Annotated in this window: 100 protein-coding genes and 1 pseudogene (1 of these 101 running past the window's edge); 53 read left to right on the top strand and 48 right to left on the bottom strand. The window is 43.3% G+C overall.

Annotated features, from left to right (window positions below):
* On the top strand, nucleotides 1-1,121 hold the 3' portion of the coding sequence (locus AAC006_RS10130) for a DUF3526 domain-containing protein (protein WP_339891223.1). The gene continues 220 nt to the left of window position 1, outside the view; only the last 1,121 of its 1,341 coding nucleotides appear in the window; its start codon lies off the left edge, out of view; it ends in the stop codon at nucleotides 1,119-1,121.
* Nucleotides 1,111-3,321 (top strand): TonB-dependent siderophore receptor, encoded by a 2,211-nt coding sequence (locus tag AAC006_RS10125; protein ID WP_339891222.1) that lies wholly within the window; start codon nucleotides 1,111-1,113, stop codon nucleotides 3,319-3,321. Before AAC006_RS10130 ends, AAC006_RS10125 begins: the two co-directional genes overlap by 11 nt.
* 225 nt (nucleotides 3,322-3,546) lie before the next feature.
* Here AAC006_RS10125 and AAC006_RS10120 read toward each other — a convergent pair whose 3' ends face one another.
* From AAC006_RS10120 to dapA, 5 genes are all read right to left on the bottom strand, one after another.
* On the bottom strand, nucleotides 3,547-3,861 hold the full coding sequence (locus AAC006_RS10120) for a hypothetical protein (RefSeq protein ID WP_338456698.1): 315 nt from the start codon (nucleotides 3,859-3,861) through the stop codon (nucleotides 3,547-3,549).
* A gap of 264 nt (nucleotides 3,862-4,125) precedes the next feature.
* Nucleotides 4,126-5,067 (bottom strand): DMT family transporter, encoded by a 942-nt coding sequence (locus tag AAC006_RS10115; RefSeq protein WP_339891220.1) that lies wholly within the window; start codon nucleotides 5,065-5,067, stop codon nucleotides 4,126-4,128.
* A 261-nt stretch (nucleotides 5,068-5,328) separates the two neighbouring features.
* Nucleotides 5,329-6,042 (bottom strand): phosphoribosylaminoimidazolesuccinocarboxamide synthase, encoded by a 714-nt coding sequence (gene purC / locus AAC006_RS10110; RefSeq protein ID WP_013784230.1) that lies wholly within the window; start codon nucleotides 6,040-6,042, stop codon nucleotides 5,329-5,331.
* A 12-nt stretch (nucleotides 6,043-6,054) separates the two neighbouring features.
* A complete protein-coding gene (gene bamC, locus AAC006_RS10105) occupies nucleotides 6,055-7,158 on the bottom strand; it encodes an outer membrane protein assembly factor BamC (RefSeq protein WP_126873508.1) in 1,104 nt (367 codons plus the stop codon).
* Between the two features lie 12 nt (nucleotides 7,159-7,170).
* Nucleotides 7,171-8,055: a 4-hydroxy-tetrahydrodipicolinate synthase gene (gene dapA, locus AAC006_RS10100; protein ID WP_013784232.1), complete on the bottom strand. Its 885-nt coding sequence runs from the start codon at nucleotides 8,053-8,055 to the stop codon at nucleotides 7,171-7,173.
* A 180-nt stretch (nucleotides 8,056-8,235) separates the two neighbouring features.
* On the opposite strand from dapA, the gene AAC006_RS10095 reads away from it, so the two are divergent.
* The gene (locus AAC006_RS10095; RefSeq protein ID WP_208805645.1) at nucleotides 8,236-8,799 is read left to right on the top strand and encodes a glycine cleavage system transcriptional repressor; all 564 of its coding nucleotides are present in this window, start codon (nucleotides 8,236-8,238) and stop codon (nucleotides 8,797-8,799) included.
* Nucleotides 8,777-9,247 carry a thioredoxin-dependent thiol peroxidase gene (gene bcp, locus AAC006_RS10090; protein WP_288388360.1) on the top strand — a complete coding sequence of 157 codons (471 nt, stop codon included), beginning with the start codon at nucleotides 8,777-8,779 and terminating at the stop codon, nucleotides 9,245-9,247. The genes AAC006_RS10095 and bcp overlap by 23 nt, the downstream gene beginning before the upstream one ends.
* Before the next feature lie 123 nt (nucleotides 9,248-9,370).
* Here bcp and AAC006_RS10085 read toward each other — a convergent pair whose 3' ends face one another.
* Entirely contained in the window at nucleotides 9,371-10,447 is a 1,077-nt protein-coding gene (locus tag AAC006_RS10085; protein ID WP_057792036.1) for an AI-2E family transporter, read from the bottom strand.
* A gap of 279 nt (nucleotides 10,448-10,726) precedes the next feature.
* Here AAC006_RS10085 and AAC006_RS10080 point away from each other — a divergent pair, with 279 nt between their 5' ends.
* Nucleotides 10,727-12,196, top strand: a complete 1,470-nt coding sequence (locus AAC006_RS10080; protein ID WP_288388361.1) for a M48 family metalloprotease — start codon at nucleotides 10,727-10,729, stop codon at nucleotides 12,194-12,196.
* Here the strand turns inward: AAC006_RS10080 and AAC006_RS10075 are convergent.
* Nucleotides 12,191-12,682 (bottom strand): TlpA disulfide reductase family protein, encoded by a 492-nt coding sequence (locus AAC006_RS10075; RefSeq protein ID WP_338455804.1) that lies wholly within the window; start codon nucleotides 12,680-12,682, stop codon nucleotides 12,191-12,193. The two genes, AAC006_RS10080 and AAC006_RS10075, sit on opposite strands and share 6 nt — an antisense overlap.
* Nucleotides 12,683-13,150: 468 nt before the next feature.
* Here AAC006_RS10075 and arsC point away from each other — a divergent pair, with 468 nt between their 5' ends.
* From arsC to AAC006_RS10055, 4 genes are read left to right on the top strand one after another with little or no spacing between them, the layout of a single operon-like run.
* Nucleotides 13,151-13,504, top strand: coding sequence for an arsenate reductase (glutaredoxin) (gene arsC, locus AAC006_RS10070; protein ID WP_013784239.1), 354 nt, complete (start codon nucleotides 13,151-13,153; stop codon nucleotides 13,502-13,504).
* Nucleotides 13,504-14,202 carry an NAD(P)H:quinone oxidoreductase gene (gene wrbA, locus AAC006_RS10065; protein WP_339891218.1) on the top strand — a complete coding sequence of 233 codons (699 nt, stop codon included), beginning with the start codon at nucleotides 13,504-13,506 and terminating at the stop codon, nucleotides 14,200-14,202. Before arsC ends, wrbA begins: the two co-directional genes overlap by 1 nt.
* Complete coding sequence (locus AAC006_RS10060; protein WP_013784241.1) at nucleotides 14,192-14,611, top strand: DUF2069 domain-containing protein; 420 nt, start codon at nucleotides 14,192-14,194, stop codon at nucleotides 14,609-14,611. The genes wrbA and AAC006_RS10060 overlap by 11 nt, the downstream gene beginning before the upstream one ends.
* A 2-nt stretch (nucleotides 14,612-14,613) precedes the next feature.
* Nucleotides 14,614-16,566 carry a hypothetical protein gene (locus AAC006_RS10055; RefSeq protein WP_339891217.1) on the top strand — a complete coding sequence of 651 codons (1,953 nt, stop codon included), beginning with the start codon at nucleotides 14,614-14,616 and terminating at the stop codon, nucleotides 16,564-16,566.
* A gap of 85 nt (nucleotides 16,567-16,651) precedes the next feature.
* Here AAC006_RS10055 and hda read toward each other — a convergent pair whose 3' ends face one another.
* Together hda and AAC006_RS10045 are read right to left on the bottom strand one after the other, a co-directional pair.
* On the bottom strand, nucleotides 16,652-17,389 hold the full coding sequence (hda, locus tag AAC006_RS10050) for a DnaA regulatory inactivator Hda (RefSeq protein ID WP_339349059.1): 738 nt from the start codon (nucleotides 17,387-17,389) through the stop codon (nucleotides 16,652-16,654).
* Nucleotides 17,390-17,399: 10 nt separating this feature from the next.
* A complete protein-coding gene (locus AAC006_RS10045) occupies nucleotides 17,400-18,773 on the bottom strand; it encodes a DUF2066 domain-containing protein (protein WP_339891215.1) in 1,374 nt (457 codons plus the stop codon).
* 277 nt (nucleotides 18,774-19,050) lie between these two features.
* On the opposite strand from AAC006_RS10045, the gene purM reads away from it, so the two are divergent.
* The 5 genes from purM (at nucleotide 19,051) to AAC006_RS10020 (ending at nucleotide 24,898) form a co-directional block, all read left to right on the top strand.
* A complete protein-coding gene (gene purM, locus AAC006_RS10040) occupies nucleotides 19,051-20,091 on the top strand; it encodes a phosphoribosylformylglycinamidine cyclo-ligase (protein WP_339891213.1) in 1,041 nt (346 codons plus the stop codon).
* Nucleotides 20,088-20,738 carry a phosphoribosylglycinamide formyltransferase gene (purN, locus tag AAC006_RS10035; protein WP_126873520.1) on the top strand — a complete coding sequence of 217 codons (651 nt, stop codon included), beginning with the start codon at nucleotides 20,088-20,090 and terminating at the stop codon, nucleotides 20,736-20,738. The genes purM and purN overlap by 4 nt, the downstream gene beginning before the upstream one ends.
* Nucleotides 20,698-21,441 carry a DUF3108 domain-containing protein gene (locus AAC006_RS10030; protein WP_129738140.1) on the top strand — a complete coding sequence of 248 codons (744 nt, stop codon included), beginning with the start codon at nucleotides 20,698-20,700 and terminating at the stop codon, nucleotides 21,439-21,441. Before purN ends, AAC006_RS10030 begins: the two co-directional genes overlap by 41 nt.
* Nucleotides 21,442-21,762: 321 nt before the next feature.
* A complete protein-coding gene (gene fadE / locus AAC006_RS10025) occupies nucleotides 21,763-24,225 on the top strand; it encodes an acyl-CoA dehydrogenase FadE (protein ID WP_338455792.1) in 2,463 nt (820 codons plus the stop codon).
* A 124-nt stretch (nucleotides 24,226-24,349) separates the two neighbouring features.
* The gene (locus AAC006_RS10020; RefSeq protein WP_013784249.1) at nucleotides 24,350-24,898 is read left to right on the top strand and encodes a CAP domain-containing protein; all 549 of its coding nucleotides are present in this window, start codon (nucleotides 24,350-24,352) and stop codon (nucleotides 24,896-24,898) included.
* 102 nt (nucleotides 24,899-25,000) lie between these two features.
* On the opposite strand, the gene AAC006_RS10015 is transcribed toward AAC006_RS10020, so the two are convergent.
* Entirely contained in the window at nucleotides 25,001-25,636 is a 636-nt protein-coding gene (locus AAC006_RS10015) for a response regulator transcription factor (protein ID WP_126873525.1), read from the bottom strand.
* A 176-nt stretch (nucleotides 25,637-25,812) separates the two neighbouring features.
* Between AAC006_RS10015 and cmoA the strand changes: the two genes are divergently transcribed.
* The 8 genes from cmoA to AAC006_RS09975 all read left to right on the top strand — a co-directional run bounded on the left by cmoA (nucleotide 25,813) and on the right by AAC006_RS09975 (nucleotide 35,247).
* Entirely contained in the window at nucleotides 25,813-26,541 is a 729-nt protein-coding gene (gene cmoA, locus AAC006_RS10010; RefSeq protein WP_013784251.1) for a carboxy-S-adenosyl-L-methionine synthase CmoA, read from the top strand.
* 154 nt (nucleotides 26,542-26,695) lie between these two features.
* Nucleotides 26,696-27,679 carry a tRNA 5-methoxyuridine(34)/uridine 5-oxyacetic acid(34) synthase CmoB gene (cmoB, locus tag AAC006_RS10005; RefSeq protein WP_338455790.1) on the top strand — a complete coding sequence of 328 codons (984 nt, stop codon included), beginning with the start codon at nucleotides 26,696-26,698 and terminating at the stop codon, nucleotides 27,677-27,679.
* A 95-nt stretch (nucleotides 27,680-27,774) separates the two neighbouring features.
* Nucleotides 27,775-28,656 (top strand): kinase, encoded by an 882-nt coding sequence (locus tag AAC006_RS10000; protein ID WP_339891211.1) that lies wholly within the window; start codon nucleotides 27,775-27,777, stop codon nucleotides 28,654-28,656.
* Nucleotides 28,656-29,465, top strand: coding sequence for an HAD-IIB family hydrolase (locus tag AAC006_RS09995; RefSeq protein WP_013784254.1), 810 nt, complete (start codon nucleotides 28,656-28,658; stop codon nucleotides 29,463-29,465). Before AAC006_RS10000 ends, AAC006_RS09995 begins: the two co-directional genes overlap by 1 nt.
* A 12-nt stretch (nucleotides 29,466-29,477) precedes the next feature.
* On the top strand, nucleotides 29,478-30,701 hold the full coding sequence (locus AAC006_RS09990) for a glycosyl transferase (protein WP_013784255.1): 1,224 nt from the start codon (nucleotides 29,478-29,480) through the stop codon (nucleotides 30,699-30,701).
* Nucleotides 30,702-30,707: 6 nt separating this feature from the next.
* Nucleotides 30,708-32,462, top strand: coding sequence for a sugar phosphorylase (locus AAC006_RS09985; protein ID WP_338455787.1), 1,755 nt, complete (start codon nucleotides 30,708-30,710; stop codon nucleotides 32,460-32,462).
* A gap of 182 nt (nucleotides 32,463-32,644) precedes the next feature.
* The gene (gene glp, locus AAC006_RS09980; protein WP_338455786.1) at nucleotides 32,645-33,880 is read left to right on the top strand and encodes a gephyrin-like molybdotransferase Glp; all 1,236 of its coding nucleotides are present in this window, start codon (nucleotides 32,645-32,647) and stop codon (nucleotides 33,878-33,880) included.
* A 2-nt stretch (nucleotides 33,881-33,882) separates the two neighbouring features.
* A complete protein-coding gene (locus tag AAC006_RS09975) occupies nucleotides 33,883-35,247 on the top strand; it encodes an MATE family efflux transporter (protein ID WP_338455785.1) in 1,365 nt (454 codons plus the stop codon).
* A gap of 24 nt (nucleotides 35,248-35,271) precedes the next feature.
* On the opposite strand, the gene AAC006_RS09970 is transcribed toward AAC006_RS09975, so the two are convergent.
* From AAC006_RS09970 to AAC006_RS09960, 3 genes are all read right to left on the bottom strand, one after another.
* The gene (locus tag AAC006_RS09970; protein ID WP_013784259.1) at nucleotides 35,272-35,988 is read right to left on the bottom strand and encodes a nucleotidyltransferase family protein; all 717 of its coding nucleotides are present in this window, start codon (nucleotides 35,986-35,988) and stop codon (nucleotides 35,272-35,274) included.
* An 80-nt stretch (nucleotides 35,989-36,068) separates the two neighbouring features.
* Nucleotides 36,069-37,250 carry a hypothetical protein gene (locus tag AAC006_RS09965; protein ID WP_339891207.1) on the bottom strand — a complete coding sequence of 394 codons (1,182 nt, stop codon included), beginning with the start codon at nucleotides 37,248-37,250 and terminating at the stop codon, nucleotides 36,069-36,071.
* Nucleotides 37,250-38,086 carry a MoxR family ATPase gene (locus tag AAC006_RS09960; protein ID WP_126873534.1) on the bottom strand — a complete coding sequence of 279 codons (837 nt, stop codon included), beginning with the start codon at nucleotides 38,084-38,086 and terminating at the stop codon, nucleotides 37,250-37,252. Before AAC006_RS09960 ends, AAC006_RS09965 begins: the two co-directional genes overlap by 1 nt.
* Nucleotides 38,087-38,287: 201 nt before the next feature.
* Between AAC006_RS09960 and cysK the strand changes: the two genes are divergently transcribed.
* Together cysK and AAC006_RS09950 are read left to right on the top strand one after the other, a co-directional pair.
* Entirely contained in the window at nucleotides 38,288-39,253 is a 966-nt protein-coding gene (cysK, locus tag AAC006_RS09955) for a cysteine synthase A (protein ID WP_126873536.1), read from the top strand.
* A 270-nt stretch (nucleotides 39,254-39,523) separates the two neighbouring features.
* Entirely contained in the window at nucleotides 39,524-39,982 is a 459-nt protein-coding gene (locus AAC006_RS09950; RefSeq protein ID WP_013784263.1) for a hypothetical protein, read from the top strand.
* A 71-nt stretch (nucleotides 39,983-40,053) separates the two neighbouring features.
* Here AAC006_RS09950 and ggt read toward each other — a convergent pair whose 3' ends face one another.
* Nucleotides 40,054-41,811 (bottom strand): gamma-glutamyltransferase, encoded by a 1,758-nt coding sequence (gene ggt / locus AAC006_RS09945; protein WP_126873537.1) that lies wholly within the window; start codon nucleotides 41,809-41,811, stop codon nucleotides 40,054-40,056.
* 15 nt (nucleotides 41,812-41,826) lie between these two features.
* Complete coding sequence (locus AAC006_RS09940; RefSeq protein WP_013784270.1) at nucleotides 41,827-42,591, bottom strand: enoyl-CoA hydratase; 765 nt, start codon at nucleotides 42,589-42,591, stop codon at nucleotides 41,827-41,829.
* Between the two features lie 142 nt (nucleotides 42,592-42,733).
* Here AAC006_RS09940 and rrtA point away from each other — a divergent pair, with 142 nt between their 5' ends.
* The gene (rrtA, locus tag AAC006_RS09935; RefSeq protein ID WP_041452885.1) at nucleotides 42,734-43,318 is read left to right on the top strand and encodes a rhombosortase; all 585 of its coding nucleotides are present in this window, start codon (nucleotides 42,734-42,736) and stop codon (nucleotides 43,316-43,318) included.
* 123 nt (nucleotides 43,319-43,441) lie between these two features.
* Here the strand turns inward: rrtA and AAC006_RS09930 are convergent, their stop codons facing one another.
* The 4 genes from AAC006_RS09930 to AAC006_RS09915 all read right to left on the bottom strand — a co-directional run bounded on the left by AAC006_RS09930 (nucleotide 43,442) and on the right by AAC006_RS09915 (nucleotide 49,126).
* Complete coding sequence (locus tag AAC006_RS09930) at nucleotides 43,442-45,979, bottom strand: prolyl oligopeptidase family serine peptidase (protein ID WP_339891205.1); 2,538 nt, start codon at nucleotides 45,977-45,979, stop codon at nucleotides 43,442-43,444.
* 269 nt (nucleotides 45,980-46,248) lie between these two features.
* Entirely contained in the window at nucleotides 46,249-46,857 is a 609-nt protein-coding gene (locus AAC006_RS09925; RefSeq protein WP_013784273.1) for an NAD(P)H-dependent oxidoreductase, read from the bottom strand.
* Nucleotides 46,858-47,247: 390 nt separating this feature from the next.
* A complete protein-coding gene (locus AAC006_RS09920; RefSeq protein WP_339891203.1) occupies nucleotides 47,248-48,501 on the bottom strand; it encodes a cystathionine gamma-synthase family protein in 1,254 nt (417 codons plus the stop codon).
* A gap of 19 nt (nucleotides 48,502-48,520) precedes the next feature.
* On the bottom strand, nucleotides 48,521-49,126 hold the full coding sequence (locus AAC006_RS09915; RefSeq protein ID WP_013784275.1) for a 1-acyl-sn-glycerol-3-phosphate acyltransferase: 606 nt from the start codon (nucleotides 49,124-49,126) through the stop codon (nucleotides 48,521-48,523).
* A 129-nt stretch (nucleotides 49,127-49,255) separates the two neighbouring features.
* On the opposite strand from AAC006_RS09915, the gene AAC006_RS09910 reads away from it, so the two are divergent.
* Together AAC006_RS09910 and AAC006_RS09905 are read left to right on the top strand one after the other, a co-directional pair.
* Nucleotides 49,256-50,020: an NRDE family protein gene (locus AAC006_RS09910; RefSeq protein WP_041452886.1), complete on the top strand. Its 765-nt coding sequence runs from the start codon at nucleotides 49,256-49,258 to the stop codon at nucleotides 50,018-50,020.
* A 207-nt stretch (nucleotides 50,021-50,227) separates the two neighbouring features.
* Nucleotides 50,228-51,418, top strand: coding sequence for an amino acid aminotransferase (locus AAC006_RS09905; RefSeq protein WP_126873541.1), 1,191 nt, complete (start codon nucleotides 50,228-50,230; stop codon nucleotides 51,416-51,418).
* Between the two features lie 178 nt (nucleotides 51,419-51,596).
* Here AAC006_RS09905 and AAC006_RS09900 read toward each other — a convergent pair whose 3' ends face one another.
* From AAC006_RS09900 to AAC006_RS09885, 4 genes are all read right to left on the bottom strand, one after another.
* Nucleotides 51,597-52,046, bottom strand: a complete 450-nt coding sequence (locus tag AAC006_RS09900; protein ID WP_126873543.1) for a YaiI/YqxD family protein — start codon at nucleotides 52,044-52,046, stop codon at nucleotides 51,597-51,599.
* A gap of 22 nt (nucleotides 52,047-52,068) precedes the next feature.
* Nucleotides 52,069-52,830, bottom strand: coding sequence for an SDR family oxidoreductase (locus tag AAC006_RS09895; RefSeq protein ID WP_013784279.1), 762 nt, complete (start codon nucleotides 52,828-52,830; stop codon nucleotides 52,069-52,071).
* Nucleotides 52,831-52,908: 78 nt separating this feature from the next.
* Nucleotides 52,909-53,673 carry a glucose 1-dehydrogenase gene (locus tag AAC006_RS09890; RefSeq protein ID WP_013784280.1) on the bottom strand — a complete coding sequence of 255 codons (765 nt, stop codon included), beginning with the start codon at nucleotides 53,671-53,673 and terminating at the stop codon, nucleotides 52,909-52,911.
* Nucleotides 53,674-53,747: 74 nt separating this feature from the next.
* Nucleotides 53,748-55,550 carry an acyl-CoA dehydrogenase gene (locus AAC006_RS09885; protein WP_013784281.1) on the bottom strand — a complete coding sequence of 601 codons (1,803 nt, stop codon included), beginning with the start codon at nucleotides 55,548-55,550 and terminating at the stop codon, nucleotides 53,748-53,750.
* Between the two features lie 138 nt (nucleotides 55,551-55,688).
* On the opposite strand from AAC006_RS09885, the gene AAC006_RS09880 reads away from it, so the two are divergent.
* Together AAC006_RS09880 and AAC006_RS09875 are read left to right on the top strand one after the other, a co-directional pair.
* Nucleotides 55,689-56,678, top strand: coding sequence for a helix-turn-helix domain-containing protein (locus AAC006_RS09880; RefSeq protein ID WP_126873544.1), 990 nt, complete (start codon nucleotides 55,689-55,691; stop codon nucleotides 56,676-56,678).
* Between the two features lie 122 nt (nucleotides 56,679-56,800).
* Nucleotides 56,801-59,050, top strand: coding sequence for a TonB-dependent receptor (locus tag AAC006_RS09875; protein ID WP_126873546.1), 2,250 nt, complete (start codon nucleotides 56,801-56,803; stop codon nucleotides 59,048-59,050).
* A gap of 251 nt (nucleotides 59,051-59,301) precedes the next feature.
* Here the strand turns inward: AAC006_RS09875 and AAC006_RS09870 are convergent, their stop codons facing one another.
* From AAC006_RS09870 to AAC006_RS09860, 3 genes are all read right to left on the bottom strand, one after another.
* Entirely contained in the window at nucleotides 59,302-59,742 is a 441-nt protein-coding gene (locus tag AAC006_RS09870) for a hypothetical protein (RefSeq protein WP_126873547.1), read from the bottom strand.
* Between the two features lie 146 nt (nucleotides 59,743-59,888).
* Entirely contained in the window at nucleotides 59,889-63,038 is a 3,150-nt protein-coding gene (locus AAC006_RS09865; RefSeq protein ID WP_129738088.1) for an efflux RND transporter permease subunit, read from the bottom strand.
* Complete coding sequence (locus AAC006_RS09860) at nucleotides 63,038-64,294, bottom strand: efflux RND transporter periplasmic adaptor subunit (protein WP_126873551.1); 1,257 nt, start codon at nucleotides 64,292-64,294, stop codon at nucleotides 63,038-63,040. The genes AAC006_RS09865 and AAC006_RS09860 overlap by 1 nt, the downstream gene beginning before the upstream one ends.
* A gap of 361 nt (nucleotides 64,295-64,655) precedes the next feature.
* Between AAC006_RS09860 and AAC006_RS09855 the strand changes: the two genes are divergently transcribed.
* A complete protein-coding gene (locus AAC006_RS09855) occupies nucleotides 64,656-64,964 on the top strand; it encodes an isoamylase early set domain-containing protein (RefSeq protein WP_126873552.1) in 309 nt (102 codons plus the stop codon).
* A gap of 93 nt (nucleotides 64,965-65,057) precedes the next feature.
* Here the strand turns inward: AAC006_RS09855 and AAC006_RS09850 are convergent, their stop codons facing one another.
* Together AAC006_RS09850 and AAC006_RS09845 are read right to left on the bottom strand one after the other, a co-directional pair.
* Nucleotides 65,058-65,984, bottom strand: a complete 927-nt coding sequence (locus tag AAC006_RS09850; RefSeq protein ID WP_013784288.1) for an FAD-binding protein — start codon at nucleotides 65,982-65,984, stop codon at nucleotides 65,058-65,060.
* Complete coding sequence (locus AAC006_RS09845; protein WP_126873553.1) at nucleotides 65,981-66,733, bottom strand: electron transfer flavoprotein subunit beta/FixA family protein; 753 nt, start codon at nucleotides 66,731-66,733, stop codon at nucleotides 65,981-65,983. The genes AAC006_RS09850 and AAC006_RS09845 overlap by 4 nt, the downstream gene beginning before the upstream one ends.
* A 365-nt stretch (nucleotides 66,734-67,098) precedes the next feature.
* Between AAC006_RS09845 and AAC006_RS09840 the strand changes: the two genes are divergently transcribed.
* The 5 genes from AAC006_RS09840 (at nucleotide 67,099) to fldA (ending at nucleotide 71,053) form a co-directional block, all read left to right on the top strand.
* Nucleotides 67,099-68,748 (top strand): electron transfer flavoprotein-ubiquinone oxidoreductase, encoded by a 1,650-nt coding sequence (locus tag AAC006_RS09840; protein WP_126873555.1) that lies wholly within the window; start codon nucleotides 67,099-67,101, stop codon nucleotides 68,746-68,748.
* 114 nt (nucleotides 68,749-68,862) lie between these two features.
* The gene (locus AAC006_RS09835) at nucleotides 68,863-69,264 is read left to right on the top strand and encodes an H-NS family nucleoid-associated regulatory protein (protein ID WP_126873556.1); all 402 of its coding nucleotides are present in this window, start codon (nucleotides 68,863-68,865) and stop codon (nucleotides 69,262-69,264) included.
* A gap of 123 nt (nucleotides 69,265-69,387) precedes the next feature.
* The gene (locus tag AAC006_RS09830; RefSeq protein ID WP_126873558.1) at nucleotides 69,388-70,170 is read left to right on the top strand and encodes an alpha/beta fold hydrolase; all 783 of its coding nucleotides are present in this window, start codon (nucleotides 69,388-69,390) and stop codon (nucleotides 70,168-70,170) included.
* 110 nt (nucleotides 70,171-70,280) lie between these two features.
* Nucleotides 70,281-70,499, top strand: coding sequence for a DUF2788 domain-containing protein (locus AAC006_RS09825; protein WP_013784293.1), 219 nt, complete (start codon nucleotides 70,281-70,283; stop codon nucleotides 70,497-70,499).
* A 29-nt stretch (nucleotides 70,500-70,528) separates the two neighbouring features.
* Nucleotides 70,529-71,053, top strand: coding sequence for a flavodoxin FldA (fldA, locus tag AAC006_RS09820; protein WP_013784294.1), 525 nt, complete (start codon nucleotides 70,529-70,531; stop codon nucleotides 71,051-71,053).
* A gap of 100 nt (nucleotides 71,054-71,153) precedes the next feature.
* Here fldA and AAC006_RS09815 read toward each other — a convergent pair whose 3' ends face one another.
* Entirely contained in the window at nucleotides 71,154-73,160 is a 2,007-nt protein-coding gene (locus tag AAC006_RS09815; protein WP_126873560.1) for a methyl-accepting chemotaxis protein, read from the bottom strand.
* A gap of 314 nt (nucleotides 73,161-73,474) precedes the next feature.
* On the opposite strand from AAC006_RS09815, the gene fur reads away from it, so the two are divergent.
* Nucleotides 73,475-73,900, top strand: coding sequence for a ferric iron uptake transcriptional regulator (fur, locus tag AAC006_RS09810; RefSeq protein WP_057792126.1), 426 nt, complete (start codon nucleotides 73,475-73,477; stop codon nucleotides 73,898-73,900).
* Nucleotides 73,901-74,272: 372 nt separating this feature from the next.
* Here the strand turns inward: fur and AAC006_RS09805 are convergent, their stop codons facing one another.
* Complete coding sequence (locus tag AAC006_RS09805; RefSeq protein ID WP_126873562.1) at nucleotides 74,273-75,613, bottom strand: gluconate:H+ symporter; 1,341 nt, start codon at nucleotides 75,611-75,613, stop codon at nucleotides 74,273-74,275.
* A 283-nt stretch (nucleotides 75,614-75,896) separates the two neighbouring features.
* Between AAC006_RS09805 and AAC006_RS09800 the strand changes: the two genes are divergently transcribed.
* Together AAC006_RS09800 and AAC006_RS09795 are read left to right on the top strand one after the other, a co-directional pair.
* Complete coding sequence (locus tag AAC006_RS09800) at nucleotides 75,897-76,502, top strand: AAA family ATPase (RefSeq protein WP_126873564.1); 606 nt, start codon at nucleotides 75,897-75,899, stop codon at nucleotides 76,500-76,502.
* Between the two features lie 94 nt (nucleotides 76,503-76,596).
* Complete coding sequence (locus AAC006_RS09795) at nucleotides 76,597-77,604, top strand: LacI family DNA-binding transcriptional regulator (protein ID WP_126873565.1); 1,008 nt, start codon at nucleotides 76,597-76,599, stop codon at nucleotides 77,602-77,604.
* Between the two features lie 83 nt (nucleotides 77,605-77,687).
* Here AAC006_RS09795 and AAC006_RS09790 read toward each other — a convergent pair whose 3' ends face one another.
* From AAC006_RS09790 to AAC006_RS09775, 4 genes are all read right to left on the bottom strand, one after another.
* Nucleotides 77,688-78,554, bottom strand: a complete 867-nt coding sequence (locus AAC006_RS09790) for a D-amino acid aminotransferase (protein WP_126873566.1) — start codon at nucleotides 78,552-78,554, stop codon at nucleotides 77,688-77,690.
* A gap of 2 nt (nucleotides 78,555-78,556) precedes the next feature.
* The gene (locus AAC006_RS09785; protein WP_126873567.1) at nucleotides 78,557-79,489 is read right to left on the bottom strand and encodes a biotin-dependent carboxyltransferase family protein; all 933 of its coding nucleotides are present in this window, start codon (nucleotides 79,487-79,489) and stop codon (nucleotides 78,557-78,559) included.
* A complete protein-coding gene (locus tag AAC006_RS09780) occupies nucleotides 79,479-80,183 on the bottom strand; it encodes a carboxyltransferase domain-containing protein (RefSeq protein ID WP_126873569.1) in 705 nt (234 codons plus the stop codon). The genes AAC006_RS09785 and AAC006_RS09780 overlap by 11 nt, the downstream gene beginning before the upstream one ends.
* Nucleotides 80,184-80,310: 127 nt before the next feature.
* Nucleotides 80,311-81,039: a 5-oxoprolinase subunit PxpA gene (locus AAC006_RS09775; RefSeq protein ID WP_126873570.1), complete on the bottom strand. Its 729-nt coding sequence runs from the start codon at nucleotides 81,037-81,039 to the stop codon at nucleotides 80,311-80,313.
* Nucleotides 81,040-81,104: 65 nt separating this feature from the next.
* On the opposite strand from AAC006_RS09775, the gene AAC006_RS09770 reads away from it, so the two are divergent.
* The 5 genes from AAC006_RS09770 to AAC006_RS09750 all read left to right on the top strand — a co-directional run bounded on the left by AAC006_RS09770 (nucleotide 81,105) and on the right by AAC006_RS09750 (nucleotide 90,180).
* Nucleotides 81,105-81,977 (top strand): S1-like domain-containing RNA-binding protein, encoded by an 873-nt coding sequence (locus AAC006_RS09770; RefSeq protein WP_126873571.1) that lies wholly within the window; start codon nucleotides 81,105-81,107, stop codon nucleotides 81,975-81,977.
* 26 nt (nucleotides 81,978-82,003) lie between these two features.
* Entirely contained in the window at nucleotides 82,004-82,411 is a 408-nt protein-coding gene (locus AAC006_RS09765; RefSeq protein ID WP_126873572.1) for an OsmC family protein, read from the top strand.
* Nucleotides 82,412-82,596: 185 nt separating this feature from the next.
* On the top strand, nucleotides 82,597-83,673 hold the full coding sequence (locus AAC006_RS09760; RefSeq protein ID WP_126873573.1) for an efflux RND transporter periplasmic adaptor subunit: 1,077 nt from the start codon (nucleotides 82,597-82,599) through the stop codon (nucleotides 83,671-83,673).
* Nucleotides 83,674-83,696: 23 nt separating this feature from the next.
* Nucleotides 83,697-87,071 (top strand): efflux RND transporter permease subunit, encoded by a 3,375-nt coding sequence (locus tag AAC006_RS09755; protein ID WP_126873574.1) that lies wholly within the window; start codon nucleotides 83,697-83,699, stop codon nucleotides 87,069-87,071.
* Nucleotides 87,058-90,180 carry an efflux RND transporter permease subunit gene (locus AAC006_RS09750; RefSeq protein ID WP_260563630.1) on the top strand — a complete coding sequence of 1,041 codons (3,123 nt, stop codon included), beginning with the start codon at nucleotides 87,058-87,060 and terminating at the stop codon, nucleotides 90,178-90,180. The genes AAC006_RS09755 and AAC006_RS09750 overlap by 14 nt, the downstream gene beginning before the upstream one ends.
* A gap of 115 nt (nucleotides 90,181-90,295) precedes the next feature.
* Here AAC006_RS09750 and AAC006_RS09745 read toward each other — a convergent pair whose 3' ends face one another.
* Both AAC006_RS09745 and AAC006_RS09740 read right to left on the bottom strand, forming a co-directional pair.
* On the bottom strand, nucleotides 90,296-90,613 hold the full coding sequence (locus AAC006_RS09745) for a DUF3718 domain-containing protein (RefSeq protein ID WP_126873575.1): 318 nt from the start codon (nucleotides 90,611-90,613) through the stop codon (nucleotides 90,296-90,298).
* A gap of 369 nt (nucleotides 90,614-90,982) precedes the next feature.
* A complete protein-coding gene (locus AAC006_RS09740) occupies nucleotides 90,983-91,777 on the bottom strand; it encodes a DUF2189 domain-containing protein (RefSeq protein WP_126873576.1) in 795 nt (264 codons plus the stop codon).
* A 362-nt stretch (nucleotides 91,778-92,139) separates the two neighbouring features.
* Here AAC006_RS09740 and AAC006_RS09735 point away from each other — a divergent pair, with 362 nt between their 5' ends.
* The gene (locus AAC006_RS09735) at nucleotides 92,140-93,360 is read left to right on the top strand and encodes a pyridoxal phosphate-dependent aminotransferase (RefSeq protein WP_126873577.1); all 1,221 of its coding nucleotides are present in this window, start codon (nucleotides 92,140-92,142) and stop codon (nucleotides 93,358-93,360) included.
* A 67-nt stretch (nucleotides 93,361-93,427) separates the two neighbouring features.
* Nucleotides 93,428-94,027 carry a 5'-deoxynucleotidase gene (yfbR, locus tag AAC006_RS09730; RefSeq protein ID WP_126873578.1) on the top strand — a complete coding sequence of 200 codons (600 nt, stop codon included), beginning with the start codon at nucleotides 93,428-93,430 and terminating at the stop codon, nucleotides 94,025-94,027.
* A 75-nt stretch (nucleotides 94,028-94,102) separates the two neighbouring features.
* Here the strand turns inward: yfbR (AAC006_RS09730) and AAC006_RS09725 are convergent, their stop codons facing one another.
* On the bottom strand, nucleotides 94,103-96,616 hold the full coding sequence (locus AAC006_RS09725; RefSeq protein WP_339891195.1) for a vitamin K epoxide reductase family protein: 2,514 nt from the start codon (nucleotides 96,614-96,616) through the stop codon (nucleotides 94,103-94,105).
* 696 nt (nucleotides 96,617-97,312) lie between these two features.
* Here AAC006_RS09725 and coxB point away from each other — a divergent pair.
* The 8 genes and pseudogenes from coxB to AAC006_RS09685 form a co-directional block, all read left to right on the top strand.
* Nucleotides 97,313-98,332, top strand: a complete 1,020-nt coding sequence (coxB, locus tag AAC006_RS09720; protein ID WP_126873580.1) for a cytochrome c oxidase subunit II — start codon at nucleotides 97,313-97,315, stop codon at nucleotides 98,330-98,332.
* Nucleotides 98,333-98,400: 68 nt separating this feature from the next.
* Complete coding sequence (ctaD, locus tag AAC006_RS09715) at nucleotides 98,401-100,344, top strand: cytochrome c oxidase subunit I (RefSeq protein ID WP_013784318.1); 1,944 nt, start codon at nucleotides 98,401-98,403, stop codon at nucleotides 100,342-100,344.
* Nucleotides 100,341-101,012: a cytochrome c oxidase subunit 3 gene (locus AAC006_RS09710; protein ID WP_260563631.1), complete on the top strand. Its 672-nt coding sequence runs from the start codon at nucleotides 100,341-100,343 to the stop codon at nucleotides 101,010-101,012. The genes ctaD and AAC006_RS09710 overlap by 4 nt, the downstream gene beginning before the upstream one ends.
* Nucleotides 101,013-101,015: 3 nt before the next feature.
* Complete coding sequence (locus AAC006_RS09705; protein ID WP_126873581.1) at nucleotides 101,016-101,399, top strand: hypothetical protein; 384 nt, start codon at nucleotides 101,016-101,018, stop codon at nucleotides 101,397-101,399.
* A gap of 6 nt (nucleotides 101,400-101,405) precedes the next feature.
* A complete protein-coding gene (locus AAC006_RS09700; RefSeq protein ID WP_013784321.1) occupies nucleotides 101,406-102,356 on the top strand; it encodes a cytochrome c oxidase assembly protein in 951 nt (316 codons plus the stop codon).
* A 12-nt stretch (nucleotides 102,357-102,368) separates the two neighbouring features.
* Entirely contained in the window at nucleotides 102,369-102,782 is a 414-nt protein-coding gene (locus AAC006_RS09695; RefSeq protein ID WP_126873582.1) for a c-type cytochrome, read from the top strand.
* Nucleotides 102,783-102,791: 9 nt separating this feature from the next.
* Nucleotides 102,792-103,694, top strand: coding sequence for a c-type cytochrome (locus AAC006_RS09690; protein WP_013784323.1), 903 nt, complete (start codon nucleotides 102,792-102,794; stop codon nucleotides 103,692-103,694).
* A gap of 274 nt (nucleotides 103,695-103,968) precedes the next feature.
* Nucleotides 103,969-104,310: pseudogene (locus AAC006_RS09685) on the top strand (HD domain-containing protein); the annotation flags it as partial.
* A gap of 118 nt (nucleotides 104,311-104,428) precedes the next feature.
* On the opposite strand, the gene yfbR (AAC006_RS09680) reads toward AAC006_RS09685, so the two are convergent.
* The 11 genes from yfbR (AAC006_RS09680) to AAC006_RS09630 form a co-directional block, all read right to left on the bottom strand.
* Entirely contained in the window at nucleotides 104,429-105,022 is a 594-nt protein-coding gene (yfbR, locus tag AAC006_RS09680) for a 5'-deoxynucleotidase (RefSeq protein WP_126873583.1), read from the bottom strand.
* A gap of 250 nt (nucleotides 105,023-105,272) precedes the next feature.
* Nucleotides 105,273-105,563: a recombinase family protein gene (locus AAC006_RS09675; RefSeq protein ID WP_126873584.1), complete on the bottom strand. Its 291-nt coding sequence runs from the start codon at nucleotides 105,561-105,563 to the stop codon at nucleotides 105,273-105,275.
* Between the two features lie 131 nt (nucleotides 105,564-105,694).
* Nucleotides 105,695-106,045: a hypothetical protein gene (locus AAC006_RS09670; protein ID WP_126873587.1), complete on the bottom strand. Its 351-nt coding sequence runs from the start codon at nucleotides 106,043-106,045 to the stop codon at nucleotides 105,695-105,697.
* Between the two features lie 368 nt (nucleotides 106,046-106,413).
* Nucleotides 106,414-106,746 carry a DUF6488 family protein gene (locus AAC006_RS09665; protein WP_126873588.1) on the bottom strand — a complete coding sequence of 111 codons (333 nt, stop codon included), beginning with the start codon at nucleotides 106,744-106,746 and terminating at the stop codon, nucleotides 106,414-106,416.
* A 41-nt stretch (nucleotides 106,747-106,787) separates the two neighbouring features.
* Nucleotides 106,788-107,312, bottom strand: coding sequence for a hypothetical protein (locus tag AAC006_RS09660; RefSeq protein WP_126873590.1), 525 nt, complete (start codon nucleotides 107,310-107,312; stop codon nucleotides 106,788-106,790).
* 43 nt (nucleotides 107,313-107,355) lie between these two features.
* A complete protein-coding gene (locus tag AAC006_RS09655; RefSeq protein WP_126873610.1) occupies nucleotides 107,356-108,051 on the bottom strand; it encodes a HupE/UreJ family protein in 696 nt (231 codons plus the stop codon).
* On the bottom strand, nucleotides 108,041-111,184 hold the full coding sequence (locus AAC006_RS09650; RefSeq protein WP_126873592.1) for a CusA/CzcA family heavy metal efflux RND transporter: 3,144 nt from the start codon (nucleotides 111,182-111,184) through the stop codon (nucleotides 108,041-108,043). Before AAC006_RS09650 ends, AAC006_RS09655 begins: the two co-directional genes overlap by 11 nt.
* 10 nt (nucleotides 111,185-111,194) lie before the next feature.
* The gene (locus AAC006_RS09645) at nucleotides 111,195-112,427 is read right to left on the bottom strand and encodes an HlyD family efflux transporter periplasmic adaptor subunit (RefSeq protein ID WP_126873594.1); all 1,233 of its coding nucleotides are present in this window, start codon (nucleotides 112,425-112,427) and stop codon (nucleotides 111,195-111,197) included.
* A 16-nt stretch (nucleotides 112,428-112,443) separates the two neighbouring features.
* On the bottom strand, nucleotides 112,444-113,769 hold the full coding sequence (locus AAC006_RS09640; protein WP_126873595.1) for a TolC family protein: 1,326 nt from the start codon (nucleotides 113,767-113,769) through the stop codon (nucleotides 112,444-112,446).
* A gap of 13 nt (nucleotides 113,770-113,782) precedes the next feature.
* Complete coding sequence (locus tag AAC006_RS09635; protein WP_126873597.1) at nucleotides 113,783-114,772, bottom strand: M56 family metallopeptidase; 990 nt, start codon at nucleotides 114,770-114,772, stop codon at nucleotides 113,783-113,785.
* A 2-nt stretch (nucleotides 114,773-114,774) separates the two neighbouring features.
* Entirely contained in the window at nucleotides 114,775-115,158 is a 384-nt protein-coding gene (locus AAC006_RS09630) for a BlaI/MecI/CopY family transcriptional regulator (RefSeq protein ID WP_028834938.1), read from the bottom strand.
* Nucleotides 115,159-115,343 lie beyond the last annotated feature (185 nt).

The raw sequence follows: 115,343 nt of genomic DNA, 5'->3' as shown, positions 1-115,343 counted from the left end.
CGTATTACGCCTTTCACCTAACCTATGCGCCGCCTTCGCCCCTCGCCTTTGCTGTTGTGGGTGAACGTGATGTGTTTCCGTGGAAACATCGTATACGTATGTTAGCCCTTGAAGGGCAAATATATGAAAGCGACACCGATAACCCAGAACTAGCCTTTTTAGGGCGTTTCGATTTTGCCTTTGTAGTAAGCGTGTTACTACCGCTATTTATTATCTTGCTGCTGTACGACTTAAAAGCAAAAGAGCGTGAAGCCAGACGTTTCGACTTACTTAATGTAACGGCGCGCAATAGCCATGCGGTATGGACCTCTCGTACGCTAGTTACGCTGGTGCCGTTAGCTTTAGTTACACTTATTCCTTTTATTGCCTTTGCCATTGTACATGGCGCATCGCTACGTTCTATCTTGTTAGCGTGCGTTATTGTACTGGGTACTATAAGCGTGTGGTCTGCCATTGTATTGGCCATTGGCGCGGCGCAACGGTTTGCTAAATACAGTGCCACCCACCTTGCCTCGTTAATGTTGGGGGTATGGCTTATTACCACCGTAATAGTGCCGGTTACCGGTCATACCATTATTAATGCGGTTGTTAATACACCAGAAGGTGGCGACATTGTGCTTACACAACGTGAAGCCGTAAACGGCGCCTGGGATAAGCCGATAGGAGCCACGTGGGAAAAGTTTATTGAAACTCATCCACAGTGGGCTAATTACACGGCGTACGATCCTGAACGTGATGGTTCGTTTAACTGGAAATGGTATTACGCTTTTCAGCAAGTTGGCGATGAACGGGCAAGCGAACTTTCTAACGCTTATCAACAAGCCACCCTCAGAAAAAACCAGCTGGCAGGTTATGTGTCTTTGTTATCGCCTTCGTTGCTAACCCAGCGTTTGTTGTCGAACACCGCTAACACCAACGTGCAATCTATGATTGATTATGAAAATAAGGTGCGCGCGTTTCACGCATCGTTGCGCGAGTTTTATTACCAACAACTTTTTGCTGCGCCTGAGTTTACAGAAGCCAGCCTTAAGCAGCTTCCACAATTCACTACAACTTCACAATTTACTACAACATTTACTACAACAAGAACGAACACACAGGAAAACACCAATGAAAAATAACTGGGTGAAATCTACACTCGCCATCAGTATTGCTGCATTTTTCAATGCCCCTGCTTTTGCTCAAACAAATGACCAAAGCTCGTCTCAAAAAGACGAAGAAGCAAAGGTCGAGAAAATTACGGTACACGGCATGCACCGCGCTTATCAAGGTGCGTTTGAATACAAAGAAGTGCCTGCCGCCGCGCAAGATATCGACTTAGGCTTAATTGGTGATGCAGGTGCCATTAACTTAAATGATGCATTAGATCTTTCTGCTTCGGTAGCTAGGCAGAATAACTTTGGTGGATTGTGGAATAGTTTTGCCATTCGTGGTTTTTCTGGTGATGAAAACCTACCAAGTGGTTTCTTGGTAAATGGGTTTAATGCTGGCCGTGGCTTTGGTGGCCCTCGTGATTTGGCGGGTATCGACCACGTGGAAGTATTAAAAGGCCCTAAAGCGGCTTTATTTGGCCGTGGTGAACCTGGCGGTGCAGTTAACTTAGTGACCAAGCGCCCACAATTTGTTTCAGGTGGCGAAGTAAAAGCCACTTATGGCAGTTGGGATCAAATGCGCATTGAAGCCGACGTGCAAACGGTAGCGGGCGCAAAAGAAGATGTTGGCGTTCGCTTAGTGGGCTTTTACGAAGACGCTGAAAGCTTCAGAGATACGGTAGAAACCGAAAAGTTAGGCTTTTACCCTTCTGTTACCTGGGAATTTTCTGAAGATACCCGTATTACCTACGAGCTTGAATACACAAATCAAAAAATCCCCTTCGACCGTGGTGTTATCGCGGTGGATGGTAAGTTAGGAATTCAGCCTATTGAAACCTTCGTGGGCGACCCATCTGGCGATAGAATTACTACCGACGTGGTTGGTCACCAGCTTGAGATTTCTCACGAACTTAACGATGACTGGAACCTACTTATCGGCGCTGGCCTGCGTGACACTACCTTTGAAGGTAATGCACTAGAAACCAACTTTGCAGGGCGTCAAACCTTGTTTATCGACCCAGATCAAACCTTGCTTTCGCGCTTTAAACGCTACCGCGACTTTGAAACCGATTATGTAGTACTGCGCGGCGAAATAGCCGGTGAGTTTGATACGGGTTCAATTAGCCATCGCGTTATTATTGGTGGTGATTACGATAAGTTTGAAAACGATCAGGTTATCTTGCGCTACCGCCCATCTTATTTTTCTGGCGACACAGACATTAACGATTTGGATTTAAGCCAATATCTTGTGGTAGATATTCTTAACCCAGATTACTCGCCTGTGGCTGATGTTGAGTTGTCAGACAACTTAAACCGCCTAGAAACCCAGGAAGCATGGGGAATGTACATTCAAGACCAAGTGAACATTACCGATAAGTTTCAAGTGCGCTTTGGTGGTCGAATTGACAAATTTGAACAAGAAATTCAAAACCGCTTAAGCGATCCGGTAGCCATTACCTCGCAAGATGACACCCAATTTTCACCTCAGTTAGGTGCAGTGTATTTACTTGATGACAGCATTAGTTTTTACGCCACGTACGGTGAAGGCTTCCGTCAACTTACGGGTTCTGATTATGCAGGAAATCCGTTTGAACCAAATCAATCAGAGTCTACCGAAGTGGGTGTTAAAACCGACCTAACGTCGTTCTTTAACAACGTTCGCGGCGACATCACTCTGTCTATCTTCAATATCGATCAAAGCAATATTTTGGTGTTCGATAGCAGCGATGAAGCGTCTGACGGTTTCTTTTTAACCCCTGGCGGTGAAGCGCGCAGTCGTGGTGTTGAACTAGATATTAACGCTGAGTTCAGCAATGGCATTGCGTTGTGGGTGTCTTACGCTTATATCGATGCAGAAAGTACTAACGATGCGGCTGACGCTAACTTTGTGGCGGCTATTGAAGCGGGCGACCCGCTAATTAACGTGCCTGAAAATCAGCTTAGCGTTCAAGTAGGCAAAAGCCTTACGGTTTCAGATATGCCGGTGCGCTTAGGCACTGGTTTGTTGTACGTAGATGAGCGTTTAGGCCAAACAGCAACAGACTTCTATTTACCTAGTTACACTACCGTGCGCGCATTTGCGCAAATTGAACCGGTTGAAAACTTAGTGGTACGTGCAGAAGTAGACAACCTTTTCGATAAAGAGCACTACACCAACTCTTTTGCCGATGTATGGGTTGAGCCAGGTGCACCGCGCCGCTTTAGAGTGTCGGCGTCTTACCGTTTCTAGGCTACTTAGTGAAAAGCTTTGTAGTAAAAGCGAGAAAAGACGGCTGTAATGGAAAATGGTAATAGCGTGTTGTTAATTCAACCGCTATAACGTAACCGCTCTCATTACAGCTCCATCAGTTGATAAATGACGTAGATAAGCTATGTTTCCCTTATGCTTGTTTACGTCATTTTTTTATGTGTTGAAAACCAAAAGCTCAGCTTATCGATTTGTTTTCGACTTAGGTTATCGACTAGGCGTAGATTGCACTTTTAAGTTGTAGTCTTTCGCTATGCCCTCAACAATGCGGGTTAAACCCACTATCTCGCCTTGGTCATTCTTACTCCATGTGCAAGTAAGCGTGCTGGTGCCTTTGCGAAGTTTGCCCTGCCAGCTTTCATGGCTTACATCTAGTTCGCCTCTAGCATCAGTTAATTCCCAGCCTTTATCTTTAAAGTCAAAAACAATAGTGGCAAACCTTTCGCCTGGGATAGCCTCAATAATTTTTAAGTCTTTACGCTGAAATTTAGAAGCAATTAGTGCACGCCGAATGTTAGTCAATAAGCCCACGTTAATCCTTTATAGTAATGGTCGAAGCTGCGGTTTTTAGTCTGAGCTGCCGCTCATATCAGCGCTGCGGCTCACTATAGGCGCTACGGCTAATGGGATAACAACCCAGTTCATCGACATCTACATTTAACTACTTTTTAACATGCTTTGCCAATTACTGCTACTTTGCCTTTTATTAGTAGTGTCCAGCGGGTGTACTTCTCTCCTAAATTAGGCTTCCCTAAACGAAGCTTCGTTTAACACAGCTTAGTTAAACTAAGCTTTGCGCATTTTAATAACCAACCAAATACCGCCTAATGTCATTAAAGAGGCAACCATAATTTGTACGCTAATGGCTTCGGCAAGAAACGCCCAGCCCATGAGCGTAGCAATAACCGGAACACTTAACTGAACGGTGGCAGCTGTTGTCGATTGAATTAAAGGTAATGCCTTGTACCAAATGGCATAGCCACAACCAGATGCCACTATTCCAGATGCCAGCGCAAATAACACCCCATCGTTGCTCCATTGCCAGGTATCGGTCACCCATAACCAAACAATTAAAGGCAGGGAAAGTAGCGTGGCATATAAAAAATTACCCGCCGTTAGCAATAAGGGCGCATTACTCTTTTTACCTAGTAAAGAATAAAAACCCCATGCAATACCGGCGCTTATCATTAATAAAGCTGAAAACAATGGTGGCGCACTAGCCCCTGGAAGCAGCAAGATAACTAAGCCTGCAAAAGCCAGTAAAAACCCTAGCCACTGAAACGAAGCAAAGCGTTCGCCTTTTAATAAGCCCACTGAAATCATAGTGAGCTGCACCGCCCCAAACAATAGCAACGCGCCTGTGCCTGTCGACATCGAGATATACGCATAAGAAAATGCAATAGCATAAACAAATAGGCTTAACGCCCCTGCTATTGATGCTTGTTGTTTAATTGCTGCTATTGGGCTGGTGTTCGTCGCCGCGTTGTTTGTGCCCGCCGCAGCGCTGTCTATTCCCGTAGCGCTTTGGCCAATTTTACTATTTGCTAACAATGAACGGCGGGCAGTAAAGGCCACTAAAAGGGCTAAGCACAATGCGCCACTGGCTAAGCGTATTGTGGTGAAAAGACCCGGGTCGATATCGGTATTAGCCAATGCCATTCGGCATAATAACGAATTGGCCGCAAACGCCAGCATGGCAATACACACTAATCCGTACGGGTTACCCATTCGTTTTCTCCAGCAGCGTATACATAAAAGCCCTTTTTATAATGATGATAATTTTATAGCGTTTAGTTGTGCACTTAGCATTATATAAAATGCACAAAGCTCTTTTTGAACAAGGCTATTTTAAATAAAGCGTTGTTTAATCAAAGCTATGTTAATCAAAGCCCTGTTAATCAAAGCGTTGCTTAATTTACCTTTTTACAGACAAAAGAAAAGGACCGCAATGGGTCCTTTTTTCGTTCAATCTTTACATTAGTATGTAAGTTACAGTGAAACACCTAAGCGTTCTGCAACTTCAATGTAAGTTTCAACTACCGAGCCTAGGCCTTGTCTGAAACGGTCTTTATCCATCTTCTTGCGGGTTTCTTTGTCCCACAAGCGGCAACCGTCAGGGGTAAATTCATCACCTAAAACAATGTTGCCATCAGGATCAACACCGAATTCAAGTTTGTAATCTACTAGCAACATGCCTGCTTCATCAAACAGCGATTTAAGTACGGCATTTACTTTAAACGTTAACGACTTCATTTCAGCAATTTGCGCTTCAGTCGCCCAACCAAATGACACAATATGATAATCGTTAATCATAGGGTCGTGCAGTGCGTCGTTTTTAAGGAAGAATTCAAACACAGGCGGTGCCAACGTTTGCCCTTCTTCTACACCAAGACGACGAACCAAAGAACCAGCCGCTAGGTTACGAACAACACATTCCACTGGGATCATGTCTAGCTTTTTAACTAAAGATTCAGTGTCAGAAAGCAAGGCTTCTACTTGCGTAGCAATACCCGCTTCTTCAAGTTTAGTCATAATAAAATGGTTAAACTTGTTATTCACTTCGCCTTTACGGTCTAGCTGTTCAATTTTTTCACCATCGAAAGCTGATGTGTCGTTTCTGAAATGCAGAATTAACTTATCGCTGTCATCGGTAAAATACACAGTTTTTGCTTTACCGCGGTAAAGCTCGTCACGTTTTTCCATTCTCAGTCTCAATTATATATCAAGGTTATCTTCTGACATGACCTCGGCAAATGCGCCGTAAAGGTCTGAAACCTGATTGGCTTCAAAAGGTTCGCTTTCATTATTCATGAAAGTCACTGAACTGCGTCTCTCACCGGCACGTGAAACTTTTAAACGGTAGTCACCTTTTTCAAGTAACTCGTTGTCGCTAGAGAACAAGCCGCCCCACCAACCCGTGTCACTACCATTATAGGTAACAAACAGTAAGCCGTTTGATTTGTCTAAATCTTTTACGTCGAAACCAAGTTTACGCAATACTAGCAACATACGTGGCCATACCACGTCGTACTGTGCATCAACCATAAATGCTGGGTTGCCGTCATCGTTAAAGCCCATTTCGGTATTTAAGCCTTGGCGAATACGTGCAATACGGCGGGTTTCTTGTAACTGAATTTGGTATTCGTAATGACCAATCACTTGGTTCAGTACGTCTACTTCTTCGCGGCGCTCTTGCATGCTAGAAATTTCTGCAACAACATCGTCACCCGTGGTGGCCATGTAGTCTTTTAAATCAACAGAAAGCGCTGCGGTTCTACCGTGAGGTTTTACGTCTAGAACGAATTCAAAGCGGCGACCCACTTCACTTTCGGTGCTGGTCCAGCTGTACCAAGGGCTATCCACTTCTTTTTTGATGATCATCCAGTCAGTGTTTAACACTTGCTGTTCAGGATCGAAGAAATCTACGCCAATGCCTTGTTCTTCTAGGAAGCTTAACAAAGAATTCCACACGGCTTGGCTTAACGGCTGGCTATCATCAACTTGGTCAAACCAAATTGTTGCTGTGCTTTTGCCTTCTTCAACGTGTGAACCAGTAACAAGCGGCAATACTAATGCAGGAGACTGCACAAGTAATTTCTTTCCAACAAGACTTTCATCTACGCTTTCGTCTAATTCAGGTACTGCAAACTCTCTAGAAAAAGTGGGCGCATCTAAGTCGGCTGGAACACGTACTGGGGTTTGTTCTTTTGTTTCTAAGTATTTGTACGTTCCTGAAGCCGTCTTTCTATCTGTTTGGCTTGAACAACCTGCAAGTGCGATTACAACCATCGAACTCACTATAGCCAGCGTTCTATTCATCTGTGTTCCTTATTAACCCGAAATCAATGCGTATTTTTGTAATAGTTCTTCGATATGTTTTTGGCTTACAAGTTCCGGTAAAACCATAGGTAATCGCATTTGTGCACTTTCCATCATGCCCATTTTGTATAAAGCCCACTTTGGAATAACTGGATTAGGCTCGATAAATAGCGCGCTGTGAAGCAATTCGATGCTTTCATCTATAGTGCGACATTTATCAAAATCTTTTGCTAAAGCGGCTTCGCACATTTGTGCAATTGCTTTAGGTACCACGTTTGCTGTCACAGAAATAACACCATGACCGCCTTCACACATAAACTCACAACTTGTGCCGTCATCGCCACTTAGTAAAACGAAGTCTGAAGGAACAAGTGCTTGCGTTGCTTTAAGGCGAGCAATATCACCGGTTGCGTCTTTTAATCCAACAATGTTTTTGTGAGATGAAAGTTCGGCAACGGTTTCAGGCAGCATGTCAGCAACGGTTCTACCCGGTACATTGTATAACAACACCGGTAAATCGCTGGCATCAGCAATGGCGTTGAAGTGTGCCACCATGCCTGCTTGTTGAGGCTTGTTGTAGTAAGGAACTACACTTAAGAAGCCGTCGATACCGGCCGCACCCAATTGTTGGGTAAGAAAAATCGCTTCGGCAGTTGAGTTTGCGCCACTACCTGCAATAACAGGAATAGCGCCAGACACCATAGCAACGGTCTCTTTAACTACGTTTACGTGTTCATCAAACGGCAAGGTGGCCGACTCGCCAGTGGTGCCAACAGACACAATACCATGTGTGCCTTGTTCAACATGAAAGCGCACTAGCTTCTCAAGTGACTTGTAATCGATGTCGCCGTTTTCAAACATCGGCGTGACGAGTGCTACGTAACTACCAGTAAACATAATCTCTCCGCAAAATATGAGCGCACATGGTAAATATGTCAGTAGCTAAACACAAGCTATCTCACGCCTAAATGCCAAGAATTTGACAATAATCTGTATCAATACTACAAAAAGCCGCTGGTACTAAAAAAAAACTCTATGCTACCATCACGCAATACGTTTCTTGTGATGTAGGTTTTAATGTCTCAGCAGCAACTGATTGTGACCATTTTAGGTTCAGATAAAACGGGTATATTAAGTGAAATTGCATCCACGGTATCGGAAGCCCAGTGCAACATTTTAGATAGTCGGCAAGCTATTTATGGCCAAGAATTTTCACTCACTATGATTTTAGAAGGTTCGCAGTCAGCCATTACTCGCGCTGAGTGTGCTGTGCCTCCCCTTTGTCAGCGTCTCGATCTGCTTTCCATGATGAAACGTACTAGTCACCACGAAAAGCAAAATCTCGATCACTTATTTCACGTTGAATTCAGCGGCGAAGATACCGCTGGCCTTATTGAAGCAGTGACGGGCTTTTTCGCAAAACGTAACGCATCAATCAGTGCATTTAGACAAGCCACATACAAAGCGGCCGAGTGTAAAAACGAATGTATGCGATGCAAGTTTGTTGTGAACATGCCCGCCTCGGAAGATTTTGCTGCTCTAGAATCAGAACTAACCGCGTTGTTTGAAGAACTCAATGTAACCGGTAAAGTTGTAGACAAACATATTAAGGAATCTAATGAACACGCTTCAAGTTGGTGATAAAGCACCACAGTTTTCACTTCAAAACCAAAATGATGAAACCATTACGTTATCAGATTACCTAGGTAAAAAAGTACTGGTTTACTTTTACCCTAAGGCGATGACGCCAGGTTGCACCGTGCAAGCACAAGGCTTACGCGACAGTAAAGAGGCATTAGACGGCTTGAATGTGGAAGTAATGGGTATCAGCCCTGATGCGGTTAAACGCTTGCCAAAATTTGCTGAAAAGGAAAGCCTAAACTTTACCTTGTTGTCAGATGAAGACCACGCGGTAGCAGATGCTTTTGGCGTATGGGGCTTGAAAAAGTTCATGGGTAAAGAGTATGACGGTATTCATCGTTTGAGCTTTTTAGTAGACGAAAACGGCGTTATTGAACACGTTTTCAATAAGTTCAAAACCAAAGAGCATCACACAGTAGTGTTAGATTACTTGGCAGATAACAAGTAACTCTTTATAAACGTATTTCGTTAGCGGTTTTATATCGATTTAACATTGACAAAAAGCTAATAAAAAAAGCGGTAGTTCACACTACCGCTTTTTTTATTTCACTGGATGTTAAATATTTACAGCTTATTCGCTTTCAGCCACCGGTAAACCGGCAGGGTTACTCGACCACGCTGTTATTACTGCTTTTACCAATGTTGCCAACGGTATGGCAAAGAAAACGCCCCAGAAGCCCCAAAGGCCGCCAAATACCAGCACAGCAATAATGATATACAGTGGGTGCAGGCTTACTGCTTCAGAGAAAAGCAAAGGCACCAATAAGTTTCCATCCAATGCCTGAATAATCGAATAGGCAATAAACAAATACCAGAAATCAGGCGTTAAGCCCCATTGAAACAATGCAACTATAGCAACAGGAATGGTGACTACCGCTGCGCCTATGTAAGGAATTAGCACAGAAATACCTACCAATACGCCAAGCAAAATAGCATAGCGTAAATCCATGAAGGCAAAGGTCACGCACGACACTAAGCTAACAATCACAATTTCAATTACTTTGCCGCGAATATAATTGGCAATTTGTGAATTCATTTCATGGCCAACTTGCGTAATTAATCGGCGCTCTTTAGGCAACAAGTTAGAAATGCTTTCTAAGAAATACATTTTGTCTTTCAACATGAAAAACACCATTAAAGGCACAAGCACCGCATAAACTAATAGCGCCGCCACATTGGCAATGTTGCTAAAAGAAGCTGATATTAATGTTTCGCCTACACCAACAAGTTTGTCGTTTAGCCCCTCCATCATTTGATGAATCTGGTAAACCTGCACGTAATCTGGGTATTTTTCCGGCAAAGTTAAGATCCAATCTTGGGCCTTTTGCCATATTAAAGGGGTTTCTTGAATAAGATTAATGCTTTGCCGAGTGACAATGGGCACTAAACCAATCAACATGAAAATGACGAGGGTAATGAACCCCATCAATACGATGCCGCAAGCTATAGCACGGCTTACGCCGAATCTAACAAGGTGGGTAACCGGCCAATCAAGTAAATAAGCCACAATGGCTGCCACTAAAACAGGCATGATAAGCTCGCCCCACAAAAGCAGCGCGGCGGTTGTAATAAGTATGAGTATAAGCAGCATAGCTGCATCAGGATCGGAAAATTTGCGTCGGTACCAGCGACCAAACACACTGATCATAAAAGCTTCCTGAGAAATTTGAAGAATAGGATACGCATCATAGTGTAAAGACTAAGCATCGGGCAATACACTTTCTATTTAAATCAATCTGGTAAGACGATTTAACAAGCAATATTCAGGTCAAATGCCAAATTAATTGATAAGGGTAAATTGCACTAAAACTGGCATAAACCTACTTATCTAGGCAGAATGATAAAATTCATAATAAATAATTGAAACTGAAACGGTACTTTGGTGCTCTAATACGTATTCCAGTATTGTTCAGTAAATCACAGGTACATGAAGAAAAGGTTATCTCAAAAACTCTTGGTGCTGTCTTTCCTTATTACAGCAAGCTTGTCGAGTATTGCGCAAAGCGTGAGTTACACGAATAAAAATGCGCTACCTGAAATTGGTGTAGTGGCGTCTGACGCTATTTCTTTAGACAAAGAAATGATTGTTGGCGATGCCGTTATGCGTCAAATGCGCGGGCAAAGCCCGCTAATCGCCGATCCAGTTTTAGACGAATACCTACAAGATTTAGGTAACCGCTTAGTTATTCATGCCGAAAATGCTAAATTCCCCTTCCGTTTTTTCTGGGTAAATAACGATGCGATTAACGCTTTCGCTTTCTTTGGTGGGCATATAGGTGTTCACACGGGCCTTATGCGACGGGCAAATACTGAAAGTGAATTGGCCTCGGTACTGGCTCACGAAATTTCTCACGTTACACAACGGCATATCGCTCGAAGCATGCAAGCGCAACAACGTTCGTCGCCCTTAGCGATTGCGTCTCTTATTGGTGGCGTATTAATTGCCATGGCAAACCCTCAGGCGGGTATGGCGGCAATGCAAGCAGGCCAAGCGGCTTCTGTGCAAATGCAAATTGACTACACCCGCTCTAATGAACAAGAAGCCGACCGCATCGGTATTGCCATGCTGTCTCGGGCCGGGTTTGATGCCAATGGCGCTGCCGACTTCTTTTCAATTATGGCTGAAGAGTATCGAAACGTTTCTCGCCCGCCGGCGCGTTTGTTAACTCACCCATTAACTGAATCTCGTATTGCCGATGCCCGTTCGCGTGCAGACGACTACCCTTCTCGCTTTGTTCCGGTAAGCAAACAGTTTGAACTTGCTAAAGCAAGAATCATGGCCAGGTACTCATTCGAACCTGATTACGCGGTAGAGTATTTTACCGCACAGGTAGATAAAAAGGTTTATCGAGTAAGAGAAGCTTCGCTTTACGCCTTAGCATTGGCGTATATGCGAACGGAAGAGTACGACAAAGCCCAAGAAATCATTATGGGTGAATTGCTAACCAAAGATAGCGGCAACCTGTTTTACCTAGACGCTGCAACAGATATTTACATTGCTAAAGGTGAGCCTTTGAAGGCAGTGGAAATGTTGTCACCGTTTGTAGAGAACAGCCCACGCAATCAAGTACTGGCGCTTAACCAAGCAAATGCCATGATAAGTGCCAGTCGTTACGATGATGCCATTAGCTTATTGAAAGACTTTTTATTGGTGAACGACGAATACCAAATTGCGCATCAGTTGATGTCAGAAGCGTATCAAAAAGCGAAGCGCTTTTCGCAAATGCATCAAAGTAAGGCAGAAGTGTACGCCCTTTATGGCGCTTATACCCGCGCCGTAGATGAATTACAGTACGCTTATAACTTTGCGAAAGATGACGACCATCTTCAAAAGCAGCGCATTAGGGCAAGAATAAAGCAATTTAGAGATCAAGAAGAGCGGTTACAGCGTTTATAGTGCCCTAGCCTGCAACGCTGCAATTTTGTCTTTTAAGATATCAGCGGTTACCTCACCTAAAATTTCGGCTTGAACCTGCCCTTTCGGGCCCACAATATAAGTCGCCGGTAAATACGGCGGCTTAGTAATGGGAAGCTGGGTTTCTTCATTAGCCACAATCAAATTTAGCGTAATATCAAACTTGTTTGCCATGGCCTGTAAATCATTTTCCGGTAGCACGTCGTAATTAATGGCGAATAACAAAGTGTTTGGCGGTAGGTTTTCGCTTAAATGATGTAACTCAGGCATTTCTCTTAAACACGGCGCACACCAGGGTGCAAAGTAATTAATGATCACCCAATTACCTTCTAAATCACGCCATTTATATGTGTCGCCCTGAAGGGTTTCAAAGTCGGTTTGATGGTAATGGTAAAACCATACTCCAGCGGTTGCTGAAAGTAACATCACCAATATAATCAACAGCCCTTGCTTCACAGCGTTCGTCATTTTTAGCGCACCTTTTTTGCCATACTTCTTTACCGTAATTCTTTGCCTTACTCTTTACCGTACTTCTTTACCGTACTTCTTTACCGTAATTCTTTGCCGTACTTCTTTACCGTAATTCTTTGCCGTACTTCTTTGCCATACTTCTTTGCCATAAGAACAGCGTTATTATTTATAATATATAAACAACAATATAGATAACAACGGTGTGCAAACATGCCTTGCTGCGTATTTAATAGCAAGTATTTTCATGTGTTTGAGAATGAGATTACCTTGGTATTTACGCCAGATTAAACGCGTAGTTTGCACAAGCAGGGTTAATTGCTTAGCATCACCTTTCATTTATGGGGCCTACACACCAATATTATTGCGCTTTTGTCACTAATAAGGCCTTAGCACCTTGAAAAATACCTTCAAACAAGCAATAGTCAGCGCCAAAATTTGGCAATGATTTAACGATGAGGCGACATTATGTCTTCGGTTACTATTTTACATAACCCGCGCTGCTCTAAAAGCCGCCAAACCCTAGCACTACTTGAAGAAAAAGGTATCTCGCCTACCGTAGTAGAATATTTAAAAACGCCGCTGAGTATCGCTGAACTTAAAACCTTGTTTGGGCAACTTAACATAGAAAATGTGCGAGACATGATGCGTACCAAAGAAGAAGCCTATAAAGCGAATGCATTAGGTGGTGCAGATATTACCGATGAGCAGCTTTTTGCCGCTATGGTAGAACACCCTAAGTTAATTGAGCGCCCTGTGGTGATTAACAACAATGCAGCCCGTATTGGAAGACCGCCAGAGGCCGTACTGGAAATCGTATAATGGGCCCTATTTTAATTCTTTATTACAGCCGCCATGGCAGTACCAAAAAGTTAGCCGATGCTATAGCACAAGGTGCAATGGCTGAACTATCAAGCATGGAAGCAAAAGCCGCTTCTGCATCATTTGTGCGACCTGAAGTAATTGTGCGCAGCGTGGCAAGCCTAAACATTAACTCGAATAGTTCAAGTGATCAGGGCTCAGGCGAAGAAAATGCAGACGCCAGTTTAAAAGAGGCAAACCCTAACGCAGCCCCCACGGTGACCTTACAAGAACTCGAGCAGTGCAGCGCGCTTGCCCTAGGAAGCCCTACGCGATTTGGTAACATGGCTGCACCAGTGAAGCACTTTTTAGACAGCACCAGTAGCCAATGGTTAAAAGGCTCGTTAATTAATAAGCCTGCGTGTGTATTTACATCAAGTTCTTCTATGCATGGCGGCCAAGAATCAACGCTGCTGTCTATGATGCTTCCACTATTTCACCATGGCATGGTGATGTGCGGCCTGCCCTACAGCGAGCCTGCACTGCATCACACGCGAAGTGGTGGCAGCCCTTACGGTGTGAGCCATGTGGCCCTAGATAATGCGGTCACACTTACCGAAGATGAAAAATCTTTATGTATTGCTCAAGGTAAACGTCTGGCAAACTTAGCCAGTGCTTTGTGGCATGCAAATAACCAGGAGACAACACATGGCGCCTAACACGCGTTTTTATCGTTATTTGGCACTGGGTTGTCATACCTTATTAATTGTGTGGATTATTGCGTGGCAGTTTTTTCTTAATAAAACGCTAACGTACTCACCAATATTTATTACGCTAGTTTATTTAGTGCCGTTACTTTTACCTTACAAAGGCGTTATACAAGGTAAACCGTATACTCACGCTTGGGCAAATTTCGTGGTACTGTTTTATTTAATGCACGGCTGTACGGTGGCTTATGCAGTACCTGAAGAGCGCTGGTATGCAGCAATTGAAATTCTACTATGTGTGGGAATGTTCGTTGGTTGCAGTGCGTTTGCGCGCAAACGTGGACGTGAACTTGGCCTTGGATTGAAAAAACTTAAACAAGTTATGCAAGAAGAAAAGGCGCATTTCGAACAAGGGGAATAACGATGAAGAGGCTACTACCGATTTCACTGTTGGCATTATATGGATGCGGCGGTTCAGGAGGAGATAGTAGTGTCACAACCCCCACCCCATCTTCACCACCCAGTTTAACCATACAGGGCGCCAGCGAACTTATTGCTGGCGACTCTGCTGATTTTGCCGTTATTGCCCCATCGGGCACATCAATCACCAGCGTAAATTGGACCGTTAATGCGGTGAGTGGTGCAGGCAGTATCGCCCCTCTTGCCTCTCACACCCAAGCCATAGGCTTCGATGTTACGGCGGCCGGCGAATACCTTGTTTCGGTTACCGCATCGTTTTCAGTCGGCGAAACTTCTCCCAACGAAACCTCTACCCAAGAAACCTCTACCCAAGAAACCTTTACCCACGAAACCTTAACCCAAGAGTTTAGCCTTAACGTTATTGAAGGTCAGCCTCCTGAAGCCATTTTACGCTTAGGTCACGAAGCCAGCGAAGGTGGCCGCGTTTCACTGCACGTAGATAACAACAGTTTAAAAACCGTAACGGACATTACCTGGGAACAGCTATCGGGGGCATCCATACCCGCATTTACCTTTGATGACGACGATTTATCCTACAACCTTTATTTTCAAGCACCACAAGTCAGCGCCGACAGCATTGCAGAAATTCAAGCTACGCTAGCTTTCGATGATGGTTCTGTTGCAACCGATACCGTTCAGGTAGTGATAAAGAATATTGATATAAATTCGGATGCGTATTTCGTTGACGACTCAGGCAGTATTCTAGAAACCGTTACTTCGCACATGCAAGCGTACCGTCCCAATAGCCCCTATGCCGCTGCGTTAGAAGCTTGTGTATACAACAATGAACTAACATCAAGCTGCACCTTTGCCCAACTTCCTCTTATTGGGCAGCAAACAGAATCGCCTACTATTGATGATATTTTAGATAGAACCTATGTGTCACATCCTTGGATGGGAGAAGCATTCGAGCAATTCTTACAAACATCTGACAGCAGCGAAGATTTGCTACAAATGCTAAGAGCAACCAGTGCCGTTGTGATTTCTTACGATATTCGCCCCTCATTTTATTGGGCCGTAACGGGTGCTATTTATCTGGACGCGAATAATTTTTGGCGCAGCCCTGAAGAAAGAGACACCATTAATACTCAGCCCGACTATCGCAGCGGCTTTGGTAGTGATTTAGATTTTTCTATCTTTTGGCGATATGTAAAAGAGGGTGAATACTACTACCCACAAACTGGCTTAGCAGCGTCAACAAGGGCAACCCGCACTCAACAAGGTGTCGATGCCGCACTAACATGGTTGATGTACCACGAACTCGCCCACGCAAATGATTTCTTCGACTATACAAGTTGGTCGACCTTATCTAACAGCAATACCCCTTTAAACTACGTTAACAACAACTCTCCTTTATCTACAGGCCTTGAAAATACCTTGCCACTGACTTCATCGCAACTTCATGCGCTGGCACAGGTACGCTACGGGGGCGATGCGGCTAACAGTACACAGCGCGCTTATTCAGCGGCTCAAGTGGCTAATTGGTTTGCTAACGACGGTGCAGTGACCTTTTATTCCTATTATACCGAAAGAGAAGACTTTGCTAATTTGGTCGAGCGTTTCATGATGCTTTATCGAATGGGCGCCAGTGCCGATGTGGGTATATTTTCGGGTGATGCAGTAGACGATGGTTCTTATAATGTCACGTGGGGGCAACGAGATCGTATTAACGACGACAACCTTCAATTACGGGCAGATTATGCGGTTAGCCGCGTATTACCCTTGCTCGACATTCCGGCTATTCAAGCTGCCATGCCATCACCGACTTTATTTCCTGACGGCAGCACGTGGTTTAATACGGTGAATTTAGACAATGAAGAAAGTGTCGAGCTAACTGGCGATGAAAAGAATGCGATTATAGAAGCACAAAAGAAGCTTGAGGAAAGTCAGTATTAGGGGAGAAACATTAGACGAGAAACGCGGTACTGATATTACGGCAGAGATATTATGGCAGAGCATTAGCGGCAGGAATAAAGCTGTGTTAATTAAGCCCGAGTTCTCGCTTAACCATAGCGACAGAGAGCTTTTTTTGTTCTTGCAATGAGCGGGTATCAAGCCTGGCTAATAAGTTTAATAAGCTTCGCAAATCTCGGTCGCTGTGGTGCAATAAAAACTGCAATGCCTGTTCTGACAACCGCAATCCCCGTTGATTAGCCCGCAATCGAACCACTTCCTTACGCGATTCATCATTAAGCGCCGTTAAATGATAAATTACGCCCCACGCAAGCCTAGAACTTAAATCTGGCAATTGAAACGCGGGGTGTGAAGGCCCATGCTGACTGCTACCCACAATAAGTGCGTGAGGGTTTTCTATCACCCGATTGAAAAGGTCGAATAAGGCTTCTTCCCATCGTGCATGACCCGCAATGGCATGTATATTATCTAAACAGATAACCGAGAGGTTTTCTAACCCATCAAAAATATCGAAAGACCACTGGGCATGATGGTTCAAATTTAAATAAAGGTGGTTTACGTTCTGCTGCGCCAGTTGATGACACAACGCATACAGTAAATGGCTTTTACCCAATCCTTGCCCACCTAGCAATGTCACTAATGGCAAGTGTAATGCAGAAAGCGACGCTAAAGACGGCGCATCCTGCCAGGCAGGCATGGCACTTGGAATACCCTTAAGCAACGCCACCACTTCTTGGTTTCCCTCATCAACAAAACTGTCAAAGGTTTCATCTGTGGGTAGCGTTACAGGGAGAGTTAGCTGCATAGCAAAAGGGTCATTCATTCCAGTAAAAGGTATATCCTTCTACCACTTGACCGAAAGAATCCGTTACAGGCCGAAGTTTAGATTCAAGCCTTACGGTATTGAGTAAATCTTCCGGGGTGCCAAGCAAAGTTAAATTGTAGGTGGCTACTGAACCAGTTTGCCCAGTTAACATCGCTTCTTCTATCACGCTTAAGCTCTTCAAATACGCATTAGCGTTAGCGTATTTTTTTAACGAGTCTATATTGGCAACCGACACAGATATTTGCACTCTTTCTGCATCTACCGCACCTGGGATCACCGCGTATTGTGAAGATAAGTAGTTGGCATAGGCATCAACCAACTGCTGAGTAAGTGAGGTAGGTTCGTCGGCAAAAATAGACCCGTAGCTTACCTTGCCATTACCCACAAACACCCAATCAAGCGCATATTCACCTTCTTGTGCTTTTTGGGCGTGTTGAGTGAATTCATCCATTGTGAAAGGCGGCATTTCTTGCGCTTCATTCACCAAAGCCGCCGTGGCGGTCACTTCATCGCCTGCAAGGCTAGCTTGTTGCTCTTCGTTTACCTGCAGGTTCGTGCCATCAACCATGTTGTCAACCTCACTTAAATCGAGTTGACCACTTAATGGCTGCTCTGTACCTGCAATAGCGTTTTGGCTTTGATTATCAGTGTAGGTATTGTCTGGGGAATTAGTATCTTGAAAAGCGCCGGATGAAGCAGGTAAGCCTTCAGGAATAGACGGCATTTCACCCGCGGTATTTTTATACAAACGAGCGCCAATAATATTATCAACACTATAACGCTGTGATGATGCTGTTAAAGACTGAACAAACCTACCCCACACATCGTAAATGGAAATACTGGCTGAGTCGGTTAAATCCATTAACGGTAAACTTACCGGCACACCACGGGTTTTCGCAGTGTTAACCAACATTTCCCCTACAGGTGTTGGTGTACTTTCATCTAAAATGATGCGTTCGTTGTCGTCAGTTTCTGTGGCTAACCACACAATAGTTTCTGGTCTACGCTCGCCCCATAAAGGCAGGCCTTCACGTTTCATTAAATCGGTCAGTTTCGTTTTATCAAACTCAGCAACATAAAAGGTGTCGTTGCCTGAATAAGAAAAACGGTACGAGCGAAGGTACGCCTCGGGAGTTCTAAGTGCAGCCCTTACACCAGGGTTCTGCAACACCTCGGTATTTCCCGATACCTTCACCATTACCTCAGTTAGGGCTTTTTTTACTGCATTGGCTTGTGTTTTTTGACTCTGATCACTAACAGGTATCTGTGCTTCATTAACCACCACGTGCTGCGTAGCATGGGCACTCATCGTGCACACCGCTATTGCCACCCCTACACCGCGAATTAATTGTTGCTGAAACATACGCCTAATTTTCCTGTTCCGATAAGAAATCAATTTCTTCACTACTCCACTACAACGCCAAAAGATCGTTGCCCGCTATTCTCTGTCATATTTATGTTTATTTCATCTATAAATATAAAAAACGAAGTTTGAAGCCACCAAAAAAGAGAATTCATACTCAAATTACACTTTTTTCACATGATCTGACCCATATCCGCCCTAGTCAATTGGACTTGTGGTGACTTACTGGTAGAATCCGCGTTTTTCTACCTCTTACTCTTAGTTCTAGGGCGCAAACGTGAGCGAAAATAAAACCTCTCTTAGTTATAAAGATGCTGGTGTCGATATTGATGCGGGAAACCAACTTGTCGACCGTATTAAATCCGTTACTAAAAGGACTCACCGTCCGGAAGTAAAAGGAAACCTTGGTGGGTTTGGCGCATTATGTTCGCTTCCAACAAAATATAAGAACCCGTTACTGGTTTCTGGAACCGATGGTGTAGGCACTAAGCTTCGTGTTGCTATGGATGCAAACCGTCACGATGGTGTGGGTATCGACTTAGTTGCCATGTGTGTTAACGACCTTATTGTACAAGGCGCAGAGCCGCTGTTTTTCTTAGATTATTACGCTACTGGAAAACTAGATGTTGATGTTGCTGCATCGGTAGTAACCGGTATTGGTAATGGTTGTGAGCAAGCGGGTTGTGCCCTAATTGGTGGTGAAACCGCAGAAATGCCGGGAATGTACCATGGCGGCGATTACGACATTGCGGGTTTCTGCGTAGGCGTGGTTGAAGCCGAAAAGGTTATTGACGGCACTAAAGTGAAGCCTGGCCAGAAACTTATCGCACTAGGGTCGTCAGGTCCTCACTCTAATGGTTACTCACTGGTTCGTAAGATTTTAGAAGTGAGCAACGCCGACGTAAATCAAAATTTAGACGGCAAGCCGCTTATCGAGCATTTACTTGAACCTACCCGTATTTATGTGAAATCTGTATTGGCATTGCTTGAGAAAGTAGATGTTAGCGCCATTTCACACATTACTGGCGGCGGCTTTTGGGAAAACATCCCGCGCGTTTTACCTGATGATGCAAAAGTGGTGATTGACGAAAAGAGCTGGCAGTGGCCTTCAGTGTTTAGCTGGCTACAAGAGAACGGCAACGTTACTCGTCACGAAATGTACCGTACGTTCAACTGTGGTGTTGGCTTAGTGATTGTTGTTGATGAAGCCGATGTAGATACCACTATTGCAACCTTGAAAGAACACGGTGAAAACGCCTGGTTAATTGGTGACATTCAAGCCAAAGACGGTGAACAGCAAGTTGAGATAAACGCGTGAGCACTCCATCAACCAGACTTTGCGTTTTAATTTCAGGTAACGGCAGTAACTTACAAGCCATTATTGATAACATTAGCGCTGAAAAGCTTGATGCTGAAATATGTGGTGTTATAAGTAACCGCCCTAATGCGTACGGCTTAACCCGTGCGCAAGAAGCCGGTATTACCGCCATTAGCCTAGACCACATGCAGCATGACAGTCGGGAAAGCTACGACAAGGCATTGCAAGCTGAAATTGAATCATTAAACCCAGACTATATTGTGCTTGCAGGCTTCATGCGTATTTTAACGCCTGAGTTTGTAAATACTTTTTCTGGAAAATTAGTGAACATTCATCCATCTTTGTTGCCCAAATACAAAGGGTTGAATACGCATCAGCAAGCTATCGACAACGGCGACGAAGAACACGGCGTAAGCGTGCACTTTGTGACACCTGAGTTAGATGGCGGCCCAGTCATTATTCAAAGTCGCGTGCCGGTTTTCGAAGATGACACTGCGGTAGACTTAGCAGATCGTGTTCAAGAACAGGAGCGTCGCATATACCCATTAGTGCTTTCTTGGTTCAGTGCGGGGCGACTTAAGATGGTAAATAATAAGGCTATCCTAGATGAGCAAGAACTCCCAGAATCGGGTTATGCAAACGAGTAAACGCAGCTTTGTAGCAGCGTTTCTTTTGGCTTTTGTGGGCGCTAACGCCCACGCAGCCGATACAACAGAGAATAAACTTCAACCCTACGAGGCAGTTTATACGGCTTACAAGTGGGGCGATGATGTGGGCGAAGCTCGCATTAAGCTTGAAGCGTTAAGCAACACACAATACTCCCTCACCTACTCTTCTAAAGTCTCGAAGTTCTTTTTATCTGACAAACGCTATGAGCATTCTATTTTTAAAGTAGAAGACAGTACTGTGTTACCCATTGAGTATCATTATACTCGCACGGGCACAGGGCCAGATAAAAAGCTTACCGTTAATTTCAATACCGACAATGGCGGCAAAATTGCGGTTGAAAATGGCGAAGAATTTGTTTGGAACGGTCAGTTCGACAACCAAATATACCGCGTAGACTTGGCAAACCAATTAGCCTCTGGCGAAACTAACCTTTCCTACGACTTTGTTAACTATCGTGGTGAGTTACGTACCTACGGTGTAGAAGTGGTGGCCAAGGAAAGTCTGTCATTACCCTATGGCGAATTCGAGACGGTGAAAGTAAAGCTTATTCGCGACTCTAAAACCCGTGAAACCTTTGCGTGGTTTGCTCCTTCATTAAACTATACCTTGGTGCGTTTGCAGCAATTTAAAGATGGTGAAGAACAAGGCGATATTAAATTGAAGTCTTACGTTACTCAGTAAACCTTGCTTACACTATTTGTAGGTGGGGACATCATCGATGGATGAGCCCCACCTGTTATCTCTTTTCTTTAAATCTTCATCATGCCGCGTGGTTGACAACAAGTTAGCTGGGCAACCCATATATACCGCGTTCTAACTTGCACTATAACCATTACTTTTAATGCAAAATTCATGTAAAAATCTTGATCTTTGGGTCATTAAATAATAGGTTTAACCCATGCTGGTCTGACCTCAATTTGATAGTTGCGCACAATCATGCGTAATGAGCCAAAATGAGTGGAACGATTAGCGTTACATCTAACGCCTTTTCAGGAGCGAAGTATGGCAGATTTTATTTGGTTTTTACTGGTAGTGTTAGCTTTGGCAGTTGCCAGCTATCAACGTACCAGCTTAGTAACAGCAGTGTGTATCGCTGGTGGGGTCATGATTTTAGGGACTCTATTTGGTGATATTGGTTTACTTGGTTGGATTGTATTCCTAGCACTTACGCTGCCGTTTACCCTTTCTAATATTCGTCAGCAACACATCACTAAAAAATTATTATCGTTTTACCGAAAGGTAATGCCAGAAATGTCTAGCACCGAGCAAGAAGCAATCGATGCAGGAACAGTTTGGTGGGACGGTGATATTTTCAGTGGTAAGCCTGATTGGGAAAAACTTCACCGCATTCCTAAAGGTCGTTTAACGGCTGAGGAACAAGCGTTCCTAGACGGACCGGTTGAAGAAGTGTGCTCAATGGTAGATGAATGGCAAATTAACCATAAAGATGCCGATTTATCTCCTGAAATTTGGGCATTCCTTAAAGAACATAAGTTCTTTGCCATGATCATTAAAAAAGAATACGGCGGCCTGGCGTTCTCAGCGTTCGCACAGTCTCGTGTTCTTCAAAAGCTTGCTGGCGTTAGCGCCGTACTTTCAAGTACGGTTGGTGTTCCTAACTCGTTAGGCCCAGGTGAGCTACTTCAGCACTATGGAACAAAAGAACAACAAGATCATTACTTACCTCGCCTAGCGGCAGGTCAAGAAGTGCCTTGTTTTGCATTAACGGGCCCTGAAGCGGGTTCTGATGCCGGCGCTATTCCTGATGTGGGTGTGGTCTGTAAAGGCGAATGGAACGGTGAAGAAGTGCTAGGTATGCGCCTAACCTTCGACAAACGTTATATTACCCTTGCGCCAGTGGCGACAGTTATCGGTCTAGCGTTTAAACTTCAAGATCCAGACGGTTTGTTAAGTGAGAATAAAGAGCCAGGTATCACTTGTGCACTTATTCCTCGCGATACAAAAGGCCTAGAAATTGGTCGTCGTCACTTCCCGCTGAATACCCCGTTCCAAAACGGCCCTATTCGCGGTAACGACATTTTTGTTCCAATCGATTACATCATCGGTGGCCCAGCAATGGCTGGTAGAGGCTGGCGTATGCTGGTTGAATGTTTGTCAGTAGGCCGTTGTATTACCCTACCGTCTTCTGCTGCTGGTGGCGCTAAATCTGTATCATTGGCTACAGGTGCGTATGCACGTATTCGCCGTCAGTTCCGTATGCCTGTTGGCCATATGGAAGGCGTAGAAGAAATGCTAGCCCGTATTGGTGGTAATGCTTACTTGATGGATGGCGTAACACGCTTTTCAACAGTTGGTGTAGATTTGGGTGAGAAGCCGTCTGTTATATCGGCAATCTGTAAATACCACCTTACCGAAAAAATGCGTCAAGTGATTAACGATTCAATGGACGTTCATGGCGGTAAGGGCGTAATGCTTGGGCCAAATAACTATTTGGGCCGTGGTTACCAAGGTGTTCCAGTTTCAATCACGGTTGAAGGCGCGAACATCCTTACTCGTAACATGATGATTTTCGGCCAAGGCGCAATGCGCTGTCACCCTTTCGTATTGAAAGAAATTCAAGCCGCGTCAATTGAAGACAAAAAAGAAAGCATTAGCGCATTTGATAAAGCGGTATTTGGGCATATTGGTTTTGCCATTTCAAATACAGTTCGCAGTGTTTGGTTCTCACTAACCAGTGGCGTATTCAGCAGTGCGCCTTTCACTGACGAAACCGCTCACTACTACAAGCTGTTACAAGGCTACAGTGCAAACCTAGCGTTGCTTACTGATGTTTCTATGGGTGTGTTAGGCGGCGATTTAAAACGTCGTGAGCGCTTATCTGCACGCTTAGGTGACATTTTAAGCGGCTTGTACCTAGGTAGTACTACCTTGAAGCGTTTTGACGAAGATGGTCGCTTAAAAGAAGACTTACCGCTACTTCATTGGGCAATGCAAAACACCTTGCATGACATTGAAACAGCGATTGACGACTTCTTAGCGAACTTCCCTAACAAAGCCATTGGTGTTGTACTTCGTGGTCTTGTTATTCCGTTTGGACGTCGCGTTGGTAAGCCTTCTGACAAAACCGAGCATACTATTGCACAAATGCTACAAACCCCTTGTAGCGCACGTAGCCGTTTAGGTTATGGTCAGTACCTATCTCGTGAAGAAGGTAACTTGTTCGGTGATTTAGAACAAACCCTTGATGACGTGTTAGCAGCCGAGCCAATCTTCGAACGCATTTGCAAACATAAGAAAGCGAAACTGCCTTTCACACGTTTAGCGGCGTTAGCAGATGAAGCGCTTGGTGAAGATATCATTAATGAAGAAGAAGCTGACCTACTTCGTCGTACAGAAGCAGGAAGACTGAGAACCATTAACGTGGACGATTTCGACCACGAAGAATTAGTGGCTAAAGTGAACTCTTCTAGCGAAATAAAGAAACGAGGAGGCAAAGCTGCTTAGCTTAATCCTTCCTAAAAAGGGCCGCTTCGGCGGCCTTTTTTTATGCATCAAATCCACTGCTATTTTATGGTTAGCTTTGTTACTGGCTGCCCCTGCTCATGCTCATGCTGAATCGCAGTACCCAATGGTTACATTACCTTCTGACACCTTTCAATGTGGTAATTCAGAACAAGCCCAAAAACTTGCTCGGCTTATTGTGAATGATAAAAACCAAGCGCGCCCCCAAATGCACTGTAACCCCACCCTGGTTGCCATTGCTGAGCAAAAGGCAAAAGACATGGCAGAAGAAGGCTTAGTGTCGCATTTCTTAGGTGGCAGCCCTAATAGCCGTTTGCGAGACGCAGGGTTAACCCTTCCTTCCTATTACGGCGATGCCATGAGTAATCAGGTTGAGGCGTTGGCTGGCGGCTATCAAACCGCGAAAAAGGTGTGGCACGCACTAAAAAGTTCGTTCTCCCACAAACAGCATTTGCTGGGTGAAATTCCTTTTTATGCTGAACAAAATGAAATTGGGATCGCCTTCATTAAAGATTATAAAACGCCACATGTAGAATACTGGGTAATTTATATCACTAAACTAAGTGGCGATGCACAACAGAAACCATTTAGTGAAGTACCCGATAAGGGGCTAGGCATTGTTACCGAAAATGGTGAAATTACCCCAATGCAATAGCGAACTATTACCCTTAAAAATTGCGGTAATGACTGCAGAAACAAAAAAGCCGGTGTTAATAACAACACCGGCTTTTTTAATGTGTAACGCTTGCTTGTACGACTAGCTTAGTTGAAGCTTGTCCATCAACAATACTGCTTGCGTACGCGTATTGATTTCAAGCTTACGTAGAATTGCGCTGATGTGCGCCTTTATCGTCGCTTCAGTTACATTCATTTCGTGGGCAATTTGCTTGTTCATCAAGCCTGCACGTAGGAATGATAATACTTGAATTTGTTTAGGCGTTAGCTCTCTGAAACGTTGAAGCAACAACTTCAATTCGTCGTCTACTTTCTCAAGTTCGTCTTCCATACCTTCAGGAAGCCATTTTTTACCCGCAATGATGTCCACAATAGCCTGCGCCATTTCACGTGTTGCTGACACCTTAGGAATAAAGCCTTGAGCGCCTAAGCTCATTACCTGTGCTACCACTTCTACCGCATCGCTACCAGACACTACGCCGATAGGAATATTAGGATATTGTTCACGCAAGGTAATAATGCCATTAAAATATTCACCGCCTGGCATGTTTAAGTCGAGTAAGACCAACTCGATGCCGTCGTATTCATTTAAAACGGCCAGCGCAGCATCAAGGCTTCCGGCTTCAAGAATCTGCGCGTTTTCAAAATAAGGTCCTAACGCTCCGCTGAGTGCTTCACGAAACAATGGGTGATCATCTGCTACAAGAATTCTTGTCATTAGCGTTGTTACTTCCTTTAGTTCTTATATCTCTAGGTTAATACTTCCGATTTAATTCTAAAAGCCCTATTCGTTAAAAATCACCGCTTTATTTGATTTTTTTACTGTTTTCCATTGGCATTTAAATTTGTGAGGGTAAAATTGCCGACCAAATTCCCGCTAGCTGAGTACATTTTGTGCAAAAACACGACAGGCTTTATGCCAACCCTCTTAAAAAGGTAGCAGATTTTTCCTTCGATGAGTCAGTGGTTGACGTTTTTCCCGATATGATCCAACGCTCGGTGCCGGGTTATGAAACTATTGTTCATACCATTGGCGAATTAGCGAAAACAAAAGTACAACCCAATACTAGGGTGTATGACCTTGGTTGTTCCTTGGGGGCAGCAAGTTTTTCTGTTGCTCGCGCTACACAAGATGTGCCCTGTGAAATAATTGGTATAGATAGTTCCGATGCCATGGTTGACCGTTGTCGACGCATGGTTCAAGCCTTCAATTTGCCAAACCCAATTTCCATCATTCAGCAAAACGCTCAAGATACCCAAATAGAAAACGCCTCTATGGTAGTCATGAATTTCACATTACAATTCATTCCACCTGCTGATAGAGAAGCGCTATTAAAACAAATTTACGATGGTTTAAATGAAGGTGGTGTTTTAATTCTTTCAGAGAAAATTAAACACCCGACCGTGGCTGGCAACGAACTACTGATAGATTTGCACCACCAATTTAAGCGTGACAATGGCTACAGTGAATTAGAAGTAAGTCAAAAACGCGCCGCCATCGAGAAAGTTATGCTAACCGATACCTTCAGCGAACACGAAACGCGATTAAAGTCCGTTGGTTTTAAAGATGTGGTGATGTGGTTTAAGTGCTTTAACTTTACGTCGCTGGTTGCAATAAAGTAGTTGGCATCGCGGAGCATCACAGTCAAGAATGCAATGCGGTTAAGTGAGCAGCTACGCCCAATGCACTTCTAGCCAGCAACCTGTGATTTAGCATTAAAAATACTGTGAATCATTATGAACACTGAGATTCACAATTAAGAATACCGAGAAGAATATGACGAAACCAGAATCAGCGTGGTTTAACGACTGCTACAAATCTATTTTAGATACGCCTTTAGCGCATTGGCTACAAACCCTACCTGCGCAAATGAATGAATGGCAAAAGAGTCAGAAACACGGTGAATTCGATAAGTGGTGTCGTCTACTTGCAAAAATTCCAACCACGACAACTTCGTCCACTACCCTTGTTGATGAGGTTCGAATTGGTTCAGCGGATGATATAGACCAATATACCCAGAAGAAGATATTAGGGTTGCTGCAACAATTTATGCCGTGGCGCAAAGGGCCTTTCCATATACACGGTATTCACGTTAATACCGAATGGCGTTCAGATTGGAAATGGGACAGGGTTGCCCCGCATATATCGCCACTTAAAGACAGAACCGTGCTAGATGTAGGTTGCGGTAGCGGTTATCACATGTGGCGTATGCTTGGGTGTGATGCATCTCGCGTAGTAGGCATCGACCCCACCCAGCTGTTTCTCATTCAGTTTCAAGCTATCAAACACTTTATTGCTGATAATCGCATTCACTTCTTACCGCTAGGTATTGAAGAAATGCAGCCATTGAACGCGTTTGATACCGTTTTTTCAATGGGCGTACTGTATCACCGAAAAGATCCTATTCAGTTTCTCACCCAACTTAAGCATCAACTGCGAAAAGGTGGAGAGCTGGTATTGGAAACCTTAGTGGTAGATGGCGATGCGCAAACCGTATTAATGGCCGGAGAACGTTATGCTCAAATGCGCAATGTATGGTTTCTACCTAGTACAGACGCCTTAACGGTTTGGCTAGCGCGTCTTGGGTTTGAAAACATCCGCGTGGTTGATAAGAACTTCACAACGCTGGATGAACAACGGGCCACTGAGTGGATTGAAGGCCAGTCATTGAAAGATTTTCTCGACCCTGAAGATATTACTCGCACCATTGAGGGGTATCCTGCACCACAACGAGCCGTGATTGTCGCGAATCGTAAATAAGTTCACCCCTATGTAATGCAATCGTTATGTTGGCATAAATGTTGTAACCTATATTCCCCATGATGTACGTATTCTGCATTTAATAGGGTTGCAACATGGACATACATGGGTTTTTAAAGACACATCAGCTACCAAGTACGTATGCGGACACTGCACAAAAATGGTTCATCCCATTATGCGAACGGTTAGTTAAGCACCAAGACGGTGCGGAAAATTCAATCAAAGCCCCATTGGTGGTCGGAATTAACGGCTGCCAAGGCTCAGGAAAATCTACGCTTACTGATTTTGTTAGCGCGTATTTAACCAGCATTTACGCTAAAAAAGTGGTTTGCCTTTCTATTGATGACTTTTATTTAGATAAATCGCAACGAAATGCGCTATCGATAAAAGTCCATCCGCTGCTTGCAACCAGAGGTGTACCCGGTACACACAATATGCCTCTTGCCCTTGATACGTTTAAGCAGCTTAAAGGCAGCGGCCAAGTGGCCCTTCCCCGTTTCAATAAAGCGATAGACGACCCCTTCCCCGTTAATCAGTGGCCTGTAGTGACGGCGCCACCAGATATCATTATTTTAGAAGGATGGTGTGTTGGGGTAACACCGCAAAACGCTGCCGATATAAAGCAACCCATAAATAGTTTAGAAGAAAACCAAGATCCACTTGGTATTTGGCGTTCGTTTGTTAATACTGAATTATCAAACGACTATCAAAGCTTGTTTGATCAAATCGATTATCGGGTTATGTTAAAAGCCCCCTCGTTTGAATGTGTTTACCGCTGGCGGTTAGAGCAAGAGCATAAACTTGCTGTAGCAACCAAAGGCGCTTCTACAGGGGTAATGTCCGATGAACAAGTTGCACAGTTTATTCAGAATTACCAACGACTAACCGAACATGCACTTAAAACATTGCCTACAAAGTGTGACACTGTGTATTCGCTAGATGAAACAAGAACTATAACCGGCGAGGAAGTAAAGTAATGACAAGAACGCTAGTTTTCACCGATATGGACGGCACGCTGTTAGACCACCATACCTACTCCTTTGAGGCGGCGAAACCTGCTTTAACAGCGTTGGAGTCACGAGATATACCGGTTATTCCAACCACCAGTAAAACCTTTGCTGAGCTACAGCCTTTGCGAGAGCAAATTGGCCTTACTGGGCCATTCATCATTGAAAACGGCGCTGCCATATTCATTCCACATGGTTTTTTCAAAAAGAAGCCTAGCGGAACCGTATGGGTAGATGGTTACTGGTGTAAATCGTTTATATCCAATAAAAATTACTGGATTAAACTTCTCGATAAAATCAAAGCAGATTTTGAAGGTGAGTTTAAACAGTTTTCGCAAATGAGTTTAGAAGAAATTCAAAGCAGCACAGGCTTAGACGAAGCGTCTGCTGCCCTAGCAGCTAAACGTCAATTTGGAGAACCTGTACTTTGGACTGGTTCTGATGAAAACAAACAAAAATTTATTGCGGCAGTTAAAGACCGTGGCGCCTATCCTCTAGAAGGCGGGCGATTTATCCATGTATCTGGCAATTGCGACAAAGGCCAAGCCCTTAAATGGCTAGCGGCTGAATACCAAAGACAACATGAAAGTCATGTTAAAACCGTTGCCCTTGGCGATGGAAAAAACGATATTGCTATGCTTGAAGCAGCACATATCGCTATACGAATTTTATCTCCGGTAAATCCTCCGCCTTCTGTTAAAAAAGACGAGGTTTATACCAGCACGTTACCTGGCCCAGAAGGCTGGAACGAAATGCTAACTCAATTGCTTTCCCTATAATCAGGAGGACACATGGCTGATTTTTATCAAAACGGTGTGGTTACAACTTTACATAATCTTTCTCGTAGACCAACAGAGGAACTAGAAGCCGAGTTACTCCGCTTTTCACAGAAACGCCCCATGGCACTTATCTTGCCATCACTTTTTTCAGAACTAGAAGGTGATGCCTTACCTCATATTGTTGATGAATTAACGGGCGTACCTTACTTATCGGAAATCGTGATAGGGCTAGATCGCGCTGATATGGCGCAATATAAACATGCGCTTAAGTTTTTCGACAAACTGCCTCAGCATCATCGCGTGCTTTGGAACGACGGTCCTCGCTTGAAAGCCCTTGATGAAGAACTACAATCAAAAGGTCTTGCACCGAAAGAGTTGGGTAAAGGCCGTAATGTTTGGTATTGCATGGGTTATGTTTTAGCATCAAACCGTGCTGAGTCTGTTGCTCTGCATGATTGCGATATTGTGACGTACAACAAAGACTTGTTGGCTAAGCTTATTTACCCTGTCGCAAACCCGAATTTTAACTACGAGTTCTGTAAGGGCTACTATGCCCGTGTAGCGAACGGTAAAATTAACGGCCGCGTATCTCGATTATTAGTGACGCCGTTATTACGCGCACTTAAGCGTATTATGGGTGACAACGAATACCTTGAGTTTATGGACAGCTTCCGCTATCCATTAGCCGGAGAATTTTCGTTCCGCCGCGATGTGCTAAACGATATTCGCATTCCAAGTGATTGGGGCTTAGAAATTGGCGTACTATCTGAAATGCATCGCAATTATTCGCACAATCGCCTTTGCCAAGCCGACATTTGCGACATTTACGATCACAAGCACCAAGATTTGTCGCTTAATGATGAACATGGTGGCTTATCTAAAATGTCTATCGACATTACTAAGGCCATCTTTAGAAAGTTGGCTACCCAAGGTTATACCTTTAGTAACGAGATGTTCCGCTCTATCAAGGCTACGTATTTCAGAATTGCGCTAGACTTTATTGAGACCTATCACAACGACGCAGTCATGAACGGTCTTACGCTTGATATTCACAGTGAAGAAAAAGCAGTTGAAATGTTCGCCAGTAACATCATGAAAGCTGGACAGAACTTTTTAGAAAACCCAATGGAAACCCCTTTCATTCCAAGTTGGAACCGAGTAACCAGCGCTGTGCCAGATATTCTCGAGCGCTTGCTGGAGGCCGTTGAAGCTGACACCGCAGAATTTATGGAGTAATAGACAATGACATGGCAAGTACTCCATGACAAAGTGAAGCACCATCTAGAATATATCTATGCTGACGTGCCCCTTGAGCATTCATTAGAAAGCTTAACCATGTCGTTGATGGAGACAATGGGTATTAAGCCTGATGAAGATGTTTCACTTCCTCAATCCCATTCTAATTATTGGGACGAGGAAGATATCATCATGATCACCTATGGCGATAGCGTTATTGATGGCGACGAGCGACCGCTCGTTACCCTCAATCGCTTTTTAAATCGCTATAGTAAGAACACCATCAACAATGTGCACATTCTGCCTTTCTTTCCATACAGTTCAGACGATGGCTTTTCGGTTATCGACTATTCAAGTGTGAATGAAGCCTTGGGCAGCTGGGACGATATTGAAGCCATTGCGAAAGACTACGGGTTAATGACTGATCTGGTGATTAACCACTGTTCTGCGCGCAGTGTATGGTTCGATAACTTCATCAAAGGTGAAGGTCCAGGTTCAGATTTCTTCTTTACTGGGGATCCCGCGGACGATTTGTCTATCGTTACTCGTCCTAGGGTTTCGCCGCTATTGCGTGAAACAGAAACCAAAGATGGCACTAAACATGTTTGGTGTACTTTCAGTCATGACCAAGTCGATTTTGATTTCAAGAACCCTAAGGTACTTCTTACGTTCATTGATATCATTCGTTTGTATATCGACAAGGGCGCAAAAATATTCCGCTTAGACGCTGTAGCGTTTTTGTGGAAAATTGTTGGCACTAACTGCATTAACCTTCCTCAAACTCATGAGGTTATTAGGTTAATTCGCACGCTGATTGAACATGTCGACCCGTCTATTATTATCATTACTGAGACCAATATCCCCAACAGGGAAAATTTGACCTATTTCGGTAATGCCAATGAAGCCCATGCTATTTATAACTTTTCATTGCCACCACTATTGGTCAACACCTTGGTAACGGGTAATTGTAAGTACTTAAAGAGTTGGATGATGAGCATGCCACCTGCGCAAAACGGTACGGCATACTTTAACTTCATTGCATCGCACGATGGTATTGGCCTTCGCCCTGCCGAAGGGTTGCTAGACGATGAAGAAATTTCAGAACTTGTGCATACCATGCAAAACTTTGGTGGCAAAATTTCGTGGCGCGCGTCTGATCATGGGCAGCAAAAGCCTTATGAAATAAACATTACATTATTTGATGCGTTACAGGGAACGACAAAAGGCCCTGATAAATGGCAAATAGACAGATTCATCTGTGCACATGCCATTATGCTGGGAATGGAAGGTATTCCAGGCATTTATATTCATAGTTTATTAGGTACATCTAACGACTATGAAAAAGTGGCTAATACAGGTCAAAATCGTTCGATTAACCGCAGACGTTGGGATTTCAAAGAGCTCGAAGCTTTGCTTGATTCGCCCTACTCTCAGCACCATAAAGTATTGACGCGATTGTCTCAATTAATTCGAATTCGTAAAGCGCAGCCAGCATTCCACCCGAATGCCACACAGTTTACGCTACAGCTTAATGAAAATATTTTCGGTTATTGGCGACAAAGCTTAGACAGAAAGCAAAGTATCTTCTGCATTAGTAATGTGTCGGATGAAGAGCAAACTATTCTACTGTCAGATATCAATTTGATTGGTACTGATAACTGGATAGATCTTGTGACTCGCCAACAAATTGCTTTGTCGGATGCCTTTTTGCAATTGAAACCCTATCAAGTGCTCTGGATTAGCAACCAAGACTTTGAGTAACCAATTCTTTGAGTAACTGAGTCTTTGAGTAACGTTAGTTTCTTGAGCTTTCCACTCACCTCCTCCAAACGGCGCTTACAGCGCCGTTTTTATTATAATTTCTTTATCGTCATTGCCTAATACATTGGTTTATTGACTGATTTAGGTGATAATCCTCACCCTCAAATTAGGGAGTGGTTTTCATGTCTTCAAAATGGTTATCGTTAGAACACGCATTAGAAAAAGCGATTGATGCAACTAGCACCTTAGGTGAATCTGAAACCATTGCGTTGAGCCATGCCCTAGGAAGAATTACCGCCTCTGAAGTACACGCTACACTATCTGTCCCACCGTGGGATAATTCGGCAATGGATGGCTTCGCTATTAATGCAGATAGTAGCCAACCAAACACGCTTATGCCTATTCAAGGCACGATTACCGCTGGCATGGCCGCAGACGAACCATTAAAACCCGGTCATGCCATCAAGATAATGACAGGTGCACCAGTCCCCCCAGGGGCCGACACTGTAGTCATGGTTGAAAATACATTTACTGAAGGCAATCACGTAAGTATTAATAGGCAGCACTCTTGTGGTGAAAATATTCGCAACAAAGAAGCAGATATTAAAATTGGACAGTCACTAGTAAATCAAGGCGTTCGATTACAGCCACAGCACCTTATGTTGTTGTCTTCACAGGGGCTCACCACGGTTGAAGTAGTGAAACAAGTTAAGGTAGGTGTGGTTGCCACAGGTTCTGAACTGGCGCAACCCGGCGAACCTTGCTTACCCTCACAAATATACGAGTCGAACCGTATTGGTGTGAGTGCCTTACTTTCAGAATTGGGCGTGGAAATTATCGATTTCGGCATAGTGAAAGACGATGAACAATCACTCACCGCCCTGTTCAAAGAAGCAAGCGAACGGGTAGATGTGATGATAAGTAGTGGTGGCGTGTCGGTTGGCGATGCAGATTATGTGAAAGGCGTAATAGAAACTTTAGGTAGTATCGACTTTTGGAAAGTGGCAATTAAACCGGGTAAACCTTTTGCCTTAGGCCATATTGGCAATACCTTGTTTTGTGGTTTGCCTGGTAACCCTGTTTCTGCCTTTGTAACCGCTAAACTTCTGGTTACGCCGTTAATTAGAAAAATGCAGGGTGAACAGCAAGTTCGTAAACCGCTAACCATTAATGCCACGGTAACCTGCGACATTAAACGTCGTGCTGGCCGTCGGGATTTTCAGCGCGCCACGATAACCTATGATGAAAACTTCAATCTTCTCGTAACGCCGTTTCGCACACAAAGTTCTGGTGTCATGACGTCTATTACCGCAGCAAATTGTTTAATGATAATTCACGAAGACATCAGTCATGTTGAAAAAGGCACAACCCTGCCTGTTATTCCTTTTGATTTACTTTCACCTGAATCGGATCTGTAACCTTGAAGAACAAACGTTATCTACTTGAAGGTAGAGATATTATAAAGCTGGCTTGGCCATTATTAATTGCGCAAATTACCCAAATGCTGATGGGCGTGAGCGATACCATTATGGCGGGTCGCTATAGCGCGACTGATATGGCAGCGGTGGCCCTTGGTTTTAGTATTACCGTACCTTTGTTGTGTTTTATACAAGGTATTGCGCTAGCTTTACCGCCCATTATTTCAAGGCTTCAAGGTACAAAAGACATCACCGGCATTGCCAATGCCAGTCAACAAGCAGGCTACTTAGTGTGTTTCGTTGGTGTAGCGATGGCTGCGCTTATTCCCTTTGCTGGTAACATCGTATCGCTATTTCCCATGGCAGATGAGCTACATACCATCACCGTGGATTATGTGGTTTACGTGCTGTGTGCCATGCCGGGATTCGCGCTTTATCAATGGCTAAGAAACTACTGTGAAGGGCTAGGTAAAACCAAACCTACCATGTTAATTACCGTGATTGGTTTAATGGCCAATATACTCGGTAACTACCTTTTCATTTACGGTATTGGCCCTATTCCTGCTTTTGGTGGCGCGGGTTGTGGTGTAGCAACAGCTATTGTTATTTACACCATGCTAATTGCTACCTTCATTTACGTACGTTTTAGCCCGGCACTAAAAAAATATCAGCTTTTCGATACGTACTACAAGCCGTCTGTGGTTGCCATAAAGCGTACCTTCAAGCTTGGCCTTCCTATCGCCATGACGTTATTGTTTGAAGTAACCTTATTTGCGGTAGTGGCACTATTGCTTGCGCCTTTTGGATCCACCACAGTTGCCGCTCACCAAGTAGCCCTTAATTTCTCGGCACTCATGTTTATGGTACCCATGAGTATTGGTATGGCAGCATCGATTCGAATTGGTTATCGCATTGGGCAAAATAATAGACGGCAAGCTAAAATTGCCGCAAAGTGCTCGATTTTAATCGGCTTTGTTACCGCGGCTTGTACTGCAACGTTCACGCTAAGTGCCAAAGCATTCATCATTGGGCTTTATACCAGCGATGCGGCGGTTTACCAAATGGCGAATGCCCTACTTATTTATGCGGCCATTTTTCAACTTTCAGACGCTATACAAGTAATATCAGCCAATGCGCTTCGTGGCTACAAAGACACTACCGCCATGTTTATCATTACGTTTGTGTCTTACTGGTTAATTGGTTTGCCCACCGGCGTAATATTAGGCCGTACCAATTGGATAACGGCAGAGCCGATGTCTGCTGGCGGCTTTTGGATTGGATTTATTGTAGGATTAAGTGCGGCTGCCATTATGCTAGGCGCTAGACTTTATTATATTCAACGCCCTAGCTACCGCTACGCCACGTAATTTCATTGATGACCTGCCTATCGGTTACACCTTCTGGCTCCGATAGGCGTTCCAATCACTAGGCGCATCAATATCAAATGCAGATTCGGGGTGATTGACACCAATCGCCTGCCCTTTGTCTTTCCAGTCTTCTATTACTTTTTTAGCACCTTTATCGCCCCTTAGCGCAAGTAAGCTGTCAAATGCCGCTTTGGGGAATATAGCAGGCACTGTCGCTTTTATTTTCACTTTCTCTTCAAGATCGCGTTTATGCCACTGACTGTAAATGATGTGATTGGGGTTTGATGGAATTTCGTTAAGCAATGCTTGCAGTGTAGCGGTAGTAACACTGGCTAAGTCGGCTAAGTGTACTAACAAATGGGTGTACTCATTGTCGGTAGCCTGCTTGAGGCTTTTTTCCAGCATAAGGCTCTTTTCCAGCATAAGACTCTTTTCCAGCATAAGAGCCTGCAGACCACAACGAATACTCGACGCAATGCCTTCACGCCACAACGGGTTGTAACACACCTTAGTGCTATTGCTACCTTGAGCTGCGTTTGCCTTAATCATACCGACAACATCAACAACATCGCTGTGCCAACGCCCAGTAACTACATAAGTACCGGCAAGATTAAGCCCGTGTAACTGCTGCAAAGAATTTTGGATTAACGGCAACCCATTGTAATGCGGGGAAAGTAGCTTGTTACTGCCATAACGCTTACTTTCCCCACCCGCCAACAGTATGCTTGCGACTTTACTCATTTTATATAACTCTCAGCGTCTAACTCACTCTCTAACACACTGAGAGAACGGCTTATGAAAAATGGCCATACAAACAATGCCTAGCGTGAACGGCTGAGCTCTTTAATGGCTTGGGTTAAGCCTTCAAGGGTTAGCCCGTACATTCTATCTTCAACAATTTCTTTTATAATAGAAATAGACGAATAGTAAGGCCAATAATTCTCAGCTTGTGGGTTTAACCATACCGCTTTATTAAAATGATTCAGTATACGGCCCAGCCACGCACTACCCGGTTCTTCGTTCCAGTGTTCAACGCTTCCTCCAGGATAGGTAATTTCATAAGGCCCCATAGTGGCATCGCCAACAAAGATGACTTTATAGTCTTTACCATACCGGTGAATAATATCGTGAACCGATACCCGCTCTTTTTCCCGTCGCAGGTTATCTTTCCAAACCTCTTCATATACACAGTTGTGAAAGTAGAAGTACTCAAGGTATTTAAACTCACTCTGCACTGCAGAGAAAAGTTCTTGCGTGGTTTTAACGTGAGGATCCATAGAGCCGCCCACATCAAAAAACATTAGCACCTTAACCGCGTTGTGACGCTCTGGCGACATGCGTATATCTAGCATACCGCCTTTTTTGGCCGTTTCACCAATAGTGGTGGCTACATCAAGCTCTTCACTGGCACCGGTTCTGGCGAACTTACGTAATTTACGCAAGGCCACTTTAATGTTTCGTGTCCCTAGCTCTACATCGGCAGATAAGTTTTTAAACTCGCGCTTATCCCACACTTTTACCGCTGAATTACGACGATTGCCCTTTTGCCCAATACGAATACCTTCAGGGTTGTCTCCATAAGCGCCAAAGGGAGATGTGCCCCCTGTTCCCACCCATTTATTTCCACCTTGATGGCGCTTTTCTTGCTCTTCAAGGCGTTTTTTAAGGGTATCCATTAAAGCTTCTAAGCCGCCAGACTGGCGTAGCGCTTCACGCTCTTCTGCACTTAAGGTTTTCTCGATTTGTTTACGTAACCACTCTTCGGGGATTTCTTTACCGAATAAATCGATAGATTCTACCCCCTCAAAATAATCGGCAAATGCTCTGTCGAATTTATCGTATTGAGACTCATCTTTCACCATGATGGTTCGAGACAAACTATAGAAGCCTTCTAAATCTGCATAAACAATATGCTTTTCCAAGGCGTGGAGTAAATCAAGTAGCTCTCGCAAGCTTACCTTTACTTGATATTTTCGCAGCGTGAAAAAGAATTGAATAAGCATTAGCGGCGCGCCATAAATACCAATTTTTCGAACAAGTGAATATCTTGCTCGTTTTTAAGTAGTGCACCATATAGCGGTGGAATGGCGGCTTTACCGTCTTTCGACTGCAACGCTTCAGGTGGAATGTCTTCGGCCACCAGCAATTTCAACCAATCGATAAGCTCTGAGGTAGAAGGTTTCTTCTTAAGCCCTGGAACATCACGAATCTCAAAAAAGGCTTTTAATGCTTCATCAAGCAGCTTTTTCTTTAAGTCGGGGAAATGCACATCTACGATTTGCTGCATTTCTTCAGGCGTAGGAAATTTAATGTAGTGGAAAAAACAACGACGTAGGAAGGCATCAGGCAGCTCTTTTTCGTTATTTGACGTGATGATTACTATGGGGCGCTCTGTGGCCACCACACGCTCTTGAGTTTCATATACAAAGAATTCCATCTTATCGAGCTCTAGCAATAAGTCGTTTGGAAACTCAATATCCGCTTTGTCTATTTCATCAATTAATAAAATAGGACGGTTGCCTGCTTCAAATGCCTGCCACAGTTTTCCTTTAACAATGTAATTGCCAATATCGTGAACGCGATCGTCACCCAGCTGTGAATCACGAAGACGAGATACCGCATCGTATTCGTACAAGCCTTGTTGTGCCTTTGTAGTAGATTTGATGTGCCACTGAATTAAATCGGTTCCAAGACTGGCGGCTAACTCTTCAGCCAACATGGTTTTACCGGTGCCCGGCTCACCTTTGATAAGCAGTGGACGCTCTAGCGTAATGGCGGCATTCACGGCAAGTTGCAAATCTTTTGTAGCGATATAATTCGACGTTCCACTAAAAGCCATTATGGTTTTACCTCTTTCGTTCTGATTCGTCATGTAAAATAACAATAACATATAGCGAAAAAGCACTTTGCATTTTCACGTTTGGGACCAATGATATAGGGGTATGACGAAATCCCCAAATTCAGGCTATGAATTATTAACTATTATAAAGGTCGTACCGAACACGACTGCTGGGATTTCCTAACTAGGTAAGGATTAATAATGCAAGTATTTGACGACAACTCTCTGGCTATTGGCCGCACGCCTTTAGTTAAATTAAACCGTGTTACTTCTGGTAACGTTTACGCAAAGGTTGAGTCTCGTAACCCTAGCTTCAGCGTTAAGTGTCGTATTGGCGCCAATATGATTTGGGATGCAGAAAAACGTGGCGTGCTTACCCAAGGTAAGGAAATTGTAGAGCCTACCAGTGGTAACACAGGTATTGCCCTTGCGTTTGTTGCAGCATCACGCGGTTACAAACTAACGCTTACCATGCCTAGCAGCATGAGCTTAGAGCGCAGAAAGCTATTAAAAGCCCTTGGTGCAAGCTTAGTATTAACTGAAGCACCAAAAGGTATGAAAGGCGCAGTTGCCGCCGCACAAGAGATTGTGGCATCTGATCCTGAAAAGTACGTTTTACTTCAGCAGTTCGATAACCCTGCTAACCCTGCTATTCATGAAAATACCACAGGTCCTGAAATTTGGAATGACACCGACGGCAAAGTTGACGCATTCGTAGCAGGCGTAGGTACAGGCGGAACCATTACTGGTGTGAGCCGTTACCTTAAAAACACGCAAGGTAAAGCTATTACCTCTATTGCTGTAGAGCCTACTGACTCACCTGTTATCACCCAAGCAATGAACGGTGAAGAACTCACGCCAGGGCCACACAAGATTCAAGGTATTGGTGCAGGCTTCATTCCAGGTAACTTGGACTTAAGCTTGATTGACGAAGTTGAGCAAGTGACCAACGATGAATGTATGGAAATGGCGCACCGCTTGATGACCGAAGAAGGTATTCTTGCGGGTATTTCTTCTGGTGCAGCAGTGGTAGCAGCAAAACGTTTTGCTGAACGCCCAGAGAACAAAGACAAAATTGTTGTTGTTCTGCTAGCCAGTGGTACTGAGCGTTACCTAAGCAGCCCATTATTTGCGGGCGCATTTGGCGACCAAGAAGAAACACAGTAATCACGCTTACCAACCCGTTAAACGGTGACGAGTGTAAATAACAAAACGAGGCTTCGGTCTCGTTTTTTGTTTTTTGCTTTTTGTTTTTAAAAAGGGGCTCAAACCCTTTTATCTCAACTATCTTTAAATAAAGGCAGTTATTTTCAAGCTTCGTTTAACAGGTAAGTGAATATTATTCGAAAGGTTTAGACGTATTGACTTGCGTCTCATCGGATGAGTATCGATAATGTGGGCGATCATTTTCCTTTGACTTGTTTAGGGTTTTTATTAATGCGCTCTTTTCGTTTACGTTTTTATGCCGTTATGTTTAGCGTGCTTTGTTTAGCGGCATGTGGAGAAAAAGAAGAAGGAATGGGTCGCTACGGTATGCTAGCCGACAGTACGCCAGAATATTCGGCAGTTACGTTTCTAAAAAGTGTGTATGAAGATGATAATCTTGATGTGGCAATTAGCCTGTCGTCCGATCGATTGGCTAGAATTCTGACTAATTACCACAGTAATAGAAATGTACAGCGTCACCTATTAAATTTAAAATACGATACTGTGATTATTACCCCACAAAGTGGCAACAGTGTTGGGCGTTCTGAGTTTTCAGAAAAGGCAACGGTTACCGTATTTTTAAGTGGTATGTACGATGACGATAAAATTGAAGACTTGCGCAGTTTAGATCTTATTAAAGAAGATGGTATGTGGAAAGTTTCTCAAATTCACCCAGACCATTTCATGTAATAAAAAAGGCTGTTCGAATATATAATTCGAACAGCCTTTGGTTATTTAGCCATGGTGCTAAATGAAGCCGCTTAGCGCCCTACCGCAACACCTTCACGTCTTGGATCCGCGCCACCAATAATTTTACCCGATTTAATTTGAATACCATGTAAACCGCTGTTTAAGTCGACAACCTTTACATTATGCCCTAACGCTTTTAACGGCGCTTCAAGCTCAGCAATTGGCGTTCCCTTTTCAAGAGCCGTGTAATCATTTCGGTTAGTAATTTTAGGTAAATTAATGGCCTGCTGTATGTCTAATCCAAAATCTAACACGCCCACTAACGTTTGAGCCACGTAACTTACAATACGTGAGCCACCAGGAGAGCCTACCACCACTTCTAAGTCGCCATCCTTGTCGAATACCATCGTAGGGCTCATTGCGCTTCGTGGGCGCTTGCCTGGCTCAACACGGTTAGGGACAGGGAAACGATTTTGCGTAGGCGAAAACGAAAAGTCGGTCAATTGGTTATTTAGCAAGAAGCCACCCACCATCAAACCCGAACCGAACATAAACTCGATACTTGTGGTCATCGATACCGCATTGCCTTCTTTATCAACAATAGAGAAATGCGAGGTATTAGGCTGTTCCATGTTGCTGCCAAGGCTAATATTGGCATCGCCGTAAGGGTTACCAGCACGTACACGTCGCCACTTCTTATCTGGCGCAATACCTTCAGCGCGGCGATTCAAATACGCAGTGTTAATCATGGCGGCAAACGGAAGGTTGGTAAAATCACTATCCGCTATGTATTTTTCTCTGTCAGCGTAGGCCAGCGCGCTTGATTGAGTGAAAACGTTTGCGAATTCTACCGAGTCAGGCGTGAGGGTAGAAAAATCCTGCCCTTCTAACATTTTTAGAATTTGATACACGTTAATACCACCGGAACTTGGCGGTGCCATGCCACAAATCTGTTTATCACGATACAAGCCACATACCGGCTCACGTCGAATAGGCTCGTAAGCGGCTAAGTCCTCAGTCGTCATTTGACCTGGGTTAATTGACGCAGAATTTACCGTTTTAACAATCTTTTCTGCTAACTCGCCTTTATACAAATAATCAGTGCCGTTTTCGGCAAGACCTTTTAAGGTTTTAGCCAATTGCTTATTTTTACGTATCGCGCCTTCTTTTAACGGAAGCCCCGCAGGAAAGAAGTAGGTAGAACTGGTTGGAAACGTTTTTAAACCTGGGTGGTAGTCAAGCGCAATAAGCTTAGCCAGCCGCGGCGACACGCGAAACCCTTCGGTCGCCGTTTTAATCGTATCGTCAAACAATGTGTTCCATGGCAAGGTGCCGAATTCACTTTGTGCAGTTTCCAGCGCTTTAATCGCGCCAGGTACGCCTACTGATTTTCCGCCTACTACGGCATCAAGCCATCGCATAGGCTTATTGCCTTCAATAAACCAATGCGAGTTTACGGCCGCAGGGGCGGTTTCTCTGCCGTCGAAGGTGTGCAGCACTTTGTTTTTATTGTCCCAATACAATATAAACCCGCCACCACCAATGCCTGAGGACTGTGGTTCAACCAGCGATAACATAGATTGCACGGCAACCGCTGCATCAATGGCGCTTCCCCCTTTGGCCAATATGTTTTTGCCTGCCCAGGAGGCGTATGGGTTAGCCGCTACCACCATGTAATCATTCGCAGCAAAGGCTTGTTTATCTACATACCCCGTGGCGGCCTCTGGCTCCCCTACTTCTCTTACTTGCTGTGCATTTGCAGACACCAACAGGCAGCTTGAAACTGCAATGGCTAAAAACGATGAACTAAACCATGAACCACGTTTCAAAATATGACTTCCTCTTTATTTAAATTTCTCCGGATTGATCGGACGTTTTGACAAAAACGCATCAAACGCTTCACGGGCGGCCTCTGAATCCATAGCTTGACCAAACACATCGAATTCGATATCCATATAGTGATGGGTAGATTCCACATCATTCTTTAATAGTGATTTGGTTTGCATCAATGCAAATGAGGGCTTTGCCACCAACTTTTTACATACCGATGTCACTTTCTCGGTTAACTCCTCGGCTGAATAGCTACCGGTAATCAACCCAAACTGACAGGCATCTTCTGTGCCAAATGGTTCGCCTAACATCAGCCACTCGCTGGCTTTTACATGCCCTGCCATTTTCGGAAGAAGATAACTTGAAGCAAATTCAGGAACAAGACCTAAGTTGATGAATGGTAGAACAAATCGGGTGTTTGTCTCAGCATAGATAAAATCGCAGTGTAAAAGCATCGTCGTGCCTATACCCACAGCCATGCCATGAACCTGCGCTACTACCGGCACTTTACAGTTTATTAGCCCACGCATAAATGCCGCAGACTCATTCACGTCATCCCCTTCTTTACGCCCTGCAAAATCACTAATATCGTTGCCTGAAGTAAAACAGTCGCCTTCACCACGGAACAGCACAGTCTTAATGCTATCGTCATTTTCAATACTGAATAATGCGTCAGCCATGCTCTGATACATTTCTCGGGTTAAGGCGTTTTTCTTCTCTGGGCGATTAATGGTGATCGTTAAGATCCCGTTTTTCTTTTCACTTAAAATTAGAGACATTTGTCACCTCATTACGTTTTTATGATTGTTATATAGGCGGAAGCCGACGAAAAAAGCATTTTTACCGATAACGCTTTCCACCCTACTGGCAATTTTATGTATCATACCCAGCACACACGGATTACTAAAATAAATAACAATGATGATGTCACTACCGGTCTCACCTAAGTATAGCGTAGGCCCACTTATTTTAGCGCTTTGCGCTATCGTCGCTTTTTTCTTAGAGCCGCTCTCTGGTGAGTGGTTAGCTTACGATCGTTTCGCCATTCAAGGGTTGGAAACCTGGCGTTTATTATCTGGCAATATTGTGCACACCAATGGGTATCACTTGCTGCTGAATTTATCAGGCCTTACCTTACTGTGGGCGTTACACGGCGAACATTACCGAATAGGTCGTTTTTTAAAAGTATTTGTATGGTGCAGCTTAGGCACAAGTGCTGGCCTTTATCTGTTTTCTGAAGATCTTATTTGGTATGCGGGGTTATCTGGTGCGCTACACGGTATATTCGTATGGGGCGCATTAATGGATATTATGAATAAGATGCGCTCGGGTTGGATTTTACTGGGCGGTGTTGCGCTTAAAGTGATTTATGAACAAATATCAGGCAGTAGTGCTCAGGTTGCTGCACTGATTGACGCCAAAGTTGCCATCGATTCGCACTTATTCGGTGCGCTAAGTGGATTAATCATCTTCACACTTATGTGGCTAACCGCTAAAAAACGGTAGTTAACGAGTGAAATAGCATCGGGTGTGATAATACGACTTCCTTTACTAACTACTGACTACCACCAAAACAAAAACGCCCCTTTATAGGGGCGTTTTTTTATCTTAACAGCCAGCCTTTTCTCACTACAAATTCTCTTCGAATAACTTATAGATTCGGCGGTATTCATCTAACCAAGAGCTTGGTTGAACGAAGCCATGTGGCTCTACAGGGTAAATAGCCGTTTCAAAGTCTTCCTTTTCTAGTTCAATTAACCGCTGAACTAGTCGAACCGTGTCATGGAAAAACACATTGTCATCTACCATGGGTGCATTAATTAAAAGTGGTTTCTCTAGCCCTTCTGCAAAATAAATAGGTGAACTGCGCTCATAGGCAATAGGATCGACATCCGGGGTGTTTAGGATGTTTGACGTATATCCAATGTTATAGTGCGCCCAATCAGTAACTGGGCGAAGCGCTGCACCAGCTGCAAAAAGATCCGGTGCGTTGAACATAGACATAAAGGTTAAGAACCCACCATAAGAGCCCCCATACGTGCCTATTCGATTGCGATCGACATTGGCATTTTCTACCAACCAATTTACACCGTCTCGTAAATCTTGTACTTCAGGCGTCCCCATGTTGCGGTAGATAGCCGTGCGCCAGTCGCGCCCGTAACCTGCCGAGGCACGGTAGTCCATATCAAGTACCACATACCCCTGTTGCACTAGCATGCTATTGAACATGTATTCTCTGAAATACAACGACCACCCTAGGTGGGCATTCTGCAAATAACCGGCACCGTGATTAAAGATTACTGCCTTAAGCGGTTTATCTGCTTGATAGTCTTTAGGTAAGTATACGCGGGCATAAATAGGCGCATCGGTGTGACTAGATGGAATGGCCACCACGTTGGGCACTGCCCACGGCATAGCGGTGAACGCGTCGCTTACCGTATCGGTAATTTTTATAGCCGCTTCTTTGCTATTTACCGCTTTAACATAAAGCTCAGGAGGGCGAGACACTTTGCCATGACTTAACACTAATGTGGCGTTATCTGGACTGAGTTCATACTCTGTTAAACCGTTGAGGTCGGTTAGCGCTTCTATTTCACCGCCGGTAGCCTTCACGCGGTATACTTCAACGATACCAGGATGTTTACTGTTCGCGGTAAAGTACATCCACATGTCATCGCTAGACAACGTTGGGTTGTCGGTAATGAACGTACCTTGAGTTAAGGCTTTAGGCGCTTGCCCTGGTTCTTGCGTATAAAGATGTGCATACCCTGAATGTTCAGACTGATAATACAAGGTTTCGCTGTTATTAAACCAACCGAAGCTGTTAAAACGATAATTTACCCACGCATCATCATGTAGGCGATGTTGGTTAACTAAACGCTGATTGTCTAAGTCTACCGTAGCAATCCAGCGATCTTTGTTGTCCCAAGCCTCTACCATTACCGCAACTTGCTCACCGTCTTTATGCCAACTTATAGACGGTTTTTGCCAGTTCCAGCTAGACAGCAAAGTAATAGGTCTTGGTAAGCGATTAACATCATAACTTTCACCCTTAGCTTTTGCATTTTCAGCCTTTACATCGGCTAATACATCATCGTTATAGCCCGGTAAGCTAAAATAATTTAATAGAGACTTTTCGCCACTTGCTAAGTCTAAAAGCCAAAGCTGATGATTAATCGGTTCAGCGTCAGCTACTTTTCTACGTACAGGCTTGCTCGCTATGCGGCTATCTTCCTGAATGTAGTGCGGCATAATGTCACTATCGTCTCGGGAAGGTGTATCTGGCGTGGTCGCCACAATCGCAAAATTCCCTTTCGGAGATACACTCACGCCCACTAGCTTATGGGTTTTATCAAAATAAAATGCATCAGGGGCAATACTGGTGTTATTTGCCGCAAGCGTATCTTGCGCATTTGCTTTCGCTTCACGATCTTTACGCTTTTTAGCAATATACTGAATTAATGATTGTTGCTGCTCGGCAATATAATCTTTTGGCGCGGCGACTGGTTCTGGTTCATCGCTGAATGCCCAACTTACCAATTCTTCTCTGCTGCCGTTCGTTAGGTCTATGGCAATGGCGCTGTTGCCACTTAATGCCATTAAACGCCCATCAGTCATAAAAGATAGCGATGAGAGAAAGCTACCACCACGGGTAAGTTGCACAACGTCATCATTAGCAAATTGCACATATACGCTGTCTTTAAACCGGTAGGCAATGACGCCGTCTTCGCGCTCTACCCGCTCATCGTATTTATATTGGTGTAATTGAGATAATGGAGCTTTTACACTTTTATCTGCCGCATTAAGACTCGCGAAATAAACATCTTCTAGCTTGCTGTTAGGTTGTTCTCTTTCGTAAACAATGTGGCTACCATCAATTGACCACCCCATATTGGTCGGCGCTCGGCCCAACCATTGTGGGTCTGCCATAATTTGTTTTAAGGTAATCTCACCGTTTTCTGAATACTGTACAGGGCCCTGCTCAATGTCGGGAGTGTAGGAAGCAATTGGCTCATTACGGATACTTTTAGGTGCCCTAGATGAAAGGGTGTCACTTTGGGCGGAGCTTGTTTTAGCGTTTGATTGAGTGTTTGAATCTGTATTGGCGCACCCACCAAGGAGAAGCGTAATACTTGTTGCTAAAACAAGGGAGGAAAATTTCTGCATAATAACGACTTTATTTTTTAGTTATGCCCACATTATACCCAGAGAATCGAGCGATTGACTATTAGGCTGTAAACCCTAAGTGGAAATTACTCAATTCGACAAATCCCTAATATATAAACCACTGATAAAAATCTCTTAATAAAAAGCCGCGCATAAAATGGCAAGACGCATAAAAAAGCCCCGCATAATATGCGGGGCAATCAAGCACACTCAACTTGGAACACACTTTAGCTCAAACGCACTCATTGCGTTTTGCTAACTGCATAGATTTAGTCAGCGACTTTTTGGGTTAGTTCAATTATTTTACCCTTCGCATTAGCGATACTTTCATTAGCACTGTCTTCACCCATACTAAGTCCTTCTGCATAAACAAATTTCACGTCAGTAATACCGATGAAATTTAAAAAGTGAGTTAAGTATGGTGTTTGTGTATCGTAATCACCGCCTTCGTAAACGCCGCCTCGACTAGCAAATACCTTCGCTTGCTTGCCTTCAAGCAAACCTACCGGCCCAGTTTCAGTATATTTAAAGGTAATACCCGCCCGTGCAATACGGTCGAAATAGGCTTTAAGTGAAGAAGGAATACCGAAGTTGTACATAGGAACTGCTAGCACAATTTCATCTGCCGCTTGAAGTTGTGCAACGAGGTCATCGGAAACCGCAGCTAAACGCTTTTGTGAAGAAGTACGCTCGCTAGCGTCTGTCATCCACGCTTGCATTTCTTCACCGGTTAGATGTGCCAACGCTAGTTCTGCTACATCAACTTTTGTAACCGATGTTTCGCTGCCCTCACGTGACTGAAGATAATAGTCAGCGAGCTCGGTTGATTTACTGTTTTCGCCATTAAGGCTTGAATACACAACAAGAATAGACGTCATTACATTTCTCCTATTAATTTAGTGTGTAAATAATAAAAGACTGTAAATCGAATATATATTAGGAAAATACCCACCTATCGTTCGAATTTAATTGATGAATGACCCGTGTTATAGAATTCATTAGCGTAATATGACTAACAGGAATACGGAACGGTAAATTAGACATTGCATGGTTGGAGGGATTTAAATGGAAAGAAAGGGCAAGAAGCTGATCCTCTCACTGCTAACCCAGAATCAATCGAGTTTGCCACAACACAACTAAGAGAATTAATGCGATGAAAAGGATCTAGCTACTTCTTGCAGAATTGATAATAACACCACTTTTTGTTCGTTACTGCTCCGATGACGAACAAAAAGTGAAATTGACGTTAAATCAATGAAACAGAGAATTTATTCTGCTGCATATTTGCGGTCGAAGGCATTCGTAAAATCATTAATAAGATCGTCGGTATCTTCAATACCTACCGATATTCTTATCATGGTATCTGAAACACCCATAGCTTCCCGCTCTTCTGCTGTATTTTCAAAGTAAATCGTTGGAGCAACAGGCAACGCCAGCGTACGGTTATCACCTAAGTGCGTAGCGCAAATTACCAACTCTAGGGCATTTAAGAATTGAACTGGGTCAATATCATCAACAAGGGTAAAGCTAAGAATAGCGCCATAGCCTCTTTTTAACTGCTCTCGCGCCATAAAGTGCTGCGGGTGGCTAGCCAGCCCAGGATAAAATACGTGTTTTACTTTGGGGTGGTTATCTAAAAACATAGCGAGCTTTTGTGAATTCTCACATGCTCGAGCTAAGCGCAAGCTTAACGTTTCCATACCTAACGCAATGGCGGTTGCAGACTGAGGGGCCAGTGTGGCGCCTAAATCGCGTAACCCTTTTTTCTTAATTTGTGTTAAACCCCATTGGGCTTCATCGGCAACTTGGTAAGCACTTTTAATGTTTCCAAAGCCTTTCCAATTGAACAGGCCGGTATCAATAACAGCACCGCCCAACACATTACCATGACCAGAAATGTATTTGGTCAGTGAGCAAAATATTAACGAGGCTTTTAGTTCTTTGGCGTAAAAAAGCGGTGGCGGTGTCATGGTGTTATCAACCATAAACAAAATATTACGCTCTTCGCAGTACTGACCGATAGCACGTAGGTCGGTAACTTGGGTTACCGGGTTGGCTACCGTTTCAGTATAGACCCCTTTCGTGTTAGGTAAATAAGCTTCTTTAACGTTTTGGATATCCGTTACATCAGCAAAGGTAATCTGAACACCATAATCGGCAAGCGTATCGAAGAAGCTTCGCGTATTCCCAAACAGATATTGGCTAACGATAAGGTGATCGCCAGCTTTTAAAAGCGAAAACAAGGTACTGCTAATGGCAGACATCCCTGTTGAGAAGCATAAAGCCCCTAAGCCGCCCTCAAGGTCGTTAAGCATATTTTGCAATGCGGCAACCGACGGAGATGATGAGCGCGAATATACGTGGGCTGCACGTTTGCCCTGAAAAGCATCAATGATACCTTGGGCATCAGAAAATTCGAAAAGTACAGAATTAGAAGTGCTGGTATGCACGCCGCCATGCTCTGGGGTATTGAGCAAACGATCTGCGTGAACCTGCCGGGTTGTAAATCCCTGTTTTGACACGGGTGAACGCTCCGTTACGTTAGCTGGTTATACAGTTTTTTGGATAATGGGCGCAAACGTTAGCATAAAACGCATAAATAGTTTGCATTTGTTCTTCAATATCGTCGATTTGGTCAATAATTGGGCCAAGTACAACGGTTTTCTTGGCGTAATCAAGCCCTAGCAGCTGAATGGGAATATTGGCCTCTTTAGCAATGTACATAAAACCGGTTTTCCAAGGAAATACGCCTTTTCGTGTCCCTTCTGGTGCCAAGGCCAATACTACTTCTTCGCTGTCTTGTATCTGACGTACGATATTATTCACCACCCCATGTGCTTTACTTCGCTCTATGGGTATGCCGCCAAGTTTCCTCACAATATAGCCTAAAGGGGGTGTAAAAATGGTGTGTTTGCCAAAAAAGTTAACCTTAATTCTTAACGCAAACACCACCAGTATGCCTATAAAGAAATCCCAGTTCGACGTATGTGGAGCAACAGCCAATATCACTTTTTTATCGTTGATGAGCTCGCCTTCCACTCGCCACCCCCGTTTAGTTAAAATAAAACTGCCGCAAGCACTTAGCCAGTGTGGCCATTTGCGTGGTAACTTATTGCCCACTAACTGATGATGAATCGTTTTTTTCATTCTTGTTATTCTCTTACTACGTTTTAGCGGGTAAGCATAAAAAAGTTAGCGGCAATCCACCACCTTTACATGATATTGAATGCGGTTACCGTGTTCATTATTCACAACAGTCAGCGAGTAAAGTTGTATATGTGCATATTGTTTATTGCAGTAGACCAAAGTCAGGAATTCCCTTTGGTTATTGCGGCAAATAGAGATGAATTTCACGCTAGACCCACTGCTGTGTCTGGGTTTTGGAATAATCACCCACATGTGCTTGCAGGCCATGATTTACAGGCTCACGGCACTTGGATGGGAGTTACGCGTAACGGAAAAGTGGCCGCCTTAACCAATATTAGAGCTCCTGAGACGATAAAAACCGATGCTATTTCTCGCGGCGGCTTAGTGGCAGATTGGCTTATTGATGAAGCAATGAAACAGCCCACCTACCTTAACGTATTACGTGCAAACCGGCACAAGTATAATGGCTATAATTTGGTTTATGGTGATGTAAAATCACTCGCGGTGTACAACAACTTCGAAGACACCCACGCTACGTTAACCCAAGGTGTTTACGGTTTATCCAACGCTAACTTAACGACACCTTGGCCGAAAGTCACCAAAGGAATAGCGTCGTTAACCGATTACGTGAGCCAAAATAATCAGCTTGATACTGAGGCACTTTTCGCCATTTTAAAAGACGAAGACAAAGCATCTGATCATACGCTGCCTAACACAGGCATTGGGTATGAATGGGAAAAACGTCTGTCGTCTATTTTTATCCAATCACCAGAATATGGTACTCGTACTTCTACTCTGCTTCTTGTAAATAGCCACCAACAAATACATTGGTATGAACGTACTTTTAATACGCGCGGTGACGTAGTGGGCAACCAACATTTTATTATCGGTTAAGTCGTGTTCTGCCTAGCACTACACACATAGGCGCAAGTGACATGCATCTGATGAGTATTAACTGACACGTAATTTTGTGATGTGTATTTCGTTTTACACCACAAATACCAATTTAATGACATATTTTCTACTATAAAGGGTCGTTTTTTCTACCATCGGTGGCATAATGCGTGCCTGCTATTTTTTGCATTGCAACGAGGAAATATCGTGTTTGAAGTATTACCCCATCTCGCCCCAGACCCAATACTTGGTTTGTCAGCTGCTTATCGTGAAGATTTAAATTCTCATAAAATCGACTTAGGTGTCGGTGTTTATAAAGATGAGCAAGGTAATACCCCTATTCTTACTAGCGTAGCGAAAGCGCAACAACTGTTGTTAGAACGTGAAACCAGCAAAACCTATATTACGCCACAAGGTAATCAGGGTTACATCGACAACATGCTTACTTTGCTTTTAGGCAAGAGCAGCCCTGTATTACTTGCTGACCGTGTTGCCGTGGTTCAAGCGCCAGGTGGTTGTGGTGCACTTCGCATTCTTTCAGAATTACTGGTTCGTTGTAACGAGAACGCTAAAGTATGGGTAAGCGACCCAACATGGGCTAATCATATCCCGTTAATTGGTTCTGCTGGTCTTAAAATTGAAACCTACCCGTACTTCGATAAAGCGTCTGCTAGCATTCGCTTCGATGCCATGATGGATACCCTTCGCGGTGCAGCGAAAGGCGATATCGTGTTACTTCACGGTTGCTGCCACAACCCAACGGGTGCAGATTTAACGAATGCACAGTGGGACGAAGTACTAGCGGTTGCTAAAGAGCGTGAGTTCCTACCTTTCATTGATGTGGCTTACTTAGGTTTCGGTGAAGGCTTAGATGAAGATGCGTATGGCCTTCGTCTTTTGGTTGAAAACCTACCAGAAGTGATTGTTGCGGCATCTTGCTCTAAAAACTTCGGTTTATACCGTGAGCGTGTTGGTCTTGCTGCCATCATTACTGCTGATACCAGCACACGCAAAATTGCTCAAGGCCAAATTCAATCTATTGCTCGTGGTATTTACTCTATGCCACCTAGCTACGGCGGTGCGTTGGTTGATATTATCTTGTCTGACGAAGCGCTTAATCAAGAATGGGTTAATGAAGTAGATGAAATGCGTAACCGTATGAAAACGCTACGTGCCATGCTGGTTAAGAACTTGCACGACAATGGTTCGCCAAAAGACTTCAGCTTTGTTAACGATCAAAAAGGCATGTTCTCGTTCTTGTGTATTACACCTGAGCAAGTGCGTGAAGTTCGTGAAAAACACAGTGTTTACTTTGTTGACTCTAGCCGCGTAAACATTGCGGGTATTAATAACGAAAACGTTGAAGCGTTAGCGAAAGCCTTAGTATCTGTGCTCTAGTTTTAAGAGCTTTGATATTTAAGTGCGCTAAGCTTTAAATAAGCTAAGTTTTAAAAGATAGGCTTTTCGGTTAAATAATAAAAATTAAAAAGGGCTACGTGATGAAAACGTAGCCCTTTTTTTGTTTGAGCGAGTCACTCAAATTATCTCAGTTGAGATAAAGATCAAACCCCTCGCGTTAGCGTGTGCCCGCGGTAATCATTCTATCTAACGCATTGGCGAAATTCTGTTTATCTCGCTGAGAAAACGCTTTAGGGCCACCCGTGTGTTCACCGCTTGAACGCATGGTATCCATAAAGTCTCGCATAGTAAGCGCGGCACGGATGGATGATTTGTCGTATTCATCGCCCCGGTTGTTCATGGCTTTGGCGTTCTTGGCCAGAATATCGGCAGCCAAAGGAATGTCTCCGGTAATCACTAAATCACCGGCTTCTATCTTTTCAACAATATAATCATCTGCGGCATCAAAGCCAGAAGGCACGATAGTTAACGTAATATGTTTATCTGGTGGAACAGACATAGAATGATTAGCAACTAAAGACAAAGGCAGACCGGTACGTCGGGCTGCCTTAAAAAGTATGTCTTTAATCACACTGGGACACGCATCTGCGTCAACCCATATATGCATGGTAAAATCTCGTTAGCGTTTTTTACGCTAGCATACCACCATCAACCACCACTGTCGTGCCTGTGGTGTAGCTAGATGCGTCAGACACTAAGTACAATACCGTACCTGCCATTTCATCCGGATCGGCAACACGGCCTAGTGGGATCACTTTAAGCGCGTGCTTCAAAATTTGATCATTTGAAGTTAGTGCTGAGGCAAACTTAGTATCAGTTAAGCCAGGTAATAACGCATTAACGCGAATATTTAAGCTTCCACATTCTTTTGCGAATGATTTCGTCATGCTAATAACGGCTGCTTTCGTAATAGAGTAAATACCCTGCATGTCACCAGGTGTTACACCGTTCACTGAAGCCGTGTTAAGAATGACGCCACCGCCCTGCTCTTTCATCATTTTGCCCGCTTCAATCGACATAAAGAAGTAGCCACGAATGTTCACGTCTACTGTTTTGTCGTAAGCGCCTAAATCTGTATCTAGGATATGACCAAAGTACGGGTTAGCTGCCGCATTGTTCACGAGTATATCTAGCTTACCGAATTCGCTTTTAATTTCGGCAAAAGCAGCGGTAATTTGCTCCATATCGCCAACATGACATGCAAGCGCTGTTGCTTTACCACCTGCATCACGAATTGAAGAGGCTACTGCTTCACAGCCATCAATTTTACGGCTAGACACAATAACATGTGCGCCATATTGCGCTAACAAACGTGCGATTGATTCACCAATACCTCGGCTAGCACCTGTTACTAAAGCAACCTTGCCAGTTAAATCGAATAAATTTTTCATAATAGTTTTCCCTTTTTTAAAATCTGTCGCGCTTTCATCAAACGCAATAACTTTTATCAAACTCAAGAAATTGGGTGATTAGGCCAACATGCCGCCATCAAGTACAACCGATTGTCCTGTCATGAATGAAGACTCGTCACTACACAACCATGCTATCGCATTCGCTATTTCTTCAGGTTTGCCTAAACGCTTCATGGGGTTTGCTCCCACCATGGCTTTTTGTCCACGTTCGTCTAATTTAGACAACACGCCCTGTACCATTGGCGTGTCAACAAAGCTTGGGCACACCGCATTAATGCGAATATTCGCACGGGCATATTCCACCGCTGCCGATTTAGTTAAGCCAATAACTCCGTGTTTAGATGCACTGTAGGCACTGATCATAGGCGCGGAGCGTAAGCCCGCTACCGACGCAATGTTAATAATATGACCACCACCATTTACGGTCATATGTTTAAGCGCATTTTTCATGCAATACCACACGCCCGCTAGATTCACCTGAATGTTCTTCATGAACATAGCATCGTCTACTTCAGTAAGGGGCGCTGGGAAATGGTCTATACCCGCATTATTGATGATTACGTCTAGCTTGGCTTGCTGTGAAAACGCCACTTCAAACATGGCATTCACTTGTGCAGGCTCAGTAACATCTACTTTTACCGCATAGGCATTACCGCCCGCTTCTTTGAGCTGATGCACTAAGGCTTCTGCTGCATCCATATTCAAATCGGCAACACCGACCAATGCCCCGCGCTCACATAAGGTTTTGGCCGAGGCTGCGCCAATACCTGAGCCGCCCCCTGTGATAAGGATATGTTTCCCTTCTACGTTTGATGCCACCATTTTATTGCCCCGCCTTAATATTTTTTGCAATGTGCCATTGTTGGTATGTCATTGTTATGCCCTTGAAGCCGTTATTAGAAATAACTGGCTTTCACATTTTCACAGGTTGGTTCTTGTGACGTAATGACTTCTATATCACGTTTCACTAGCGGTAATTCCCAATTGAGGAAGTATTCAGCAGCTGCCACTTTTCCTTCGTAGAAATCGCCGTCTTGACCACTTGCGCCATTAGCCAATGCTTGCTCGGCAACATTCGCTTGGCGTAACCAAATCCAACTCACTACGCAGGCAGAAAAGATATTCAAAAAGCAGCTTGCGTTAGTCAGTAACACGGCTTGTTTATCTGAACGTAAGTCACCCGCCGCTTGTTGAATGAGCCCGCCAAGTTGGTCAAGGTAAGGTTTAAGTTTTGCCGCTAGCGCTTGAGCTCGTGGTGTTGTAGCCGCTTTCATGTCGCCAGAAACACGAGCCATTAATACTTGGAGCCCTTTGCCTTCGCTTTGCCATAATTTACGACCTAGTAAATCCAAGGCTTGAATACCATTTGTTCCTTCGTGAATAGGGTTCAAACGGTTATCCCGCCAGCACTGTTCTACGGGGTATTCTCGGGTATAACCAGCGCCGCCAAGAATTTGAATGGCTAAGTCGTTAGCTTTAGGGCCAAATTCAGAAGGCCACGCTTTAAATACTGGGGTAAGTAGCTCGAGTAGCTGGGAAATTTCGGTGCGTTTTGCGGTGTCTTCTTCCGTCTCCAACGCATCAATTAAGGTGCTGCCATATAAACACAGTGCCATGCCACCTTCACAATAGGACTTTTGCGCTAACAACATGCGACGCACATCACCATGGTTAATAATTGGTGTTGCCTCATCTTCTGGAGCTAGTTTCGGCGCAGCACGCCCTTGGGTACGATCTTTTGCATACTCAAGTGAATAGCGATAGCCACGATAACCAATCATGGCAGCGCCGTAACCTACACCAATGCGCGCTTCATTCATCATCATGAACATGTAACGCAAGCCTTGGTGTGGTTCACCCACGAGATAACCATGACAGTCACCGTTCTCACCAAACGTAAGTGCAGTAGAGGTCGTACCACGATAACCCATTTTATGAATAAGCCCAGCCAGAGTGACGTCGTTACGGGGGCCAGGGTTACCGTTTTCATCTAGACGGTATTTAGGAACAACAAATAATGAAATACCTTTTACGCCCGCAGGGCCGCCAGGAATTTTCGCTAATACCAAATGAACAATGTTGTCTGATAATTCGTGTTCGCCTGCAGAGATATAAAGCTTACTGCCCTTCACGCGATACGTGCCATCTTCGTGAAGCGTTGCCGATGTGCGAATATCTGCCAAGCCAGAGCCCGCATGAGGCTCAGTTAATGCCATAGTGCCGGTAAAGTCACCTGTTAGCATTTTAGGTAAAAAAGCTTGCTTGGTTTCTTCATTGGCAAAATGTTTCACCACATTTGCCGCCGCAGCAGTAAGAAAAGGATACGCTGTAGTGGAAGGATTTGCCGCTAAGAAGTAACCCGCACACGCATTCATAATGGTAACGGGTAATTGCATTCCGCCATCTTCATAATCGAAGTGACCTGCAATAAAGCCTGACTCCCTATAAGTATCAAAGGCTTTTTTAACCTCATCTATCATGGTGACTTTTTTGCCATCAAAAGTAGGCTCATCTTTATCAGCGATAGCGTTGTGAGGAAGAAACAGCTCTTCAGCCATTTTTTCTGCCATATCAATAACGGCATTAAACGTTTCAACGTTATGTTCTTCAAAACGGGGTTTTTCACACAAAGACTGTGTATTTAATACTTCATAGAGTTGGAATTGCATTTCCCGACGGGGAATAAGTTGGTCAGCCATAATAAAGTCCTTGAGCAAATTGTTAATGCATTGTGTCATATTCGTTATCATGCCATTATTGTCATTTATGACACAATCATGGCCATTTACGCCAACAATCACCGTTAGTTATCGTATTTAATAAACTGTATTATTTTTATGAATAAACCACCGTTCGTCGTGACCGTATTAGGATTTGATCAAGCTTTGGCTTCTGCCATCACTGGCGCACTCGATGTCTTCGCATTTGCAGGCATCAGTTGGCAGCGCATTCATAACCAACCCACCACCCCTAAATTTAAAGTTCAGCTGGCGAGTTTTCACGGCAAACCTTTTCACTGTACTAACCAGTTACTGCTAACCCCTAACATTGCTATTGAAGATGTGACAGACACTCATATTTTGCTGATCCCCACGATTGGCGGCGATATCGATACGGTTTTACAAGAAAACGCGAATCAACTTGTACATATTAAACGGCTGCAAAAACAAGGGGCGGATATTGCAGGTAACTGCACCGGGACTTTTTTGTTAGCAGAGTCAGGGTTACTTGATAATAAAGTTGCCACTACCCATTGGGGCTATGCTGATAAATTTCGCTCTCATTATCCCAATGTTAATTTGCAGTCTGAAAAGATGGTAACTGAACAAGATGCTATTTTTTGTGCAGGTGGCGGTATGGCGTGGATAGATTTGGCTATTTTGCTTATAGAACGTTATTGCGGTCATCAAGTGGCCAGTGATACTGCCAAGTCTCATGTACTCGATTTTTCCAGGCCGAATCAAACCGTGTATGCAAGCAGTCGCCAGCATAAATTTCACCAAGATAAAGATGTGTTAGCAGTGCAAAATTACTTGGAAGAACATTTTACAAAACGGCTCACGCTGAAACATGTTGCCCACGAACATAATATGACTGAGCGCACATTAATAAGGCGTTTCAAGCAAGCCTGTGCAATAACGCCTATTCAATATTTACAAGGTTTACGGTTAGAACAAGCACGAAAAATTTTAGAAACATCTATGTCTCCTCTTGAATCCATTGTGAATAGTGTGGGTTACGAGGACCTCAGTTCTTTCACTCGGCTTTTCAAAAAATATACCGGTTTATCGCCCTCACAATATCGCGCCAAGTTCATAAGAAAATAAATATTTACAACAATGATAAGTTTTTATTACCTAGTTTGTGTAAAATGCTACGCCGCGTACAGACCGCTTTTTCTGTACCGAAAAACACTACAAAAGTATAATTCAAAACTCTTGGTGGACACATGAGAACACATAAACTAGCCTCTTTGGCGCTTGCAGTTAGTGCAGCGTTCAGTACTTCAATCCTTGCTCAAGAAGCAGAAACAATACAAAAAAAAGAAACGGCTCTTGAACAAATTACCGTAACAGCGCAAAAACGTACCCAGTCAATTCAGGAAGTACCTATTTCTGTCGCGACGCTTAGTGGTGAAAAATTTGAAAGCTTGTTTTCAGGTGGTGAAGATATTCTTGCATTGGCCGTTCGCGTGCCTGGCCTTTACGCTGAGTCGTCAAACGGTCGCGTAGCGCCACGTTTCTATATTCGTGGCCTAGGTAACACCGACTTCGATTTAGCCGCCTCTCAACCAGTTTCTATTATCATGGACGAAGTGGTAATGGAAAATGTGGTACTAAAAAGCTTCCCACTTTTTGATGTGCAACAAGTTGAAGTATTACGTGGCCCACAAGGCACCTTATTTGGCCGTAACACTACAGCAGGTATCATTAAGTTCGATACAGTAAAACCTACACAAGATTTAGAAGGTTACGCTAAAGCCGGTTTTGGTTCTTATGGCACAATGAATTTTGAAGGTGCTATTAGTGGCGGTTTAACTGATGAGCTATCAGCACGCTTGTCTGTACTTTCACAAGAGCGTGATGATTACATCGACAATGCTTTTACCGGTGAAAACGATGCGATTGGCGGCTTTGACGAAAAAGCTTATCGCTTACAGCTTCTTTGGGAACCCTCTGACGATTTCTCAGCTTTATTAAATGTTCACGGCAGAGAATTAGATGGCACAGCGTCAATTTTCCGCGCTAACATTTTTGATGTTGGCAGCAATAACCTAAACGCAAATTACGACCGCGATACCATTTATTATGATGGTGACATCGACGGCAACGGTGCTGACAATAACCCTCAAGAATATGACGGTTTCGGCGCATCACTAAAGCTTGAATACGATATGGATGATGTGACCTTCACATCAATCTCAGCCATGGAAACCGCTGAAGGTTCAAGCCTTGGTGACATTGATGGCGGTTTCAACAATGCTGATGGCACATCTGGCCCTGGCGTTATTCCATTCTCTGCTGTTACTCAAGATAATCTAGACGACCTTGAGCAATATACGCAGGAATTCCGCTTATCAAGCAACACCACTGATGCAATGAACTGGCAACTAGGCGCCTTCTATTACGACGCGTCTTTCAACGTGACCAGTATTGACGGTTTCTTTGGTGCAACCACTGTTTTCCATGAAAACAGAACATGGGCGGTATTTGGTCAAACGTCTTACCAAGTGAATGAGAAACTAAATATTACTGGTGGCCTTCGTTATACTCATGACGAGAAATCATTGATTGTTGGCGATCAAAACGTAGATGGCTTTGCCGTCGTTATTGGCGCTGCAAGCGTACAAGATTACGAGCCAATTAACGTTGATGATGGGCAAACCAGTTTCGAACTTAGCGCTAATTACCGTATAACAGACGATATGTCTGCTTACGCTCGCTACTCAAATGGTTTCCGTGCTCAAACTATTCAAGGTCGTGATGTTGCATTTGAAAGCTCACCATCTGTGGCTGACGCTGAAACGATTAACTCTTATGAAGTTGGTTTTAAATCTGATTTGCTAGATGGAACACTTCGTCTTAACGGTGCAGCGTTCTACTACACGGTTGACGATATGCAATTGTCAGCCATTGGTGGTGGTAACAACTTTACTGCACTCGTTAATGCAGATGAAGGCGAAGCCTACGGTTTTGAAATTGATTCTCAGTGGTTAGCGACTGATGAACTAACCTTTACTGCTGGCTACAGCTACAACCACACAGAAATTAAAGATGACACATTAACGATTGGCGGTTGTGGTTCTTGTACTGTTACCGACCCAGTAGCAGATGATGGCAACTACATTGTGAACGGTAACCCGTTCCCACAAGCACCAGAGTCAATCTTTAACTTTACCGCACGCTACACTGTACCTATGGGCGACAACGGTGAATTCTTCGTATTTACCGATTGGGCGTTCCAAGGTGAAACTAACATCTTCTTATATGAGTCTGTGGAATTTACAACTGACGACAACTTTGAAGGTGGTTTGCGTATAGGTTACGAAAACTTCGAGCATAACTACACAGTGGCATTGTTCGGCCGTAACATTACCGATGAAGATAACGTTAAAGGGGCTATCGACTTTAACAACCTTACCGGTATTATGAACGAACCACGTATCCTTGGTGTTGAAGTGAAGTACTCTTTCTACTAATCACTATTTTGATTTAGGTTGAAAGTGCAGATCTGATCTGCACTTTTATTCTTGGCTTTATCAAGTACTGCATTTAAGAGTGATAAACATAAAAAAGCGAAGGTGTCGTTTTAACGACCCTTCGCTTTTTTGTTTTCTATATTCCCTTAGCAGTTTACTCGTTCGTATTTGGTGTTGGGCATTCTTTTTAATATTTGCCATTTTCCCTAGGCCTACATACGTTTGCCTGATACTTACAACTACATTAGTGGCTAAGCCGCAAACTGCCCGGTTCGTGTCCACGCTCTGTCTTGCTGTAGCATTCCTTTCTGCAGCTTTGGTTCCTGTGGTATTCCTTGGGATGCATTTTCACGCAGATCCTTTTCTTCCAAGAGAATACGCTGCAACTTGCGGCAAACATTCACCATCCGAGACATCTTGGTAAAATAAACCTGCTCTATTAACTCCCCTTTTTCATTAAACATAAAAGTGGCTAACTTGCAGTTTTTATAGGGCAAATAAAAATGGTGGACTGTAAATCGACGAGACACAGGCGCGCCCATCACTTTTTGATACATACAAAAAGGCAACGAGTCAGCCCGCTTATCTCCACCAAATAAATGTGTTAAGCGCTGGAACTGATCTTGCCCTGGTGAAGATAATATTCCGAACTTTTCAATAAGTTGATCAACTGCTTTAACACCTGTTGTCATCGCGTTCACCTATATACTGTTTATTTATACAGTATATAGGCAATCGTACAAAATGCAAACAAAAACACCGCATTGGAGAACCAATGCGGTGTTTTTATAATCCGTCTAGCGAACTAGACGGGAGTTTTTCTATTTGTTAGCGCGTATTACTGCTGCTCGATAGATGCCGAACTAACAGACTCAGTATGCTTTCTACCTTTAAATACATTTTTAATGTCATTTAATATGAGGTACAAGGCAGGTACTAGTAGTAAGGTAATAATCGTGGCAAACAAAATACCAAAGGCCAATGAAATTGCCATAGGAATAACAATTTGGGCCTGTAGGCTTCGCTCAAATACGATTGGCATTAACCCCATAAAGGTCGTTAACGAGGTTAATATAATCGCGCGGAAACGCTGCGTACCAGCACTAATGGCTGCGCGCATCAGTGAATGGCCTTCTTGGCGTGCTCGATTAACAAAGTCCACCATAATCAAGCTGTCGTTAACCACTACACCGGATAACGCAATAATGCCACAAATCGACAGTACACTTACCGCCATGCCTAATACCAAGTGCCCAATAATCGCGCCTACCACACCAAATGGTATGACTGACATGATGATAAACGGTTGGCTGTAAGATTTAAGCGGAATAGCCAGTAGCGCGTAAATCGCAAATAAGGCAAATAATAAGCCCTGCGCCAAACTCATCATTGCATCAGCTTGTTCTTTTGCATTGCCTTGTAACTGGAAATCCACTTTAGGATAGCGAGCTAACAAATCAGGCATAACAGATTCGATAACCTCACCTGTTATTTCAGACGGATCCATCAAGGCCTTGTCTACTACGGCGGTTACCGTAACAGAGCGGCTGCCATCTACACGAATGATTGAATCGAAGCCTTCGCCTACGGTAAAGCTAGCCACTTGCTGGAAAGGTATCTCTTGGCCGTTAGGCGCACGAATACGCATATTTTCTAAGTGTTCAATAGAACTACGTTCTGCTCTTGGATAACGTACCATGACTTTTATTTCTTCATCGTCACGTTGAATACGCTGAACTTCCGCGCCGTAAAAGCCAAAGCGTACTTGCTGCCCTAGTTGTTGTAGCGTAATACCTAATGCGTCGGCTTGAGGTTTCAATGCTAATTGAATCTCTTCACTACCACCTGAGAACGTATCATTAATATCGGTTACACCGTCGTAGCCTGACAAGATACTTTTTAATTCATCACTTACGGCTCTTAAAGACGCAATATCACCAGAGCTAAATTCGAAGCTAAGATCAGCACCACCACCAGGGCCACCCGGAGCGCCAATACTGAATGTCTTAACACCTGGTATTTCAGACATTTCATCGCGCCACAGCTGATGAATTTCATAATCGGCCATGGTACGTGTTTCACCTTTGGTCAGTTCGGCAAACACCTCCCCACCCAAATCACCGTTATCAAACGCCATGGAGTGTTTAATTACGCCTTCACCTGTATCGTCACGCACCTTTTCATCCATACGCATCATGCCTTCACGTAATGCAGTAAGCACTTCGTCTCGCTGTTTTAGCGAAGAGCCTGGCTCTAGCTCAAAACTTGCAAACATGAAGTCACTAGGAATACTGGGGAAGAAAACAAATCGCACAATACCGCCGCCAAATAAACCAATGGTCAGAATTAGCATGGCTAAGAAAACGGATACCGTGGTGTAACGATTACGTATTGTCTTTTCTAAGAATGGCGCATAAACATTGTGTATAAAACGCTTAATACCTTCACTGAAAAAGTCTCTAAATTTTTGCAGCTTATTAGCCTTCGCTGGATCATAAGGCTTTAGTTTCATATGCACTAAATGTGCAGGCAAAATAAGCTTCGACTCTATTAATGAAAACACCAAACAAATGATCACCACGAGCCCAATGGTTTTCCAAATGACACCAAAAGGACCCGACACCATTAGCATGGGTGAGAATGCCGCTATGGTAGTAAGCACGCCAAAGGTGGCCGGCATAGCCACTTTCTTAACGCCTGCAATCACATTTTCGGTACTGTGGCCTTTTTGATCAATTTCGGAATAGGCCGACTCCCCCATAATGATGGCATCGTCTACTACTATTCCAAGTACAAGAATAAAGGCAAATAAACTCAGCATGTTGATAGACACACCAAGCATATCAATAGGCATAACTAACAACGTACCTAGAAAACAAACCGGCAGGCCAACGATCACCCAAAACGCGAGTTTTATTCTCAAAAATAACGACAGTACTAAGAACACCAACAAGCCACCAAAAAACATATTTTCAAGCATCATGTTCAATCTATCTGCTAGATAAAACGAACTATCTCCCCATGTGTCGGCGGAAATATGGGCTGGAAAATCATTCTTTTTCTCGTCGATATAGCCGTTAACTTGTTCTGATATTTCTAATGCATTTTGATCACCCACCGCTTGTACGCGAAGGCTAACTGCTGGTTTTCCATCGAACAATGCATATTGGTTGTTCTCAATAAAACCATCATTAATATAGGCAACATCGCCTAACGTCACCCGTGTGCCATCAGTATTGGTGACTAGCACTATCTGGGAGAAATCCCAGCCAGTGTATGCCTGCCCTTTAGTTCTAAGCAGAATATCGCCATTTTCGGTGCGAATAGACCCACCAGGTAAATCAATACTTGACTGACTTAAACGACTGACCGCATCTGCAAAGGTAAGGTTGTATTTTTGTAGGTCTACCTCAGACAATTCAACCGATATTTCGTAGTCTCTAGCCCCAACAACTTGCACGCTTGAAATACCGGGAAGGTTGGCAACGTCATCTCGAATATCTTTTGCGAACTCTTTTAATTCACGTTCACTGGCATCGCCAAATACTGAAATCCAAATAACATCTTGTTGAATTTTCTGGCGATAGATAACCGGCTTTTCTGTGTCGGCTGGAAAAAGAGGAATGGCATCAACTTGCACCTTCACTTCGTCAAGTAACGATTGAATGTCGTAATTTTCCTCAACTTGAATGCTGACCGTACCCATGCCCTCTACCGCGGTAGAGGTGACTTGTTTAATGCCCTCTAGGTTTTTAATCGACTCTTCTATCTTTAAAATTACGCCCTCTTCTACTTCTTGAGGCGCAGCGCCCAAATACGGTACGCGAACATTGATAATGTCTATTTCAAAACTAGGGAAAACTTGTTTTTGAATACTAAAGGCACCAAATAGGCCGCCAACAATTAACAACCACATCAACAAATTTGCCGCAACACTGTTGCGCGCAAACCACGCGATTAACCCTTTTTGCGTATCAATTTGGTTCATTACTTACCCCCAGAAGAAGCAGGACTTGTTTCAGTAGTATCATCTTCAACGTCTACTGATTGAGTGTCGGCCTCTTTATCGTTCTCTGCTTCTGGTGGCATGGCAGGCTCATCACCTGGCAGTCTTACTTTCATACCATTATAAGGGTTCGGAACTGCACTGGTTACTACCAGCGCGCCACTGTTTAAGCCGCCACCAATGAAAGCTTTTTCTGCCGTGGTACGCACTACGTCAACCGGTACAATTTCAATTTCGCGGTTATCGTTAACAATCAGCACTGTATTATCAAGGCGTAAAATGGAGCGAGGGATCACGGTTAAGTTTTGTTTTTGGTGAGAAACAATTTTGGCTTGAACGAATTGACCGAAGCGAAGTGGTGCGTTGTCGCCGCCATTAAATTGATAAGGGTCTTTTACTTCAACCACAGCATAAAGTACGCGACTGCCTGTATCCAAAATACCTTCAGAACGAACTAACTTACCAGTCCAGGTTCTATTTTTACCGCCTACCGTTGCGTTTAAAGTCACATCAGATTGTTGGTTAGATTGATTACCAATATCTATGAACATCAAGTCTTTATCGGTTATGGGTAAACGTACCTCGGCGGTGTCCGTTGAATAAACGGTGCTTACTGTAGCGCCTGCTGACACAAATTGACCTAAATCGATGTTTCGCTCAACCACTATGCCGTTGTATGGGGCTCTAATTTGCGTACGATCAAGATTACGCTTGGCACGCTCAAGTTTTGCTTCTGAGGCTTTAACATTCGCTTGCTCTTTGGCTAATTGAGGCTTACGCAAGCCAAGCTCAGGCGGCACAACACTGCTTACTGAACGCCATTCTTGCTCGGCGACTTTACCTCTTGCGAGCTCTTCTTGAAGCGCAGCATGCGCTTGAGCCAGTTCAGCTTCAGCCAACTTTACTTCAGTACGGTAGTCATCTTGTTCAAGGGTGATTAGCACATCCCCTTTTTGGAACATGCCCCCAACAATCAATTTATCGGACAAACTAACGACTTGCCCACTGACTTGTGCGCTAAGTGATGTTCTATTACGAGGCACTACGTTGCCCTGAGAATCAACTACGAAGCTTACAGGTTGGTAATCCATTGGTTTGGCATCAACAAGGAAGGCTTGCGTTTCGACGGGAATTTGCTCTGGAGGTTTACGTGAAGAAATCATAATTGCCGCAACAACAAACGCGACTAAAATGATGATAAGAGGTATACCGCTTTTTATCCAGATGGAGTTTTTCATTATTTTCCCTATAAAACGTAGTACTGATGCTTAGCCGATGCACCGACACTCACCTACTTGCATAAGTGAAATCTGTCTGGCGAACAATGGGTTAAAGCTATACGTGATTTATTATTTTTTTATTGGTTCTAGTGTAATGTGTTTCGACGCGAAGCGCTTGTCTTCGTTTGTTAAAAATTGTGAATTATTTAACTAATTAGTGCGCGACTCAACGTAATATAAAAAAATCCACTCAGAATTAAAATGTAAGATTGCTAAATGAGTAATAATCGTTGATTATTTAAACACCTGCACACTCGCAGGAAAAGTTGCGCTTATCGATGCAACAACGAATTTGTTACGCTAAAAGGGATGACCTGTCATGAGCCTAAAAAAGCAATACCTGAAATCTAAACCCGTTTGTAAAGTAACATTCCGCCTTTCCGCCGAAGAAGCAAAAAATGCCGATGAAGCTAGCCTTGTGGGTGACTTTACCGAATGGGACAAGCAACCTCTGTCGATGAAAAAACTGAAGAGCGGGGATTTCACGCTGACTATTAATTTAGAAACCGATCATGAGTATCAATTTCGCTATCTACTCGATGGTGATATGTGGGAAAACGATTGGGCCGCCGATGCTTATCTACCTTCTAGCATCGGAAGCGAAGATAATTCTGTAGTTCGTGTTTAACACTGCCCTCGCCTGCGGTTTTTAACCGTTACTACGAGCATTAAAAAAGGCTGCGTTTGAAGGCAGCCTTTTTTGATTTTTTAAACGCGTTTTTTATAACGTGTTTTCTAGTTCAGGTAACACATCAAATAAATCGCCAACAAGGCCATAATCCGCTACTTGGAAAATAGGCGCTTCTTCGTCTTTGTTGATAGCAACAATGACTTTCGAGTCTTTCATACCGGCAAGATGCTGAATAGCACCAGAAATACCTACAGCAATATACAGCTGCGGTGCAACGATTTTACCGGTTTGGCCTACCTGCATGTCATTTGGTACAAAGCCCGCATCAACTGCAGCACGTGATGCACCAATAGCAGCACCAAGTTTGTCAGCAATACCTTCAAGTAACTTGAAGTTTTCGCCATTTTGCATACCACGACCACCAGAGATAACCACTTCAGCAGCCGTTAGCTCAGGGCGCTCAGACTCAGTAAGCTCTTCAGAGACGAAGCTAGATTTTTCGCTTTCTTTAACCACATCTAGTGTCGTTACTTCAGCGCTTCCACCTGTTGTTGCAGCATCAAAAGAAGCGGCACGCACAGTGATCACTTTTTTGCTATCAGACGATTGTACTGTCGCAATAGCGTTACCAGCATAAATAGGTCTGATAAAGGTATCTTCGCTTTCAACACCAATGATGTCAGAAATTTGAGCAACATCTAAAAGTGCAGCTACACGAGGCATGAAGTTCTTGCCTGTTGTAGTAGCGGCCGCTAATAGGTGGCTGTAATCATCAGCAAGTGATAACACAAGATCGGCAACGTTTTCAGCAAGCTGATATTTGTAAACTGCATTGTCGATAAGCAATACTTTGCTTACGCCGTCAATTTGCGCAGCACTGTCAGCAACAGCCTGACAACCTTCACCCGCTACAAGCACATGAATGTCACCGCCCATTTTTGCTGCAGCATGAACCATTTTTGCAGTTTCTGACTTCAAGCTAGCATTGTCGTGCTCGGCATATACAAGAACTGTCATGAGATCACCTTTGCTTCATTCTTAAGTTTTTCGACCAACTCAGCAACATCCGCCACTTTCACTCCACCTTCACGTTGAGGCGGTGGCGTTACTTTGAGAACTTTAACGTTAGATTCAAGTGCCACACCGAAGTCAGCAGCTGGTTTAACATCCAGTGGCTTACGTTTCGCTTTCATAATGTTTGGCAGCGAAGCATAGCGAGGTTCGTTCAAACGTAAATCGGTAGTCACAACGGCTGGTAACGTTAAGGCAACGGTTTGTAGACCGCCATCAACTTCACGGGTAACGTTAACGCTTGTTCCGTCTACCGCTACTTCTGATGCAAAGGTGCCTTGAGGCATACCGGTTAATGCAGCAAGCATTTGCCCGGTTTGGTTATTGTCTGAATCGATACTTTGTTTACCTAACACCACCAACTGAGGCTGTTCTTCTTCAACAACTTTAGCAAGAAGCTTAGCCACTTGAAGCGAATCTAGGTTTTGGTCTGTATCAATTTGAATACCGCGGTCAGCGCCTAGTGCTAACGCAGTACGAATTTGTTCTTGGCAGCTTTTATCGCCAATAGAAACCACGACGATTTCTGTCGCTATCCCTTTCTCTTTTAGTCTTACTGCTTCTTCAACAGCAATTTCGCAAAAAGGGTTAATGGCCATTTTAGCGTTAGTAAGATCAACGCCAGAGTTATCGGCCTTCACTCTTACTTTAACGTTATAATCGATCGCGCGTTTGACCGGGACGAGTATTTTCATATTTACCTCAATTGTTGAGTTCGTCGGTGTATGTTGCTATTCCATGCTAATAAGCGGTTAAGGAAACAGCGTTACTTCACCACGCATTCTGAAACTTAAACAATGTGCTTTACGCTAACTTTGCGTTACGGCGAAGACATTTTCAAAAGGCTAGACCCAAAATATCATTAACACCACGTTTACTTGCACAGTATTTGTGCTGCTAGTTAACGTTAACGTAAACTCCCTGCAATGTACTTACTGTTGACGTAAACGTCAACCTAGATTACCTTTCAGGACGACAATTAATTTACATGTTTTTGACACATCGCATTATTTGTTTCATCAATAGTGCACTATAAAAAATCGAACATAAGGAGCCACCCGTGGAACGAGAATCGATGGAGTTTGACGTAGTCATCGTCGGTGCCGGCCCAGCTGGACTATCAACCGCCTGCAAGCTTATGCAGCTTGCCAATGAAAACAACCAAGAACTCATGGTCTGTGTTGTCGAAAAAGGCTCTGAAGTGGGTGCACATATTCTCTCAGGTGCGGTATTTGAGCCTAGAGCAATGAACGAACTTTTTCCAGATTGGAAGGAAAAAGGCGCACCTTTGAACACCCCAGTGACCGAAGATCATATTTATTTATTGAATAGTGAATCATCATCAAAACGCCTACCAAACGCGATTACCCCTAAAACCATGCACAACGATGGTAACTACATTGTGTCGATGGGTAACGTCTGTCGTTGGTTAGCTGAACAAGCGGAACAACTGGGTGTAGAAGTTTTCCCTGGCTTCGCCGCTTCAGAGGTCATTTATAATGACGACGGCAGTGTTGGTGGTGTATTAACGGGTGACATGGGTGTTGGCGCAGATGGCCAACCCAAAGATGGCTATATGCCGGGCATGGAACTTCGAGCGAAATACACCGTATTTGCAGAAGGTTGCCGTGGGCATTTAGGTAAAGATCTTATCGAGCACTTCTCACTTGATAAAGACGCTTCGCCACAACATTACGCAATAGGCTTCAAAGAAATTTGGGATATCGACCCTGCTAAACATCAGCCTGGTCTAGTCGTACATAGTGCTGGTTGGCCGCTAAATGACGCAACTGGTGGTAGTTATTTATACCATGCAGAAGATAATCAGGTATTCGTAGGCCTTATCGTCGATTTGAACTACAGCAACCCGTACTTAAGCCCGTTTGATGAATTCCAACAATTAAAACACCATCCTGTCTTTAAACAATATTTAGAAGGCGGTAAGCGTGTTTCTTATGGTGCCCGTGCAATTGCAAAAGGTGGCTTTAATTCTTTACCTAAAATGACGTTCCCCGGTGGCATATTAGTAGGTTGTGAAGCAGGTACGCTTAACTTTGCGAAAATCAAAGGTAATCACACGGCTATGAAATCAGGCATGCTAGCTGCTGAGTCTATTATTGAAGCTTTAGCGAAGAATGCAGAAGCCCCTGAAAGTGAATTAACTGGCTATACCGATAAATTTAAAAATTCGTGGGTATATGATGAATTATTCCGTTCACGTAATTTCGGACCGGCTATTCATAAATTAGGTAATTTCTGGGGGGGCGCATTTAATACGCTTGAGCAGAACTTCTTTAATGGTAATTTATTTTTCACCATGAAAGACGAACATAAAGACTATGCTCAACTTGATTTGGCCTCTGATGCTAAAGAAATTAGCTATCCTAAACCGGACGGCGTTTTAAGTTTTGATAAGCTTTCTTCAGTATTTTTATCAAATACAAACCATGAAGAAGAGCAGCCTTGTCATTTACAATTAAAAGATGCTTCTATTCCACTAGAAGTTAATTTCCCTAAATATGCAGAGCCTGCACAGCGCTACTGCCCTGCTGGGGTGTACGAAATTATTGAAGAGGAAGGGTCTAAGCGTTTTCAAATTAATGCGCAAAACTGCGTGCATTGTAAAACGTGTGATATTAAAGATCCTTCACAGAATATTCGTTGGGTTGTGCCTGAAGGTGCCGGCGGACCAAATTACCCAAATATGTAATTTAAAGCCATTTATCTTAAAAAATTAAAAAGCGGACTTTCTCCGCTTTTTTTTTGTGCTAAATTTAATTATGATTCGCCTGAAAAATCCACTACGAAACGCAAAGGTTATTAAATGAACGAATTTTTAGATATTTTAACCCATGGAAGACGTTTACAAGGTGCTGTAAAGGAATTAAGCATTCAAGAGCTAGAAACAGTGCAAGAAAAACTTGCAAATATTATTGATAAAAGAAAAGAAAAAGCGCTTGAAGAAGAAAAAGTTGGTCAAGAAAAACGCGCCAAGCTTGAAGAAATTAAAAAACAAATGGAAGAAGCGGGTTTAAATTTCGAAGACTTACAATCATTAAATGAAGAGGCCCCTAAAAAGGTAGGTAAAAAGCGCCCTGTTAAATATAAATTAACAGATAGCGAAGGTGTTACCCACCCTTGGACAGGCATCGGTCGTATGCCTCGCGTATATAAAGAAGCTCTTGAAAGCGGAAAGTCGTTGGAAGACTATTCAGTAAACGCATAGTACTTGTGCTATAAAATGGGCTAGCGGTGAATAAATTTACTGCTACCCCTTCTTTCTATCTCTTGTCATTTTTAAATTCTCCCCCACTACTAGTCTTAATTACTATTTTTAATAGGGTATAAAGTGTCTTTGCATTTCAAATTATCCGAAGCCCAAAAAGATTCTCCATGGTTAGTGTTAGTTCATGGTTTGTTTGGCAGTGCTGATAACTTAGCAGGCGTTAAGCGTCACTTTGAAAGCACCTACAATATTATTAGTATTGATTTACCTGATCACGGACAATCCCCTTGGACTAACGGGTTTACGTTGGAAGCTGCGGTAACGGGAGTTGTTGAAATACTCGATAATTACCAGATTGATAAAGCGGCTTTTTTAGGCCATTCCTTAGGCGGTAAAATGGTAATGCAATTTGCGTTATTGAACCCTGACCGTGTTAGCCATTTAATTGTGGCAGATATTGCCCCCGTGAAATATTCACATAGTCATCAAGCAGTGTTCGATGGCCTTAAAAACGTCCCACTTGACGCGATAAGTGATAGGAAAGAGGCACAAGCCGCTCTTTCTGAATACGTTAAAGAGCCTGGTGTACAGCAGTTTTTACTTAAAAGCTTGTACCAAACTGACAGCGACGAGTGGAAATGGCGTTTCAATGTCGATGGATTAATTGCCAGTTATTCACGAATACTTGATTGGCCTCAAAGTAATTTGACCTTTCATGGGATAACCTTGTTTATTAAAGGTGCTGAATCAGATTACATTAATAATTCTTATAGGAAGGAAATTGCGAAATATTTCCCTAGTGCCAAAGCCCACATTATTGAGGGTACAGGACACTGGCTACATGCTGAGAAACCAAGTGTTTTCAATGCAATTGTGGCTCGCACATTAGAAAAGACGGCAAGTTAGCGTTATCTAAGATGCGAATGCCTATTATTACTTTTTTTTGACCCTTTTTGACTCTGCTAGGCGTATATACTGTGATATAGTTGCGCCAGATTTTTTCCAATAAAGACACTATGCTTGCAGAAAACTTTGAGCTAATTGAATCCATCATGCTGTACGGCGGTTTATTTATACTATTTGTATTGATGAGCTTTGCGGTACACGATGTCCTATCAAAAAATAACGTGCCGTTAATTGGGCGTGTTGTGACTTATGGGGTATTAGGCTTAGGGGCCATTGGTTTCCTAGCAAAAGGAATCATTGAATGGTTCTGGCTAAGCACAGGTGTATAGTAACTAGTAACGAATAATAGAGGTTTGATATGGCAAGCGTTGGCCTGTTTTTCGGAAGTGACACCGGTAATACCGAACATGTTGCGAAAATGATCCAGAAGGAACTGGGTAAACAGCTAATTGATGTAAAAGACATTGCCAAGAGCAGCAAAGAAGATATAGCAGAGTTTGATTTGCTTATTTTCGGGATCCCTACTTGGTACTACGGTGAAGCGCAATGTGACTGGGATGATTTCTTCCCAGAATTAGAAGACATTGATTTTACCGACAAGCTGGTAGCTATTTTTGGCTGTGGCGATCAGGAAGATTATGCAGAATATTTCCTTGATGCTATGGGTATGGTTCGCGATATCGTTGAAGGCCGTGGTGCCATTTTAGTAGGACAATGGCCTACCGAAAGTTACGATTTCGAAGCCTCTAAAGGTATGGCAGACGACAACCACTTTGTAGGCTTAGGCATTGATGAAGACCGTCAACCAGAGCTTACCGAATCACGTGTAAAGTCTTGGTGTAAGCAAATTCATGACGAACTGTGTTTATCTGAATTAGCCTAGTTCACAAGCTTCATGCTTATTAGTAATAAAAACGCCGCTTTTGTTAGCGGCGTTTTTGTTTGCGTTATTATTTGTTGCGATATTCACACCACAAAAAAAGTTAAAGCTGAAAACGCTCCACCGCTTTTCTAAGGCTGTCAGTTTGCGCATCTAGCATCATAGTCGACTCATTGGCTTGGCGGGTACTCTGAGCACTGGAGTCAGCCAGAGCAACAATGGTATTTAAGCTTGAGGCTACATCTGCCAGTAATACATCTTGTTGCTGAGTATCTGTAACAATATGCTCATTTATTTGGCTTAAACGAGCAATAATTTCTCGAATACTTTCAACCTGCTGAGATACTTGTTGCGTAATTTCCACCCCTTCTTGGGCTTGTTCCCTGCCCGCATTTATGGCTTTTACCGCTTTCTCAGCATCTTTTTGAAGGTTGCCTATCATAGACTCGATTTCTTCGGTCGAGTTATGTGTACGATTTGCCAAGGTGCGCACTTCATCAGCGACTACGGCGAAACCTCTGCCTTGCTCTCCTGCCCTAGCGGCTTCAATTGCTGCGTTAAGTGCTAATAAATTGGTTTGCTCAGCAATGGTTTTTATAACGTCAAGAATGCTGCCAATGCTGCGTGAGTGTCCATCTAAACGATTTATAATATCTGCGGATGCTTCAGCCTGTCGGGCTTGGCTGTCTACCTGACTGCGGTTTTGGGCAACTAGCACACTAATTTCTTCGCTTTGTGCGGTCACGGTATGCAGCGCTTCCATAGCATCATTAATTTGGCTTAAATTGCTACGACTCGTGTTTTGCACATCTTGGGTATTAGTAGAAATTACCGTGACTTGTTTACGTTGTTCATCCACACCTTGTAAGCTTTTTTCACCTAAGGCGACGCTTTCTTTAGTAATGGTAATTAAGCGTTTTTCTTGTTCTAAAATATTCCCCACTAACTCTCGCAAACTATTGGTTAAACTATTCACTTTGACGGAAAGCGCCGTGAATTCATCATTCCCTATTTCAGGTAGCGTGTGGCTTAAATCCCCTTTACTCAGTTGAGTTAACCCTTCATTAATTCTTCCAAGGGGCGTAGAGATGCTTCGGGTCGCCAGCACACCTAACGTAATGGCTGCAATCAGGCCAATCACTGCCACAACAAAGTTTTTAACTAAGTTGGTTTGCACAGATTCCAAAATCGCATTTTGACCCTCAATTGATTCAGACTGCACACTATCAAATAATGTATTAATGCTGCTTAACGCCACCTGCAACGCCGTTAATGCTTCGTCTTTTTTCGCTTGAGCTACGGCTATTTCATTTAACTTTTGTTGTTGTAGCGCCACCAAACCGTTGGTGCCGTTTACGTTTTCAATGAGTAAAGCAAATTGTTCATTGAAAGCAGCTACCGTGCCCCCATCATCAATATCAAGTGCAAGGCGGTTTAAGTAATCTTTATCTACCGTAATATTACTGATTTGATATTTAATATCGTCAATTATATTGGCCGTTTCTTGTGCATCTATACTGGCGGCAAGTTCGCTAAAAGAATCTGTGGTGGTAAGCAGCTTGTTATCGATATTCGTCCCTGCACCAATTAATGTGTCTAGGCTTGGACTGTCTGACTCTAAGTAAGACAAATCCAGCATTAAGGCGCTTGCTTCATCTGCCTCGCTCATTACTTCACTCAATTTTTCGCCCAACGCGCGTTCTATCGTGATTCGCTGCGCTAATGCTGCATACATATCATGACTATTTTCTACGTAGGCTAAACTTGCATTTACCGCTTCTACCGCAATTGGATTGCTAGGAAGAATAATAGTTAGGTTCTTGAGATCCTGCACAAACTCGTCTGATAGCGTTTTAAACTTTTGTTGATTTTGGGCCAACGCGCTGGGTGTATTTTCGTGAAAGCCATTTGCCGTAACCACAGATAAAGATAGGATCTCGGTTTTGACTTTAAGCATACTGGTTTGAGCTGGCATTTTCCGCTCAACCACGTCTTCTGCTGAACGTCTAATGTCGTTTAAACCGAAATAAGAAAGAATACTTGTGATGAGTAACAAACAACCAAAAAGGCCAAAACCTAGTTTTATTTTATTTATAACCGTTAATTGCATTGGCATAATTCTAAGCACGCGATGAAATCTACGTACCAACCTCGTTTTACCATTATTACTACAAGTTTAACAGAATGTTAAAAATATGCACTCAGAGTTTAAATAGATGCTATTAATTATTAACAATAACTGACACTTACAAACTGGTCTGTCCTCAAAAAACAAAATAGTCGACAAGATGCCACTTCAATAAAAAATTCTAATTCGTTCGAATTTCCATCGTACCGAACAAGAAACAGTAGTTTTACTTTTAAATCCTGACGAGTTACCTATAATAGCTCCATTGATAAACATCTCGTTCTCAGTAGGTTGTAATGGATCAGAATAAAGAACTTAAAAAAGCAGGTTTAAAAGTAACCCTGCCACGTCTAAAGATTTTGCAAATTTTGCAAGAACCTCAAAATCAACACATCAGTGCAGAGGACGTGTATAAGATTCTGATCGAGCAAGAGGAAGAGATTGGCCTTGCAACAGTTTATCGCGTACTAAACCAATTCGATGATGCGGGTATCTTGAATCGCCATCATTTTGAAGGTGGCAAATCAGTTTTTGAAATAAGCCACAAAGAACATCACGATCACTTAGTATGCCTAAAATGTGGCAAGGTAATTGAGTTTGAAGACGATATTATCGAGCAGCGCCAAGACATGATTGCGAAGAAGCACAATATCAAGCTTACACATCATAGTTTGTATCTTTATGGTGAATGTACAGATGGAAATTGCGAAGGTAACGATTAGTTACCGCAAAGCACTTCTGTTTAGCAAAAGCCCTTTAATGTGAATTGAAGGGCTTTTTGTTATAAACGCCAGTACTGCATAGTAATACCGCATAGTATTACCGCATAGTATTACCGCATAGTAGCACCGCATATTCACCTCCTAGTTCGCCCTCAAATAGCGTATAGCGTCTATCAATTTTCGCCCTACCGTAGCATTTAAAATAGAGCCCTTTCTGACTAGCTTCAACAAAATACACATACCACAATTATAACTGCAACCAAGAATGGAAACCGGTTTCTTCAATAAATATAATAAGTAGTCATAAAAATGAGTTTCTAGTAAGCGCTCTAAAACCAAGGTTTACTATGTGTAGCTATAGACGAGTACGTATTAAACGAACATCGCTAAGAGTAGGGTTAGCATTAGCCCCACAACGCCAATAATAGTGGCCATGCACGTCCAGGATATTAAGGTGGTTTTTACCGAAATATCGAAATAGCGGTTAATTATCCAAAACCCCGTATCGTTTACATGCGACATTGCTGTAGCTCCGGCAGCAATAGAGATGGTCATTAGCGCTAATAAAGACGGTGATAACGACAAAGCATTAACAACGGGAGCCATCAGACCAGCAGCCGTTAACATTGCAACGGTAGCTGAGCCTTGAATAATCCTGACGGAAATGGCAATAAGAAACCCAGCCATTAGCGGTGGTAAGGGTGAAAGTGCCACTACATCGGCAAAGGCTTGACCTGCCCCCGAATCGATTAATACTTGTTTGAACATACCACCCGCACCTGTCACTAATATCACGAGTGCAACTGGCTCTAACCCTTTCGATGCCACATTTCTCACTTGATCTGCGCTTAAGCCTTGGTTTATTCCGAGCCACTTAAAACATGCCAAGGTCGCGATGGTGAGTGCGATGAAAGGATGCCCAACAAAAATAAATACCTGTTTTACTATGCCGTCGGCTAGCACAAATTTCGCAATTGACCCGACGAGGATCACAACAAGAGGAAAGAATAACAAAGCGGCCACTAATGAAAACGAGGGCAATGCTTCTACTGGCCTAGCCTCGATATTTCTAATATGTTCCGGCACTGGCACTTGGATTTTTTTGGCGATATAGGAAGCGTAAATTGGGCCTGCAATACAAGCACATGGCACGCCAACGATAAAACCAAATAAAATCACTAGTCCAATGTCGGCATTTAATATAGATGCTACGGCTACAGGCCCTGGCGTGGGGGGAATAAAGGCATGGGTAACCGCAAGCCCTGCTGCTAAAGGAATGCCATAATAAATTAACGACTTACCGGTTTTTTGCGCCATTGAATATATCAGCGGCATTAATATAATGAGTCCTACCTCAAAAAATACCGGTATCGCCACAAGGAAACCGGTTATAACCAGTGCCCATTGGCTATTTTTTTCACCGAACTTCTGCTTGATGGTTAGCGCTAATCTATCCACACCACCCGACTCTTCTAGGAATTGCCCGAACATTGCGCCTAGCCCCACTATGGTAGCAACAAAACCAAGTGTATTTCCCATACCACTTTGCATGGAATTGAGCACTTCTGTGGCGTCCATTCCCGTGCCTAGTCCTACAAAAGCTGCTGCGATAATAATGGCAATAAAGGCATGTACTTTTCTAGCAATAACCAAATAGGCCAGCAGTACAATGCTGACTATGGCGAAAAAAAGAAGCGAAAAGGTATCTGACATGTTTCTTCCCTATAAACCTGCACTTAAGTCTGTACTTGAACCTGCAGTTAGCGGCTCGTAAAATTCTGAAGTACGTAATGAAAATTCTTATTATCTAGTAAACAGAGAACACCCAGGCAACCCGTTGTTATTCTACGCAACACCACGTTAACAAATTACGCATTCGCCGTAACAATATTATAAAGAAACCTTGAACGCAACCGGTTTCCAACTTATGATTATTTTAAATAAGTCATCCTAGTGTTGAGCACTTTCCTTAGCATTGAGTTAAAAAGGTAGTTAAATGACTGCAAATACCGTTTTCTTTATTACTGGCGTTTCAGGCACAGGGAAATCTACTATCGGCGAGCGTGTGGCTTCTGAACTGAGACTTGTTTTTGAGGAAGGTGATAGTTATCACCCTGTGGCTAGCGTAGAAAAAATGTCTGCTGGGATTCCGTTAGAAGATGCCGACAGATGGGACTGGCTAACGCATTTGAATAAAATAGCCAAAGATCATTTGGCGAATGATCGAAGCGCTATTATTTCTTGTTCAGCGCTTAAAGCATCCTACCGAGCATTATTATGTGAAGGGCTAAGTGAAGGGCTAAGTGAAGGGCTTAATAAAGAGCTAACAGGAAGGCAAGCTGAAGAGAAAAAAAATCCATTAGCTAAAAGCGTTCAATCGAATGTAAGGTTCATCTACTTACATGCCTCTACCGATACCATTGGCCAAAGGCTTAAACAAAGACAGCATTTTTTTGTGGGCGATGATATGCTCAAAAGTCAGTTTGCTACCCTTGAAATACCAAATAAAAATGAGGCTTTCTTTGTGGATGTTTCACAAAGCATCGATGAGGTGGTGGCCAAATGCAAGACGTTTATCAGCTCAGTGATAGATGCTTCATAGCCCCTAAATTTGACGCCTTTTCAAACGAGAGTATAACGCCCCATTACAGTGAAATAAGTAAACTGTGCAACAATAATAAAAATGAATCTACCTTATGAAAAATATTAAAAAACGCACAACCATTTCAGACATCGCCGCACATTTAGGTATTCACAAAACTACGGTTTCTCGCGCCCTTAAAGATTCAAGTAGCATCTCAAAAGCGTTATCACTGAAAATAAAGAAAGCGGCTAAGGATTTAAATTACATTCCTAACCGCGCCGCGCAGAGCTTATCTATACAAAACAATAAAACGCTTGCCTTACTACTCCCTTCATTTGGAAACAATGTTTTTAACGAGGTAGTTTCAGGTGCAAAAACGGTTGCTGATGAACTTGGCTATGCATTAATGATTGGTGACTCTACCTATTCAGAATTGGGAGAGGAACGTATTGTTGAATCTTATATTCAGCAAGCAGTTTCAGGTTTTATTCTCACTTCTAGTCGTCATACCGACGAAACCATAAGAATGTTAAAAACCAGCGATGCACCGGTGGCGGAAATTATGGATATGTCGGAGTCTACTTTTGATATTAACTATGGCGTAGATCATTTCAATGCGGCAAAAGCAATGACAGACTACTTGATAAACGAGAAAGCCAGAAGGAAAATCGCATTTTGTTCGCTGCAGCTAGACTGGCGTGCCGTACTTAGAAAGCGGGGTTGGGAACAAGCGCTTTACAATGCACGTCTTCAAGATGATATGTGTCTTCAATCACGCGCTGATGCCTCATTTCAAGCAGGCGCAGAACTGCTTGCAGAATCGCTTCACAAGTGGCCAGACTTAGATGCCGTATTTTTCGTGAGTGATGAACTTGCAGCGGGCGCCGTAATGGAATGTAATCGCAGGGGGATCAAACCTGGAAAAGACATCGATATATGTGGTTTCAATGACTTAAGTTTTGCGAAAGCTATTTACCCTTCCCTTACCACGGTATTCACACCGAGAAGAGAGATGGCTGAATTAGCCACCCGCGCATTGATATCAATTATTGAAGGTAAAAGTGTAAAAGAAACAAGTAAAGTATTTCCCTATGAGATTAAATTTAGGGAAACTGCTTAGGTATTTTTGCCTGCATGCGCTTCCCTATCCTTCAATGTAAATTACGTTATTGTAAGCCAGCCTTTAAGTTTTAGCCGCTAGGCCTAAGCCTCAAACTTATAATTGTGATAAGCCTTTATGGCTTTCTCCCACATCTGCCCTACTTCACCGCTACCAATAGTTTTACCATCAACTTCAACGACAGGCGCAATTTCTTTGCTTGAAGAGGTTAACCACACTTCATCTGCATTGAATAAATCTTCCTTAGTAAACCACTTTTCTTCTACTGCCAAACCCGCTCGGTTAAATGCTTCTAACGCTATTTGACGAGTAATTCCAGGTAACAGCTGGTTATCTAATGGTGGGGTAAAAATGGCATTATCTTTTACCATAAACACGTTGCAAGAACTCGCTTCAGTGATAATACCGTCACTGTTGTGCAGAATAGTTTCTTGCACACCACTATCTACCCCCGCCTGAAAGTGCATCACATTACCTAACAATGACGTTGATTTGATATGGCAACGCTGCCAGCGCTTGTCTTCTTCAAGCGCCACCTTAAAGGGCTTAACATTGGCTGCTTCTAACGGTTGAGCTGGCGCAATTTCAAAGGCAAAACCAAATACGGTAGGCGTAATATTTTGCGGGTAGGCATGATAACGCTTGGTGTCCGTTCCACGACTAATATGGAAATACACGCCAATGTTTCCGCTTGGAAAATGGCTGGCATTGGCGTCGATAAGCCCGTCTAGATTTTGCTGCCACTGCTGTGCACTGTATGGGTTAGTAATAGAAATAGCCGCCAAGCCATCGCGCATTCTGCTTAAGTGGCCGGTCATCCCTACCGCTTTACCGTGGTAAGTAGGAATAACTTCGTAAATACCATCACCGAATAAAAAGCCTCGGTCCATGGGGGAAATTTTAGCTTCTGATAACGGCATGAATTCGCCGTTTAAAAATGCAATGGTCACTCTTATTCTCCTGTAAGGCGAAATCGTTTTTGCCAATTTAATAAAAATGCGGCGCGGGCATCATCGTAATGCTGACTCATGAAGGTAACAGTTTCCCCCGGCACGGCTTGCGCTAAACGATTAACATCAAGCAAACTTACACTGCCAAGCTTTGGATAACCGCCTAAGGTTTGTCTGTCTCGCATCATCACAATAGGTTGTCCGTCGGGCGGAATTTGCATCGCACCGATATGTATAGCCTCAGAACGCATTTTAGTCATATTGCTATGTATGGGTGAACCAGACAGTCGATAGCCCATACGATTAATATTTGTTGTTACCGTATACTCGTTTAAAAACAAACGCCCTTTTTCAGAAGCGCTAAACTTGTCTTCTTGGTAGCCTAAGATAAGCGCTAAGGGCTGACTCAAGTCGTATTGCGGCCAGTGCTTCGGTGCTAAAGCCCTGTGAGCACTTTGTATTGTTGGGGTTTCAATATTGATGGTATCGCCACCCCCTAACGGCGCGCCTTTATTTTCAAGGCCGCCTATACCTTCGCGCAAGACCGTGCTCGCACTGCCTAGCGGTGAAGGCACTTGCCACCGACCGTGTATTGCAAGATAGGCCTTACTGCCCATGTGTTCACTGTCAATAGATACCCGATCACCCGCTTTAACAAAGATAGTTTCAAATGGAGAAACAGACTGTTCATTTACTAGGCAAACCACACTACGACCCGTGGCAGCAACTTGCGCATCGGTATCACACACAAATTTTGCGCACCCTATAATTTCAATACAGGGCGTACCTTCTTGGTTACCGGCCAAATAATTCGCCCACCAATATGCTTCTTCATCCATAGGGCCTGACTGACAAAAGCCTTGGTGCTGTTTACCTTGCCGACCGTTGTCGATAATTAGGCTCAGCAAACCATTTTGTTCAACACTAACCTTCATGCAAGTCTCTGAATTCCTGTTCTGAAATGGGCGCGAACTTAACATTGTCACCTACTTTTAAAAGCGCGTTATGGCTAGTGTCCACTAAATTCAGTGGGCATAAACCTAACAAGTGCCAGCCACCAGGCGATGACGATGGGTAAATAGCAGTTTGCGCGTCGGCAATCGCCACTGCCCCTTTAGGTACCTTATTTCGTGGCGTTTCTAATCTAGCGCACTGTAAGGTTTCGGGCACATTCCCCATATAAGCAAAGCCAGGGGCAAAGCCCACGGCGTAAACTTTGTAAGTCATGCTAATATGAGCATCAATAATATCCTGCTCACTTAACCCCGTTTTTTGGCTTACCAACGCTAAGTCGTTAGCCGGCTCTGCCCCATACCACACAGGTATTTCATGAGTTTTTGCGCTAATGCCGCCAGTACCATTGATACTCATATTCGCATCTTGTGCTGCTAGCGAGCGAAGCATCTGATAAACAAAGTGGCTATCCACTTTATGAGCATCAAAAACCAGCAGCAATGAGTCGTAGGCTGGAACACATTCTTTTAGCCATGGAAACGTCATGCTCGTAATGGAATGCAACCAATGCTGACATCGCGCATTGGCAACATCTACCGTGTCGCCCGCGAAGTACAAAAGTATGGCATCTAAGCCAGCAGGTACTATCTGCTTAATATCCCCAAAGGGATGCATAGTAATATCCTTAATAAAAAGGGTGAAATTATGGCGACGTTAAGGCATTTACGTGATTTATTAAGTAAAAAATGAAATCACTTGGTGTTTTCTTCTACTTTGTAAATTCCTTATACCTTTGAGCCACCTATTTCATGCATTCACGAATTTGTTGTGCAATCTCGACAGCACCCGCGGTATCGCCATGTACGCACAGTGTGTCAGCCTGCAATGGCAGTCTTTGCCCGCTAACGGTGACAACTTCACCATCTTCAATCAAAAGCTTCGCTTGGGTTAGCGCTTCTGCGGCGGTTAACACCGCGCCTTCTTGTGAGCGGGGCTGCAAAAAACCTTCATCGGTATAGCGACGATCTGAAAACGCTTCGAATATTAACGTCAATCCATATTCTTGTGCTTCAAGCACCAAGGCTTCATTGTGTGCGTGAGATTGCACCATCAACCCCAACCGGCCTTTGTTAATACTCCCCACAGCTTGCATGACCGCGGTACGCACTTGAGGGTCAAGCATCATATCGTTGTATAACGCTCCATGGGGTTTCACATAACTCACTGGCACGCCAACAATACTGGCCATACCCATCAATGCACTAACTTGATATTGAACACAGGCTATCAGTTCTTTTATTGGCATAGCGAGACTTCGACGCCCAAACCCTTGTAAATCGGGATAAGAAGGATGCGCGCCTATTTCAACATTACTGTTTTTAGCCAGATACAGCGCTTGTTTCATCACTACGGGATCACCGGCATGAAAGCCGCACGCAATGTTAGCTTGGTCAATAAATTTCATAATGTCGGCGTCTACAGGCATTTGCCATGCACCGAAACTTTCACCTAAATCGCAATTTAACTTCATAAGTGTTTAGCTCTTAACCTCAATCCGATATCATGTTACCTGTTCTTTTTTAAAAGTCAGTGTTAATGATAAATATTGGAAAAATTAATACATTAAAAGTGGTCGCCGAATATCCGTTTGGCTATGCGCTAGCACCACTTGCCGATAATGTAGATGAAACCGACTACAGTAGTGAAGATATGCCTACTGTAACCTTACCTCACGACGAAGTAACCACGCCGCTGGAAGTGGAGCAAACCCTAGATGTGTTTGTGGCTACCGATCAACGAGGCGATTTGTTTGCTACCTTGAAGCCACCGCGCATACAAGTGGGTGAAACCAAGGTACTCAAAGCGGTCTCGGCTACCCACTTCGGTGCATTCTTCGACTGGGGCCTAGAGAACGACTTACTCATTCCCGCCGATTATCAAGAATCGCCTATAGATCCCGGCATGTATTACGTTGTTCACGCTTTCTTTGATGAAAAAACAAATCGAATTTTAGGTGCAACCCGTTTGCACTATTTCCTTAAAGAAGGCAGCGCCTATCTTAGCGAAGGTGAAAATGTAAGTTGCTTGGTTTATGCCAAGTCAGACTTAGGCTTTAAAGTGGTATTGAATGAAAGAGCCCTGGGCTTAATATTTCATAGCGATGCATTTAAACCACTTAAAGTAGGCCAATCTACCGACGGCGTAGTCAAAACCATCCGTGAAGATGGCAAAATTGATGTGGTGTTGCAGCGTCATGATAAGGAAACCCGAGATGCCTTGCAGCAAGCCATCTTAGATGATTTGGAAGCCCATGGTGGCATTTCAACGTTAACCGACAAAAGTCCGCCCGATGCCATTTACCAACATTTTAATGTAAGTAAAGCCGCGTATAAAAAGGCATTAGGCGCATTGTATAAGCAAAAGAAAATTACCATTGGCGCAGACGCCGTTCGTCTCACCCAATCGTAAGCAGCAAGTAATAGTTAGGAAGTATAATGAAAGCACAAGTTTCATGGGATAAAGACCTCACTTTCACCGGTACTACCGACAGTGGGTATAAAACCGTTATGGACGGCAGTGGTAATGCGGTATCACCAATGGAGTCAGTATTATTAGCCGTTGGCGCCTGCTCCAGTATTGATGTGGTAGACATTCTTAAAAAAGGCCGCCACCAAATTGAAAGCTGTGAATGTGAACTAGAAGCCGATCGCGCTGATGACGCCCCTCGCGTGTTTACGAAAATTCATGCCCACTACACTGTGGTAGCTAGCAGCGTGACCGAGAAGGCATTGGCACGTGCAGTACAACTTTCTACTGAAAAATACTGCTCAGTTATGTTGATGCTAACGGGCAACGTGGAGATCACCACCAGCTATACTTTAGTTGAATCTACACACAATTAGGCTAATACACCATCTATTAGTGTAAAAGGCTATCAGTGATTGATAGCCCTTTTTCATTTCCCTCAGGAAATAAATACAACCTACTGATTACTAACAAATAAACATCTCCTTACATTTACTGGCATGGTTGCTGCTGTTAGCTGTTATTACTCTAATAATTAACGACAACAATCAGGTATTTGACCATGGACGCTTCGTTTAACTCGCTTCGCACACTGTCCCTTACTGGCGGCATACTCTCTTTATCTTTAATGCTAGGTGCGTGTACCGACGCCGATGCAATAAATCCAACGGAAGACATCGCTGAAGCGGTGATAGCCATACCGGTAGAAGCCGCTACGGTAACCAAGGGATCAATTAGCTCTACTTATACTACTACCGCCATTTTGGAAGCGAGAGAAGAAGCATTTGTGGTAGCAAGGGCGTCCGGCATAATTGAACAGATAGTGGTAGAAGAAGGTGACTACGTTGAAAAAGGCCAAGTGCTCGCGCAATTAGATAAACGCAGATATGAACTTAATCTTGCCAAGGCAAAGGCAGATTTAACCGGTCTTGAGCGTGAGTTAGATAAGGTAAACAAAGTCTATTCTAAAAACCTTATCAGTGTAGATACCTACGACAAACTGACCGCACAATATGAATCAGCCAAAGCGTCGGTTCATCTTGCTGAACTAGATTTAAAAGAAACCACAATTACAGCGCCTATCAGCGGTTTCATTGCTTCTCGAAACGCCAAAGTAGGTAACCTGACTGAATCTTTCCAGCGAGAGCGCATGTTCCATATTGTGCAACAGCAGAATTTACAAGGCGTGGTGTACTTACCTGAAAACGAATTGCAAAATGTAGCAGTAGGTCAACCCGCCACCCTTATTGTTGCTGCACTAGGCAATAAATCATTAACAGCATCGGTAGAGCGAATTAGCCCTGTAATTGATGCGGCCACTGGCACATTTAAAGTTACCCTTGCGGTGCCAAATGAAAAACACGTATTAAAAGCGGGCATGTTCACTGACGTAGCCCTTGAGTACGCACTCCACAATAGCGCTACGCTACTTCCTCGACGTGCGCTTATCACTATGGACAACCAACATAGCGTCTTTGTTGTTAAAGACAACATAGCCACAAAAGTCGACATTGAAACTGGCTTTGAACAAGACGAAATGATTGAAGTGTTAAGCGGCTTACAAGGTGAAGAAAAAGTGGTTACTGCTGGCCACCAAAACCTAAAAGACCAAGCCCCTGTAGATGTCGTTAACGGCTAAGCCCGCTATAAAAAGGATATACCATGCGTATTGTTGATATAGCGGTTAAACGCCCGGTTGCCGTGTCTATGTTTACTTTTGCTGTGCTGTTGTTTGGTATGGTCTCATTAGGTCGATTATCGGTAAATTTACTGCCCGACCTCTCCTACCCCACGTTAACCATTAGAACCGATTACACAGGTGCTGCTCCAGGCGAAGTGGAACAACTTGTTTCTAAACCTATTGAAGAAGCTATTGGCGTAGTAAAAGGAGTAAGGAAAGTAACCTCTACTTCTCGTGCTGGCCAATCAGATGTGGTGATGGCGTTTAGATGGGGTACCGATATGGATTTCGCGAGCTTAGAAGTACGCGAAAAACTTGATGTGCTTCAACTGCCTCTCGACATTGAAAAGCCTCGCCTGTTGCGCTTTAACCCGAGTTTAGATCCGGTGATCAAACTGGGGCTTACAGAAAACGTGGCCACCGGCCAACTGTCTACCGCCCAAATGAAAAGGCTACGGTTATACGGCGAGCAACAAGTGAAACGGGCTCTCGAATCTGTTGAGGGTGTGGCTGCTGTGCGTGTTGGCGGTGGCCTTGAAAACGAAGTACACATTCTTATCGACCAACGTAAAGCCAGTCAGTTATCTATCCCTATTACCCGTATTATTGACCGTATTAAAGCCGAAAATGTCAACGCCGCAGGTGGTCGTATTGAAGGCGATGCCCAAGCGTTCCTGGTGCGTACCCTGAATCAATTTGAAAACCTGACCGAAATTGAAAACCTTTTTATTGGCCGTTTCGAAGGTAGAAACATTCAATTAAAAGATGTGGCGACGGTAGAAAGTGCTTATAAAGATCGTAGTGTGGTAACCCGCTTTAATGGCAGTGAAGGGGTTGAAATTGCGATTTACAAAGAAGGTGATGCAAATGCAGTTGATGTAGCAAAGCAAATAGCCTCTCGTCTTAGTGAAGTTGAGAATGACATTCCTTCGAATTACACACTGACGCAAATATACGATCAGAGTGTGTTTATAAAGCAAGCCATCGATAATGTTAAGTCAGCGGCAATCATGGGCGGGTTACTTGCCATGTTGGTGCTGTACCTATTTCTTAAAGACTTCTGGACTACAGTCATCATTTCTGTGTCTATTCCTGTGTCGGTTATTGCCACCTTTAACCTGATGTATGCCAACGATATAAGCTTAAACATGATGAGTTTAGGGGGAATTGCACTGGCCGTAGGTTTGCTTGTCGATAACAGTATTGTGGTGTTAGAAAACATCGACCGCCACAAAAAGCGTAGGCAAGCTATGTTAGCAAACAATGCTGATGGTCATATCAGCCAAAGTACTCCTGTTTTGGCTGACGATCCGGCTGCATCAGGCACTAAGGAAGTATCAGGTGCCATTGTCGCTTCTACACTAACCACAATGGCCGTATTTGTGCCGCTTATTTTTGTAGAAGGTATAGCGGGCCAGCTATTTAAAGATCAAGCCCTTACTGTCAGTTTTGCACTCGCCGCTTCGTTAGTGGTAGCGCTCACTCTTATTCCCGCCATGGCGCGAAGAAAGCAAAAAACACAGCTTGCCCATGAAGATACTTTTTCATCCCCGGCAAAAGCGCGCCCCACTAGCTTGCTAGGGAAAATTGGCTATGCCGTAAAATGGCCTTTTGCAACGATACTTCGCTTTGTGTTCGTGTATTTGCCTGCCGCGTTAATTACCTTAGTGATTGGTGCATGGCATATTCTTGCAAAGGGCTTGTCGCTATTGTTTACGCCCTTAGTGTGGATATTTAATAAGGGCTTTAATGGCCTAGAGAAAATATATCACAGCGCCCTAATTGCTAGCTTGAAGGCCAGAACACTTGTGGTCATGATAGCCTTAGTTTCAGCCGGCGGTGCGCTGCTTCTTGTCCCTAAACTGGGTATGGAGCTGATTCCCACTATGTCGCAAGGTGAATTCTCGGTAGATATTACCCTACCAGCGGGTACCCCCTTAAGCACAACAGATGCAACGTTATCGAACTTATCGACAATCGCATCGGCAGATGCGAACGTAGCAAGAACATACGCTATGTCGGGTACGGGAAGTTTAATTAGTGCCGCGCCTAGTCAAGGTGGCGATCACTGGGGAAGACTCAACATCGTAATGGCTCCTAATGCCAGTTCCAGTTCGAGCGAAGGCAAAAATGCGAGTAGCAATATGGACAAGGTAAAGGCCGCTCTGCGCGATGCGCTTAACCGTTACCCCAATGTTCAAGCTACTTTTACTGAGCCAGAACTTTTTACTTTTGCCTCGCCTATTCAAGTTGAAGTCAGTGGTTATGATTTACGCCAACTTCAAACCTATAGCGATAAAATTGCCCACGAATTAAGTACACATAACAATTTCACCGATATCGCTACCAGTATTCGTGAAGGTAACCCAGAACTAAAAATTGAGTTTCATCATGCCAAGCTATCTCGTTTAGGCCTTGATGCTGCCACGGTATCGTCTTTAATTGCCGCTAAAATTGGTGGCCGCGTTGCAACACAATACAGCCTTGAAGATAGAAAAGTGGATGTATTGGTTAGAACCAAAGACAGTCAGCGCGACAACATCAATGATGTACGGGCCATTGTCGTAAACCCTGATTCATCACAACCTATTCCCCTTGGCGCCGTAGCCGATGTTTACATGAGTGTTGGGCCCAGTGAAATTACGCGTATTGGGCAACAACGGGTGGCATTAATTTCTGCCAATTTAGCAAAAGGGAAGCTAGATGAGGCCGTTGCATTGGTCAATATGGTGCTTAACGATACGCAGTTACCTTTGTCTATGGATGCCACAGTGACTGGGCAAAGTGAAGATATGCAAGATAGCTTCAGGTCGCTGCAATTTGCCTTAGCGCTGGCTATTTTTATGGTGTATTTGGTGATGGCGTCACAATTTGAATCACTTCTACATCCACTGCTTATACTGTTCGCTGTTCCCCTTGCTGGCGCGGGTTCTGTGTACGGACTATGGCTTACCAATACACCATTGAACGTAGTGGTATTCATTGGGCTTATTATGCTGTGCGGCATCGTGGTTAACAACGCTATTGTGCTTGTTGATCGCATTAACCAGTTACGTGCTAACGGCATGGAAAAAAACGCGGCCATCATCGATGCAGGAAAAACCCGTTTACGCCCCATTGTGATGACAACCCTGACAACGATTTTAGGCTTGATGCCCATGGCCTTTGGTTTAGGTGAAGGCGCTGAAATACGCACACCTATGGCCATTACGGTAATTTTCGGGTTGCTATTTTCTAGCTTACTAACCCTAATACTGCTACCCGTGCTTTACAGCCTTTTCGATAAAAAAGCATCAACCGTGGTAGAAAAAAACCAAGGTTCAGAGGTTTCGGGAGGCACCTATGAAAACGCCTAACGATAAGCATAACAATGGCGCTACGCAACCTAATAAGCCCACTGAAAATACTATCCATGGTATTGGCGCTGCACTAGCTCGATTTGCGTTAAATCGCCCAGTGACTATAGGCATGGTGTTTATCTCCATGTTGTTGTTTGGCGCAGTGTCTGGAAAGTTGTTGCCATTAGAAAAATTCCCTGGCATTGATATTCCTGAAATGGTGGTCGAGGTGCCCTACCCCGATGCCACGCCGGTTGAAATTGAAACCATGATCACCCGCCCGGTGGAAGAAGCCATCGCCACCATGTCGGGTATTAAACGATTGCGAGCAAGGTCATATGAAAATAAAGCGGAAGTTATCGTTGAGTTTGATTGGGATGAAAACCTTAAGGCAAAGGGCGTAGAAGCCAGAGAAAAGATTGACGCTATTCGCCACCTGCTTCCTGCAGATGTAGAACGTGTCATGGTGTACAAATTTAACACCAATGATATGCCTATTTTTCAACTTCGCGTATCGAGCGATCGTGATCTATCCCTTGCGTATGACTTATTAGAGCGCAACTTAAAGCGCCCTATTGAGCGTGTTGCAGGTGTGTCTAAGGTAGAACTATATGGCACTCTCAAAAGGCAAATTACTATTCGGTTAGACCCGAAATTACTGACCGCCTATCAAGTGGATGTCACTGCCTTGGGTCAAAAGCTTCAAAACGCCAACTTTTCGTTAACCGCAGGCTACATGTATGACAATGGCGAAAAAATACTGGTTAATCCTGTTGGTGAATTCACCGACATGGCCGATTTCGAAAACATGTGGGTTTCACCCAATGTGCGTTTGTCAGACATTGCCACTATCAGCTTTGAATTGCCCGAGCAAAGCGAAGGCCGCCACCTAGATAGAACCTTTGCAGTAGGCTTCAATATATTCAGAGAGTCTGGCAGCAATTTAGTCGAAGTCTCGTCGGCAGTGATGGAAGTGATAGAGGAAGCCAAGTCTGACCCTGCATTTACGGGTATTAACCTGTTTGTTATGGATGATGTGGCAAAAAGCGTAACCTCGTCGCTGTCTGATTTGTTAAGTGCCGGACTGTTAGGCGCATTACTTTCTATCGTTGTGCTGTATTTATTTTTGCGCCAACTGACGACTACATTAATTGTGGTGCTTTCTGTTCCCTTCTCTATTTGCATCACCTTAGGGGTAATGTACTTATTGGGCTACACCCTAAATATTTTGTCCTTAATGGGGTTAATGTTAGCGGTAGGTATGTTGGTTGATAATGCGGTGGTTATTACCGAAAGTATCTTTCAAGAACGTCAACAAGATAACAATATCAGCCGCGCCACCCAGCGAGGAGTTAACAATGTTAGCTTAGCCGTTATTGCAGGAACCGCCACTACGGCCATTGTATTTTTGCCCAATATTGTAGGGGTAAAAATTGACGTCACCATATTTTTAGAGCACGTCGCCATCGCCATTTGTATCTCGCTTTTCGCCTCGTTATTTATTGCCAAAACCTTGATCCCTTTGCTTACTACAAAAATAGCAATTCCTGAAGCGAAAGAAGACAGCACACCTGGCTATATCACGGGATATGGTCGAATTCTGTCATGGGTAATGGCAAACCAAGGAAAAACATCACTTATAGCATTAAGTATTTTGCTTTCTACTGCTATTCCTATGCAGGTCGTCACCTCTGATGATGAAGGTAATGATAACCAAGAACGAATTTGGCTCAATTATCATGTTACTCAGAACTACACGCTTGATGAAGTAGAAAAAACGGTGGATAAAATGGAGGCGTTTTTATATGAAAACCAAGAACGTTTTCATATCAAGCAAGTTTATACCTACTTTACACCTGGTCATGCGGTGAGCGGTATAACGTTAAATGACGAGCTTCCAGTTAGTGTTGGGGCTATTAAAGAAGATATTCGGGAAAACATGCCTGCCTTCGTTAGAGCTCGCCCATCATTTCAATGGGACAGTGGCAATGGCGGCGGTGTGCGTATTACCTTGTTGGGCGAATCTTCAGATACCTTGCTAGAAATATCAGAACGCCTTATTCCTATACTCGCTAATATTGATGGGCTCACCGATGTAAAAGCCGATACTGGCTCTAAACGCGACGAACTTCAGATTCGAATTGATAGAGAAAAAGCGAACCGATTGGGCATTCAAGTGAGTGACGTAGCCCAGCTTGTGGCTACGGCATTAAGAGGCGCGAATTTACGCACATTTCGATATGGTGATGCAGGTGAAGTGAATGTTCAACTTCGCTATGGCAGCGATGTTCAAAAATCGTTGGATGCACTTAAGCATATCAACATTGGGTTTAATCAAGACAGGGCAATCACCCTTGCTATGGTGGCTGACTTCTCGATTGTGCAGCAACTTTCGCAAATTAATCGAAGCTACCGACAAACGGCGTTAGATATCGGCGCAAATTTGGAAGATGATGCCACTATAGAAGAAGCCAAAGAGCGTATTCAACAGGCACTAGCCCATATCGAACTGCCCACGGGTTACCAGTGGACACTAGATGGCAGCTTTTCACGCCAGGATGAGGCTAATGGGGTGATGCAAATGAATATGCTGCTCGCCTTGTGCATGATTTATGTGGTGATGGCGGCGCTGTTTGAATCACTCGTGCTGCCTACCTCGGTGATTACGTCGTTACTTTTTTCATTTACCGGCGTCTTTTGGGCCTTTATGGTAACGGGTACATCCATGTCGATAATGGGCATGATTGGCATGCTGATTCTCATGGGTATAGTGGTCAACAACGGGATTGTATTAGTCGATAGAATTAATCAACTGGTTAATGAGGGAATAACCCTATATGACGCCGTTGTGCTGGGCGCACAATCTCGCATTAGACCTATTCTAATGACAGTGGCAACAACCGTACTCGGTCTAGTACCGCTAGCAATGGGCGCAACAAGAATAGGTGGCGACGGACCGCCTTACTCACCAATGGCCATTGCCATTATTGGTGGGCTAGTGTTCTCCACCATGACCAGTTTATTTTTGGTACCACTTGCTTATGTGTTGCTACTCAAGCTGCGTTTTAATACTCAGCGAATGATAGTCAACGGACAAGCTAGAATAGCTAAACTTATTAAAGTGTGAATAGTGTAGTTACGATGACTAAGCCGTAAATAGTGTTAAGCATTACTTACGTAGCGGGTGTTTCTGCTGATAAAACATAACAGCGCAGTCACCCGCTAATTTAGTAAACGCACAATTAACTACGTGACGTTAGGTATTCGTGAACTGAGTTGGCATCACGCTCAACAGAGAACTTGATTAAGTTAACACCATTACATGTTAAACCGTCTTCTGCAGTTACCATACGTAAAACTTCACGTTGGCTTGCACCAATACGGCCTACGTTACGGGCAAGGCTTGAACGCAATACTTTAATATCATCAAGTACTACCGCTTTACAGAAACCAGAAAATTGTGTTTCGCCTACAAAGCGTACGTCTTTTACTGGGGCAGCGTTAGCATTAACAGCAAAAGCTAGTGCAGCAGTAGCCGCTAAAGTTTTAAGTAATTTCATCATTAGATCCTCAAAGGTTTTGGCAAACTCGTAAAAGCAGTACAAGGAAGGTATTCCCTGAGTGCCCTTTATTTATGACCTAAAATGGAAACTAATGCTGTTTAAAGATTGTATAAGGCGAGTAAACTAACGGTAAATCAGAATGTTACAAAGTCTTTAACGAACTATAGGTTTGATTTATAAAGGATTATCAATACCAATTATATTTCTTTGTTATAAATAGGCGGGTTTTACTATCAAAACGGTCTAATACTTTTGTATATTTCTGTTAATAAAAAGCACAGCAGTATGAAATTTTCACAAAAAAAAGCGGGCTGACTCAAGAAAAAACCGTCCACCCGCTTATTTTTGTTGTAATAAAACTACATTTTACTCGTATTTTCTCAACCGCTTGGTAGAAATCGCATCTATATAAGCATGCCACGAGGCATAACCGATAAGAGGCATTAATACGATAAAGCCAATAAACTGTGTTACGAACCCTATTACTACCGCAGTGAATATTATTGCGCCCCAGATAAGCATGGTTATTTTGTTAACCCAAACCGCGTTGACACTGGTGAGCAGCGCAGTGGCTAAATCCACTTTACGTTCCATCAAAATAGGTTGAGTGAACGCTGTAATGAACAACATCAACATGGTAAATCCAGCCCCTACTATTGAGCCAAGTACCAAGAATGGCATTAGGCTTTGAAGGGTAGTTTCTATATTAGATGGATACAATGCATGAATGAGGGATGCGACTCTCAGCCAAAATATCATCATTACCATGAGCAAAATACCAAACCCCCACTCGTTGACTGCGTTTCTTCGCATAGAGCGCAATGAATGTAAAAAGCTTGGTTTGTGGCCTTTCTCTAATTCCCAGCTTATATCGTATAAGCCTGCTGCTAAAAATGGACCAACCAACATAAAACAAACGATGGCGGGCATTATTACTAAGTGCCAACCAGTCATTTCTACTAAGTACATTATGAACCAAGGGATCACCGCGAACATAACGCCATAAACCGCAGTCAAAACAGGCGTACGCATTGCATCCCGTAAGCCTAGTGAAAGCCATTTTATAGGATCGCCTATATCGAGTTCCTTACAAGGAATTACCCTTGCAATACCGCTTTGTGTTATCGCATTTTCTGGGGTTTCTTTAAAATGGTGCGACATAATGAGAATTACCTCTGCTATTCCACGTAAAAGGTGTTGGCGCGCCCATACTAATGCGCCGTACTTATACGATAGGCCGATTCACACTATTTTACAATTAATTAACACTATTTTATCCTTTATGATAAGTATTTTTTTCTAATTAGCTGTTTAATCGCAGGTTTACTTCATGAAGAATATTTAAAATATGCATTTAAAAATTAAAATTTCGCTATTTAGGGGCTATTTTATGAGGTAAAGCTCACAGAGGCGTCCATTTTTTAATCAAATCGAAATATATTTCACGTTTTGCGTTAATTTAGGCTTCGCAAGGGTATGTGGTTTACGTTAACCTCAAGGTCTGTAAATTAATCAGATAGACCATGAAAACTGTATCTCGCTCACATAAATTAGATAACGTTTGTTATGACATTCGAGGACCCATTGCGGCGCAAGCTCGAAAAATGGAAGATGAAGGCCACCGTATTTTAAAATTAAATATAGGTAACCCTGCCCCATTTGGTTTTGAAGCCCCCGACGATATTCTTAAAGACGTTATTCATAACCTGCCCACTTCTCAAGGATATTCAGATTCAACGGGAATTTACGCGGCACGTGTAGCAGTAATGCAGTATTACCAACAGCGTAACATTCAGCATATTCGTGTAGACGATGTTTACATTGGTAACGGCGTTAGCGAATTAATAATGATGGCCATGCAGGCGCTACTTAATCATGGTGACGAAGTACTGATCCCAAGCCCAGATTATCCATTGTGGACAGCGGCAGTAAGCTTATCTTCTGGCTCTCCAGTACATTATAGATGTGATGAACAAGCGGGTTGGTTCCCTGACTTAGACGACATAAAAAGCAAAATTACCAGCAAAACACGGGCTATTGTACTAATTAACCCGAACAACCCTACTGGCGCAGTGTACGACAAAGCCTTGTTGCAAGACGTCGTCGATTTAGCAAGAGAACATGGATTGGTTGTTTTCAGTGATGAAATCTACGATAAAATTTTATACGACGATGCCGAGCACACCTGTATTGCCTCTCTTGCTGACGATGTATTTTTCGTAACGTTCGGCGGATTGTCGAAAAACTATCGTGTTGCAGGGTTTCGCTCTGGTTGGTTAGTGGTAAGTGGCAACAAACGTTTAGCAAGAGATTACATTGAAGGCTTAAATATTCTGTCGTCTATGCGGATGTGTGCAAACGTTCCCTGCCAAAGTGCAATTCAGACTGCGTTAGGGGGCTATCAGAGCATAAACGATTTAGTGAAAGACACGGGTCGCCTTCGCATTCAGCGGGATGTGGCGGTAGACATGCTAAACAGTATTGACGGTATACACTGCGTTAAGCCTAAAGGTGCTATGTATTGCTTCGCTCGCGTTGATGAGAAAAAATTCAACATAAACAATGATGAGCAGATGATTTTAGATTTGCTGCGCGCTGAAAAGATTCTATTAGTACACGGTAAAGCATTTAATCTGACTGACGGCGTTTATTTCCGTTTAGTGTTTTTACCCCACAGTGATGTGCTAGTTCCGGCGCTTCACCGTATAGGTAACTTCTTTCAACACTATCAACAAGGCGCTTAGCCGTTCGCGGGACGCTTACCAATAGCGGCCCTGCTCTTTTGCTTCCCTTTCGACTAGGAACCATTTAATGAAAGAAAAAAGCACATTTTTGGCGTGGATCACTAGGATGCCACTGTTAGAACGATGGGCATTGATGCACTGTTTTCAACAGGAGAATGTATCAGAGCATTGTCACCAAGTGGCTGTAATAGCGCACCTACTGACTGTTATAAAAAACAAACGCTTTAACGGAAATCTCAACCCTGAAAGAGCGGCAATCCTGGCCCTATATCACGAAGTATCGGAAACTAAACTCCAAGATATCAATACCAACACAAAGTATCATAACCCCGAGTTTACTAAGGCATTCAAGACACTTGAAAATATTGCTGAGAAAGAGTGCTTAGCGACGCTACCTGAAGATCTTCGAGATGAAATGGAGTCGTTGATTGTGCAATCTAAGGTCGACCCTGAGTACAAGGCTATCGTAAAAGCTGCTGACCTACTTCAGGCTTATGTTAAAACAAAAAATGAGCTTCGTTTCAATAACGATGAATTTTGTCATGTAGAAGAGCACCTTACAGCCAAATTACAAGCACTAGAATCTAGCATGCCAGAAGTGAAATGCTTCATGGATATATTCCTAGATAGTTGCACCACTACGTTAGACAAATTGTCAGAAACTTAGACGCCCGATTTCCTTAGCCCTTTATCCCCTAAACCTCTTAGCACGTTAGGCATACTTACTATTACAGTATGCCATCTAAAATATGGCCTTATCCCAAAGGCCATAACGATTATGTATATTCCCCTTTGGTAAACTTAACCCAATGAGTAAAGCACCAGAAAAGATACTAGATGCAATAGCCATAGCGCCTACACTATAAATAAACGGGGTAACAAACAACGCACCTCCCAACGGAATAAGCACATATCTAAACGCTCTCCCTGTTTCTGCCAACGCTGTGACAACCACCGTTATTACCAATGCACCAATAAGATGGTCTGCGTTGGCCATGCCTCCCTCTGCCCCCAAGGTCATTCGAGTAAACATTAGCCATATACCAATAGGTACGCATAAAACCAAACCTATTGGAAATGTCACACCGCCACCTACCAAGTCTTTTATTATGGTGCCTACGGGGCGCTCGAACTCAGAACGTTCAATCTTTTCGGCTGTACCTTCATCGGTATCACCGGTAAACAATATTCGTAGAAGAGGACGACCTTGCTTTTTGCGACGATACAAAAACGCTGATGTTGCCACTAATTCATCTAATGAATAAGGGATTTGAATTAGCATGGCCGCCGCTGCAATCAAACAGAGCGTACACCATGTACCTAATAAGATTGGTTGAATGATAATGAAGAGTATAGAAATAGCGCCTAAGGGAACTATCATGATCCCAAAGAGCATAACTAACCACGGCATAGTCCGCCAACGGCGGGTAGAGCCCATTATTCCTGTGAGAATTTCAAGTGCGTAAGTCATTGCCCCAAGACCTGCGTCTGGAACCGGCCATGCTTCTGAAAATGAGGATGTGATAATTTCCTCGGTACCATTTTGCGGGTCTGAAGCAACCCCAGTAAAGAATGGGTCCCAAACTGCATCAATGTGACCGAGTTGGTACGCACATAAATACCGCGATATAAGGAACCCAACAAAGGCTAAGGCTATAACTGGCATCCGCTGTAACCATCCTGATGGATTAAAATCCCAACCCGGCGGTACATTTGGACCCGTTTCCGCTGCCACGTTAGCCACTCCTGGTGTAGGTCTAGTGCATACAGCGAAACCAATTATCAACATACCGACCAAAGTGTCATTCAAATACCCTGCGGCACTTGGTGCCCAAAATATCAAAGGAGCACACAACAGCCAAAACCCGACTAAGCCAGCGCCCCATCGTGCCCACCCCATCCTCCATGACAGCGACATGCATGAGAAAAACATTAACGCAAATGCGCTTATATAATTGCTGACACTCATGGCTTGCGATACATAGCCCAAGATGGATGGCGCACTCAGCAACCAAAACGCGAGTCCTATATTAAGAAAATGTGCCCATAAAAAGTTTTGATGTTGGTCACGGTAACGTTTCTCATTCTGCTCTCGTACTGTGTGAGAATTTTTATCTTTTTCGCTACTTGTTTGTATCCAGTCAGGGCGAGTAATACCGTTCTTTTTATACCAAGCGGAGGGATCGGCTTTCAAATGACTCGTTAAACTCTGTAATTTATCGAAGATTTTATGTTTAGGCTGCCAATTTAATTGCGTTTTCGCACGGGAAATATCGAGATGATAATGTTGCGATGCAAGATCAATCATAAAAGGCTTAATGAACGGCTTTTCCCCATGATCGATTGCATCCGGGACAACTGGCTCAGTTTTCACCTGCATCCAAGCACCTGCTTTCGCGAACATGTCTGGCACATTGACAGTATTCCACTGTGTCTCACCGAATAATAAGTTACCAATTCTGTTTTGTAATGCCTGGTAGCTCATGACTTCTTCTTCGCCCGCCAAAACAACATGCGCTTTTGGCAGTGACTCTCGTCTTTCAATGACTTTTTCAAACACGTTTATCATGTCTTCTTGATGTATAAACGACTGACCAGCCATAAGGTCGCCAGCATACACATGGCTTTTCATATCCCGTTCATACACTCTCGCAATTTGATGAGACAAGGTAGGCACCGCGGTTTCATCATCGTATAACCCAGCTAGACGTAATATTGTGTAGGGTATTTTATTGTCATTTTTTATGATTACGTTTTCGGTACGGGCTTTCGATTTGGGATATTCCCATGCGGGCTCAACAGCTGTATCTTCATCGACTTTTTGACCTGGCACCCCCGCTTTGTGTACCAACATGGTGGAGGAATAAACAAAGCGTTTAACTTCAAAGTTGGCGAGACCATTTAAAAGGCGCTTAGTCCCTTCAACATTTACCTCTTCATATAACGGGTTAGGCTTACCTGTAAAATCAAAATACGCTGCCAAATGCACCACTGCCGCAATTTGTTTTCCGTGATATTCGCGAATTTTATGCAAGGCCAACTCGATTGATTCATCTGAGGTTAAATCGCATATGTAGCTCTCATCTGCGCTCTCACATTCATCGCGGTCCAATCCAATTGTGGTGTAGTTAGTACTTAGTTGCTGACAAAGGTGAGTGCCTATATTTCCAGAGGACCCCGTTATTAAAACGAGTGGCTTACCAGTATCTTGAGAATCGGTTTCATTATTCATAGAGAGGTCCGTTGAGTGATCCATTTAGATGCCCTTTGAGCAATTCACAATTCACGTAACATGACAAGATAAAAATATCTTTTCGTGCAGTTAGTTTGCCACTTGTCCAGCACCTGTTTGGCGATACCGCCGTTCATCGCTGTGCATCAATAATTCAGGACTCATCGGACCTATTCTGGCTCATTCAGATTGTATGATTATTGCCGCCCTGTTCGCGTGTATGCGCAATATTTTCGCCCTCCGGTAATTTTTTACATGCATTAGTCAAAGAGGCATTGTGACTTATGCATAAAATCTTTTTAAACGTTTGATACGGCTCGGATATCGGGTTCAAACCTTAAATAACCATTCCGCCGTCGCCATTTTGCTGCATTAAATTATGTAGATGCTGGTTGACCAGAATAAATAAGCTGGGATGTTCTGGCTAGGATCATGCAACGTGCAAAAAGTGCAAGAAGCTGTTTAGGCGAACACACTTTATTTCAAGATTTGAAATCAAGCCTTACAAGTGGTGATAACCGTGCTGAGGTGTTATCAGCGCGCTATAAGTCTTCGATTAAGATGGGATTCGAGGCGAAAAGCAAAGATTTGGCTACGTGTAATTATTACAAACCGCCTAAGTAATATTTACTCCGCTTCTTTTGTAAATGCTTCAAATAATAAGTACCTAGGTGTTCTGAAGTCGGGATAGAACAATCAAATGGAGATAGGTTATAAAAGATGCACTTTTGGTCCGAAGTTAGTCGTAAAGCCATCTATGTAGGCATGTTGTTGCTATCAAATATACCTTTGCTGTATGCGCAAAGCCAATCTGCTATTGAACCTGCCAGTGCCCAAGCACGAGGGATCAGCTACATCTGGTGGAGTATGTTTTGGGTTGCGGTAGCGGTTTTTATTGCCGTTATGCTTATATTAGCTTGGGGCCTGTGGCGTGGAAAAGCTGACAAACCTACTCATCTTAGTTACCTCGCCAGCCGTAATTTGGTCATCGTAGCTGGCGTAGCGGTACCTTTGATAACCGTTATATGCTTAGTGGGCGGTAGCTTATTTTTAGGCCGTACATTATCGGAAAAACCACCAGCGGACGCACTCGAAATACGTATCACCGGATGGATGTGGTGGTGGCAAATTGAATACCTTGATGAAAACTCAAACACTATCGCGACCACTGCGAACGAATTGCATGTCCCCGTCAACAAGCCCATTCAACTTTACCTAGAAAGTGGTGATGTTATCCATAGTTTCTGGGTGCCCCAATTACACGGCAAAACCGACCTTATTCCTGGGCGCACAAACTCAAGTTGGTTTGAGGTTGATGTTTCAGGCACCTTCCGCGGGCAATGTGCTGAATTCTGTGGATTACAACATGCTCTTATGGGGTTTTTGGTGGTCTCTGAGCCTCAAGCTGAATTTGATGCCTGGTTGGCAAATCAGCAAACCCCATCAAGTGCACCATCTACTAGTGAAACTACAGCGGGTCAACGGGTCTTCTTTGAAGCAGGTTGCCAGCATTGTCATACTATTAAAGGCACAGACGCAACGGGCACTGCAGGCCCCGATTTAACCCATCTAGCGTCTCGACAATCAATCGCTTCAGTTACTAGGCAAAACAGTAGAGCACATTTGGGTGGATGGGTCGCTGATCCTAATGGAATCAAGCCTGGCGCAAAAATGCCTATGTCTCAATTGGAGCCTGAGGAACTATCCAACCTACTGGATTACTTACAGAGCCTGAATTAATCACACTGAACGACAGCAAAGAGTGCGTTAAACCGCGGTTAAAAACACTTGATAAAAAGGGATTGAGCTTGAAAAATCAACCACAAACTGAACAAGCTATTTTCGATGACCAAGACGGTTCTGAACCTATTTTAGATAAAACGTGGCTGTCACCTCCTGGTTTCTTTGGCTGGTTCACCCATGTAAACCAACGTCAAATTGGCTTTCGCTTTGTTGTCACATCTCTCATTTTCTTCGCCTTAGGCGGGCTTCTCGCGCTAATGATGCGATTACAGTTGGTACAGCCAGAAAACACCTTAATGGGGGCTGAGTTTTACCATCAAATAATGACAATGCATGGCACCACCATGATGTTCTTCTTTGCGGTGCCGGCCATGGAAGGGCTGGGTATCTACTTAGTGCCCTTAATGCTTGGTACTAGAGACATGTCGTTTCCCCGGCTTAATGCATTTGGTTATTACGTTTATTTGATCGCTGGTATCACATTGTATTTGGCGCTCTTTCTGGGAATGGCACCCAATACGGGCTGGTTTAGTTACGTCCCTTTAGCGGGCATTGAGTATTCCCCAGGGCGAGGGGTGAGTTTCTGGACGACCATGATCACCTTTATCGAGATATCAGCGCTTACAGCGGCAGTTGAGTTAATTGTTACCATTTTAAAACAACGAGCGCCGGGAATGACGTTAAATCGAATGCCAATTTTCGTTTGGTCCATACTGGTTATGTCGTTCATGATTGTATTCGCTATGCCCACCGTAATGGTAGGTAGCGTATTACTGGCACTAGACCGCACATTTTCTACTCAGTTTTTTGTGGCTACGGGTGGCGGCGACCCACTGTTATGGCAACACTTATTCTGGTTTTTTGGCCACCCCGAAGTTTACATTATTGTAGTACCGGCGCTCGGTATTGTATCCACTGTCATTTCAACATTCTGTCAGCGAGAAGTGTTTGGTTATACCGCGGTTGTGCTATCGATGGTTACCATAGGTTTCGTGTCTTTTGGATTGTGGGTACACCACATGTTTACCACAGGTTTACCTCACTTAGGGCTAAGCTTTTTCACCGCAGCAAGCGCTATGATAGCGATCCCCAGCGGGGTGCAGATTTTCTGTTGGATTGCCACGCTATGGGGTTCAAAAATTCAATTTAAAACGCCCATGCTATTTATTATGGGCTTTTTTGCTGTGTTTGTTATTGGCGGTTTAACTGGGGTAATGGCCGCCTCAATTCCATTTGATATGCAAGCTCACGATAGCTATTTCGTAGTTGCTCACCTCCACTATGTTCTTATCGGTGGAGCAGTATTGCCGTTTTTTGCAGGTTTATATTACTGGTACCCTAAAATGACAGGTTCGATGCTAAATGAGCGCTTAGGACGCTGGAGTTTTTGGCTTATATTTATAGGGTTAAATCTAACCTTTTTTCCAATGCATCAACTAGGGCTTGATGGCATGCCTAGGCGGGTTTATACCTACTTACACAACATGGGCTGGGGAGAAGTTAACTTTTTCGTAACCTGTGCCGCGTTTTTAATGGCGTTCGGTTTTTTACTCACCTTTATCAATACGCTTATCAGCCCCTATCAATCTCGCGCTGCTAGCAGTAACCCCTGGAATGCAGATACCCTTGAATGGTGGGCTCAATCGCCCCCGCAAAATTACAATTTCAGGCATCTTCCTGTTATTAGCAGTCGCACACCACTTTGGCAAAAAGTGCCTTTGCAAAAAGTAACCGGGATCCGTGCTGATCGCCGCGAAATAATCATCACAACTTTGCTAGACGCAAAACCCCAGGGGGTGTGTATTATGCCCTCACCTACTTACTGGCCATTTGTTCTGGCATTAACCGTTGGGTTTGGTTTTCTAGGGTTTATGTTTAAGCCTATTTTATTTGTGGTTGGTTTCTTTCTAAGCTTTTTCGCTATTGTGGGGTGGTTGTGGCCTACAAGACCTTGGCTAGAAGAAAAAGAGCCTAAAGACGGTCATCCTGTCAGAGGTTTACAGTCATGAGCGAACAAATGAATAGCATGAGCGAACAAATGAATAGCATGAGCGAACAAATGAATAGTGAGCGCCCAGATAATAACTCAGATGTGGACGTATCCAACTTTTCACGGCATTTAAATGGTCATAATGCACCTATCTGGTGGGGAATTATCGGCCTAATATTAATTGAGCTTAGCGTGGTCTCAGCGTTTACCGTTACCTATCTGTATTTATATATGCAGCACCCTCAGTGGCCCCCTAATGATATTCCTGCGCCACCTTTGCTTATTCCGACCTGGTCGATGATTTTAATGTTGCTAAGTTGCGTAACTATGTATCTAGCGGGTAAAGCTGTTGAAAAAAATCAGGCTAAGCACTTTGTTGTATATACCTTCGCGTCGGTGGTCATGGCTTGTTCGGTGTTGTGGATACGGTGGTTGCAATTTGGCAACTTTGAAATGCGCTGGGATCAACACGTCTATGGATCTTTGCTGTGGACCATTTCGGGTTTTCACTTTATTCATATTGTTTCTGCTGCCATCGGCACCGCTGCCATCGGCCTTTTTGGTATGGCCGGCTTTTATACCAGACAACGCCAGATTGGCGTAGTAGTCGATACTATGTATTGGAACTTTGTCGCCTTTGCATGGCTTCCTTTTTACTTAGTACTGTATTTCTTTCCTAGGTTATAAATAATGACTAAACCCGTTTCACTTAACCGAGTTGGTTCCGGATACCTTTGGCGTTTTTGGTTCATTGCCATCGCAGCGTGGGCACTGCAACTGTTTATCTGTTACGCCCTTGTAGAATGGCACTGTGCCAGACCCAGCACTTTTTCTGAGCAAACATTACAGCGGATTGTAGGTATTGTTACCGCTGTATGCTTTGTCGCGGCACTCGTAAACCTGCGTTACGCGTTTCGCTATTATCGACAACTCAAGAAACAAAAAAGCAGCCAGTCGCGGGAAATATTCATGTCCTCGGGTGCCTGCATAATGAGCGGGTTTTTAGCCGCAGTGATTTTGATGCAAGGTTGGCCAACCTTACTTCTAGCCGCCTGTAGCAGTGCGGGAGGATAACAAAGCATGCTAATTCGCACATTAAGTTTATTGGTAGCCCTATTGCCCTTTAGCAGTTTTGCGCATGTGGTTAATGTACCTCTATCATCACAATATAGCTTTCTATCCATAGATCCGGTTTCAGCACTATTGTTGCTGATTATCGCTATCTGCTATTTTCGAGGCAGTCGAAAAATCAGTAAGCGAGTAGAATCGAAGCAAAAGCAATATCGCCGACAAATGCGTTGGTTTTGGTCAGGTTGGTTAACCCTGGTGATCGCTTTAATTTCGCCGATTGATTCTATCGGGGAGAAACTATTTTCAGTACACATGGTGCAGCACGAGATGTTGATGATGATAGCCGCACCTTTGCTAGTGTTATCTCGACCAGAACAAACCATTTTGCTTGGTGGGCGAGGTTTTCTAACCCCTATCGTGCACAGCTTTACCGGTCGTTCACCGCGTATGCTACGGTTTTACCGTCAATTAGCTACCCCCCTCTGGGGCTGGCTAATACACTTTTTCGGCCTTTGGCTATGGCATTTACCTTTTCTGTTAAATGCCAGTTTAACCAGTTCTTGGGTGCATAGCTTACAGCATGCCACATTTTTACTCATCGCTTGGTTATTCTGGTATTCAATTTTCCGTCTCGATAAATCTAATTCGATGTCAGCAGTTATCTCGTTATTCACCACCGGTATTCATGCGAGTCTGTTAGGCGCCTTGCTGACATTCTCACCTAGCATCTGGTACAGCCCTTACGCGCACACTACACAGCAATGGGGGCTTAGTCCTATTGAAGACCAACAGTTAGGAGGACTCATTATGTGGATGCCTGCAGGAATTGTTTTCATCCTAGCGGCCCTAGTGACCTTGGCGCGGTTATTGCGTTCTACGAATGATAGTGATGGTCGCATTGGTAGCACCGCCGATATTGACGAGAAAGAAGCGGTCGAAACCCATCAAAGCAGTAAATAAGGGAGTAGTGAATTGCAAAAGTTAAACGTGTCCACTTGTGTTTTGACCACTTTTTCGAGTTTACGTCTCGCGTTTTCTAGCTCCTTAAGTGCTGCGATAGTTATTACATTCGGTATTTGGGCTTTCCCCATCAGTGCGCAGTCCATCGATGCGCAGCTAGAGCAAGGCAAAACTCTTATGATCACCAAAGGCTGTAGCAGCTGCCACCAATTAACTAAATTGCCTGCCGCCAAGGGATTAGTAGGGCCGCCGTTAGACAAAATGGCCTCGCAAAGTTATATAGCTGGTGTACTACCAAATTCCCGCGAGAATTTGACGAAATTTCTGCTCGATCCCAAAAAGTTTCACAGTGATACTGCCATGCCTACGCCCGATATTTCTGAACAAGAAGCTCGTCACATCACGGATTATTTGTTCAAAGAGTGATTTTTAACCATGACTAAAACGATTAATATTAAGCTCAACAAGCGATTTTATTCATTAGCAGGCGTTGTACTGGCGCTCATAGCTGCTGTGATATTTAGTTTGGTTTATTTTGGCGTGTACAACGTTTCCGCGCTGACCGGACACACGACACCGGTTTATAAGTTTCTAGAACATGCACGTATTCAAGCGGTAGATGCCCGGGTAGACGAGCAAGTTCCAGATTTAACCCTGTTTGACTGGCAAAGGTCTGGCTTGAAAAACTACCAGCGACATTGTATTGCATGCCATGGCGCACCCGGTGTTGCACCCGAGCCGTTTTCGCTTGGCATGATGCCACCACCAAGTGCTATTGTACGCGTGGCTGGCCAGCGTTCACCCGCTGAATTATATTGGGTGATAGAAAATGGCATAAAAATGTCGGGTATGCCAGCTTGGAAATATCGTTTAACCCAAGAGGAATTATGGGAATTGGTCGCCCTGGTTAAGGTGTTGCCCACATTGTCAAAAGCTGAATATGCCCAATTGGCAGACCATAACTTCGCTATTGAGGGTGTCGAGAGTGTACTTGCCAACCAGCAAGACGAAACGGCTATTATGCAGTCTAGCTTAGCAGAGCCTCGTGCTACACAAGCACTTTCTGGGCAAGTTGCAATGCAACAATACAACTGCTCTAGTTGCCATGTTATCGATGGTATTGCATCTGCAAGCTATCATGTTGGTCCCCCCTTAAATAATATGGTAAATAGACGATTTATTGCCGGTACCTTGCCAACCACGCGAGAAAATCTGATCCAGTGGATTATGGACCCACCACATTTTAAGCCTCAGAGCCTAATGCCCAACCTAAGGGTTAAGCGGAACCACGCTGAAGCCATGGTTGATTACTTGTATGAAATCGCTGATGAAAAATAGTCGCTTTATATACTACTCAAACTATGCGCTAGACATACATAGTATTAGTGAATAGTATCAAGGTATCTATTTGAATTTTTATGCTATTTAGTGCCTGACATTCAGGTTATTAACCTTTGTGCACGATAAAATTCTTTTACGTTATTCGGGCGGTTTTCCCTACCCAACACTTTCGTTAAGTGACACCGTGTCTGAAGAATCCAATACAGGTTGATACTTGTCTAACAATACCAATCTAGCTAGCATAAATGTTGAATGTTAAGGAATGCATGCAGTGACAGTACAAAGATGGGAACAGGAATTACACGCTCGCCGCTTGCCGCGAAGTGTTTCACGAGACGGCGACCATCGTAACCCTTACCAGCGGGATAAAGCGCGTGTACTGCACAGTGCCGCGTTTAGACGCTTACAAGCCAAAACCCAAGTATTGGGGGTTGGACTAAGTGACTTTTATCGCACTCGCCTTACCCATTCTTTAGAAGCCGCGCAAATAGGTACCGGTATTACTGCGCAGTTATGCGGTAAGTTTCCAGATATTGCCAGTAAATTGGCCCTTGATGCTACGCTTATTGAAACCCTATGCTTAGCCCATGATATTGGCCATCCGCCTTTCGGAAGAGAACACCAATTTTGTATCTTTTAATACAGGAAGGAAGCTTGAAGCCTTATAAAACATATCATTAAGCTAAAAGCTATACATACAATTTACCACATACAAATTTCAAAAGTCAAGTTTAACTAGATAGATCATCCAAACTAGCCAAGCAGTTTTGTTCAAATAGATCCATGAACACACCTACTTCTGGCATTTCTTCTTTATATGCGTCAACTTTATCAGATAAGCGTTTTTTAACAGATACGAATTCCGGGTTATGGAATTTAAGTTCATCGCACGCTTTGAAATAAGCAGTAAGAACATCTGCCGCTTTTACCAGTTTCTTATATTCTTTATCTACCTGTTTCTGAATAACCAGCTCTTTAAACAGAGGTTTTAATTTTTCGGGAAGGGTGTTTAGGCACTCAATCTCAGCCAAATCTTCAATTTTCTTGAATTCCTCGGTTAATGCTGGAGAGCTGTATTTTGTAACGTGGTTGATATCTTGAAGTTTAGTTTCAGAAACTTCATGGTATAAAGCGATTGTAGCCGCCTTCTCAGGACTTATTTGACCACCGCAGTACACATTTTTTATAGTTGCTAAGAGATGAGCGATAACAGCAACTTGATGGCTATGTTCTGCAACATTTTCTTCTTTCATTAAGTGCATAGGAGACCAGCGCTTAATGAGGTTCATACGAAGTATCCATGCTAAAAACGAACTATTTTTCACTACAAAACCTCTCAAATAAAATTAAAATTCTCACCATTTCAATATTTAAAAAAACATTATGCTCCCCCACTTGAAGGTTCAAGTGGAATCAATCTATAAAAATGTGTACTTAGCCTTCTTCTGAAATTTGATTAAGCGTTCGGTTGATTGTTGAACGACTAACTTTGTACTTTTTTGCTAAGTTAGAAATGGATTCTAGATATAGTTTTCATTATATCGTTAGCTTGTTTTTTTATATAATACTGGTAACCTACCTAGGCTTACCTTGAGCTTTTGCTTCTTCGCGGCCTTCAGCATTTCTGCTTCTGATAAGATCACGTTCTAGTTGAGCGAATATTCCACATAGGTTAATTATCGCTACTGAAAAAGGGTTATCACTGCTTACATTAAGTGAGACATCTATGGTTTTTAGATTTGCACCTTTACGATGGATATGCTCTATTGCTTCCAGAATAGACTTTAAAGAGCGACCTAATTGGTCAAGACGAGTTACAATAACCTCGTCACCATCTCTTATATAATCAATAAGCCCTTTCAGCATCTCATCCTAACTGAAGTACTAGAGTGTTTACCCTGAAAGATTCTCTCACAGCCAAATTCATTTAATTTAGTAAGTTGAATATCAAGCTCCTGTTCTTGAGTTGATACTCTGACAAAACCAACTTCCATATATTATCTAGCTTCAGCCAACTCTAAAGATGCGGCTATCTCGTACTCATCATCTGTTTGATTTCCATAGATATCTCCGCGATGAATATCATAGAACGTTGCAAAGTCAGGAATATCCGAAACTATATTCCTTCCCCATTTAGATTTATAAATAATGTTGTTAGTACTTAAATGCTTAATTAATTCGTGTGCCTCTGAACTTAATGACACTCGTTCAAGTACCTTATAAGTTTCTTGTCCATATTCGCAAATGTGAGTGGTATTACCTTCTTCCACTATTACTCTAAATGGATCTCTTAAAATTTCTTTTAACTCTTCGAATGATAGCTTTCTAATTTCTTTAATTTCACTCATATACATGTCCGATTATTATAACTTTCTGACACCATACCAAACAGGTATCCGAAAAAACAACAACTTTCTGACACTTACAATTATTTGAATTTTACTGATTCTTGACATGACAATTAGATAACTACGCATTCTATTGATGTAGTATTTATGAATGTATGGTTTAACTATGGTAGTCATATCTGCTCTTACAGGTTCGAAGAATTCGTTCTCATCTTATCTGACAAGCAACTATGAGCGAAAATCGGACGATCTCTCTAGCTCGTTTTTGGACAGAAATGAGTTAGAGCCGACCAGTGGCTCTGTGCCAAAAGCGGACTTGGTACAAAAACAAAGGCACCTCATGTATCAAAAGGTGCCTTCTTATTTTGTTAAAAGTTGTTTTTATTTTTAACCGCTATAACTTGACCATTTTTTGCAATTTGGAAGTAAAGCTTATCTTCGTTGCTAGCATTAGATGCACTAACTACGTAGAAATTGTCTTCAACGCTAGCAATCGAAAGTTGCGACTTATCAATATTTTTCCATGACTCATCTAACTTACCAACTTCAAAACCAGCGTCTTTAAATGTCATCTTTTGAATATGTGTTGCAGCGATGCTAACAGCTTTCTGACCGCTGATGACACCATGATCTCCATGTGCCTGTACATTACTAGTTAGCAAGGCACCACAAAGCGCAACGATTGATATTAGTTTGTTCATTTTAGTCTCCATTTTGTATGAAATTCGTAAAGTTAAATTCGTTATTGTTTAAGGCCAATAACTTCGTATTGCCCTTTGACCATTAGCTGTATTGAAACTGGCTTGTCTGATTTGTTTTTCCAGTACCAGCCATGAGAGCCTTCAAATGGCGTGGTATAACTACCTTTCATTTCATTAGTAGTAGCAATAACATAGCTTTCAAAATATCCCGTTGTGTCACCTTCTGGCTCACCATGTAAATCGAAGTACAATGGAACACCATCGGTTAACCATTCATAAGTCATTTTTTCATGCTGCTTCATATAAAATTTATATTCGATGCCGCGTCCCGCAGGGACTGTCACTTCTATTGTTTGAAACTCATCCGTGCCTTTAGTTGTCTCTAATGACGTTGTTTCCACTTCAGCCGCTTGTGCAAGTGCTGTTAAACCTAACTTGTTTCCAATACCTGTCGGATCGATGTTGTACTCTGCTGGTAAGATAAAGGTAACCAGTGCAATAGCCGCGACAACGACTGCTGAAATACTCGCTTTAACGAGTGTTTTGGTACTAACTGTATGTTGCATAAAATTCTCTTTTATTTCTGTATTTCTATAAGTTAAAAATCGATTAAATGGTAAAGTAACCAGCAAGTTGTAAGCCCATCAACATCACACCAGCACTCATTAGTGCGGTATTTGTGACTGTCGAAAAGCGTTGAAATGAAGGCAGTTTTCGCCATGCATTTATCATGATCAAAATAAGTGCGAGCGCAGCAAATTGACCAAGTTCAACACCTAAGTTAAAGGCAATCAGGTTGGTAATAAGACCTTCATCAGCTAGGCTAAACTCTTGTAATTTGGTAGCTAAACCAAAGCCATGAAACAGACCGAAAATCAGCACCGCCCATTGGGTATTAGGCTGCCAATTAAAGCAAAGCTTAAAGCCACCTAGATTATCGAAGCCCTTATAAATTACGGAAAAACCGATAATGGCATCAATTAAATAAGCATTGACCTGTATGTCACTTAACACACCAAATAACAGGGTTGTACTATGCCCAATAGTAAACATGGTGACGTACAACAGTACGTCACGGCTACGATATAAAAAGAAGATAACACCGACTAAAAACAGCAAGTGGTCATAGCCCGTTATCATATGCTTAGCGCCTATATATAAAAACGGGATAAACTGTACTCCATTATTTTGCTCTAAAAATGCTCTGGTTTTATCATCGACTCCGTGAGCAAAAGCTTCGATACTGACAAGCGCTAACAGCGCAATCGTCAGATAAGTCAGTACTTTAATCATGTTACTTGGCATCTTGAGACTCCAATACTTCAACATCAGTCAAAATAGACTCCTTTTCTTTATGTAAAATTCTGTATAAGGCAGGGATGACAAACAGAGTCAAAATCGTTGACGAAATAATGCCACCAATGACTACTGTTGCCAGAGGCCGCTGAACCTCCGAGCCTATGCCTGTATTTAACGCCATAGGAATAAAACCTAATGAAGCAACGAGTGCGGTTGTTAACACAGGTCGAAGACGCGTCAGCGCACCATCAAAGATTGCTTTATCAAGTGCCAAACCATCTTTGCGCAGTTCTCTGATAAACGACACCATAACCAGTCCATTTAGGATGGCGATGCCCGATAAGGCGATAAAGCCAACCGCTGCCGAAATTGAGAACGGAATATCACGTAGTAACAGCGCAGCAATACCACCAGTTAATGCAAGCGGAACCCCCGTAAAGATGATCATGGCATCTTTAAACGAGTTAAGGGCGAGGATTAATAAACCAACAATCATGATTAAAGTGACAGGTACAACAATACTCAGGCGCTCTGAAGCGGATTGCAGTTTTTGGTAAGTGCCGCCATATTCCACCCAATAACCAGCAGGTACTTCAACGTTTTCATTAATGGCTGCTTGTATGTCTGCAACAAAACTACCTAAGTCCCTACCACGAACATTGGCAGTTACTACCAATCTACGTTTACCATTTTCACGATTTATTTGGTTAGCACCCGATATCAGCTCAATATCAACCAATTCTTTAAGTGGTACTGTATGTCCATCAGCCAACGTTATCGGTAAATAAGGTATTGAATCGATATCATTACGTTTGGACTCTGTGAGCCTTACTACAATATCTGAGCGCACATCGCCTTGATAAAACTTACCTGCAACTGTACCGCCCATAGCCATTGCCACTTGAGACTGTACTTGGCTAATACTAATACCAAACTGCATCAGTTTTTCACGATTTGGCACAAGATTAAGCATGGGTAAACCAGTGGTTTGCTCAACTTGTATATCTACGGCACCTTCAACCTGAGAGATTGCACCCTCTATCTCACTGCCTAACGTAGTCAACGTATCAAAGTCATCACCAAACACTTTTATCGCAAGTTCAGCTCTCACCCCAGCTAACAATTCGTTAAAACGCATTTGTATTGGCTGTAAAAACTCATATCGGTTCCCCGGAATTGGCTCTACTAGCGCGGCTAACTCTTCTACAACTTGAGTTTTTGTCTTATCTGGATCAGGCCACAACTCGCGAGGTTTCAGGATAATGAAGTTATCTGCGACACTTGGCGGAACGGCATCAGTTGCAACGTCGGCAGTGCCTATTTTGGCAAAGACGCGTTCAACTTCTGGCATTTGTTTAATTTTATCTTCTAAAGATTCCTGAAGCGCGATTGCTTGAGACAATGACGTACCCGGAATTCGCAGCGCGTGCATGGCAATATCACCTTCATCCAAATTAGGCGCAAATTCACTACCTAACTTAGTTGCCTGATAACCTGAGAAACCCACTAATACTGTTGCGGCTATAACAACGAACCAACGGGCTTTTAAAACCCAGTTTAAAGCAGGCTTGTAAAGAACAGTAGCACCACGAATTATTGGGCTATGTTTTTCTTTCACAGGCTTTTTAAATAACAAGGCAACCATAGCGGGTACAAAGGTAACCGATAACACCATAGCGCTAAGTAACGCGATAACCACGGTGATCGCCATCGGGTGGAACATTTTGCCTTCAACACCCTCAAGAGCAAAAATGGGTAAGTAAACAGCGGTGATAATAAACACGCCAAATAGCGCTGGACGTATGACTTCCTTTGTGGCTTCGAACACGAGTTCCATGCGTTCTTTTAGCGGCAGAGGTTTGTTTCCTGCTTGACTTAGCCTGCGAAGACAATTTTCCACGATAATAATGGCACCATCGACTAACAAACCAAAATCTAACGCGCCTAAACTCATCAGGTTAGCACTCACGCGAGTTTGTACCATACCTGTTACTGTCATCAACATGGCAAATGGGATCACTAAGGCTGTTAAAAATGCAGCCCTGAAATTACCCAGTAGCACAAAGAGTACAACGATAACCAATATCGCCCCTTCGATCAGGTTAAGCTGAACCGTTTGTAGCGTTTTATCTACTAATTTAGTGCGATCATAAACAGCAGTTGCGACTATACCTTCTGGTAAAGTGGCGTTAATTTCCTTGAGCTTTTCTCCCACGGCATGAGCTACTGTGCGGCTATTTTCGCCAATAAGCATAAATACCGTACTCATCACCACTTCACGACCATTTTGTGTAGCAGCGCCAGTTCTAAGCCCTTTGCCGTTTTCAATATCGGCTACGTCTTTTATATAAATTGATGAACCATCAAGCGACTTAAGCGGAATATTACCAATGGCAGTCATATCAGTAACCTGACCGGGCAGCCTTAACAACCACTGTGCGCCATTTTGCTCAATAAAGCCTGCACCTTGGTTTTGGTTGTTTTGCGAAATTGCATCAACCACATCGGCTTGTGACAGCCCAAAAGCAAGTAACTTTTCAGGTTTGAAAGCGACTAATATTTCACGCTCAAATCCGCCTATCGGGTTCACTTCTACTACACCCGGCACCCGCATTAACTGTGGTCTTATTGTCCAGTCATGTACGGTTCGTAAATCCGTTGGTGTAATAGGCGTGCCATCAGCATGTGTAGCATCAGGCTCAGCATCAACAGTGAACATGAATATTTCACCAAGACCTGTCGCAATTGGCCCAAGTTGAGGCTCTAAGCCCAGCGGTAACTCAGCGCGTGCCGCTGATAAACGCTCATTAACAAGCTGACGGGCAAAATAGACATCAGTATCATCACTGAATATTGCAACCACTTGAGATAGGCCATAACGAGAAACTGAGCGGGTATAGGTTAACCCCGGTAAACCCGACAATGCGGTCTCTAACGGAAAAGTTACCCTTTGCTCAACTTCTAATGGCGTAAACCCAGCCGCTTCGGTATTGATCATTACCTGCACATTGGTGATATCAGGCACTGCATCAATCGGTAGTTTGGTAAAATTCCATATACCCAAACCTGACACAGCTAACACCATCACCATGACAAGGAATTTGCGCTTTATTGAAAAGCGTAAAATTGACTCCAACATTTATACACTCCTAGTGATCGTGTGATGCGCCAGACTTTTCAATGTCGGCTTTTAAGATGTAGCTATTGTTGGTCACGTATTCGGTTCCCGCTTTTAGGCCACCTAATACTTCAATCCATTCGCCTCCAGTGCGGCCCAACTCAAGCATACGAACTTCATACTGCTCACCCACTTTGGCGTAAACAACAGTAAAGTCTCTAAAACCTTGTAAGCCAACACGCTTTACAGCCAGTGGCACATCAATGGTTGCAACTTCAATGTCAGCTTTTACGAAGCCGCCTTCGGCAAGGTTACGACCTTCTAATTCGACCCAAACTATTCTTGCCTGATCATCTCTCACGCTAGGTTCAATAAATGACACCTCACCTACAAGGGGGTCCTCATGACCTTCAATGTTTAACGTAACTGGCGTTTCCAGTTTAACCTTGGAATAATCCGAAGGATAAACCGCTAATTTGGCAATATGGCGATTAAGATTGGTAATGGTGAGTAAGGTTTTACCATTAGTTTGCTCACCCGCGTTTGCGAATAACTGGGTAATAACACCGTTAATGGGCGCTTTAATAACGTAGGGCTTAAGACTTTCATTACTTTCTACTGTGAATAGCGTTTGCCCTTTTTTAACAATTTCACCGTAATTGACGTGTAATTTGGTGATTTCACCATCGAAACGCGCAGCAATGTTTCGCTTAGCGTCCACAGGTAAACTTAATTTTCCATAAGCGGGTATGGTTTGATGAATTGTCGCAGGGCCTGCGATTTCAGTGTTGATTTCCATTGCATCGGCAACTGCCTGTTCAATTGTGGTGCGACCCTCGAAGTTGTCATATCGCCAATTGTACTTTTTACCCTGATAAGTTGCTTCAATGGCAACAACAAAAGAGTGAGGCTCATAAATCACCATATCACCGCGAAGAAAGTCACCTTGAGCATTGAAGTTAATATCATCAGTGCCATCGCCTAGGCGAATTAATTTTACGTTTAAATCGACATTCTTTGGGTCTATAGGTTGTCCATCATTTGTCGCCCAAACACGAAACTCTGGTGGCACACCAGTTTCAAAAATAGAGAGTTCAATGGCAAAATCACCATCTCGTAACATGCGCCCACGGTGTGGACCTTTCTCTGGTTCAGCTTGCTCTGCCGCAGGTGTTGATGCTGCAATAGCATTAGGTGCGACGACACCTGTGAATGAGATAATAATCGCCAAGCTCAATGACGACAGAATATTTTTATTTTTCATAAATTTACTCATGGTTTTACTCGCTATCACTAACGGGCACGCCAGTTAGGCGTTGAATTTCAATATGTTGTAAATGCAAAGATTGATAAGCATCAAGTAACTGATTTTGGGCGCTGAGCAGCTCTCTACGTATATCACTCCACTGGTTGTAGCTAAGCTTACCGATATCAAATGCCTGACTTGCTTCAGTCAATGCGGTTTCTAGTACGGGAATAATTTCAGCTTGAATCGTTTCAATGACATGGTGGGAATGCGCCATTTCTTGTAATAGCACATATAGCTGTGCATCCAGTTTCTGCATTAAGGCTTGTTGCTGAGTTGCCAGTACATCTTGTTTTGCGCGTAAGGCCGCTATTGTTCCTGCATTGCTATTGTCATTCCCCCAAGGAATAGATATACCCGCTACTAAACCAAAGTCATTTGTCGCTTCATATCGTCTCAATCCCGCAGTGAGTTGCCACTGAGGTTTTGCTTCAATGCGTGCAAGCTCCATTTGAGACTGAGCGATACGTTGTTCATTAACAAACTGCTGTATTTGTGGGACTTGCTTAAGCTTGATTAGCTGGCTTTCTACCGAGGGAATTTCCGGCTTAAGCATTAAATTCCCAGTTAATTTAAGCTCAGCCTGAGGCTTGCCCCATAAGGATGACAGTTGATAATGACTAGCTTTTAATTCGTGCTCTAAATCTTCTACAGCGAGATTTCTTCGAACCAGCTCGGCTTGAGCCAAGCGCATTTCAACATTGGAACTTTTACCCGCTTTTACTCTTTTGGCAATAGCGTCAACCACTTCCTGTGCCTGAGACACCGCTAATTGATTGAGTTTCAAGCGCTCTTGCTTTATCAAGATTTCAACAAACTGTTTAGCAACAATCGCAGATAAATCGAGGGCTTTTATTTTTTGCTCTACTATTACTGCATTTGCTTGGCTTTTTGCCGCATTAACTCTGCCATCAATTTGATCTTGTTGAAGCAACCAAGAGTATGTGAGCGTTGATTGCATACTTTGTAATGCGCTATGCTCACCTGTCCCTAACGCATCTTCAATCATTAAACCTATTTGAGGACGCTCTCCAATGCCAGCTTGCTCGATATTACCTTGCCACACAGCTTCTTGAGCTATCAAGGCTTTTAGCTCAGGATGACTTTGTAGAGTCATGGTCACAGCCTTGCTTAAATTTATAACCTGATGTGATGACTGTAATTGCTGCTGGGACTGCGCATTAGCCAAAAAGGGAGTTGATGTTACTAAACCAGCCCCCGTTGTTAAAACTAGACCAACAGCCAAAAACCGATTGCCGATCGGTTTTTTTCCGTTGCTTTTATAAAAATTAAATCTCATTCCATATCCTTAATTAATGGATGAAAAAAGTTTCGATAAAGTGATGAAAACTATCGACAGTGGATGCCGCTAGTACTGGCATAGTTGCCAATAATGCTAGAGTAATGATGATAGTAGTAAGTGACGGTTTATTAATTGGATTTAATAAACCCTCAACACGAAGACTCGTGTAATCATGTCCGAAGTAGCTAACAGACGCCTGATCGCAGTCCGTAGGAAGTGCTTTTTGAAGTCTAGCGACATCAATTAATGTCTGTGCGATATCAAGGTGGTCGTATTCTTTTGTGACCTCATTGTCGGCCATCTTTTCCGTCATTAAGACATATTGCTCGATTAGGGTTTGTTTTATACGTGACGGATAGAAGCTGGCAAGTGCCGTGAAAAGCACTTTAAATAACGGGTCTCTTGCCGTTACATGGGCCAGTTCATGATTAACGATGATATTAAGTTGTTCATCGCTAACTTGGGTTTGTAGTCCGGTTGATACATATATCTTGGGAGATATAAAACCTGTAGTAAAGGCAACAGGCACTTTAACAGGCATCAATAAATATTGATTGCCATTAGTCGTCCTAGCACCTTGTGCATCAGTAAAGCTTAGTAAACTCGATAATGCGATGGACTGTTTGGTTCTAACAAAGGTAGTCTTAGTTACGCGCCAAGCTAAATAGATTAGTGCTAAAAGTAAGGTTAACGCGTGCCAACTTGAAAAGCTAAAAATATCGATATGGTGCCAATGGGCAAAATCTTCGAACCAGCTTATGTTAAAAACTTTATCAAACCCTAACGAGTAAGGCATAAAGTAACCAATACAAGAAAAGGCTATCCACCAAGGTGCACTCACTAGTGACCACAATATAAACTTTTGACTATTAAAACTGACTTGTTTGAGTCTGAACAACACAAAACGAGATACGACAGCAACAGTTGCAATACCGATCACAAATGCAAGCACTGAAACACTGAGCAAATTTAGAACGATTGCCATATCTCCAACTAACATAATTAAGCCCGTTCCTTTCTTAGCTGGCGTTGTTTCTCGATCATTTTTTCTAATGTATCGAGTTGTTCGTCATTAAGCTGTGCCGAAGCAGAACTGAACGCAGCAATTAAGCTATTTTCACCATCATCAACAAAGTCACTGGTTACATTTGAAATAAGTTGAGCAATTAAGCCTTCACGATCTACTCTGGCTGAATAACAATACGCATGGCCTTGTTTAGTGCGTTTAAGTAATTCTTTTTTAAATAACCTATCAAGCGTACTTTGGATAGTATTTAACGAATTACCACGAGCTAACCCCAGTACTTTATGTACTTGCTTTGCATCCGCCTCTTTGACATTCCAGAAATGTTGAAGCACTAATTTTTCTAGTTCACCTAATTGCATAACACTTAACTCTATTTAATTCGCTGGCTATATTGCCACAACAAAAACCGATAGGCAATCGGTTTTTAGATTTAAGGGTATTATATGGGTTGGCTAATAACTAAGTATTTGATCACCGCTACGGTCATTGTGTAACCGTTCAGCAGGGCCCTATTGACAGCTAAATATATTTATTTTCAGTGATC

Origin of the sequence: uncultured Alteromonas sp., assembly GCF_963976965.1 — a bacterium.
GTDB lineage: Bacteria > Pseudomonadota > Gammaproteobacteria > Enterobacterales > Alteromonadaceae > Alteromonas > Alteromonas naphthalenivorans.
Note: the sequence above shows the minus strand (reverse complement) of the source record. Positions and strands in the feature narration are given on the sequence as shown.

Excerpts from the sequence above, each read along its gene's own strand:
- AAC006_RS10125 (WP_339891222.1), top strand. The coding sequence starts at position 1,111 with ATGAAAAATAACTGGGTGAAATCTACACTCGCCATCAGTATTGCTGCA.
- AAC006_RS10115 (WP_339891220.1), bottom strand. The coding sequence starts at position 5,067 with ATGGGTAACCCGTACGGATTAGTGTGTATTGCCATGCTGGCGTTTGCG.
- purC (WP_013784230.1), bottom strand. The coding sequence starts at position 6,042 with ATGGAAAAACGTGACGAGCTTTACCGCGGTAAAGCAAAAACTGTGTAT.
- bamC (WP_126873508.1), bottom strand. The coding sequence starts at position 7,158 with ATGAATAGAACGCTGGCTATAGTGAGTTCGATGGTTGTAATCGCACTT.
- dapA (WP_013784232.1), bottom strand. The coding sequence starts at position 8,055 with ATGTTTACTGGTAGTTACGTAGCACTCGTCACGCCGATGTTTGAAAAC.
- AAC006_RS10095 (WP_208805645.1), top strand. The coding sequence starts at position 8,236 with ATGTCTCAGCAGCAACTGATTGTGACCATTTTAGGTTCAGATAAAACG.
- bcp (WP_288388360.1), top strand. The coding sequence starts at position 8,777 with ATGAACACGCTTCAAGTTGGTGATAAAGCACCACAGTTTTCACTTCAA.
- AAC006_RS10085 (WP_057792036.1), bottom strand. The coding sequence starts at position 10,447 with ATGATCAGTGTGTTTGGTCGCTGGTACCGACGCAAATTTTCCGATCCT.
- AAC006_RS10080 (WP_288388361.1), top strand. The coding sequence starts at position 10,727 with ATGAAGAAAAGGTTATCTCAAAAACTCTTGGTGCTGTCTTTCCTTATT.
- AAC006_RS10075 (WP_338455804.1), bottom strand. The coding sequence starts at position 12,682 with ATGACGAACGCTGTGAAGCAAGGGCTGTTGATTATATTGGTGATGTTA.
- arsC (WP_013784239.1), top strand. The coding sequence starts at position 13,151 with ATGTCTTCGGTTACTATTTTACATAACCCGCGCTGCTCTAAAAGCCGC.
- wrbA (WP_339891218.1), top strand. The coding sequence starts at position 13,504 with ATGGGCCCTATTTTAATTCTTTATTACAGCCGCCATGGCAGTACCAAA.
- AAC006_RS10060 (WP_013784241.1), top strand. The coding sequence starts at position 14,192 with ATGGCGCCTAACACGCGTTTTTATCGTTATTTGGCACTGGGTTGTCAT.
- AAC006_RS10055 (WP_339891217.1), top strand. The coding sequence starts at position 14,614 with ATGAAGAGGCTACTACCGATTTCACTGTTGGCATTATATGGATGCGGC.
- hda (WP_339349059.1), bottom strand. The coding sequence starts at position 17,389 with ATGCAGCTAACTCTCCCTGTAACGCTACCCACAGATGAAACCTTTGAC.
- AAC006_RS10045 (WP_339891215.1), bottom strand. The coding sequence starts at position 18,773 with ATGTTTCAGCAACAATTAATTCGCGGTGTAGGGGTGGCAATAGCGGTG.
- AAC006_RS10030 (WP_129738140.1), top strand. The coding sequence starts at position 20,698 with ATGAGCAAGAACTCCCAGAATCGGGTTATGCAAACGAGTAAACGCAGC.
- fadE (WP_338455792.1), top strand. The coding sequence starts at position 21,763 with ATGGCAGATTTTATTTGGTTTTTACTGGTAGTGTTAGCTTTGGCAGTT.
- AAC006_RS10020 (WP_013784249.1), top strand. The coding sequence starts at position 24,350 with ATGGTTACATTACCTTCTGACACCTTTCAATGTGGTAATTCAGAACAA.
- AAC006_RS10015 (WP_126873525.1), bottom strand. The coding sequence starts at position 25,636 with ATGACAAGAATTCTTGTAGCAGATGATCACCCATTGTTTCGTGAAGCA.
- cmoB (WP_338455790.1), top strand. The coding sequence starts at position 26,696 with ATGACGAAACCAGAATCAGCGTGGTTTAACGACTGCTACAAATCTATT.
- AAC006_RS10000 (WP_339891211.1), top strand. The coding sequence starts at position 27,775 with ATGGACATACATGGGTTTTTAAAGACACATCAGCTACCAAGTACGTAT.
- AAC006_RS09995 (WP_013784254.1), top strand. The coding sequence starts at position 28,656 with ATGACAAGAACGCTAGTTTTCACCGATATGGACGGCACGCTGTTAGAC.
- AAC006_RS09990 (WP_013784255.1), top strand. The coding sequence starts at position 29,478 with ATGGCTGATTTTTATCAAAACGGTGTGGTTACAACTTTACATAATCTT.
- AAC006_RS09985 (WP_338455787.1), top strand. The coding sequence starts at position 30,708 with ATGACATGGCAAGTACTCCATGACAAAGTGAAGCACCATCTAGAATAT.
- glp (WP_338455786.1), top strand. The coding sequence starts at position 32,645 with ATGTCTTCAAAATGGTTATCGTTAGAACACGCATTAGAAAAAGCGATT.
- AAC006_RS09970 (WP_013784259.1), bottom strand. The coding sequence starts at position 35,988 with ATGAGTAAAGTCGCAAGCATACTGTTGGCGGGTGGGGAAAGTAAGCGT.
- AAC006_RS09965 (WP_339891207.1), bottom strand. The coding sequence starts at position 37,250 with ATGCTTATTCAATTCTTTTTCACGCTGCGAAAATATCAAGTAAAGGTA.
- AAC006_RS09960 (WP_126873534.1), bottom strand. The coding sequence starts at position 38,086 with ATGGCTTTTAGTGGAACGTCGAATTATATCGCTACAAAAGATTTGCAA.
- cysK (WP_126873536.1), top strand. The coding sequence starts at position 38,288 with ATGCAAGTATTTGACGACAACTCTCTGGCTATTGGCCGCACGCCTTTA.
- AAC006_RS09950 (WP_013784263.1), top strand. The coding sequence starts at position 39,524 with ATGCGCTCTTTTCGTTTACGTTTTTATGCCGTTATGTTTAGCGTGCTT.
- AAC006_RS09940 (WP_013784270.1), bottom strand. The coding sequence starts at position 42,591 with ATGTCTCTAATTTTAAGTGAAAAGAAAAACGGGATCTTAACGATCACC.
- rrtA (WP_041452885.1), top strand. The coding sequence starts at position 42,734 with ATGATGTCACTACCGGTCTCACCTAAGTATAGCGTAGGCCCACTTATT.
- AAC006_RS09930 (WP_339891205.1), bottom strand. The coding sequence starts at position 45,979 with ATGCAGAAATTTTCCTCCCTTGTTTTAGCAACAAGTATTACGCTTCTC.
- AAC006_RS09925 (WP_013784273.1), bottom strand. The coding sequence starts at position 46,857 with ATGACGTCTATTCTTGTTGTGTATTCAAGCCTTAATGGCGAAAACAGT.
- AAC006_RS09915 (WP_013784275.1), bottom strand. The coding sequence starts at position 49,126 with ATGAAAAAAACGATTCATCATCAGTTAGTGGGCAATAAGTTACCACGC.
- AAC006_RS09910 (WP_041452886.1), top strand. The coding sequence starts at position 49,256 with ATGTGCATATTGTTTATTGCAGTAGACCAAAGTCAGGAATTCCCTTTG.
- AAC006_RS09900 (WP_126873543.1), bottom strand. The coding sequence starts at position 52,046 with ATGCATATATGGGTTGACGCAGATGCGTGTCCCAGTGTGATTAAAGAC.
- AAC006_RS09895 (WP_013784279.1), bottom strand. The coding sequence starts at position 52,830 with ATGAAAAATTTATTCGATTTAACTGGCAAGGTTGCTTTAGTAACAGGT.
- AAC006_RS09890 (WP_013784280.1), bottom strand. The coding sequence starts at position 53,673 with ATGGTGGCATCAAACGTAGAAGGGAAACATATCCTTATCACAGGGGGC.
- AAC006_RS09885 (WP_013784281.1), bottom strand. The coding sequence starts at position 55,550 with ATGGCTGACCAACTTATTCCCCGTCGGGAAATGCAATTCCAACTCTAT.
- AAC006_RS09880 (WP_126873544.1), top strand. The coding sequence starts at position 55,689 with ATGAATAAACCACCGTTCGTCGTGACCGTATTAGGATTTGATCAAGCT.
- AAC006_RS09875 (WP_126873546.1), top strand. The coding sequence starts at position 56,801 with ATGAGAACACATAAACTAGCCTCTTTGGCGCTTGCAGTTAGTGCAGCG.
- AAC006_RS09870 (WP_126873547.1), bottom strand. The coding sequence starts at position 59,742 with ATGACAACAGGTGTTAAAGCAGTTGATCAACTTATTGAAAAGTTCGGA.
- AAC006_RS09865 (WP_129738088.1), bottom strand. The coding sequence starts at position 63,038 with ATGAACCAAATTGATACGCAAAAAGGGTTAATCGCGTGGTTTGCGCGC.
- AAC006_RS09860 (WP_126873551.1), bottom strand. The coding sequence starts at position 64,294 with ATGAAAAACTCCATCTGGATAAAAAGCGGTATACCTCTTATCATCATT.
- AAC006_RS09855 (WP_126873552.1), top strand. The coding sequence starts at position 64,656 with ATGAGCCTAAAAAAGCAATACCTGAAATCTAAACCCGTTTGTAAAGTA.
- AAC006_RS09850 (WP_013784288.1), bottom strand. The coding sequence starts at position 65,984 with ATGACAGTTCTTGTATATGCCGAGCACGACAATGCTAGCTTGAAGTCA.
- AAC006_RS09845 (WP_126873553.1), bottom strand. The coding sequence starts at position 66,733 with ATGAAAATACTCGTCCCGGTCAAACGCGCGATCGATTATAACGTTAAA.
- AAC006_RS09835 (WP_126873556.1), top strand. The coding sequence starts at position 68,863 with ATGAACGAATTTTTAGATATTTTAACCCATGGAAGACGTTTACAAGGT.
- AAC006_RS09825 (WP_013784293.1), top strand. The coding sequence starts at position 70,281 with ATGCTTGCAGAAAACTTTGAGCTAATTGAATCCATCATGCTGTACGGC.
- fldA (WP_013784294.1), top strand. The coding sequence starts at position 70,529 with ATGGCAAGCGTTGGCCTGTTTTTCGGAAGTGACACCGGTAATACCGAA.
- AAC006_RS09815 (WP_126873560.1), bottom strand. The coding sequence starts at position 73,160 with ATGCAATTAACGGTTATAAATAAAATAAAACTAGGTTTTGGCCTTTTT.
- fur (WP_057792126.1), top strand. The coding sequence starts at position 73,475 with ATGGATCAGAATAAAGAACTTAAAAAAGCAGGTTTAAAAGTAACCCTG.
- AAC006_RS09805 (WP_126873562.1), bottom strand. The coding sequence starts at position 75,613 with ATGTCAGATACCTTTTCGCTTCTTTTTTTCGCCATAGTCAGCATTGTA.
- AAC006_RS09800 (WP_126873564.1), top strand. The coding sequence starts at position 75,897 with ATGACTGCAAATACCGTTTTCTTTATTACTGGCGTTTCAGGCACAGGG.
- AAC006_RS09795 (WP_126873565.1), top strand. The coding sequence starts at position 76,597 with ATGAAAAATATTAAAAAACGCACAACCATTTCAGACATCGCCGCACAT.
- AAC006_RS09785 (WP_126873567.1), bottom strand. The coding sequence starts at position 79,489 with ATGAAGGTTAGTGTTGAACAAAATGGTTTGCTGAGCCTAATTATCGAC.
- AAC006_RS09780 (WP_126873569.1), bottom strand. The coding sequence starts at position 80,183 with ATGCATCCCTTTGGGGATATTAAGCAGATAGTACCTGCTGGCTTAGAT.
- AAC006_RS09775 (WP_126873570.1), bottom strand. The coding sequence starts at position 81,039 with ATGAAGTTAAATTGCGATTTAGGTGAAAGTTTCGGTGCATGGCAAATG.
- AAC006_RS09770 (WP_126873571.1), top strand. The coding sequence starts at position 81,105 with ATGATAAATATTGGAAAAATTAATACATTAAAAGTGGTCGCCGAATAT.
- AAC006_RS09765 (WP_126873572.1), top strand. The coding sequence starts at position 82,004 with ATGAAAGCACAAGTTTCATGGGATAAAGACCTCACTTTCACCGGTACT.
- AAC006_RS09760 (WP_126873573.1), top strand. The coding sequence starts at position 82,597 with ATGGACGCTTCGTTTAACTCGCTTCGCACACTGTCCCTTACTGGCGGC.
- AAC006_RS09755 (WP_126873574.1), top strand. The coding sequence starts at position 83,697 with ATGCGTATTGTTGATATAGCGGTTAAACGCCCGGTTGCCGTGTCTATG.
- AAC006_RS09750 (WP_260563630.1), top strand. The coding sequence starts at position 87,058 with ATGAAAACGCCTAACGATAAGCATAACAATGGCGCTACGCAACCTAAT.
- AAC006_RS09745 (WP_126873575.1), bottom strand. The coding sequence starts at position 90,613 with ATGAAATTACTTAAAACTTTAGCGGCTACTGCTGCACTAGCTTTTGCT.
- AAC006_RS09740 (WP_126873576.1), bottom strand. The coding sequence starts at position 91,777 with ATGTCGCACCATTTTAAAGAAACCCCAGAAAATGCGATAACACAAAGC.
- AAC006_RS09735 (WP_126873577.1), top strand. The coding sequence starts at position 92,140 with ATGAAAACTGTATCTCGCTCACATAAATTAGATAACGTTTGTTATGAC.
- yfbR (WP_126873578.1), top strand. The coding sequence starts at position 93,428 with ATGAAAGAAAAAAGCACATTTTTGGCGTGGATCACTAGGATGCCACTG.
- AAC006_RS09725 (WP_339891195.1), bottom strand. The coding sequence starts at position 96,616 with ATGGATCACTCAACGGACCTCTCTATGAATAATGAAACCGATTCTCAA.
- coxB (WP_126873580.1), top strand. The coding sequence starts at position 97,313 with ATGCACTTTTGGTCCGAAGTTAGTCGTAAAGCCATCTATGTAGGCATG.
- AAC006_RS09710 (WP_260563631.1), top strand. The coding sequence starts at position 100,341 with ATGAGCGAACAAATGAATAGCATGAGCGAACAAATGAATAGCATGAGC.
- AAC006_RS09705 (WP_126873581.1), top strand. The coding sequence starts at position 101,016 with ATGACTAAACCCGTTTCACTTAACCGAGTTGGTTCCGGATACCTTTGG.
- AAC006_RS09700 (WP_013784321.1), top strand. The coding sequence starts at position 101,406 with ATGCTAATTCGCACATTAAGTTTATTGGTAGCCCTATTGCCCTTTAGC.
- AAC006_RS09690 (WP_013784323.1), top strand. The coding sequence starts at position 102,792 with ATGACTAAAACGATTAATATTAAGCTCAACAAGCGATTTTATTCATTA.
- AAC006_RS09675 (WP_126873584.1), bottom strand. The coding sequence starts at position 105,563 with ATGCTGAAAGGGCTTATTGATTATATAAGAGATGGTGACGAGGTTATT.
- AAC006_RS09670 (WP_126873587.1), bottom strand. The coding sequence starts at position 106,045 with ATGAGTGAAATTAAAGAAATTAGAAAGCTATCATTCGAAGAGTTAAAA.
- AAC006_RS09665 (WP_126873588.1), bottom strand. The coding sequence starts at position 106,746 with ATGAACAAACTAATATCAATCGTTGCGCTTTGTGGTGCCTTGCTAACT.
- AAC006_RS09660 (WP_126873590.1), bottom strand. The coding sequence starts at position 107,312 with ATGCAACATACAGTTAGTACCAAAACACTCGTTAAAGCGAGTATTTCA.
- AAC006_RS09655 (WP_126873610.1), bottom strand. The coding sequence starts at position 108,051 with ATGCCAAGTAACATGATTAAAGTACTGACTTATCTGACGATTGCGCTG.
- AAC006_RS09650 (WP_126873592.1), bottom strand. The coding sequence starts at position 111,184 with ATGTTGGAGTCAATTTTACGCTTTTCAATAAAGCGCAAATTCCTTGTC.
- AAC006_RS09645 (WP_126873594.1), bottom strand. The coding sequence starts at position 112,427 with ATGAAAAATAAAAATATTCTGTCGTCATTGAGCTTGGCGATTATTATC.
- AAC006_RS09640 (WP_126873595.1), bottom strand. The coding sequence starts at position 113,769 with ATGAGATTTAATTTTTATAAAAGCAACGGAAAAAAACCGATCGGCAAT.
- AAC006_RS09635 (WP_126873597.1), bottom strand. The coding sequence starts at position 114,772 with ATGTTAGTTGGAGATATGGCAATCGTTCTAAATTTGCTCAGTGTTTCA.
- AAC006_RS09630 (WP_028834938.1), bottom strand. The coding sequence starts at position 115,158 with ATGCAATTAGGTGAACTAGAAAAATTAGTGCTTCAACATTTCTGGAAT.